Source organism: Providencia sp. PROV174 (assembly GCF_028480685.1).
GTDB lineage: Bacteria > Pseudomonadota > Gammaproteobacteria > Enterobacterales > Enterobacteriaceae > Providencia > Providencia rettgeri.
Genome location: NZ_JAMPOT010000004.1, coordinates 57,672 through 153,695, shown reverse-complemented (window position 1 = coordinate 153,695; position 96,024 = coordinate 57,672). Strand labels below are relative to the sequence as shown.

Genomic DNA, 96,024 nt, shown 5'->3' with positions numbered 1-96,024 from the left:
ACCTTGCTACAGTTCGAATGATTTAGAAAATTATAGTGAATTAGAATATTTTTCTTGGAAAGAAAATAGAAAAAACAAAACATTTACGGTGAAATTTCAATATCTTCATCGGTTGTCAGTAAATCTAGTGACTGCAATACTTCTAAACGCTTTATCCCATCGGCATTCACTACTAAACGAGCCAGCTCATTATAGGTTTTTTTGTTAATTGTGACGCGACGACAAAGGTAAATGTGATACACCTTTTCACCAATAATTGCAGGCTCATCATCATTCACAGTGAGTTCTTCATAGCTAATATCAATATATTTTAGGAAATCCGAAATATTAAAACGCGTAATATCTGCGATTGATGATTGGTTTTTTTCAAACACGGATTGGCGGTTATGTAGCAATACATCTTTACGGTAATACAGGATATCTTCCATTCGCTGGACGTTAACTAAATTGACCCAATGAGATTTTTGCCGCATTTCACGGATATCCGGCGAAAGCATATTTTCATTAATAAAACGAAAAGACTCTTTACAAATACCGACTGGTGCTTTCACTCCTTCGCGGTAAATGCGTAATTGTCGGTCGGGGATCCATTTTTGAAATAGGCGATACAACTGCTCTCGGCCCACTTCTTTCAGCCTATCTTTGAAGATATAGCCGATGACCATAGCCAAAAATAAGTTGGCACTCAAAGCTCCATACTTTCCTTGCCAGAAAAAGGCGATAACCGTAGCGAAAAGCATTGAAATTGCAGCGGCAATACCATAAATAGAGTGTAATAGCAGGGGAAGTCCCCGCTTGTGGCGAATTTCTAAATAGAGATAGCGATTAATATATTTTTTCAATAAATTACGGCGATATGTGACTAATTCAGCATCCGTTTCATCACTAGGAAAACAATCAGGGTATTGTTTCTTCAGATAACGCATTTCTTGATACCAAAAATGACGTATTTCTTCACGTAACGGCATTTGCTTATCCGCTAATAAATCACGTAAGTAATTCATGGTGTAATACGTCATAAATTCGTCACAATAAGAAAAGGCATTGGAATGGATGGCTTCTTCAATTTTGGTTGACTGTGTTGCTAATTCACGATAAGTACAGAGACATTTTGCGATGTTTGCCATGAACTCAGCTAAGTATTCAGGCGTTTGCCGTTGGGGATTTTGGCTTACCATTTTAACATTCAAACGAACGGTTCTTTTGAAGGTTAAAGCATAGCGCTTTAGCCTATTTTCATACTCGTCTAATGAAGGTAAGTTTTGTGGCGTACATTGCTGTAGCCACTGTTTTAGTTCATCTAATGCCCCGTTTTCATCAGCCAGTGATGATAATTTTACGGTCGGTGGGCGCAGCCGAATATAGTTTTTTAGGCTGCGCTGGAGGTTTGATGCTGTGTAGAGGTCTGGGTTAATCTGTAATGATGAAGGCAAAAAGAAAAAGGTCTCTACTTGGTAACGGATCTCTTTAGACTTACGTGGAAACAACACTTTTTGTTTGATTTCAAACTGTTTTTTTCCATGGATCTTGAGAGATTCTTTAATCATATTTTCCTTCACACTGTTCTTTTGGCCAATATTCTATCTTTACCAAAGATAACTATTAAATCCCATGAGTGGCATAACGTAATGTGTCCATAGTATTAGTAGTATCCAGATAAGGATGAGTTGAATCATACCATATTTAAATGAGTCACCGGTTGAATATTGGTCAGTCAAATAGCTTATATTGGCGGGTTTAGAGTTAAAATAGAGAACATAAACTTGGTTAATCATAAATGCCATGGGTAAACAGAAGCCAACTAAATCCCAGTTATATCGTTGAGCAATAGCAATAATAATAGGGAATAAAATAATTGTACGTGCTGTTTTACTTTCACTAATCAATGTGGTGAGTGCAAATACTGCGCTTAATACAGCGAAAACAAGCAGTTTTCCAGCACCTTGAGGGTCTATGTTCCAATGGTCAAAGGCTTTGTGGACATAAAGGCCGACAATATCAGTCTGGTCCATCATACCGCCTAATACATAAGCACCAAAACTAAACATTAACATGTGCCATGGAATATCAGCATCATTCCATTTCATGACACCCATTGCTGGCAGCCGTGAAAAAGAGGGCATCAGTACAATACAAGCACCTGCTAATGCGACAACTTCAGCACGTAAACCTGTCCATTTACCTGTGGACCATAATAGTAAAACAAGAATAAATACGACCCCTGCTTTAATTTCACTGATTTTGACTTTACCTAATGCATTATATTCCGAGCGTAAGCGGTCCATGCCACCTTCGAGTTTCGGTGTTTTTTCTTCATCTGTAATCCTAAAAATAAACCGAGTTCCAGTCCACCATGCGACTAAACATTGAATGACAGCCAATGGGAATAGTGCAATAAACCAATCTTGATAAGTGACTAATGCACCTGCTTTTTCTAGCATTGCTGCTGCTAATAAATTGGCCGCAGAACCTGTTAAGAATGCGCTAGCGGAGACATTATTAGCCAGCAAGTTAAGGAGCACCATATTACGGCCAACATTGTTACGCTGAGCACCACCAGTGGCACCGTAGATAGCCGAAATTACCATAAATAATGGCAGTAGTAGTGCCGTTTTTGCCGAGGTTGCACTAATAAATGCACCAAAAATCAAGTTTAATGCCACAAAGCATAGGAATAACATGGTTAAATGATTTTTAGTTTTGAGTACTAGCATGAGTGAAATACGTTTTGCCAAACCTGTCGTAACTAATGCGCTCGCTAGGATAAAGCTGGCAATATTTAGAATCATGACGGGTTCACCCAGCATCGCGAAGGCTGGGCGCATTTTCATCACACCAGTAATGATAACGACAACAACGACAATTAATGACGTGAGATAATTTGGAATAGCTTCAGTGAGCCATAAAATCAGTGAAGCAACAAAAATTCCCATTGCACTATAGCAATGAGCTGCGGGAACTTTTGTTTGTGCTTCAAATACATCGATTGTCCCACACCATTGTAATTCGAAAAATAGAAATGAGAGAATAGCTAAAGGTACACCAATGAGTTTGAGATTTTGCATTAGTGCGCCAGCTTTGATATCACGGAATTTTTCTAATGAATAATTACGCATATCAAGTGGGTCAAAGCTTGGCTTACTATTTGCTGACATACATATCTCCTTTTATTATTATCATTCAAGGGTCGGTGTTATTTGACTCGACCCATATAGATGAACAACGATATGCATTACATAAAAGAGTTACATGCCAACAACACGCTTGGCGGCTTTCAAATAATTTGTGTTAGGCAATTTATTGATACCTAAGGCATTAACGACGGCTTGCATTTTTTCGTAATCTTCACTTTCACAACAAGCGGTTTCCATTAGTGCCCCATTGAACCAAACGCGTGCAAACTCACAAATAATGCCATCGACCATAAAGCCATAGCGCATTTTTTCAACGGTGACTGCATTGAGACAAGGGTGTTGGCGTACAATAGCTTTGAATTCCTCTATTTCATAGCTGTCTTTATCGAGAGGAATATCAACTTCAAGGTGAGATAAAATAATATTTAATTCTTCTTTTTTTACTGGAAATTGGAATTTGCCTCTCGGTTGGAATATTTCATAGCCCTCTTTTGTTTCACCAACTTTAACTTTAATATCTAATAATCCATCACGTACTTTTACATTGGCATCATTGGTTTTTTCAGATAAAAAATAGGTTTCTATTGGCATTTTTCGCGCAGCGTATAAGGTTGCTTTGACATCCCAAATTTTGGCTTCTATTTCGTTAATAAGGTCATGTCCAAATATTCTAAATTCTGCTCGAGGTACTATTTTACTCGCATCTTCTTCTGATATCGCAATATTTTTAGTTAATGTATTCATAAAATTCCCCTTATTTTTTCCATGTGGTATAAGGATTAGCAACAAGATTAGAATTAAAATATTTGGGGTCTGAAGATATTTCGTCGCCTACCCAGTCAGGTTTGTTAAAGAATTGATTTTCATCGCTAAGCTCGACTTCAGCAACGATTAGTCCCTCGTTAACACCAAAAAATTCATCTACCTCCCAAATTAAGCCATTGAAAGGGATTTTATAACGTTTCTTGTCGATAATGGGTTGTTCTGCTAATTGCGTCAGCATAGCAACACAATCAGCATGGGGAATTTCATATTCATATTCAGATCGAGTAATACCGACGGTAATTCCTTTAATTGTTAAGAAGGCTTTATCATCGATAGTTCTTATTCTAACGGTTCGTTCTTTCTGACTATTTAAATAACCTTGGGTGTAACGAACACCATTGGCTAATTCTCTCCATGAATCACCCGATACTAAAAATTTACGTTCAATTTCTTTAGCCATTATGATTACTCCTGAGAAGAACAAAGTGGTTAAGTTTTATTATTAACCATGAGTTTTATTTAAAACCATCTTTGCACATTCATAGAAGAACCAAAAATCAGCAAGTTGTATGCGTAATATAAGTAAATATTATAGTTGCTTATCTGTTGTATAATTGATGCAATTTAGATATTTTCGGTATGAATAAGTTGCTCTATATCACTATTTAATGATATTTCGTCAGATATTTCGCGCAATAACATAATAAATTGAAAAGCAGCTGCGGAAAGCGAACGATTAGTTTGGTAAGTTAAATAATAATCTGCATCAACATCAAAGGCATTAATTTGTAGCTGGATCAATTTTCCTACACTAATATCATCGCTAACACTTAAATAAGGTAACGCGGTAATCCCAAAACCACTTGCGACTAATCTTTTTGTCGCCTCTAAATTAGTGACAGTAATAATAGGGGGAGGGGAATCATGGAGTGCAATATGTGCTTTTAGCCAATCTTCAATTTTAGCTCGGGTGCGTGTTCCCCTTTCCCTCATCACGAGAGAAGCGTTTGTGAACTCTTCGATTGTTAATGGGCGCTGAAGTTGTAGAAGTGGAGAATTGGGGCCAACAACGGCGATATAGGGCTCCCGGTGTAAGAATACTTGGTTTACATTCGGCACAATAGGAACTCGGCCTGCTAAACCAATTTCTGCTTCTTGTTCTGCTACCCAATCCATCACTTGCTGTGAATTGCCAATTTTTATTTTTATATGAATCAGCGGATAGCGAGTATTAAATTGTTTTAGGATATCTGGCAAATAATAACTGCCCATAACAGCGGTTGCGGCAATTGTTAGCGTACCAGTTTGTAATAAATTTAAATCTTGAAAGACATGCTCTATCTCATCAAATAATGAAAATAATCTTTTGGTATAGCTATAGAGTACTTTTCCTTCACTGGTTAAGGTGATTTTTTTTCGGGAACGGTCAAATAAAGCAACCCGTAGAGAATTTTCTAAACCTTGGATTTGTTGGCTAACAGCTGGTTGGCTCAAAAATAAAATATGTGCTGCTTGAGTAAAGCTACCACTTTTAGCCACGTAATGAAAAGTTTTAAGATGGTCTAAATTCATTCGACTGACAGTATTGTGAGTCATTTTTGTTTACCCGCGATGTCATATTTTTCAGCTCTGATTTGTTCTTTGAAATTATAAGTAGGTGTGAATCGGTTGCACAGAAAATGAGTGATAATTTGTGACCGCACAGAGGATAGGGGGATAAATAATAGCGGTAGCGTGAAGTAATGTATCAAAAAAAGAATAGAATAGGATTATTAGGGGGAAATATAACGAGGCATAATGATTATGCCCCATTATTGATTATTCTTCGTTAGAAGAACTTATTTTTTTGCAGCAGGGCGTACCGCTGTCACTTCGATTTCTACTCTCCAAGCTGGGTTAGCCAGTTTAGCGACTTGGAAGGTAGAACGAGCTGGCAGATTAGTGACTTTTTCAGACTCATAGAACTTGTTGTAACCAGCCATAAAGCCAGCGAAGTCCATAGTACCTTGAGTTTCTTCACCACCAACTAAGAATACTTGCATTTTAACAACGTCATTCATCGTCAAGCCCATACCTTCGAGGTTAGCTTGGATTTGTTTTAATACGTTGATTGTTTGTGCTTCGGTATTACCATAAGACTCTAAAACGCCTTCTTTCGCGTCTGCAGAGATTTTAGAAGGGACTTTTCCGCTGAGGAAAATGAGGTTGCCCGCATTGATTTCTACTGATTCAGAGATAGGGAATCCTTTCACTGGAACGCGTTTAACATCATCGGCTGCATTCGCACTTGCTACACCTAAAATCAAAGGCAGAGAAAGCAATAAAGTTTTATAGCGCATGTAAACTCCTTAACATTATCAAAGTAAATAGGATCTATTAGTTTTATCAAAAATTAAACTTTCATTTAACTTTAAACTATTCGCTAATAGATCCACAGTAAAAATCGCTATTTTTCCTGTTTTTTAGCTAAAACGGGAAAGTTTATACGGCGTAGGGTCGATAAATGGTGTTTCGCCCATTAATAATTCCGCCGTTAATCGACCAGATGCTGGGCTCTCAGTCATACCCCAACCTGTTGCGGTATTGATGACTAAGCCTGGGTACTGCTCGACTGTTGAAATAATTGGAATTTCATCATCTGTTGGTGCAACGGTACCACCCCAACGTTCAACCACTTTAGACTCTTTAAATACTGGGAATTCTTTTCTCAGTCTTTCCAGAACGCCATCTAAGTGTTCGTTGTTTGGTGTATTAGTTGCAGTACGGAACTCTTCGAAAGGTGTTTTCTCGTCTAAGTTCCAAGACGTTGCCATCATGAATGAGTTAAATAAGTCTTTACCAAGAGAGAACTCTAATGGTAATTCACCACCGCCTAATACGTGTAGGAATCTTGGTCCTAACAGGAAGCTATCTTTAACGATAGAGCTGGTAAAGATACGTGGTGCAACCGCGTAGGTACCATCAGCTTGTTCACGGAAGTGAATACCGTTAGGTAAGTGGACGTTACCTTTTGGTGCGCCTGGTACGCCACTGATGCGTTGTTGTGATAGGTAAACGTTCAATGTTGGAACGTCAATACCTAAGTTACCCATGAACAGACGCGACCAAATACCCCCCGTCAGAACAACACGAGAAGTTTTGATTGCACCTTTTTCAGTGACAACATCAGAAATTTTACCGCCAGCAGTTTCAATACCACGTACTGCACAATTGGTGTAGATACGAATACCAATTGATTTTGCGTAGTTAGCCATTGCTGGTGTGACGGTTTCTGGGTCAAGACTACCAGAGTCTTCTTCAAATCCACCAATTTTCCATGGGGTTTGAGCATCAACCAGACGATTTGCCAGTTCAGTCCCTTCAATCATACGGGTACGTAGTGGGGTATCGAAGCCTGGGTTTTCAGATGCAGATTTAATCCACGCTCTTGAAATTTCTAAATCTTCTTCGCTTGAAGGTACTTCAACGCGGCCTTGAACACGGTAGCTGGTATCTGCACCGATTTTTTCGTTCATGCCAAGCCATTGAATTTTCCCGTAATGGTGTAAAGGGAAAATCGCTGGAGAAGTCTTATAACTGATGATTTGGCTATATGCACGGCCTGATTGCTCACCACCGACAACACCTTTTTCACAGATAACAACATTAAGACCTTTTTCAGCAAGGTTAATTGCAGTCATGATCCCTTGAAGGCCAGCACCGATGATGACTGCATCTGCAGACTCTGGTAATTTGCCTTCTGTGCCAGCAACAGCTGGTACACGTGATTTAGTCGATTCAAAACGACCTTCACGATTGATCATAGGAACAACCGCAGCACCCCCTGCTAAAACACCAGCAGCACCAACCCCTAATAATAGCTTTCTTCTCGAGATTTTCATCTATAACCTCAATAACAATCTTGTTTTTTATATAGTAAATAATTTCAAATTGAGATGATGATCTTATCATATATTTCATATTTATTAAGTATGGGTGACATTTGTTAATAAAGTTGAGTGAATGATTCGTGGAAGTAAATTGGTATTGTCAGTGTTGTAAAGGGTTTGTCGGAGATTATGCTGTTTTTCTAATTTATGATTTATTATTTTTTATAAGTAACTGTCATGAAAAGTGTACGGGTGTAAACATGATAATTTCAGTTAAGGGCAATAATTACTGAGCGGATCAAAGAGAGAGGTTAATATTTCACCATAGATGAAAATGCTAAATATCCCTTAGGTGATAAAATCAGAAAATAAATATATCAATGAAGTTTTAATGACTTTATTGGGCTATTTTTTGTTCATTTTATTATTAACTATTCATTTGGTAAGACCTGCTGCATCTAATATTACCTGGATAGTCTGTATAAATATTATTCGTTATATAATCTGAAAGTAATTATTTTAACCTTTTGATAAAATTGATTATTTTATTTTTTATTTAGCAGTTAAATAGCAAGAAATAACCTGGGTTTTATTAAGGTTAATTAATGTAAGCATTTATGCGATATAGCCAGATAAATTCAAGGAGATAGGTATTTTTCATTACTTTTAATGTTGTTAAAAAATAACCATTTATTTTTTGATGGCTATCAAAGATAAAAATTAATCGAATGTATAACAAGAATAGATAATTAAGATTACGTAATGAATGACAATTTAAATAATAAGCTAAACTAACGTAAAAAATAAAAAATACAGAGTTATTCATGCAGTTAATTGAAATTTAACGAATGGCTTTTTTATTTCCAGGTACATATCATTCAATTATTTTACTTTATTAGTCGATATGCACCATCATGAGTTCAATTACGAGTGATATATTCATTTCCTGTAGGAATTTGTGCAAAAAAATCAGCATAATCTTCGGAACGAACCTGTTGAAGAATGATGAACAGCGCTGATAGTGGTGCTTCTGACCAGTCACTACGAATATCAATGTCTGGATATTGTCGATTATTCCAGACTTTTAATGCAGCGGAACGGATCCCTCGGTAGTCACCACCTTTATCTGCACCTGCTTGCATGGCGATAAGTAATCGATCAGCCAGAGCTTGATGTGAGTTGTTATGGTAGCTCTGATAAATGGCATTCAGGACTTGCTCTCCAACTAACATATTTCCAGCAATGGCTAAGTTAGGCTCCGATAAACTTCCGCACCAAGGTAAGCAATTTTGGCCGGTCCAATCAGCTGTACCTCCATGATTATCAAGAATAATCAGCTGTCGTTGCTTCCGTTCAATATCTTGCGTTACAAGGTAGTCTAAGCTGTTATTTGCATTATGGCCTTGTTGCAAATATTCAATACCTGTTAAGCCTGCAATTGGATTTGTCATTGCTTGAGTGGCGATGGCTCCCGTTTGGCTTTTACCATGTAAGACTAATGCTCCAACCGCAGGACCACCTGTTGCGGTCGCTGCACCTATTTTTCCTGTTAATGGGCAACGCGCCACAATTGAAAATGTCATTTTACACCTCATAAATTAGACCTTGATCAAATTTATCATTATAAATTCTTGCTTGAAATATAATTTATCATCATAAATAAAGAAAAAGATAAAATTATTAACAAAATTGACACAAATCACACTTCACAATCATATAGCAATGTCAGCACTCGGGGAGGAGCGAATGAATATGCGTTTATGTAGATGGATAGCCAGTCTTTGGCTTTTATGCTTTATTTCGCTACCGACATTGGCGGTGAACCACCCAAATGTCTTGTTATTAGGGCAAGTTGCAGAACCGCAATCATTAGACCCGCAAGTCGCAACCGCTGCGAATGATTCCCGAATTTTGGTTAACTTGTACGAAGGATTAGTTCGCAATGCTGATGGCACATTAACGCTTGAACCTGCTTTAGCTCAATCATGGTCTATTAGTGATGATGGCCTCACATACACTTTCCACTTACGTGAAAATATAAAGTTTCATGATGGTAGCCCCTTCAACGCAGATGCAGTCAAATTCACGTTTGAACGAATGTTGGATAACCAGCACCCGTATTACCATACAGGGCCATTCCCATTATCGTTTTTTTTCTCTGCCATAGACAAAATTACAACCCCGAATGACAAGACTGTGGTTTTTACCTTAAAAGAACCATTTGCCCCGTTTTTATCAAACTTAGCCACGCCCGCAGGGCTGATTGTTTCGCCCACAGCAGTAAAGCAATATGACAAAGACTTTAGCCGCCATCCCAGCGGAACAGGCCCCTTTAAATTTGATGAGTGGACGGCAAACCAAAGGGTTGTCGTATCTGCTAATGAAGACTATTGGGATGGTAAACCCGGTTTAAAACATGTTGTTTTTCGGCCGATTACTGACGCCAATACCCGGGTAGCCGAAATGTTATCAGGGGGGATTGATGCCATGGTTGAAGTCCCTGCTGATAATGTTCCGTTATTTGTTAATGACAACCGCTTCCATGTTTATGAAGCGGTAGGACCTCATGTTTGGTATGCCATGCTCAATGCATCTCAGCCACCGTTTGATGATGTGCGTGTAAGGCAAGCAGTTAACTACGCGGTAAATAAAGAAAATATTGTGAAATATATTCTTCAGGATTCCGCAGGAGTGGCACAAGGACCGATTCCATCGGCTTTCGATTGGGCATTTGATAAAGAAACCAAAGCTTACCCTTATGACCCTGAAAAAGCCCGCCAATTGATAGCAGAAGCGGGGGCTCAAGGGCAAAAAATTATTTTTTATGTCACCGAAGGGGGCTCAGGGATGTTAGACCCGATTCCCATGGCCACCGCCATTCAAGCTGACCTGAAAGCGGTTGGCTTAGTTGTCGAAATTCAAACCTTTGAGTGGAATACCTACCTATCCAAGGTCAATGCAGGCCTCAAACAAGCGCATATGGCCGAAATGGCGTGGATGACGAATGACCCAGATACCTTACCTTTTTTAACCTTGCATAGCGCTTCTTGGCCGGATAAAGGTGGATTTAACTCCGGTTATTACAGTAACAAGCAACTGGATGAATTGTTAGATAAAGCGCGGGTCACGAATAACCTCGAGGAGCGCGCTCAATTATATCGACAAGTTCAAAAAATTGTTCATCAAGATGCGCCTTGGTTGTTTGTGGCGAATTGGAAGCAAAATGCGGTTGCTAATGAGCATGTTAAATATTTCAAATTGCAGCCTAATTTTAACTTATTACTTAAAGACGTTCGTAAAGATTGATTAATGTGAATTGGTTATTTAATTAATTATTTGATTTTATGGGGAAAAACTATGTGGTTATACTGTTTGAAACGCATTTTAGCGACCATACCCATACTGATTGGTTTGACGTTAATTGTCTTTTTTATCATGGCAATGATCCCTGGAGACCCAGCTCAAGCATTGCTTGGCCCTTGGGCGACTCCTGAAAATGTGGCTAGAGTAAAAACAGAGCTTGGGTTGGATAAGCCGTTATATCAGCAATATTTTATTTGGATGAATAATTTGATATCGGGTGATTTTGGCCGCTCATTTGTCCTTAACCGACCTGTTGTTGATGAGGTTTTAGAGCGATTTTCTGCCACATTAATTTTGGGTGGAAGTGCATTGTTACTCAGCTCAATTTTAGGGCTATTAGCCGGGGTTCTTTCCGCCATTCGTCAATTTAGTTGGAGTGACCGATTTATTACACTCGCCGTTTTATTGGGTATCTCAATGCCATCTTTTTGGATTGGTTTACTGATGATTATGTTTTTTTCTGTTCAATTACAATGGTTTCCGGCATCTGGAATGTACGATATTTGGCAAGGCGGTGGCCTGAGCGATTTATTGCATCACCTTGTTTTACCTGCTGTGACGCTTTCATTGGTTGCGACAGGGGTGATAGCGCGTTTGACGCGTACAGCAATGTTAGAAGTACTGCGACTTGATTTTATTCGTACAGCAAGGGCAAAAGGCTTAAGTGAGCGCAAAGTGATTTTTCGCCATGCATTTCGTATGGCATTGGTTTCCGTCATTCCCGTCATTGGTATCCAAGCGGGCTTTGTTTTTGGTGGTGCGGTGTACATTGAAACCGTTTTTCAGTGGCCAGGACTCGGCGCCATGCTAGTGAAGGCAGTGGCAACCCGTGACTTATTTTTAGTCCAAGGGGGCGTATTGATTGCAGCCGCGTCCTATGTCTTTATCAATTTACTTGCGGATGTTGCGCAAGCCATATTAGACCCGAGGTTGAAATCATGAGCCAGTCTATGACCCCTGTTATTCAGCATCGTCATCGCCAGTCGATCGGCTCGTTACTGCTAGCGAACCGCCTAGCAACTTTGGGGCTATTTACTTTATCTATCATTATGCTCTTGGCATTTTTAGCGCCTTGGCTCCCTCTTGCTAATCCTGATGAAACTGATTTAGTTAATCGTCTACTTCCCGCTTTTTCGTCTGGTCATTTATTAGGTACTGACCATTTAGGGCGAGATATTTTATCTCGATTGCTGTGGGGAACGAGAGTGTCTCTATTGGTCGGTATTTCAGCAACTCTAATCGCTGCAATATTCGGCACCCTGATAGGCTTGGTGGCTGGGTATGTCGGCCATCGCACTGATACATTATTGATGCGTTGTATTGATATGCTAATGGCATTTCCATACATTCTATTGGCATTAGCCATTGTCGCGGTACTTGGGCCTGGGTTGCTCAATGCGTTATATGCGATCGCATTAGTGAATATTCCCTTTTTTGCTAGGAACATTCGTGGGTTAACGGTCGGTTTGCGCGATAGGGATTTTATTCAAGCAGCTAGGTTGTCAGGTAAAAACCATTTACAAGTCCTATTAACGGAAGTGTTACCGAATGTCTTGCCAATCATTGTAGTTACCATGTCAACGACCATCGGTTGGATGATTTTAGAGACGGCAGGCTTGTCATTTTTAGGGCTAGGTACTCAGCCACCTAATGCAGACTTAGGTTCAATGTTAGGGCAAGGGCGCGCACAGATGTTTGTCGCTCCTCATGTGGCATTGGTACCCGGTATTATGATCTTTCTTATTGTGATTAGTTTTAACCTGCTAGGGGATGGCGTGCGTGACATTCTTGATCCTCGGTTAAAATCAGGAGCCTTACAGCGATCACAACCAATGACGCAGACCGATAGAGTTAATATTCCTGCGAAAACGGGAGATGAACAAGTAGTATTAGAAATCAAAGACTTGTCGGTCGCTTTTCGCCAAGGAAATCAATTACGTCCAACTGTAAAAGGGATCAGTTTTACTGTTGGGGCGGGGGAGTGTCTAGGGTTAATTGGGGAGAGCGGCTCGGGTAAGAGTGTTACCGCTTTATCTGTGATGGGGCTGCTTGCATCACCTCCTGCATTGATTACGGCGGGGGGGATTTATGTGGAACACGAAGAAATGTTGTCATTGCCGTTATCTGTTATGCAGCGCCGTCGCGGTGCGAAGGTGTCATATATTTTCCAAGACCCACTGACGACACTCCATCCCCAGTTTACTATCGGTGTGCAATTGCGTGAGGCCATCACCGCTCACCAATCTTTGTCACTCTATGAGGCGAAAAATAAAGCCATTGAATTGTTGGATAGCGTTGGGATCCCAGATGCGCAAGAACGTTTCGATGCCTATCCTCATGAGCTTTCGGGCGGACAGCGCCAGCGGGTAGGGATCGCAATGGCGCTGGCTAATGACCCCGTGTTGATTATTGCTGATGAGCCAACTACCGCATTAGATGTCACAGTACAAGCGCGAATTTTAGAATTACTTGACCAGCTACGCCGTGAGCGCGGGGTTGCGCTCTTATTTATTACCCATGATTTCGCGGTTATTAACCAAATTTGCGACCGTGTTGCAGTGATGCAACAAGGTGAGATAGTCGAAACCGGTGATACGCAAACGGTATTACGGCAGCCTCAGCATCCTTATACACAACGTCTGATTGCCAGTGTACCTAAGTTAGGGGAAGGACGTGGGTTTTTAAAACAAGTGCAACAACTCTATGGTCATCAGCCCGATGGCAATGATTTGACATCGACACAGGAGGTTTAGTGAAAAAAGTGATTGAGGTTAATCAGCTGGTGAAAACCTTCGGGCAGCCAAGAAGCTTATTTCACCCTCGAGGGCGCCAAGTTCATGCATTGAAAAATATTTCATTATCACTTTACGAAGGTGAAACTCTGGCGGTGGTTGGGGAGAGTGGCTCAGGGAAAAGCACTTTAGCGCGTATTTTAGTTGGCTTGGAGCGAGAGACCTCGGGAGATATTACTGTCTTAGGGCAAACTCGTGCCGAGTGGCAGCAGCAAGGTGCGCGTGCGTTTGGGCAAGCCATTCAGTATGTTTTTCAAGACCCTGTTGCATCTTTGAACCCGCGAAAAACCATTGGAGAGACTTTGTCTGTTCCGTTGAAATATTTAAAACACATGAACTCATCACAAAGAGCGGCTCGGCTGGCGGAATTACTTGAGGCCGTCAATATGCCAATCGATGCTTTAGCCTGTTATCCCCATGAATTCTCAGGCGGGCAGGCTCAGAGGCTAGCCATTGCGAGAGCTTTAGCCGCAGATGCAAGAATATTAGTACTGGATGAGCCGGTTAGTGCGTTGGATGTTTCGGTACAAGCGCAAGTTTTGTTGCTATTAGAACAACTCAAACAACAGTTTTCGTTATCCTATTTATTTATTAGCCACGATTTAGCGGTAGTGGAATCAATCGCAGATAGAGTCGCCGTACTCTATTTAGGAGATTTGTTAGAATGTCGAGATACCCGCAGCTTATTTGCCGCACCGGAGCATGAATATACGCGAAATTTATTGGCTAGTGCCCCTCGTATTCGTGTTGATTCAGTCGCTTAGAAACTTATTTAAACCAGTTGAGAACCTAACATGAGCAACAATAAGCCGACGACGATAGAACCAGTACGTATTAAGCGGACTGATGAAATCGTCAATGCAATAAAAGAAACTATCATGGCCGATAACCTCATACCCGGTGACCGTTTGCCACAAGAAAAAGAACTTATTGAACATTATAACGCCAGCAAAAGTACTGTGCGAGAAGCACTGAAATCACTGGAAGTTCAAGGGTTAATTAAAACAAAAACCGGGCCGGGTGGTGGTGCGTTTATTGATTCTATGACTGAATCGCGAGCAATGAGTTTGTTATCGAATTATTTGTTTACGCGGGATATATCAATCAAAGATATTTATACGTTACGTAAATTACTAGAACCGGTGGTTGCAGTTAGTGCAATTGACAACATTGATAATGACGGTATCCAGAAGCTGTACGATACCATCGCTATTTATGACCATGAGCCCGCAGATGAAAATGAGCGCTGGCAGCAACGGATGGCAGAGCTGGATTTTCATGCGGTGGTTGCCAGCTATTCCGATAACGTTTTATTAGTGTTTATTTGCCACTTTTTACAGCGTTTACTCAAAGATTTAGCGGTTTGTAAGGACATTTATTTAAAACCTGAGCCCGTTGACAGACGCCAAGGTATTGAATACCAATATCAATTAATCGAGGCTTTACGCCGTAAAGACGCCGAGAAGGTTCAATCGGTGATGGAAACACATATGGCCTACGCGGAACAAGCCATGTTAGCGCTACAAGCCACATTGCAAGAACGTTTTTTAAGTGAAGATAGGTAACGTAATGATAGATAAAGCATATCTGACCTCTGTATTAAAAACATTGTTATGTACGCCTAGCCCGGTTGGGATGACTGAACAAGCTGTTGCGCAGACACATCAATGGTTGACTGAGTTGGGGTTCGCGCCGAAATATACACGCCGCGGAGTGCTATATATCACGCTTGGCTCTGAAGAACCTAAACGTGCATTAGCCGCACACCTTGATACGCTTGGGGCGATGGTGACACAACTCAAACCAAATGGGCGCTTGGCACTGCGTAATACAGGCACATGGGCAGCACGCTTTGCGGAAGGTGCAAGGGTGACAGTATTTAGCGACAATCACCAATATCGTGGCACTATTTTGCCATTAAAAGCGTCTGGGCATCGCTTTAATACTGAAGTTGATACTCAAATTGCGGATTGGGATAATTTAGAAATTCGCCTTGATGCTCCCTGTTATAACTTCGCTGATTTACAATCCCATGGCTTAAATGTCGGTGATATTGTTGCGGTTGATGCGCAACCCGAATTCATTGATAACGGCTTTATTGTATCGCGTCATTTGGATGATAAAGCTGGATGTGCGGTGATGTTAGCCGCATTAAAATCACTGGTGGATGATGGCGTTGTGCCTGCGGTGCCTTGCCAGATGATGTTCACGATTTCAGAAGAAGTTGGAATTGGCGGCACACACGGTTTTGGTTCGCAAGTTCAAGAATTGTTAGCGATTGATAACTCAGTTTCTGCTCCAGATCAAACCACACGAGATGACGCACTGACCTTAGCCTTTCGTGACAGAACCGGCCCGTTTGATTTGGCAATTACACGGCATTTACTGCAATTATGCCAGCAGTATGATATTCCTCACGTCCGCGATACTTTTAAACATTATCGTTCGGATAGTGCTGCGGCAATTGATGCAGGATGGGATATTCGTGCGGCTTTAGCGTGTTTCGCACTAGACAGCTCCCACGGTTGGGAAAGGACTCATTTGGACTCATTAGTGGCGCTCGCAACCTTAGTGAGACGCTATATTGAAAGTGATTTAGTGCCATTACCGGGGCAATTATTACAAAGCTAATAATGTGTAGTTGATACTAAAAAGCCCTCTTCTCATTGAACGTGAAGAGGGCGTTGAATACGTTAATTGTTAACTTAGGTTAGCTTGTGATAAATATTTTTGCATCTCATCCACAGGCACCATACCACCACCCGTTGCCCATACAAGATGTGTTGCGTTGGCCAGTTTCATCGGCGTGAGGGATTTGGATTGCAAATAACCTGTGTTTTGCATGACATGTACGCAACCAGTCATACCCGCCAAGGCTGACGGCTCTAATTTAATAGACTCGGTCTGGTTGAGTAAACCTAACAGGTTATACATTTCGCTATCGTCAATGGTGTAATAACCATCAATAAGCCGCTCCATTGCACGCCCCACAAAACCGGATGCACGGCCAACTGCCAGCCCGTCTGCGGCGGTGATATTATCAATACCAATTTCTTGGACTGACACACCATCATGTAGGCCAGTATGAACTCCTAACAGCATACAAGGCGAGTGAGTGGGCTCGGCAAATAGGCAATGGACGGCATCACCAAAGGCCAGTTTCAACCCGAAAGCGACACCACCGGGGCCACCACCGACACCACAAGGTAAATAGACAAATAGCGGGTGGTCGTTATCCACAGTAATCCCTTGCTCTAAAAATTGTTTTTTTAGACGAAGGCCTGCGACAGCATAGCCGAGAAACAGGGTGGTTGAGTTTTCATCATCAATAAAAAAGCAGTTAGGATCTTTTTCGGCTTCTTTACGGCCTTGTTCAACTGCGATGCTGTAATCTTGCTCATATTCCACTACATTCACACCATGTGAACGTAATTTGTCTTTTTTCCACAGTCTGGCATCAGCAGACATATGCACGCTGACGCTAAAGCCGAGTTTAGCACTCATAATGCCGATGGACATACCAAGGTTACCGGTTGAACCAACTGCAATACGGTATTGGCTAAAGAATTGGCGAAATTGTTCAGAGAATAAAATTTCGTAATTATCATCTGTCGATAAAATACCGGCGGCTAAGGCAAGTTTTTCCGCATGAGTGAGTACTTCATATATCCCCCCTCGGGCTTTAATTGACCCCGAAATTGGCAGGTGACTATCTTTTTTCAGTAACATTTTTCCCGCGATTGGCGTTTGATAACGTTTTTCCAGTGCGGCTTGCATGTTTGGAATATCGATAACGTCAGATTCGATAATTCCTTGTGTTGCTTGAGTTTCTGGAAACGCTTTCATCAAATAAGGCGCAAAACGGTGTAGGCGCGCTTCTGCATCTTGCACATCTTCAATGGTTAGCCCGACATAAGGCAAACCCGCTTGTGTCGTCGTGACATTTGGGTTGAACCACGCAATTTGCTTTAAATCGATTAAGTCCTGAACTAAAGGGTAGTCAGCAATTAACTTATCAACATTTATCTGAGTCATAATTACTCTCTTTTAAATCACAAATGAAAGTGCAAAAGTCCCTGCCAGCGCGACGAAAGACGCAATCAACGTGGCGACACTGTAAAAACGGAACGTTTCGGCTAAAGTGGCATTACAGTACTGTTTGACCAACCAGAACAGCGAGTCAGTCACGATGGTGCAACCAATTGCGCCGGAACCAATGGCTAATGTCATGATTTCTGGGCTAATATGCGGGTACATTGGCATTAGCGGAGCCACAATTGCGGTTGCGCCCATCATCGCAACAGTGGCAGAACCGACCGCGGCATGCAGGATGATTGCCACTAGCCAGGCCAGTAAGATTGGGTGCATATCAATACCCGATAGCACCATCGCTAAGGAATCACTCAGTCCACTGCCTTTTAAGATACCGTTAAATGCCCCACCCGCACCGATAATCAATAAAATATTAGCGATTGAGCTAAAACTCTCTTCGGTTTTGCTGAGCAATACGCTCATTCCCATATTACGTCGGATCCCTAACATGTAATAAGCGACAAAAGCGGCAATAAACATAGCGGTTATTGGGTTACCAATAAACTGTAAAAAGGTAAATAACTGGCTATCTTTGCTCATGTTCAAATCAGCAGCTGTTTTGATCAACATGAGAATAATTGGCAGTAAAACGGTAAATAATGTGGCACCGAGAGAAGGCAAATCTTTCTCTTCTCGTACTTCGAGGTCAGAGAAGGCTTCTGGTACCGTTTTAAACGGTAAGCGGTCACCTAAGAACTTGAGGAACAGTGGTCCACCCACTAATGACGCGACTAAGCCTACTGCGAGCCCTGCCACAATCACCGTACCAATGTCAGCACCTAATTCATTTGTGACAAAGAGAGCCGCAGGGTGTGGTGGTACGATACAGTGTACAGCCATCAGTGCGGTACATAATGGGATAGCCAGTTTTAATAACGAGGTATTGGTTTTTTTCGCAATGGAAAAAGCTAATGGGATTAGCAGGACAACGCCCACTTCAACAAACAGCGTAATACCGCAGATTAGGCCAATTAGTACCATGGTAACGTCAGGCGTTAACCAACGGCTCTTTTGTAATGTCACCCCAATGCGCTCTGCCGCACCGGAGATTTCCATCATTTTACCGAGTATAGTCCCCAAACCGATAATAGCGGCTAAAAACCCAAGTGTACCCCCAATGCCATTTTCGATGGCGCTGACCATCTCTAATGGGTTCATTTGCATGGAGATACCGACAAAGAAGCTGGCGAGTAAAAGTGCTAAAAAGGGATGAAACTTAAATTTAATAATTGAAACGATGATTAGTAAAATACTGATAACTAAAGTACCAATCATCCACATTGTAGAGTCCATATCCTACCCCTGATCATCTTGTTGTTGTTCTTCTATTGGATAATAAATATTCAGAGGTGACAAACGATGAAACATGCAGTTTAGATGAACTAAATTAACTCAAGGCTGTGATATTAGTCATATAAATAGGAGATTAGTGTCTTTGGGTCATCTAAATTCATCTTAAAATGGGTATTGTAGAGATTATTAGGCATCATAGTTTTTATTGGGGGCATTGTGTCGGTAAATTTCAATCAATTTGAGCAATCTGGATTTATTCAATGGAATAAACGGCTATCAAGTTATCAACTATCGCGCTTGCATACCTTTGAAGCGGCTGCACGGCATTGTTCTTTTGCCTTAGCGGCACAGGAACTTTCGTTAACCCCCAGTGCAGTTAGTCACCGAATTAACACGTTAGAAGGGGAATTAGGGTTTAAATTATTTGAGCGTTTTCATCGGCGCATTGAGCTAACCTCAGACGGGGAGCGAATTTACTGGGCACTACGTAAAAATTTGGATGATATTAATCAAGAAATCATTGATATCAAAAACCAAGAAATTTCGGGTGAACTGACGGTGTATTCACGGCCCTCCATTGCCCAGTGCTGGTTAATCCCCAAAATTGCAGATTTTGCTAATCAATACCCCTCAATTCAGTTGAATCTGTTAACGGGAAACGATGATGTTAATTTTCGTGGCTATGGTATTGATATTGCTATTTATTATGATGATATAACAAGATCTAATCTGTATTGTGAGGACTTGATGACTGAATCCATTGTGCCTGTTTGTAGCCCGCAATACGCGCAGCAATATGATTTACTCAATAATATTCATCAACTAAAAAATGGCACTTTATTGCATGACCGTCAGGCATGGAGTAGCAACTCCGACTATGATGAGTGGAAAGCGTGGAGTGAGCATTACCTGTTGGCACTGTTTCCACATCGTCGCAACCTGTGTTTTGATCGTTCCGATTTAGCGATTGTTGCCGCAATGAACCATGCTGGTGTGGCAATGGGGCGTAAACAATTGGTTGAAAAACGGCTGAAGCGGCAAGAACTAGTGATGCCATTTGGCGATATTTCGCTGAAGTGCCAACAACGCTATTATTTTGCCATGTTGAATGAAAAACGAAACCCAAAGGCAGATATATTTATTCAATGGCTAAAACAGCAAGTTAACGCAATACCGCAAGTAAAATGACACTTATTCGAGTAAGATAACCACTTGGTGATGTTTTTAGAGAATGGAAAAACCGAAAGCTATGGCCCCGAAAACGCAAAAAGTTGCCACGATCAAAGATGTCGCTGCCAAAGCTCAGGCAGGGAAAACCAGTATCTCACGTTATTTGAATGGTGAATTTCATTTGCTTTCAGATAATTTGCGTCAACGTATTGAAAGCGCTATTCGTGAATTAAATTATCGGCCAAACCAAATGGCGCGTAGCTTGAAACATGGGCGGACAGGCCTGATTGGCTTGATTATTGCCGATATCAGTAATCCATTCTCTGTTGAAGTGCTAAAAGGGGTGGAAGCCGAGTCAATCAAACAAGGTTTTATGACCGTCGTGTGCAATGCGGATAATAGCATTGAGCGTGAATGCCAATTTATTCAACTGCTCAAAGGTTACCGCGTGGATGGGCTAATCATAAATTCAGCGGGTGTTAACGAACAATTCATTGACGTGCTGAAAGAAACTACTCTGCCATTTGTCTTATTAGATAGAAAAATCGACAATTTTCCCAGCGACATGGTTGGGTTAGATAACCCCGCTTCCGCACAAATGGCCTTTAATCATCTTGTTGAACAAGGGTTCGAAGCGATTTGCTTCGTCACTGAGCCTGTTGTGTATAACAGTGCACGCCAAGAGCGCTTACAGACATTTCAAGCGTTATCACAGAATCATCAACATATTCAAAGCGAATTTCATGAAGTCACCTTGCCAGATCCGGCAAAATTAGAGGCTATCGTTGCTGACTTTTGTATCGCACATCGTGGTATGCGCAAAGTGATTGTCGCCGCCAATGGTGTCCTGACCTTGCAGCTGGCGTATGTTATGAATAAACAAGGGCTACGTTGGGGGACAGATATTGGCTTTTTAAGCTTCGATAACCTCGAATGGGCTGCATTAGCTGGGCAAGGGGTGACTTCGGTGTCTCAACCAACAGCGGAAATGGGGCACAAGGCGGTAGAGTGTTTGCTCGAAAAACTGGAAAACCCCGATAAACCCCCGCTGCAATACTTATTTAATGGGGAATTGCTGATCCGTAAATCGACGACATTGTAGCCTTTGGACACTAAATCGTTCGGCTCTTAAAATTTGGTTACCATTTCCCAATTTAGCTTAAGGCTTATTACATGTATACTGGTAGGTAGATTAAGTTATAACCATTTTGAGAGCATAGGGAACATATGAGAAAGATAGGGATATTATTGCTAGCTAGCCTTGTTTTAGCGGGTTGTAGTACTAGAAGTCAGGTCAAAGAATATACCTGCCAAGTTGACCAAAGCTATAATCACATCACGATAGAGCGTAATGGTAAGTTTTTCTTCCCCACTGGTGCCAGTAAAGTTCAAATCTTTTTCAATAATAATCAAATTAATGTTGTTGATTTTGTTGGCTATGAGTATATGAGTTATCCGCTAGTGAAAAGCACAGAGCAGCGACGTGTTGAGAAAATAAAAGATTTTAATGTCGTGATCAATAAAGGTGATTTTTATTCTGATGTCAATGGCATGTTGGAGATTTACTCACCCAGTCAAAAAACCGTCGGATTATATTATTTAGCACCATCAACCAGTAAACTGAATTCTATCCAATTTCTGACCGAGTGTGAACGAAGCAGTGTTGCTCGTCCGGGACACGCCCATGAGCATTGATGTTTAAAGAGCCAAAGAGCCCTAATAAATTAGGGCGTTCTAGGTATTTATCTATTTCGCTATTTCAGGGTTAACACAATTTTGGCTTAGGTCACCCTTTAAGGCAGCGATTAGGTTATCAACGGCACACTCGACCATGGCGTAACGGGTTTCATGGGTAGCAGAACCGATATGCGGCAGAGCAACCACATTAGGTAGCGTGAGTAGCTTAGAGTTACAGGGAAGAGGTTCAACTTCAAACACATCTAAACCCGCCCCCCGAATTGTGCCTCTTTCTAATGCGTCGATCAGCGCGGCTTCATCGACGATCCGGCCTCTTGAACCGTTGATCAAAAATGCACTGGGTTTCATTTTTGCTAACTCATTTTTACCGATCAGCTTTTCGGTTGACGCTGATAATGGCAGCACGACACAGACAAAATCAGACTCCGCAAGTAGCGTATCGAGGTCACAACGGCGTGCGTTGAGCTGGTTTTCTGCATCGGGATGGGTATGGTTATTGTAATAGAGAACTGGCATCCCGAAGCCTAAATGAGCGCGTTTGGCAACGGCATAGCCAATACGCCCCATACCTAAAATGCCGATAGTTTTACCATTCACATTACTGCCATATGCGTTTTCACCAATACTTTGAGTCCATTGACCGTTTTTCACCATCTCAGCCATTTCGATAATGCGGCGCGCGCTACAAAGCACTAAAGTGAAAATGGTATCTGCGGTGGTTTCCGTTAATACATTTGGGGTATGCATCAATGCAACCTTTCTGGCATTCATCGCATCAATATCAAATTGGTCGACACCAACGGAAATGGTCGATGCCACTTTCAAATTGGGTGCATTGGCAATGTCATCTGCGGTGATAGGATAGCTGGCCCCGATAATGCCGTCAGCGCTGGATAACGCTTGTTTAAAGTTAGCAAGATTCTCAGGTGTAATGCTGTCAAATGCAGTGACATTAAAGTGCTGCTGTAGCCGCTCAAGTTGATCCGCGGGAATGGATTTATATAAAATAATGTTCTGTTTCATAGTATCCCTTTTAAGCATGTTTCGTGATGACTGCATCACTATTTTGTTCTTGGCTTGGTTTGACAATTAAGGTAAAGAAAACCGAGGCTAATAGTGCGAGTCCCATAAACATATACGAAGCACTTGGGCTACCGGTCGCCCCATTTAAATAGCCAACAAACCATGAACCAAAGAATGAACCTAATGCGCCCATACTATTGATTAATGCCATTGCACCACCTGCAACGTTCTTTGGCAACATTTCAGGAATGATAGCGAAGAAGGGCCCGTACGGAGCGTACATTGCTGCGCCTGCAATCACCAATAAGGTATAAGAGAACCAGAAATTCGTGCTACCGAGCAGGTATGAGCCGAGGAAACAGACCGCCCCAAGCAAAAGCATTGGCCAAACGAATAGTTTACGGTTATGCATACGGTCAGATGCCCATGACACGAGGATCATGGCTAAGGTTGCAGCAAGGTAAGGAACGGCAGAAAGCCAGCCTGTTTCTACCATTCCAAGGTTGGATGCTCCACGAATAATCGATGGCAACCATAGTACAAAGCCATACACCCCAATGCTCCAACAAAAATATTGAGCGCATAGTAAAATCACATTACGAGACTTAAAGGCTTCGCGGTAATTGCGAACAGGCTTGATATTTTTTTGTTCGTCACTAAGAATTTTATCTAATGTCTCTTTTTCAGTCTGGCTGAGCCAATTCACTTGACTGGGTTTATCACGTGCAGTTCTCCACCAGAAAAAAGCCCACAAAATCGCAGGAACCCCTTCCATGATAAACATTTCCCGCCAACCGAATGCCTGAATGAGGTAACCGGATAGCACAGACATCCACAGCACCGTAACTGGGTTACCTAAAATTAAAAAGGTGTTAGCGCGTGACCGTTCTGACTGAGTAAACCAGTTACTGATGTAGATAAGCATCGCAGGCATGACTGCGGCCTCGACGACTCCTAAGCTAAAGCGAATAATCACCAACATCGGAATATTGCTGACCATCCCGGTTAAGCTAGCAAAAATTCCCCAGAGAAAAATACAGGCAAAAATCAGTTTGCGGACACTGCGCTTTTCCGCGTAAATAGCGCCTGGTATTTGGAAAAAGAAATATCCAAGGAAAAATAATGAGCCGAGTAGCGACGACATTCCTTTGGTAATGCCTAAGTCAGCATTGATACCTGCGGCGGCGGCAAAGCTGTAGTTTGCTCTATCCAAATAGGCAAGGCTATAGGTGATAAACACGATTGGCATGATGCGCCACCAACGTGACATTGCTGGAGTATTCATTGTCATAATCGATTTCCTTTTAACATACCGCTTTAGTGGTGTCCGCGGAGAGTAATGCCATTTCATGCTGCAGTTGTGCTTGGGTTGGTAAGCCTTCACTATCTCCTATAACTTGAATGGCTCTTGCTCCAACAAAATTACCTCTTGCAACAGCTTGCGGTAATGTTAAGCCTTCAAGTAAGGCACTAATGACGCCAACGGCAAAGCCATCGCCAGCTCCAACGGTATCAATGACGTGTTTAACATGAACGGCCGGAGATATGCCCTGCTGGTTATCCGCTGTTTTATAATATGCGCCGTGTTCTCCGGTTTTAATCACAACGGCTTCAACACCGTGAGCGAGATAAAAATCAGCAATAGACTCGGGTTGGTCGAAGCCTGTGAGAATTTTGCCTTCTTTTAAGCCAGGTAAAACCCAATTAGCTTGAAACGCGAGTTGGTTGAGCTGTTTCACCATGTCTGTTTCACTCTTCCATAGAGAAGGGCGCAAGTTAGGGTCAAATGATAGTGTTTTACCTGCATTTCGCATCCATTTCGCGGCATGCAGTGACAGTTGGTAGCTGGTGGGTGAAAGCGCGGCTGCCACACCACTTAAATGCAAATGGCGTGCGGATAAGAAATAATTTTCATTAAAATCGGTTAAATCTAAATGGCTTGCCGCAGAGCCTTGACGAAAATACTCTACGATGGGATCGGTTCCATTTTCGGCTTTAGATTTAAGCTGAAAGCCTGTTGGGTAATGAAAATCTACCGTAACACATTGAGTATCCACATGTTCATTATCTAGTGTGGCTTGGATAAAACGCCCGAAAGAGTCATTACCTAAGCGGCTAATCCATCCTGTTCTTAACCCAAGACGTGAGAGGCCAACAGCAACGTTGAGCTCTGCCCCTGCAGCACGACGAACAAAGTTTTCGACCTCATGCAATTTCCCTGTTTGCGTGGCGACGAACATCATCATGGCTTCGCCAAGAGTAACTACATCTAATTGATTTTTCATTAAATTAATTTCCCCTTTCACTGAGAGAGCCTGTAACAGAGAAGTCCTTTAATAGAGATACATAGTATTCAGTGACTGCGCGTAAATCATGCCCTTCAAGTGGAAACTCGATACCACAAGGAGCGTCATTTGGTAGAAGGTTGAGTACTTCTTTCCATGTGCCGTCACTGTCATCAAGTGCTACAGCAACGCGTTTACTGTCACGCAATTGGCAGGCTTTAACGTGAATGTAAGCGACTTGGGAAGCAAAAATATGTGCAGCTTTTAACGGATCTTCCCGATGCCAGTACCAGTTCGCCATATCAAACGCCATTTTTATAGGCATATTTTGGTGTTTTACATCAGCAAAAAAACGTTCAAGAGGCGCAATATGGCCACCGACTTCGGTTTGATCATTCTCGATCACTAACTGTGTGTTGTATTGATTGAGAAGATTAATTACTTCGGTTAAATCATAATTTTCTGGTAATTCACCGAGTGATAGTTTTAAAAAGCGAGCATTAAGTTGTTTGGCATCTTCAAAATAGCCTTGCAGTTTAGTGATGGCGATAGGGCTACGTTGCTGAAATAGCGTGTCTGGCACGGAATAAACGGCGGTGAGCTGCCTTGATTGTAACCCTTTGGCGATATCCGAAAGATTATCGCTTGGTAGTAAGAGTTCTTGGCGGATCTCTGCGCCATCCGCATGGCTGTTTTGAATGATATCGAATAAAGCTTGTTGGCCACCTAATTGTTTTACGGTTTGTGCCCCATAGGCGGCGGTGACAACAATAATGTGTTTGCTCATGACTTTCCTCTCTCTGAATAAAGGGCATTAGCCCATTTGTCATTGCGAATAACTCATTATGGAACCGGTTCCATAATGCTTTCTAGTGACAAAAGAGCAAAATCAGAGCTATATCACTAATCAAATGGCGACAAATGTTTAATTGCCGATCTTTATCACAACTCTAGATGTAATGGGTGTAACGCCTATTATTCTTCCTGATAAATACATTTATATTCCATAACTAATTGATTATTGATTTTTTTATATACAGCTAATATGAAAATGTACCTAATAAATGCGTGATTCTTCATAATTAATTATTGTTAGCGGTATCTCAATTTCGTCTTCTTCGCCTTTTAATGAAATTATATTTCAATATATTAATGATGATGTGAAATTTTAGTGCAGTAGCGGCATTAATTTCACAAGCTCTACCCTGACTACACCACAGCAACTCATAAAAATAATAAGTTACGAAGATGAGGTTCCGAATATGAAAGTAATGAAATTAACCGCACTTTGTAGTGCGCTTCTGTTAGCTAGCGTTACATGGGCTCAAGCAAATACTAATGAAAGTGCGGGAGTCTATAAAAAAGCCTGTACACCAGAGTTAATCCAAGCAGCAAAAAGCAATGCAGATCTTTGCTATGGGGTGAATACGGTTAGTGATATTCAAATTACTAAAAAAAATGATGATAAATATAAGATAAAAGTCGTCATTATTGGTGAAAGTACCAATAAGAATTATATGAATACTTATGGCTATCCGTTAGAAAATACGCCATTCCTTTCATCGGTAAACGGGCGTTTTTTCAATAATTTTATCAGTGCGGCATCCAATACGGTACCGACCTTAACGCGTGCATTAGCAAAAAATGATTTAAATACAATCACACAGCACCATGAAAAGCCGTATTACAACAATAATTCGGTTGTTGATTTAGCCAATAAAGCGGGTTATGAGACCTATTACATTGGTAATAATGGCAGCTTTGGTGATGATGAAATTGGCTTTACAAATTATTTTCTAAAGGCGAATTATTTTTTACCGGTTAGAGACAGCAAGCCTGGTTTTGACAACCTTTTCGTGCAAGAAAAGGTTGTCGTTGATGACAATGTGAATAAACTCACCAATGATTTTAAAATGTTACCTGCCTTTAAAGCCGCGTTAAATAACCCGTCAGAGAAAGAAAAAGTCATTTTTGTTCATATGTGGGGGCCTCACCATGATGGTTGGCCGAAAGGAGCTTGTGAACTCGTTAAAAATAATTACAACATTAACCCTGAGCAATTTGATACGGGTTGGGGAAGTATAGCGAACTGTTATGTTTCAGCGATTAAACTGAGTGATGATTTTATTGGCGATATTTATAGTATCTTGCAAGAAAATAATAAAAATGGGGATAACCCGTTCTCCATTTTATATTTTTCTGACCATGGGCAAGGGTTAGTCAAAGCCAATAAACAGCACGTAAAAGCACTGGAAGCAGAGTATAAAGGGTATATCAAAGAAGGAAATCTATATTTACGTCATGGTCAACTCGTGAAAGGGGCATATCAAGTTCCATTAGTGGTCATCAATTCGGATGATACTAAACGTGAATTTCGCGATGAAACGTTAAGTGAGTGGAATTTATTTGATTATTTCGCATCGTGGTTAGGCGTAGAAACTAACCTAACATCCCCAGCGAAAAGTATCGTAGCGGAGACTATCACACCTGAAAAAGACATTGATGTCTTTGTTTTCCCACGGGATGAGTTTGTGAAGTACGATAGCTTGCCGCAGGATACCGTATTATCACCAGCCACAGTTAATACCCAAGTTGTCGCTGACAATTAATCTGTCAAAAAATAAGGCAGAACCGAATTATCTGTTCTGCCTTTATTATCTTTATTCAATAGGCTATTGACTCAATGCATCGGCAACCGCTTTAAAGCGGGAAAATTTGTCACGTAACTGTTGATACCCAACAGCGTTTGGTTGGTAAGTGGTGATTTTTGGGGTACTTGCCGCAATGGCGACATCAAAACCTGAGTAGTAACCTGTTCCGACAGCGGCACAAAGTGCAGCCGCTTGGCAACCTGATTGCTGCACGTTGACGACATCTAACGGCAAGTTACTGGCATCACAGAACATTTGCATCCACAATGGTGACTGTGTTGGGCCACCTGTGAAACGAATAGATTCAGTTGTATTATCAAGGCCAACAATACGGTCTTGGTGCAATAAATGTGAAAATACAATCCCTTGATAGATAGCATAAGCAATATCGGCATCGGTATGGTGTGAACTCAAACCGAGTAGACCACCATGCAAATTACTGTGGTAGTTAGAACCGTACAGCCAAGGGAAAAACAGAATATCATTTGGCCGTGTTGCCCCTTCAGCCACACAGTGATTTAGTACGTTATAATCTTGCAAACGTTGATTGAAGAAGTGACGAGTGAACCACGCGAGGTTACTGGCGGAAGTCGGGCTGCCTTCGTGGACAAAATAGGTACCTGGAATACAGTATTTACTCCATACGTATGGGTAATCTGAAGGCACAATTTCATCGAAGACACGTGTTGAAATGGTCCAAGTTCCGGCTACGGCGCTGAGTTTATCTTTTTGACTGACCCCTGACGCCAACGCTGCACCCACGACATCAAAGAAGCCACCAAATACAGGGGTTCCTTCCACAAGCCCAGATTCTACAGCAGCTTTGTGGGTGACCGTTCCTGCTAATTGAGCTGAGTTAATAACGGGTGCCAGCTTGTCATTTGCCTCATCAATACCAAATAGTTGGCATAATTTAGGATCATAGCTCGACAGGGTTTGGTTAAATAATTGGCTACCAGAAATATTGGTTTCTTCGCAGGCAATTTGGTCGGTTAGACGGTAGCGAATGTAATCGTGGACCATCAAAACATGCTGAGTATCACGATAGTTATCAGGCTCGTGTTGTTTTAACCAACGCAGTAGTGCCACAGGATGAGAAGCCCATAATTGCTGCAAACTCAATGGATAAGCTTTATCCGCAGTGCCGTCTTGGTGCCATTCATCAACAATAGATTGAGCGCGTGAATCAGATGACACAATCCCATTTCTAACCGGTTTTCCTTGGCTATTGAGTAAATACAGCCCTTTGCCGTGAGAAGAAAAGCTGACACCGGAAATTTGGGCGGGGCTGAGTTGGCTATTTTGAATCGCTTGGCGAATCACGCTACAAGTCGCTTCCCAAAGCATTTCCATATTGCGTTCACTAAAACCTGCTTGTGGACTCTCAGTGGGAAAAGAATGTTCAGCAACGGTAATTTCTTGGCCTTCTGCGGTGTAAATACCCGCTTTAATTACGGTACCACCAAGGTCAACACCCATAAAAAATGCATTCATTATCGGCTCCTTTAGGCGTTGTACCAGCTTGCTTGTTGCATTTTGTCTTCCATCCAATGACGGGCTTTGATAATTTCAATTAGTGGCTCATCGGCTTTTTCTGTCCACATTTCAATCAGGAAGGAACCACGGTAATTTAAACGTTTTAATAATTTGAATAAATTAACAAAATCTACGCAGCCTTCGCCGAAAGGTACATCACGGAATTGACCTTTGCAGGTTTCGGTCACCGCATACGTATCTTTTAAGTGAATCGCTGCGACGTGTTCAATTCCTTGGGTGAATTCTTTTTCGACATCATTACCCCACGCGGTTAAGTTACCGACATCAGGATACACACTGAACCAAGGTGAGCGAATTTTATCGGAAAGCGTTTGCCATTTGCTAATGGAATTCATAAAAGGCGTATCCATGATTTCCACTGCACACATCACTTGAGAAGCGGCTGCAATTTCACTGACCCATTGCATGCCTTTTTCGAAATTGGCAATTGTTTCGGCATCTTGCTCTTCATAGTAAACGTCATAACCCGCGAGCTGGATAGTACGAATACCTAAGTCTTGAGCGAGCTTAATGGCTTTTTCCATTAAGGTATAGGCCATCATACGGGTAGCTTCATCATGGCTACCGAAAGGAAAGCGGCGATGGCCGGATAAACACATACTTGGAATGCGAATGCCTGTTTCTTGAATGGCTCTAACAACTTCTAGGCGTTCTGCGGTGCTCCAGTCTAACCGAGCTAGACGTTCGTCAGTTTCATCTACTGACATTTCCACAAAATCGTAACCCGCAGATTTTGCGATAACTAATTTTTCTAACCAACTGCTGTTTTTCGGTAATGCTTTTTCATAAATACCAATTGGATGCTTGCGCATGGTTTTCCCCTTGAAAAATTAACTTTGTGTCGATGCTTTATTAAGGCGTTGGTTGCGGTTCATCGCACGTTTAGCACTCCATTTTTCTTTGAAGAACTTGAATGCTAATGCCAAGATGAGCGTGATCCCCCAAACAGCGAGGTTAAAGTGCAGGCTCACTCCTAGCAGGCTTAAACCTGTCGCAATGACCTGTAAAACCAATAAGGCACAGAACACTCGGCTAACCTTACCAACTCCCCCAAATGGGTTAGTTCCACCTAATACGATGGCAAGAATGGTGAGCAGTAAATAGGAATCCCCGTAGCCCATACGTGCAGAGTTAAAGCGAGCCATCATGATTAACCCAGCTAACACACATAACAGACTAGAAATGGTGTATATCGCAATCATGACACGGTCGGTACGAATACCGCTGAACCACGTTGCATTGATATTACTGCCACTCATATAAATATTTTTACCTAGCCGCGTACAGCCTAGAAAAAGCGCTAACAGAATTGCGGTAACGATGAAAATAATCATAGCGATTGGTACCCCAAGCACGGTATCGGAGCCAATGGCACGAACAATGGGCGGCATGCCACTCAGTGCCGCTCCTTTAGTGAGGTAAACGCCAATACCGCTGATAATTGTCATGGTGCCGAGAGTGACTAGAATTGGATGTGCCCCGATGTGGGAAATCATCAGTCCCGTTAAGCTACCAATAATGACCGCAATTACGGTTGCGCCAATTAATGCGAAGACCAACCACATCAGCTGTGTACCCGTTCCAGCATCCATCGGAAGGTAATTGATAAACACCCAAGCCATGAATAGGCCGGTTAAGTTAGCGGTACTAATAATGGCAAGGTTCAAGCCGCCGCTTAACATAGGTACAAACATGGCAAAGGTAAGTAAGCCCAACTCAGGTAATTGAAAAGTGATACTTAAAAACGTATTTTGGGTAAAAAAGTGACCTGGCATGGCAATACTAAATGCGGCGATAGCCAGAACAAAGATTGAAAGCAGTCCGATAACAGAGCCATCAATTTTAAAAAAAGTATTTTTTTTCATGGTGATATTCCTGTTAAACAAAACCTACGTCCGTCTCTTTACGTTTTTTGTAGTGAGTAATACAAATCGCAATGAGAATAACCAGCCCAATGACGATATTGACGAAGTAGTTTGAAACACCAATCAGATTTAGGCCGTTTTTCAAGATACCAATCAGGAAAACCCCCATTAGTGTCCCTATCACAGAACCCCGTCCGCCGGATAAACTGGCGCCACCTAATACAGCCGCAGCAAGCACATCCAGCTCTCCACCCACAAGGGCACTCGGTACGACTTCGCTCATTCGGTAGGTTTGCAACATGCCACCAATCGCCGCCATTGCACCAAGGTAGCCATAGGCAAACAAGTAAATCACTGAAACACGGATACCAATACGAGATGCAGATTCTTGACTTCCGCCTACTGCGTATAACTGACGGCCGATGTGGGTTTTATTCATCAAAATCCACGTTAAGAAGGCAATGCCAAGCATCACAATTAGCGGCAAGCCAACTTGGTAATATTCGCCATCCACTTCAAAAGGCAAAATAGTCACAGGGTCAACCCACCAATCGGGCAAGTCATAAATACTGTGCCCATTGGTTAACCACATCAGCATTCCGAACAACAGTGATTGCATACTAATGGTGATAATGATCGACACAACATTCAGCGAATAAATCAAAATGGCATTGATTAATCCAAAGGCGATACCGATGATAATTGCTAATGTGATACTGACCGCAGGGCTGGCAATAAAACCTTGTAATAACCAAGTCGCGATCACGTATTGCACTACGGAAGCCACAGCAGCAAACGAAATATCAATGCCCCCAGTGACAAGAACCACAAATAAGCCCAAGGCGAAAATACCCGTCACCGCATAGCTTTCACTGAGATCGAGTAAATTTTGAATAGTCAGAAATTGTGGGCTCATCAATGTGAAGAACACCACCATGATAAGAATGACCCAAGTCAGCCAGCCTTCGACAGATTGTGGTCGTAATTTTTGCCAATTAGCCATTGATGATTTCCTCCAATTGTTGCTCATTGATGGAATCTGTCACAATTTCTTTGACGATAGAGCCTTGTTTCATATGTAAAATTCTGTCGCAATTATAATAAGCTTCGGAGGCTTCATCGGTAATTAATAAAATGGAGATACCGACACCTGACAAACGGTGAATGAGTTTGTAAATACTGTCTTTTGCGCCGATATCGACGCCAACGGTTGGCGAATCTAAAATCAGTACCTTAGGGCGTGTTAAAATCCATTTGGCAAGTACCACTTTTTGCTGGTTACCGCCTGAAAGTGTTGAAAGGGCGTTATTTGGGTCGGTGACTTTAATATCTAAGTCGGCTATCCACTCTTGTACGATGTCTTGGCACTGTTTTTCATCGATTAAATGCCAAGGTGTTTTGAGTCGATCAAGAATCGAAATCACCATATTGTCTGCGATGGATTGCTGTAAGATAGCGCCTAAAGTCAGGCGGTCTTCAGATACATAACCAATGCCACGCTTAATAGCGTCGGTATTATTTTTTAACTTAACAGGCTTGCCTTCAATGAATAATTCGCCGCTGTCTGGACGGGTAATGCCAAACAACGATAGCGCTAATTCGGTGCGGCCTGAGCCAAGCAAACCACATAAACCTAATACTTCGCCGCGTTTTAAATTTAAGTTGATATCACTATATTGCCCAGTCCGACTGAGATTTTTTAGCTCGAGTACTGTGCGTCGGTCTTCTGCGTTATTTGGTGGCTTACGTTCATGGACAATGTCTAAGCCAGTCATTAACTCAGTAATTTTGCGTGTAGTTAAGCCTTCAGCAGGCCATGTTCCAATTTTTTGACCATCACGGATCACGGTGATACGGTCAGAGATCTCTTTGACTTCTTCTAGCCGATGACTAACAAAAACAACCGTGATCCCTTTATCTTTTAGGTAATTAACCGTTGAGAGTAATTGGTTGACTTCAGTACGGGTCAGTGAAGCCGTTGGTTCATCCATAATGACCAGACGTGCATCGGCGACTAAGGCTCGGCAGATCGCAACTTGTTGGCGTTGAGCAATGGGTAAGAATTGTACCGGTGTATCAGGGTCAATGGTAAAAGCCAGCTCATTGAGGATTTCTAACGCTTTCTCGCGCAGTTGTTTTTTGCGAAACCAGCCAAAATAGCCTTTGAGATTCAGTTCAAAGGCGATATTTTCGGCAACAGTTAAATTAGGAAATAACGACAAATCTTGGTAGATAACTTGTACACCTAATTCACGGGCTTTATCTGGCGTCAACCGATGATAACTTTTTCCATCAATTTCAATTTTGCTACCGTCATCAGGGGCATAGACACCACTGATGGTTTTAATTAATGTGCTTTTCCCACACCCATTGGTGCCTGCTAAACAGTGCACTTCACCTTTGTTGAGCGTCAAATCGATATTGCGTAATGCACGGTGACCACCGAAGCTTTTGGAAAGGTCTCGCAAGGTAATGAGTGGATCGGATTTGTCAGCTTTAGAGGTGCTTGTCATAAGTACAATTCCTACTGCAAATAAATTGGTGTTGGCTTGTTTGTGATGAGTTCGAGCTGCTGCGTTAGTACAGGCAACTCGAACTCAAAGAACATAAAATTTAATATATTGATAAATATTGTATTTTTGTTGTAAATGTTATTTTAACAGGGTGAAATTACAGACCGACTTCGACTAATTTTTTAGTATTTTCAATATTCAAATTAACGGGGTTATCACTCAAAATGGTGTTACCACTGACTTTGATTTCACCCATATCACCAATAGACACGCCATCTTTAATTTCTTCACCATTCATCATGGCAGTCGCAACCTGTACAAATACTTGTCCTGCGACTTTTGGATTGGAAATATAGCCGCCATCAATTGCACCTTTTTCCAGTAATTTGATGCCTTGGCCTGGCGTAAATGTCCCGAATACACAGGTTTCATCATTTTTGCGGCGTTTATCAATGGCACGGCCTGCACCGATAGGGCCTTGTGAACCAAATGACATGATGCCTTTTAAGTCTTTGTGTTTAGATAATAAATCATTGGCGGTGCGCATTGAGTCATCAACGGATTCGGCAACACCAAAGCGGTCATCGACCATTTGCATTTTCGGGTAGTTTGCTTTTTGGTAAGCAATTGCCGCGTCTGCCCATTCGTTCACTAATGGTACTGTCAGGCTTCCCACAAACATGGCATATTTGCCTTCTTCGCCCATACATGCCGCCATATCTCTCATATGGTTAGCACCCATACTTTGGGTATCCAGTAATTCAAAGTCCCAATCTGCATTTTTTTGGTTTGGTGATTCGTGGGTAATGACTTTAATTCCAGCGTCTTGAGCTCGCTTTAATACAGGCTCAAGAACTTTAGCGTCGTTAGGGACAACGCCAATGACATCTACTTTTTTGGCGATTAAATCTTCGATAGCACGAACTTGTTCCGCAGGATCAGCGGTTGTTGGGCCAACTTGGAAGGCGTTTACACCCAGTTTTTTGCCTTCTTCAGTAATACCTTGTTCCATAACATTAAACCAAGGAATACCACCGACTTTAACGACGACACCCATGGTAAAGGGCTTTTGTGCTTTTTGTGATTCAGCCATCGCGACATTTGAAAATAGTGCAACGCTCATTAAACAAGGTAAAACTAGCTTCTTCATGTTCATAGTTGTATTCCTTAGTGTAGATGGATACTAAATCAAGAACTTTCATTTTTAGAAATAATGAATTTCTCATATTTAGATATGCCTATAATTAAGTGCTAAGGAATTATGGGTAAATAATATCCCTGCACTTATTTAATACAGAAAATAAAATGGAACTTATTATTTTTACTTACATTACAGCTATATAATTTTTATTTTTATAAATTATTTGTCGCACTCGATAATTTTAAGATTAGAGAATTGTTTTTGAAAATTATTATCATTTAGTTTATTTGTGATTAATACGTCAATATCATCAAATGTACAAACCTGACTAAATGCATACTTTCCTAATTTACTGTTATCCGCGAGCAAAACTTTATTTTCAGAAACCTGTAACATAATATTTTTTAATTTTGAGTTTATTTCACTGCCATCGCGAATACCATTTTCGATATTGAACCCTTGGCATGAAAGAAATAAGGTTTTTATCTGAAAGCTACGAATAATACTTTCTGCAATTGGGCCATGAAAATCATCATGACGTTCTGAATATTCCCCACCAATACCAATAACACGAACTCGGTCACGGCAGGCCAACGCTTGGATAATTTTGACCGAGTTTGTCACCACAGTGATGTCGATATCGGGTATTTGCCGTGCTAGAAACCAGCAAGTACTGCTGTTATCTAGCATAATACAGTCACCAGGCTGAATTAATTTTAGTGCAGCCTTCGAAATTTTCATTTTGGCATCAGGATGTTCTTCAGTTCTTTTACGAAAAGATTCTGCGCCATCAACCATTTGACTGAGTTTGACCGAAGATGGCATAACATTCACCATCGGCATTTCTTCTTGGTCGATGGCCACCGCGCCCCCAAAGCTACGGATGATCCTGTTTTCTCGCTCAAGAGTTGTTAAATCGCGACGAATAGTTTCTTGAGACACGAGACATAATTGCGCTAAATCACGTACCAACGCCGAACCATTTTGCGAAACATGAGAACATATTAATTTATGGCGTTCGGCTTGTAACATATTTAGCTCCTATTATTTCCACGATATTTATTCTGCCCGTGTTGCTTTTTTTTTGTCGTGATTGGATTCAAGTAATCTCTTTTTGAAAAGAACAAAGCCGATTAAAGTGATTTTGATCTTCATTTTATGAATTTAAAATTATTCTATTACATAATTATTAGACTTAAGTCACTATATTGGCGGTGTCTTTTTGTTTTTCTCACAATAAACAAAAAAGGTTGGGCTAACTCAGTCAATTAACCACATCTTGATGGTGACTTTATTTGACTGATTATGCCCGAATAAGCCCGAGTTGAGCTGTTTTGTTGCGAGTTTGTAAAGTGAGGTGCTTTTTAAATGGCCTAAATCTGTTTACCTTAATAGGTAGATATAGGTTATCAACACACAAAAAATATCACGATAATAAATTTTTGTTGTTGATATTAAAGCATATTTTAGCAAGCTAGGGAGTTGTTATGTTAGAACAATTGAAACAACAGGTTTTTGAAGCGAATCTCGCCTTACCCAAACATAACCTAGTGACCTTTACTTGGGGTAATGTGAGTGGTATTGACCGTGAAGCTGGGTTAATGGTGATAAAACCTTCAGGCGTTGACTATGAAACCATGAAAGCAGAGGACATGGTGGTGGTCTCGTTGGAAAGTGGAGAAGTGGTAGAAGGGAAATATCGACCTTCTTCAGATACTGACACGCATTTGGCGCTGTACCAAGCATTCCCTGGAATTGGCGGTATTGTTCATACTCACTCTCGTCATGCCACTATTTGGGCTCAAGCTGGGCAGCCATTGAGTGCCTTAGGGACAACCCATGCTGATTATTTCTATGGTGAAATCCCTTGTACCCGCAAAATGACAGAAAGTGAAATTGAAGGGGATTATGAAAGAGAAACAGGCCATGTGATCATCGAAACCTTCAAGGAAAAAGGACTGTCAGTAAAAGATATTCCAGCCGTATTAGTGAATAGTCATGGTCCATTTGCTTGGGGAACAAGCCCCGATAATGCAGTGCATAATGCCGTGGTATTAGAAGAAATTGCCTATATGAATTTATTTACCCGTCAATTAAGTTCGCAAATAGGTTCAATGCAACAAGTCTTATTAGATAAACACTATTTACGTAAACACGGCAAAAATGCGTATTACGGGCAAAAATAAAGCAGTTAAAAATTCATTGAATAAAACTGGCGAACAAAAGTTATTATTGATTTTATAACCAATAACGGATTTTTTCGTCAATAAAATAGCCACAATAAATAAGCTATGTGGCTATTTTACTGTTTTTTAAATACAGCCATTACTCAGGTTTATTTTATTAAGCCTGTGGTTGTTTATAAAATAATTAAATTTATTTAAATTAAGTATATTTCTCTGAGTTGCTTAATATCATGATTTGTGAATTTAAGTTCATTTTTAATATAGTTTTCTACAGAGCCGGATATTTCTTCCATCGCATTAAAGACTTCTATAATAAATGATTCTTGAGTATCAATCAGTGAAAGTAAATAATCCAGTACATTTTTGTCTTGAGTTATTTTCCGATATCCCGCCATTTTAATTTCGTTACGTTCAAGTCGGTTAAAATGGGTGAGCATATAGTCCTGCACAATGGTTTTTTTCGGAACACCTAGCATGGAAAGCACCAGTAATGCACCATAACCGGTTCGATCTTTTCCGCCTCGGCAATGCTGAATATTTGGGGCATTATGACTATCTAATAAAACTTCTATCATTTGCTTAAAGGCGGCTTTTGACTTATCACTCACTACAAATTGGCGATATTGCTCTAATATTTGTAACCCATCGCCGTTAATCATCTCTTTCGGAATATGCTGGATAACACTTTCGATTAACGCTTTATCTTCATTATCTGGTGATGCGGCAAATTGTGCTGCTAATTCAGCAGTTTGAGCTGTTGCATCAAGATGATAGGTTTTCTTTTCACCAACATGGCAATTAGGCGATTTATTAATTTCATTTTGAGTACGATAATCGATAATGCTGTTAATCCCTAGATGGGAAATATAATTGACCGCTTGTTCATTCAAATTAAACAGATGGTTGGAACGGTATAACATTCCCCATTTCACCTGTTTTCCGTCTGTTGTGGTATAACCCCCAAAATCACGGAAGTTATTTAATCCCTCAATAGGTAATGTTCTTTCAGCGAATAATCTACGTCCATTGGCATTTTGTAAAATAAAATAGATGCGTTGTTTAGCATTTAATGGGTCTTGAACTGTAATGCTATTCTCTAATTTATCTGTAATGAAATTCTCAGGATAAACCTGAGTATCAGGTTTATCCGTCCAATATAATGCCAGAGGAGAGGATGGAATTTCACTAAACTTTATTTCGAGTGTTGATTCATTCACTCTGTTGACTTCGATTTCCATATATTTCCCTTTATCATCCTAAAATTCCGAACACGGAACAAACAACACCTAAAACCATAATGGCAACAATGAGTGCAACGGTATGTTTCCCTTGAAATTTACGAACAAGGAAGAAAATACCGAGCGCAAAGAGAAGGGTGAGTAAGTTAGGTATTACCTTGTCAAACATCTCTTGTACTTTGATAGATTGCTCACCGACGGCGATGGTTAGCGGAGTGGAAAGCTTGACGGTCGTCGCTATCAAGGAACCTAGGACCATGACCCCGACAACGTTCGCTATATTAGTAATTCGCTGAATAATATTTGATTTCTTCGATTGCTCGATTAAATCAACGCCTTTGTTATAGCCATAATGAATAAAGAAATATTTGGTGCCGATATTGACGATATTAAACAGAATAAACATTAATATAGGGCCGATAATATTACCTTGCAGCGCAAATGCGGCTCCGATGCTGCCGCAAATGGGTAGCCATGTAAATTTTAATAAGCTATCGCCAAGACCTGCAAATGGCCCCATCAAACCGGCTTTTACAGAAACGACCGCCTCTTTTTCTTCTTCTGTTGTTTTTTCTTCTAATGCTGCGGTGACACCGAGAATTAATGCACCTGCGTTAATTTGTGTATTAAAAAACTCGAAGTGGCGTTGCATGGCTTTAATACGCGTTTCTTGATCTGCTTTTTCATAAAGCTTATCGAGAACGGGTACCATACAATGAGCAAAACCAATAGTTTGCAGTTTTTCGTAGTTGTATGAGAATGACATGGTTTGAATTCGCCAAAACATACCATTAAGCTCTTTTTTCGTGAGTTTTTTATTTTCAGAGGTGGTTATTTCACTCATAGGTCATACTCCTCTTCTTCATTTTTATGGGAAGTTGGTGCTGTTTTTTCTTCTGGTGTTTGGCGCAAGCTGTTAGCAAATGCCATGTCATAAAGCACAGCAAATGCCAGAGCGATAAAAGTAATTGGGATAATTGGCAATTTTAAATAGGTTGTGAGCATAAAACCGAGCAGAAAGAAAAACCACATTCTGCCTTTAAGCAACATGAGTAACAGAATACAGATACCAACAGCAGGGATTAGTTTAGATGCGACACCCATACCGGTAAGAATACTTTCAGGTACGGCATTTAATATGCTATTGACTAAGTCACTACCAAAATAAACCGCAATAAAGCAGGGAATGGCACGAATAAAAAACCACAGTGGCGTCGAGAAATAATGCACTTTTGTTAGGCCACTGTAGTTGCCATCAAGAATGGATTTACTGGCCCAGACATTTAAGAAACTGGCAAAAGAACGCCAGATAATCAGTAATTGCTGACATAGAATAGAGACAGGTACGGCAAGGGCGATCCCCGCTGCAATTCCGCCATTTGAAGCAATACCGAGCGCAACTCCAATAATTGAACCGGCGATAATATCGGGTGCAGAATAAGCACCAACATTACCAATTCCCATCCACATTAATTCTAATGTGGCGCTAATGGCTAACCCTTGCACCATATCGCCCATGATAATACCGGCCACAGTACCGGTGAGTAATGGGCGTCTTAGCATTTGCGGACCGACATCATCCAATGAGCAAATACCTGCCCAAATCGCAATTAAAATGGCCTCTACCAACATAATAGGCTCCTCACTTATTGAGTAAAAATAAGTATGATTAGATGAATTAATTGAGTAATGTTTTTAATTCAACAATGGGATCTTTAGGAACCATTTGAATTTCAACAGTAACGTTATTGTTGATGAGCGACCTAAAGGCTTGTTCTTCATCCGGTGTCACAGCAACCGCACGAGATAAATTACGACGGCCTTCTTGCATGCGCATTCCGCCGACATTCAGTTTTTCCAATTTTAAGCCACTTTCGACGAGCCTATTCACATCAATACTGTTAGTAAACAGCAACATAGTACGGCGTTTAATTTCTGCTTTTTTTAAGACTTCAATGAATTTATCGACACCAAAAACGACGACTTTTAGATCTGGTGGCGCCGCCATAGTAAGAACGGATTGCTGAACAGTGTCATTGGCAACTTTGTCGTTGACAATAATCACCTGCTCAATATCAAAATTTTTAACCCAAGTAGTAATAACTTGGCCGTGGATAAGTCTGTCATCAATTCGAGCAACGTTAATTGGCATGGGATTCTCCTAAAGTTCGCTATCGTTTTGTGCTAATGGTTTAAGTTGTTCACCGACATTAATGCAACTGTCAGGGAATACATCATTAATGACTTGATGAAGTTCATGTAAAGGAAGATCTCGGTTGCTGAGTATTTCGAGAAAAGTCGGAACGTTGATTCCGCAGTACAGCACGACATCATTTTGAGTAATAACGAGCTCACTGGCTAAATTGCAAGGAGAACCGCCTAATAAATCGACCAAAATTAAAACACCATTGCCTTTATTAACATGCTGATATGTTTCAAATAAATGTTTTTTCACCTCATTAATATTGCTTTCTCTTTGAATCGAAATCACGCTGATATCTTCTTGCGAGCCAATTAGCATTTCAGCACATTCCAATAACCCTTGTGCAAAAGGCCCATGGCTAGCCAGTATGATAGGTATTTGAGAGCTCATTTTTTCCCCTTGTATTTATCTTTTTTATTTTAGTAATAAAATTACTTTTATATATTTATTTTTAAGTAACAATATCACAAAAAATAGGAATGAAAAGAGGGAGCTCCCTAGAAAGGGTCATTTTTGTGAGCAAGATCGAAGTGGCTACTCAGAGCCACATAGGCGATGTTAAGAAGGAGAAAGTCGATCAGTTATTGCTGTTTAGACGAGTAAAGCGTTCCGCACGAGTGTTAATTTGTTTTTGAATTCTTTCATCATATTGTTTGATAAATAAGTTAGTAATCAACATATTAATTACAGTGAGTTGGGATATTTTTGAGCGAATGGGGATGATCCTTGAAATATTTTCAGTCGATATTGTATGCAAGATAGTCTCAGCTAAGGTTGATACTGAACTTTGTCCCATTTTTGTGATAGCAATGGTCGGAACTTTCAATTCTCTGGCAAGAGTGAGTAGCTTGATACATTCGTGGTTTTCACCGGAATGAGATATGACAATGACAAGATCGTTCTGATCTAACGTATTCACGATACTAAATTGAATGCTGTAATCAAGGTGACAATTAACATCTTTTTTTATTTTAATTAGTTGATATTCAAATTCTTTTGCAACTAATCCACTACTACCAGCACCATAAATTACAATTTTTTTACTCTTGCTAATTAACTCATTTGCTTGCTTAAAGGCATTTAAATTAACCAAAGCACAAGTTTCTTCTATGGATGATTTTTCAATCAGTCCTACTTTGTGATTAACGGTTTCCATCGAGTCATTAATATCAATATCTTCTTGCAGTAGGGTGCCGTATGACTTGTGATTAATCGATGAAATTAAATCAATTTTTAGGTCACTAAAACCTTGGTAGCCCAACTTATGACACAGGCGCAAAATAGTGGTGGTACTGACCTTATTTTCTTGGGCAAGGGATTGAATGCTAATACTTTGCATGTTTTTCTTATTAGCAATAATGTACTCAGCGACTTGTTTTTCTTTGGTGGAAAGGCTGTCTCTGGCCTCTCTAAGTTTTAGGTCTATCATTATTTACCCTGCTAATAAATTAAAATTTGCCATCAATAAACGGATCCTACCATATCCTAAAAATAGGGAAATGGTGACTTTTCTTTATTGGGTTCATGTCACGATAAATGGGTTTATGGTTCAGGCTAGAAAGTCAGGTTGGTAGGGAAAAATTAATAAATATAAATAGTTAGTGATATCCCTATTGCTTAACGATGGCCTAAGCAATAGGGAATAGTTTGTTTTTAAAGTGTGACGCCCATTTTGAAAATTGCTAATTCACGAAAGTCATTGATTTCATTTTTGGTGTGCTCACCATTAACGGTTTTCACAACAAGCTGAATGAAGTCATCTAATAACTGATCCATGGATTTTCCTGTTAATAGGGCGCCCGCATTGAAGTCAATCCAATGGGGTTTTTTGGCGGCTAATTCATTATTAGTCGCAATTTTCATGGTGGGAACAAAGCCACCGTATGGTGTGCCGCGACCGGTGGTAAATAACACCATATGACAGCCTGCCGCACCTAAGGCACTGGTCGCAATGGCATCATTACCCGGTGCACTTAATAAGTTGAACCCCGGAGTTGTCAGGCGCTCCCCGTATTTTAAAACATCCATTACTTGGCTAGTACCTGCTTTTTGTGTGCAGCCGAGGGATTTTTCTTCGAGTGTCGAAATACCACCGGCTTTATTCCCTGGAGATGGGTTTTCATAAATTGGCTGGTCATGGGCAATAAAATATTGTTTGAAGTCATTGATCATATTGACCGTTTTCTCGAACGTCAGCTCATCATGGCAGTGGTTCATTAGAATTTGTTCTGCACCAAACATTTCAGGGACTTCCGTTAACACCGTAGTTCCGTTATGGCTGACTAAAAAATCAGAAAAACAGCCCAACAGTGGGTTAGCGGTGATCCCTGAAAGCCCATCAGATCCACCACATTCAAGGCCAAATTTCACTTCACTCAGTTTGCCAGCTTCACGTTTATCCTGCTGTACGAATTGATAAAGCGCATTAAGGTGCTCGACACCGGCTTCAATTTCATCATCTAATTGTTGGCATACCATGAATTTCACGCGTTCATCATCATAGTCACCTAATGTTTCTTTAAAGGCGGCTACTTGATTATTTTCACAGCCTAAACCAATGACTAGAACACCACCAGCGTTAGGGTGCTTAACCATATCTTGTAAAATAGTACGCGTTGTTAAATGGTCATCACCGAGCTGGGAACATCCTAAAGTATGGTTATACAGATAAACGCCATCAATATCAGAAGCACCATGATGTTGTTTATTAAAGCGCTCGATCATTTTCCTAGCGAGTGCATTCACGCAGCCAACGGTTGGGATCACCCAAATTTCATTGCGGATCGCGACATCACCATTGGCACGGCGATAAATTTGTACATCGGGGTTTGGCAGCGTCGCGACGAGTGATGGGTGTTCAGGGTGATACTCATAGTCATTTAAGGCGCTTAAATTGGTGGTGATATTGTGTGTATGAATATGCTCGCCAACGGTTATTTTCGTTGTTGCGTGGCCGATAGGCGCGCCATACTTCATGATATTTTCACCCGTTTCAATCGTATCTAGGGCTATTTTATGGCCGCGACCGATGTCCTGCTTTAATGCCACGGATTGGCCATCAACGGTGATAGTATCACCCGCGAGTCTATCAATTAAGGTAATGGCGACATTGTCATTCGGATGTATTTTTATTATATCTTTTATCATATTGCATTCTCTGGGTTGAAAATCGGATTCAGTGTGATCGGCCACCTAGTGTCGATTTTTTTTGTTGTCTAAATTTCAAACATTATACGATCCGGTTTATAACTTTTAAAGATGTTATACCAATTTATTGGGATTTATTTATCAGTGAACTTCTATTTAACCCATCACCATAAAATTTCGTTATACTGTGAGGCATTAGTGGCCAATGAGTCGGGTTGTTATATGAAAGGAGAAAATAATGAGCTCACAAGAGAGTGAACCGCGCCTATACCAACAAGTTGCGGCTCTGGTCAAAGAACGCATCGAAAATGATGAATACCCAGTTGGCACTAAATTGCCTGCAGAACGGTTACTTGCTGATGAAATGAAGGTGAGCCGTACGGTGATCCGTGAAGCTATCATTATGTTAGAAGTGGAAGGGTATGTGGATGTACGCAAAGGATCTGGCATACATGTCATCAGTAATCGGTCTAATAACTCAGTCAATACAGAAACCGGATTAGAATTTAGTCGTTGTGGGCCATTTGAACTATTACAAGCAAGGCAACTGATTGAAAGCCACATCGCCGAATTTGCCGCAAGCCAAGCCACGAAAGAAGATATTTTAAAATTGGTTGATATTCAAAAGCATGCGCGTAAAGAGGATCGTTTTCGCGACTCAACATGGGATCTTGCCTTCCACATGCAAATTGCCGCGTCGACCCATAACAGTGCGATGGTGGTGATTGTTGAGCAAATGTGGAGCCAACGCTTACGTAATCCTTACTGGCTCAAGCTTCATGAGCACATTGATAACCGTTCGATTGAGAGCTGGTGTGATGAGCACGACCAAATTTTACAGGCGTTAGCGCGTCGAGACCCGAAAGGGGCGCGGCAAGCCATGTGGCAACATTTGGAAAATACCAAAAAAATGTTGTTCAATGCGACCAGTGATGACTTTGAATTCACTATGGATCGCTACTTCTTCGCAGATAGCCCAACGATGGATGATAACAGCTAGTTATTCTTCATCATCTTCAGATATCTGCTTCAGCGCGGGGAGGTTAACTAAAATAATTTTCCCGTATTTTGCATCAATCCAACCGAGTTTTTCCCATGCAACTAAACGCTTATTGATGGTTTGCCGTGTGGTATTAATGATGGTCGCCAAATCATCTTGTGTCAGATATAGGCTCAATTGAATCCCCTTTTCATGAGGTTCACCATAGCCTTCCGCTAAACTCAATAAGCGCTTGGCCAGCCGGGCGGAAACAGACAATAAAGCGCTGTCATTGATAATGGTAAAGGCGTTACGAATCACTTTGCAGAGCAAAATATTCAGAAACTGGTAAAAAACGGGGTGCTTTTCCAAGATCATGGCTAAATCTTTCGGTGATATCGTCAGTAAAATGGTTGGGCTAATTGCTTTAGCATCATGGGTGCGCGCCGACTTATCTAGCATGGCAATTTCGCCAAACCAATTGCCAGGTGAAAGATAGCGAAATACACATTCACGGCCATCTGAAGATATCGAACTCACTTTTACTGAGCCTTGAATCACCGCATATAGACCACGTGCAGGGTCACCTTGATAGTGGACCATTTCACCATCAGGATAGAAGCGTAATGTGGCGCATGTCATTAAGATGGAAATTAAATAATCGGGTAAGTTACTAAACCAACTATTTGTTTTTAATATTTCAAGAATATTTTCATGCGTTAGAACTAATTGACTGTTTTGTACCGCAATGTTCATCTGAATGCTCCCTGCATGATTGGCTGACTTATCATGACATTTGGTAGGGTTATGTTCAATCATGAACCACCGCAATATTCGAGTAAACCTCACAAATAAAAAATAGAGTAATAGAAAACCCGAGCCATTTATTTTGGCTCGGGAGGGATTCAAAAGATCATTAATTAATCTTCAAATCGTTTTTCAATACCTAATCTTCTTAATGTCAGAATTAACAAACCACCGATAAAGGCGACTAAAGCGATAAAATAGAGCCCTGCACGGGCAGACTCAAAGGTGGTTTCTGCCCACACTCTTAAGTTTGGTGCCACAAAGCCACCTAAGTTACCCACTGAGTTAATCAGGGCGATTCCTGATGCCGCAGCGGTACCGCCTAAGTATGCAGATGGGAAGCTCCAGTACAGAGGTTGCATGGCTAAGTGGCCTGCTGCTGCGACACATAACGCAATAATGGCAATAACTGGAATGCTATCAAATAAACCAGAAACAGCGATCCCGGCAGCCCCTAACATAAAGGTAATGGCAGCAACTTTACGGCGTTCTTTTAGGCGTTCTGAAATACGAGGGACGTAGTAAACTGCAATGGCCGCACACAGTGGTGGTATGGCGGTGATAAAGCCTACAAGTATGCCGACTTTACTGCCCAATAACGTACCAATTTGGGTTGGTAAGAAGAAATAAATACCATAACCGCATACTTGAACGGTAAACCAAATCAGACACAGGTAGAGAACGCGCATATCTAATAATGCACTCAAGGCACCTTTCGGGCTATGACCTGCTTTGGCATCTTCTTCCAAGGCTAATTTAGCGGAAAGTGCACTTTTTTCTTCAGCTGTCAGCCACTTGGCTTTTTCAGGGCGGTCATCAAGGTAAAAGAATACCCAAATCCCGACAATAGATGCCAATAAGCCTTCTACGACAAACATTAACTGCCAGCCGTATAAACCGAAGGCAAATGAAGTTCCTTCTAACGACAGGAGTGAGCCTGATAATGGACCACCAATGATAAATGCCAGTGGTGCACCAAATAAGAAGTAGCCTGTCACCCGTGCACGGATATTTTGTGGGAACCAGAAGGTTAAATACAAAATAACCCCCGGGAAGAAGCCCGCTTCACTGACACCAAGTAAGAAGCGCAGCACAATAAAGGTGGTTTCATCATGGGCAAACATCATGGCGGCAGAGACGAGTCCCCATGTGACCATAATGCGCGATAGCCATACTCGAGCACCAATGCGGTACAGTAGAATATTACTTGGTACCTCAAACAATGCGTAGCCGATAAAAAAGATACCTGCGCCAAATGCGTATGCCGCGTCACTTAACCCAGTTGTTAGCTGAAACTCTTGTTTTGCAAAACCAATATTAGAACGGTCTAAATAAGCCAATATGAACATTAATACCACCATTGGTATTATTTTTCGTATTGCTTTGCTGGTAGCCGATGATAAATGATCCGTATTGGTGGACATGGTTCACCCCAGTTTTTTGTAAGATAGTAATGTTATCTATTCATTTTTATTATGTGTTTAGCCCGCCGCTGAATAACCAGCAGAGTAGAGTATAGAGCTAATATGCTCGTCATACTTCAAGTTGCAGTGTTGTTGGCTGCATCATGAATTATTTAGAGTATAAATAAGTAATTTAAAATGAATAATTCTTGTTATTAATTTCCCTTTTTCATGTTGTTAGAAATGAAATATTGAAAAAGGGAATGATCATTATTTCACGTTAAATTTAGCTAATGCTTCAGGTTTTAACGTCGTACCTGCCCCAGGCGCTGTTGGTGTGGTATAAACACCATCAATAACTTCGACCGGGTCAACAAAGCAGTCCAGTGTCCAAGGAATGAATTCCAGTAAAGAGCAGGCTGGATGTGCCATTACCAGATGCAATTGTGCCTGCATCATATCGCCATGGTGTGGTGTCACTGGTAAATTAAAGGCCATACCTAAGTCAGCGATTTCCCATACTGCCGTTAAACCACCGCAGCGTGTGGCGTCAGGTTGTAAGTAATCAACGGCACCCGCTAAGACAAATTCCTTAAATGAATCATTGTGATAAAGTAATTCACCTAATGCGATAGGTGTATCCATATAAGCGGCAAGCTGTTTATGGCTGGCGACATCATCATGCCACAACGGCTCTTCAAACCACTTAATATTAAAATCATTTAAACGGTGGCCATATTGTTTGGCAATGCTGATATCCCACTTACCATTCGCATCTACCATTAAGTCGATATCATCGCCAATTGCGTGGCGAACTGCTTCAATACGTTGTAGATCTTCGCGTGGGTCTGGTTTGCCAATCTTCATTTTTATTGCTTTGAAGCCTTCTTCGAAGATCATTTTTTTACAATCATCGACTAAGTCTTCTTGGCTACGCACTAACCAACCGCAGTCGGTGTTATAGGCGTTAACTTTATTGTGTTTTGAACCGCCAAACAGTTGCCAGAGCGGCTGATCTGCGGCTTTAGCTTTAAGATCCCAAAGGGCGATGTCGATGGCAGAAATTGCCATTTGCATCAGACCACCACGGCCAACCCAAATATTGGTTGAGCTGCGAGTGAGTTTTCGGTGCAAATAACGTACTTCTGTTGGATCTTCGCCGAGTAACATAGGACCGAAAACATCTTCAATAATGGTGGTGATTAAGCGGTCGGTAGTGATATCGGCGTGTGTTCCGGTGTGGCCATAGCCGACTAACCCACATTCTGTTTTGATCATGACACCCGGCATTCCCCAATGGGTAATACTGTGAGTTGAGTCACCAATTAGGTCATTAGTGACAGGTACGTGCATGATAAAAGTACTAATTTCTTTTATTTTCATTATTGTTCCCAGGTGTTGTAAGGTGGTTGAATGCCAATCTAGCAGTGGGAAATGGATTAAACTGTCAAATGATTTACAGATTGTGCCTTGATGGCGCCTTTTACTGATAAATATGAGCTAGATCTCTTTATTTTGTATGATAGATCACGATGAAATATCTAAATTGGTATAACAACTTAATAGGTTAAGATAACAACCATTCGTTTTAAGTATTATTTTTCGTGATAATAATGAGAATGGGACAATAAAAATTTTTATTGGGGTATGGGGTTCAATCTAGAGTAGGTTTAGAATAATTGCGGAAACTCAGCGTTATAGCGGATGAAAAATGTCTAAACGATTACTTTTATTACTGTGTATTTTATTTACGAGCTTTCTCCCTCAATCTATGGCTTCTGAAATCGTCAATAATACCGATGATTGGCAGTTGGCAGACATCCCACCCAAGCTAGTTCAAACAAAGCAGCCAGAAATTATTTTTGCGATGATTGCTGGAGAAATGCGCGCTGTCGCAGAACTGAACGCAGAACACGGGTTTTACGCTTATTCTCCCTCAGGGGATTATTGCGCGATGCAGTTTGGCAATGACTACGCATTTGTGAAAACGATATCATTTTCTAACAAAAAGCCGCGCTATGTACCTGAAGTAGATAGGCTAAATGACTTACAAAATCCCATTTATGATTATTTAGTCACACACCAAAAAACAGCGGTATACAACTCAACTCAAAGTAATCGTAAGCAAATAGCCTCTTTATGGGAAAACCTGCGTTATCCTGTGTTAGCGCGGATGATAAAAACGGATAAAACAGGTGAAAAAACGGCATGGTTAACCATTCGTCTTGGGGATAGGCTAGGCTATGTGCGTTTAGATGATGTTTCATTGGATAAAGGCATTCCGATTTTAACTTATCACCATATTCTCAAAGACAGTGAAAATAAGCATTTTCGTGAAACGTCCACCACAACATCGGTGGAAGCATTTCGCGAACAAATGAATTATTTAGAACAAGCGGGCTACCAAACGCTTTCGCTTGCCGATGTGGAAGATTATTTAAATAAATCTGCAAATCTACCGGGTAAGGCTGTTGTGTTGACATTTGACGACGGTTTAAAGTCGGTTTATCGCTATGCATTACCGATTTTAAGGCATAACCGTCAGCAAGCGACGCTGTTTATTATTTCTTCACGGATTAAAACACAGCCACAAAAATGGTCAGCGGATGGCTTACAATTTATGAGTAAGCAAGAAATCAAAGATAGCCGAGATGTTTTTAACATCCAATCTCATACTCACTTTTTGCATCGTTTAGATAACCATAACTCACCAATTTTATTTAGCCGGAAAGAACATACCATTATGTTGGACTTTAAACGGTCGATGAAAATTTTGAGTCGCTTCGAACCGGAACAACGCTATTTAGCCTATCCTTTTGGTGGGTATAACTCTGCAGCGATGGACGCAGGGAAAAAAGCGGGCTTACATTTAGCACTGACAACCATTCAAGGAAAAGTCAAATTGGGGGATAACCCATTTGCCCTCAAACGTTTGTATGCTTTTCGGACTGACCCATTAGAGAAATTTGCTCAGATGGTTGGAAATAGTGAAAAAAGCGTCATAAATCAAAATATTATTATCGATAGATAATCAATGTAGCGAAGTAAGCACTGGGGTGTTTGGCTCAGTGCTCATCCGCTTGCTTGCCCGTTCCCATTTCTTTTAAAAACTTCTGTTGGTAAATAAACAATTCTTTCGCGCTAATACAATGGTAATCCATCGAAAACTGCTTGGCAGTTTGCTCAATGATTTTAGCAAGGGCAGGGTAATGGCGGTGGTTCCAATTGGGAAATAAATGGTGTGTAAGATGTAAGTTTAATCCACCTAACCAATAAGTTAACCAACGAGGTGTAGTTTGCCAATCATAAGTGGTTGAAAAAGTGTGAGTATAAAAACCATGCGACATATTGCCTTCTTTGGGGGGCGTATAAAAAGTCGCTTTCGCCCAATGGGTACCAAGTATCAATACAACAAATATAAGAGAGGATAACATTTGGCTAAATAAGTAAGTGAGTAGCAAGGTCGCTAAACTGATATCAGTGATAACAAAAGCGGGTATGACTATCGCCACAATCAAATGCAGTAACTTAGCCAATAAAAATGCTCCAATACCACGACGGCCTTGATGGCGCATATGAGGGGCGACACGCGTCAAATGAAATCTATCCATCCAATCAAAGAACCAAATCAGTGCAGGGAAAGTCATTGCGGCAATTAATGGCCAATACAGATGCTGAGCTCGCATAAACGGGTACCAGCGCTGATAAGGCGTTTGCCGTAAGACAAAATTTTCTTCGATATCTAAATCATAATGGCGAATATTGGTGTGAGCATGGTGAAAAATAATATGCCTGACGCGCCAGCATTCAGGATCTAGCCCCAACGGAATAGTAACCCAAAAATTGAGCCAATAGTTGGCTTTGGCCTGCTTGAAAATTGCATTATGGGAAGCATCGTGAACGAGATTAATGGCTAATAATAATGCGAAACAGATAAACAGAGGGTAAAAAATAAAAAATGCCCAAGACGTATTAGCGCATAATGCTATGCCGTAACTGCCTAGGCAGCACAAGATTAAAACTAGACTTTTTAAATAAAAACGTAAGTCAGCGAACCGATGATCAGTACGCTGTTGTAAATAGTGTTTAGCGGCCATGTTCAACGCTTTTTGGAACGCTTGATCATGGCGGTGTTGGTAGCCTAGTGGCCTTAGCGGTTCAGGAAACATCGCGCACCTGTATGGGTTTTCGGCCGATACCAAGTAACATTAATAAACTATGCAGCCATAGTGCACTGGTAAAAATAACCCAAAATGGAGTTGTCCATTGCCAAATAAATAAAATACAAATTAATAGCAAACAAGCGATGAAAAACCAGCTCATCAAGCCAATTTTACGGCCATCTGAAATACCCGATAGAGCTACGGTACCCAAGGCTAATAAGATAAATAATGTCACTTGTTGCTGGGTCGTACCTTGATAACCATAGCCATAAATATAGACGTAACCAATAACAAGGCTAAATAGGAGAAGTGTTCCCATTACTAATGCAATTTGGTTCACGCGAAATAATGGTGCGGGTTTTGCTTTGGGTTGTCCGCGGCGTTTAATGATACGCCAAAAAGGTAAGTTGCTATCAATAAACGGGTTTTCAGAAGCGGGAGCGCCTTTGATACCAAAATGGTGTTCAGTTTCAGGTAACTTGGAAAATGTGCCAAACAGTTTGTCCCAAAAAATAAAACTGCCCCCGAAATTACGATTGGAATAATGCCCCTCTTTCACATGGTGAACTCGGTGGTGCTGTGGCGTTACCATGAATTTCTCCAACCAACCCAAACGCGGGATCAGCGCACTGTGGTTAAAGAATTGAATGGTATAGTGCAATATTGAAACGGTGATAAACACCTCTAAGGGAATTCCCATTAGTGCCAGTAGCATAAAGAATGGGATTGATGTCAGTGATGAATACCACGAATTACGCACACCTAATGATAGGTTATAGTGCTCCCCTTGGTGATGAACCACATGAACGGCCCATAGAACACGGTAGGTATGGTGCAAGCGGTGTAGCCAGTAAAAACCAAAGTCCCAAGTAAAAATCGCAAACACCCACACCAGTGCGGTTGGCCAGTTTTCAACGAGGTTGAATGAGTAGTGGGTCACGACAAAGCCGTAACAAAAAATTTCTAACCCTCTAAATAACCACAACATAATATGGCCAGAGTTCAGGTTGAACACCAATTCTTGCCAGCTAACGGTTCCTTTTTGCGTTTTGGCGATCACTAAACCTTCTGCGACTACGACCGCTAACATGAAAACAATCGGAAAGGTTAATTCATTCATCAGTGTTTCTCTTTAAGGCGAATTTCGCTGTATGAACAATCACTAATGCACCACAAGCAGTGAGTGCACCAGTAACCACATCAATAAATAAATGGCGCTTTAGCACCAATACCGAGGCACAAATAGCAATCGCCCAAATAACGGCTAAAACCGTGCGAAATTTTTGTTGTGTTGACCATAATGCATTGAGCACGATGAGAGTCAATGAGACATGTAGAGAAGGTAATAAATTTTGTGGGCTATCAATATTAATCAAAGCAGACAAAGCCTGCCCAGATAAGGCTAATAAATCGTAGTCGTAGTACAGCATAGTCGTGGGGTAGCATAAATAGACCGCCCCAGAAACCAGCGCACAGAGCTGCATGGCATACATGAGTGAGCGAGCTTTTCTTAGAGGGCTGAGAAAATACCCAAGTGGGATAAACAGAAAAAAGGAGAGATAAAGCCAGATGGCATCGGGTGAAAATGGGACGGCATTATCCAGCTCACTGGGTGATAAAACATGAGCTTGCCCAGTCTCTTGCCCGGTATATTGATAAACAATGCCAACGGTTCCCCAACCGAGTAGGCAATAGATAAAGCGAGTGAATAATTCTCTGCTATTCATTTCGCTTCCTTACGGGTTATACGTCGCTTTTTAACGGAGAGTGTTTGTGTAATAGTGGTAGTGGATAATTGCCAATCTAATTGCGAAATATCAACATGTTGGTTTGCAAAATAGCGTGTTAGCTGTTGCTGGCAGAGGGATAGCTCTGTAAGAGAACATTCAGCCTGTAAATATAATGAGTTGCCCTGCTGGGTTAAGCGGAAGTCAGCAGTAACAGGCAAGTGATTCACAATAACCCGCGCACAGGGATCTGCAAAAATAGTCACCATTTCGCCGTTATAGCCCGGAAGTTGAAGCAAATCATCACAGCGACCCTCAATACGTTCAATCGCCATTTCAGGAGAGCCACAAGGGCAAGCATCTTTTTTCACCACTAAAATATCATCGAGTTGATAGCGTACGATAGGCTGTGTTTTACGCGTAAAGTCCGTGATAATGGGTGAAAAACGGTCATTATCAAGCCAATTAGGCTCAATATGTACAAAAGCTTCATTTAAATGCATAGTGCCATGAGAACAAGTACAGCCTAAAAAACCTTCCGTTGCTTGGTAAACTTCCCCTACATGGGGAAAACAACCCTGTAGTTTTTGTTTGTCATGAGGTTCTAGTACTTCAGCGACGGAAATCACTTTTTGTACATTTAATTGAATTTTCTGCTGGTTGATGGCGTCAGCAATCGCACATAACACTTGGGCTGGCGCAACGATAATCGAAGGCTGATATTGTTCAAGAGCGCTGAGTTGCAGGTCAAAATCCGCGAAAAGGTCATAAAAACGCAGTGAAATCCAACGGTTATTGACACTTTCATACAGGTTATTATTGGCGCGTAAAAATAGGGCAACACGCTCACCATTAAACAGGCCTTGGGGTAACATTTTAGCTAACATACTGCCAGACCAGACATTTTGCTCTTCTGGGCTGACAACGAAAAGGCCTCGACGACCTGAAGTTCCAGAGGATAACCCGACACTGTAGCGCCCCACTTTAGGGGCAAAATCCCGAGATTGCTCACTTTTTTGCGCACATTCTAGAAGTGTTTGGCTTAACAGCCCGGCGGTATTCATCTCATCAAAATTATCCATCATGATTTGTTTATTTATTATGGGGAAATTAGATAATGGCTGATTGATATATCGCTGAAAATAGGGGCTTTTCGCTAATACTTTGCGTTTAAAATGCGCTAAACGTTTTTGTTGATAAGCTTCCAGTTCGCTACGGTTACGAAACGTCAAATGGCGAGCTCGCCAGTAATGCCAAAGCATCGAAAGGATCACAATAAATCCCCTTCGTGGCACAGTTGGATAACCACATTGCGCTTATCAATTTCATGTAATTTATTTAGTGTTTCATAATAAGCCTGATTATCATCCATAATGATATTAGCAATTGCCATGGGGCCACGCAATTCGCGGTAATTAGTGGGAGACCATGCTGCGTCACCTGCGAGCAATATCCAGCCTGAGTTAGTTAGTACACACAAACCAATATGCCCAGCGGCATGCCCAGGGAGCGGCACAATCAATAATGTCTTCTGCTGATTAACTGCATAGCCTTCGCCTAAAATTTGCAATTCATTTGGTAACGCCACTTTAGGGAAACCTTCATAAAATACAGTGCGTTGTTCGAAGTCATCTGGTAATAGTCCACTGACAAAGGCATTTTTCAATGCAGCAAATCCAGTTAAAGGGCGTGTTTTAGCCCAGCCATCTCCTGAACAAATAATGGGAATGCTAGGGAAGTCACGTAGCCCCGCGATATGGTCACCATGGAAATGAGATAAAATCACACCATTGATATCATTAGGTTTTAAGCCATCACTAGCCAATTGATTGACAAGGGCATCTTTGCTTTCGAAATACACTGGAGTGACTGCTCGATATAGCCGCATAATGCCATGGCGCGTATGATCATAAAAATGAGTGGCATACCCGGTATCAAACAGCCAACGCTGGTGTTCATCCTCTATCAGCCATGCCCTTGCTGGAAATTTACAAGATTTAAAACTGGCGCCTTTTAACGCGACACAGCCCGGATGTGTGCAATAACCCACTTCATATTGATGAATAGTTAGCATGGGTTCTCCTGTTTTTTCAGCCATTTTGCGGTCAAATGAACACCTTGTTGCATACTATATAAAGGATAGTAGCCCAGCTCTTGCTGTGCCTTTTGGTTATCTAATGTCATGGTGAAATAGGCTGCACCGAGGCTATAGCGTGTGAGTAATGGCTCTTTTCCCGTTAAACGGCCAATGACTTCTAATAGACTGGCAATAGCATACAGCAAAGGGTAAGGGGCTGAACGAATTTCGCACTCTAAATTAAGTTCATTAAACAATTGATTTAATGTCTTTTTTAGCGCTTGTGGCTGTTGGTTGGTAATATTGTAAATGGCTCCGTTAGCGAGTGTTTCTTTGAACGTCGCCAGCTGCATGCTGTGAACCACATTTCCCACATAGGTGAGGTCAAAATGGTTATTTCCCCCATTAGGTAACACCAGTTTTCCCTTGCGTGATTTTATTTGGGTGAGCAAACGCGGTAGCAAAACACGATCATGAGGACCAAATAAGCCACGAGGGCGCAAAATAGTATAACGAGTTGCCGGAAATTGACTAACGCATTGCTCGATCATGGTTTCGGCTAAATACTTTGTTCTGGCATATTGGTTAGCGAAATGTTTATTAACCGTGGACTCATGAATATTTTGCTGGTGGGTAAAATTAAAATAAATGGCAGGGGTGGAAATATGGACAAAGCGTGAGATTTTTGCTTCCCCTGCTGCGATAGCCAATATTTGAGTGGCGTGAACATTTATTTTTTCAAAATCTTGGCGTTTTCCCCAAGGCGAAGAAAGGGCGGCGCAATGCCAAATAGCGTCACAACCTGCCATGAGTATTTTCGCTTCTTCAACGGTGAGTTCGGCTAATTCAACTGCAATAAATGTTGCACCTAATTGGCTTAGCTGTTCTCCTGCTTGTTGGTTTCGCCCACAAGCGACCACATCAATGCCTCTTTCAAGTAAGTACTCACTAGCATTGCGTCCCAGACCACTTGTTGCGCCTGTTACCAATATTTTCATGGCACTAATACCATGGCACACAGCGCTAGCCCAGCCGCAGTGCCGATTAACATGGCACTGGGTTTTTCATAGAAACGCCCTGTAATAATGGCTTCATGTAATGCAGAAGGGATGGAGGCCGCAACCTGATTCCCTCGATGTTTATAGATATCGACTAATTGTTCCGTTGTTACCCCGACACGTTGGCGCATATGCTCTAAAGAAAGGTGACTCGCTTGGTGTGGGATCACGGTACCAATTTGCTTGAGCTGTAAACCCGATTCATTGAAAACCTGTTGCATAAAATCTTCAATCAAAGAAGACGCGAGGCGAAACAATTTTTTCCCTTGCATGTGGAACAGAAAGTCATCATCGGTCATACCCGAGCGTGGGTTGCATCTTGTGCCACCTGCGCGAATTTCACAAAAATCAATGCCTGCAGTATGTGTGGTGTGGGTGTAAGAAATAATTCCGCTATTTCCATCTCCCTTTTCCACGACAACACAAGCAGCACCGTCCCCAAAAATCAGTGATGACTCTTTATCCCGCCAGTCAATACCGCGCGAGGCGATATCCGCAGAAACAATCACAATGCGTTGATAAGCGCTGGTGGCTAATAGCCCTGCTGCAATCTGTAACGCAGTGATAAAGCTGATACAACTTGAATTGACATCAAAGCAGGCAATTCCTTGGTTTAAATTCGATTGCTCAAGGATATGCGCTGCTGAACACGGAAGCGCTTGCACTGGGATGGCGGAGGCATTAATCAACATATCAATACTGCTTGGCGGGATATGGTTCGCCTGCAATGCATTTTGAATCGCCTGGGCGGCTAAAAGGGCTTGTGAATCGGTATGACTTGCATGGAAGCGATATTCGATGCCTGAATGCTTTTCGACAAACCCTTTTGGTTTATTTAACTTTTCATCCAACATGGACGAGAGAATTTTATGCTCAGGAAGTGCTACACCAGAAGCGATAATTTTCAGGGGAGTTATTGACTGGTTACCATACATATCAATATGTGCCTATCTGACGATGATAATGATAATAAATATCAGAGTTCAAATGTTTAATATATAGGAATTACGGAGTTATTCTGATTCACTCTCTCTTGAGAATGCTCCATAAACTTCATCAATTAAATCATGGATGGTGTTTTGCCATAATTTAGGTAATGAAGCCTGCCATACCACATCAATCCGCCATTGGGCATGTTCACAATGTTGAATCGGAATAAAGCGAGTGTCTTTTGAGCTAATATTCTTTGCACTATAGGGCAAGAGGCTTACACCAACCTCAGCGGCGACGAGGGCAATTAATGTTTGAATATCATTTGCTTCCTGAGAAGGCGTAATTAATAAGCTTTCATATTTTAGGTAGCGCTGAATTTGTTGGCGAAGCTTTGAGCCACGTTCTGCGCGTAACAATAATAAAGGAAAATGAGTTAGATATTCCTTAACTGATAATCGAGACGCCGATTTTTGTGCGACGGCTAAAGCAAGTACTTCAAATTTTAATGCTTTGCTCACTAAGCTATCTGTGTTTTTAAATGCAAATTGGCGAGTAAAAGCAATATGCAATTCATGAGTTTGTAGCTGTTTCTCCATTTCGTGAGAAGGCATGTCATCCAGCTGAATCGGAATCTCAGGGAGTTTTTCACGCAGCCGTGCAACAAAAAAGGATGCTTCGTGAAATGTTGATATGCCAAATCCGACAGTTAGTTTTACAGGGGGTTGTTCTCGAAGTATTGCGGATTGACGTAAAAGCTCAGTTGTGTGAGTAAGCACTTGCTGTGTATAAGGAAATAGTATTTTACCGTGTGGAGTCAATACAGCGCCATGACGTCCACGCTCAAACAGAGTCATCTCTAATTGTTTTTCAAGTAATTGAATTTGTTTCGTTAAGGCTGGCTGGCTAATATATAAACGTGACGAAGCTTCGCGATAATTTTTTGTTTCTGCAAGAATGATAAATGCGCGGAGTAGTCGAGTATCCATGATGGTTAGCCAGTTCCTAATAGTAGAAGACGCCATAGTATTTGTATTATGAATGCTATGGCGTGTCATTGACTTTAGCTATTATGGCTTTTCTTTATGATAAGGGGAATTCTGCTCCGCAAAGCGAACACTACGAATATCGGTTTCATAGCCCAGAGTTTCAGTCATAATGCGGTATAATTCAGGTCTTCTACCTGTAAGCCAACGCCGCCCATTCGAGGTAGGAAGCAAACTAAGGTCAAGATCTGCAATGACCACATCATCCTCAACCAATAAACTCTCTTTGACAATTCGGCCATAGGGGTCTATCACCATTGCATTACCTGTGCGAATTTCATCATCATCTAGGCCAACGCCATTACTAAACAGATAAAAAACGCCATTATCGTGAGCTCTTGAAGGTAACCAGCGCATTAGCCATCCTCGCCCATTTTCACCTTGGCATGCCTCCAATAGTGCTTGGGGGTTCTGTTTTTTATTTTCCCAGAGACTAAGGTTGAGTGGTTTCATTCCATAAGGGCTACTCGAATGAGTTCCACCGGTTTGGTGGGGAGCAAGAATAATATCTGCGCCAAGTAGTGCGTTTATGCGTGGGTTTTCAATTAAGTTATTATCCCAACAAATTAAAATACCAACTTTTACCCCCCATGGCGTATCGAATACCGTGTAACTATCTCCACTATGAATGGTTGGGTGCTCAAACGCATGCAATTTACGGTGAGCATGGTATTGTCCATTTGGCATGCAAGCGACCCAAGTATTGTAGCATTTGCCATCTAATCCTTTTTCAATCAATCCAACACCAATAATCATGTCTAATTCAATCGCACGCTGGCGGATCAATGCTAATGACGGACTATCGTGCAAGGTTTCACTCAGTGCATAAACGGCGTCATCTGGTAGCTTCGGCACGTGCCAATAACCGGTGATACACATTTCGGGTAACACCAGTATTTTCACTTTTTGTTGTGCAGCTTGAGTAATAAAGTTATGAATACGTTCTAAATTATAGGGTTTGTCGCTAGGGCGGTGTTGGAACTGTACAGTTGCAACACGAAGCTGTGATTGTGTTGGCATCATTTTGATCTCCTTGGTTTAAGGAGATCAAACCATGTTGTTCAGACAAAAAATAATGAGTTATTTTCTTATTCAATAACGGTTAGTTATTGAATAAAGCTTTTAGGATACTTAAAAATAGTTTTTTTATACGTAAATTAACGTAAAAAGATGGATTTGCATTATATTATACAAAATAAAACCTCACATTAAGCGTGATACTCTTATATTATCTATCTTTATTTAAAGAGCATCTGGTCAATTATTCCTCAACAAATACTCTTATTTGGCGAATTAGGCATGCAAGTGGTCTTTATTCTCCTAATTAAAAGCATAAATTTAACCTAAGCTATATGAGCAAAATACAATATTCACATGCCTCCTTCTTGTCGTTTTGACTATTTTCTTGGGGAAAGGCGAGGTAAAACACTTGTTTTACTCGTTTTATTATGCCTGAAGCTATAATTATTATGTTTTATTTTTGTTATATTTCATTTTTATCCTATAAGTTTGCAATATACTTTTGTGATTTGTTACAATTGGAAATAAATATAACACATTGTTATTTAAGAGTTATTTTTGTTGTGGACTGTTGGTTTTTACTCAATATGTGGGTTATTGAAGGCTATCAATATTGATATTACTCTTATTACGGATAATTTGTTTTACTTATGAGTAGAGCGTGGCCATTAAAAAAAAATCACCATTTTTTATATTCTAAACTCTTATTGCGAGTAAGCAAAAACCTCTGTTAATTTAATTAAAATAAATAATAAAAATAAAAAAACCATTGGTAGTTGTTTTTTTGAAGCAAACATTAAAAATGTAAAAAATAAATTAATATATAAAAAATAAGTATATAAAAATACTTAGTAATCAATGAATACCATAATAAATTTATGATAAATGTCTTAGTTATATTATAAATTAAATCCTCGCCATATTTTTGTTTATTACCACTGTTAATGGTAATAAATTATTTTTCTTTAAAATCAATTTGTTATGTTATATTTAATCATTTTCATTAAAATAGTAACTAATAAGAATAATGTGTTTTTTGTCCTATAAGATAATTAAAACTAAAATAATGAAATATTGATAGGTTTCAATGGCTTTAATTTATTCGATTGATCGTTATAAACAGTTTTACTTTTATATATTGAAAACTATAATTAACTCAAATTTCGTGTTTTAATTGGTTTGTTCTATTTTGATTTGGTTATATAAGCAGTGCTGTTCATTATGTTAAAGGTTTTGATCTGTAATATAATTTAGCCATTTAATATTTTAGGTTATTTTGGGCTATTGTTGATGATAAATGTAAATCGGATAGTAGGTAGAGAGATTAGAAAAAGAAGAAAGCACTTAGGGCTTTCTGGTATTGAATTAGCGAATCTTGTTGGTGTAAGTCAGCAACAAATTTCACGCTATGAAAGAGGTGAGTGCAATATCAATATTGAAAATTTGCACGTGCTTGCTAATGCGTTAGAAACTGAAATGATTTGTTTTTTTATCGATGATGTTTTTATCAATAAAGAAAATAATTAATTTAAAATATTAAGAATAATCTAATTATAAATCGAAATTAATAAGATAATTATAAATAATATGTTTTAAATTAATAAAACATCTAATCTAATAAAGATATAGCGTTTTTATTATTCTTAATAAAACCTAATCTTTATGTTTTTTATCATTAAATTCTCAGCAAATAGATATCAACTTAATAATTTATTGATTATTAGGTGATTGGTACGTATGTCGTCTTTTTATAGGAAAATATAAATGAAATTAACTAAAATTGCATTAGCTACAATTATCGCTTCTTCATTCGGTATTGCAAACGCAGCACCTGTAGATCAAGGAAGTGGTATCATCAATTTTACTGGTAAAGTTATTAATGCACCTTGCTCAATCCCAGGTGACGGTACAATTAACGTTGACCTTGGCCAAGTTGCAAATAAAGTATTAGAAACTGGTAACAAATATAGCCAAAGCGTTCAATACAATATCCAGTTAGAAAACTGTGATTTAGGTGAAGTTAAAGATTCTAGCGATGTAGTTGTCTTCCCTGCAGTTAGCAAAGTTAAAGTAACTTTCACGGGTACTCCAGATACTACAGCTAAAGAATTACTGGCGAACACTGGTACTTCTAAAGGTGTTGGTGTTCGTTTAATCAACGCTGATGGTGCAACAATGAAAGTTGGTGACACCAGTGTTGAGCTGCCATTAGCGGATGGTCCAAATAAATTAGCATTCAGTGCACGTGTTGAAGCAAATGGTAGTAAAGTTGAAACTGGTAGCATCATTTCTCAAGCAACTTATGCTTTAAACTACCTGTAATTTTTTATTTAAAATAACAGGCATATATTTGCCTGTTATTTTCCTTTCTTAGCTTTTATTTTTTGACAGGGAATATCATGTCTCTATTGCCTCAGTTTAAAATAAATAAAATATTATTTTCGATTGCGTTGGCATTTTCCGTTTCGGGAATATCAAATGCAGTGGAATTTAATATGAATATTATTGATGCTAAGGACAGAGATAATATTGATTTGAGTCAATTTTCAAACCCTGACTTTATTCCTGCAGGCGAATATCTAACGGATATTACATTAAATGGTAGAAAACTATCAGGGCAGTATTTAATTAAGTTCATTGAAGAGAGTAAAGATACTTCAACACTCTGTGTTACACCAGAGATGGTAAATATTTTTGCATTAAAAAAGAAGATAAAGGAAGAGCTTCTGCAAAATAATAATGGCCAGTGTGTTGAACTATCTAAAAATTTAGATATTAGTTATCGCTTTGATAAAGCGAATCAAAATATCTTATTTTCTATTCCTCAAGCTTGGCTTGAATATGATGATCCATACTGGGTTCCACCTTCCCAATGGGAAAATGGGATTGCGGGGGCATTTCTCGACTATAACCTATTTGCCAATTACTCTGCGCCTAAAAATAACAGCGAAACATTCAGTGGTAGTAGTAACGGTACCGCTGGCGTTAACTTAGGCGCTTGGCGTTTCCGTGCAGACTATCAATATCAATATAATCGTTCTCAAGGTAAAACGAATGAGCGGTTTGATTGGACTCAGTTGTATGCTTTTCGTGCTTTACCTCAAATGGGTGCAAAGGTTTTACTTGGTGAGTCTTATTTGAAGACTGATTTATTTGATAGTTTTCGCTTTATAGGGGCGTCTATTTTTAGTGATAATCGGATGCTTCCGCCTTCACTACGTGGTTATGCGCCTCAGGTTACGGGTATCGCTAAAACAAATGCGATGGTGATTATTTCACAGAATGGGCGTGTGATTAAGCAAGTTAAAGTCGCTCCCGGGCCATTTAATGTTCAAGATATTACTGAAGCAGTACAAGGTACTTTAGATGTAACTATTGAGGAAGAAGACGGTTCAAAAACCACTTACCAAGTAACAGCAGCATCGTTGCCGTTTTTAACTCGTCAGGGGCAGCTGCTTTATAAATTTACCATGGGGCAATCTGACCCATTTGGCCGCTCACAGAAAATTGACCCTAAATTTATTGTCGGGGAAGTCTCCTATGGTTTATTTGGTAACACATCAATTTTCGGCGGATTAATTGCCACGGTCGATAATAACAATTATCAAGCGATGAACTTGGGAATAGGGCAAAACATGAATATGTTTGGTGCTATTTCCCTTGATATTACTCGTACCCATGCAAATTTAGATAATTTTGGCTCTTATTCAGGTAACAGCTACCGTTTAAATTATTCTAAACGTTTTGAATCTACCAATTCGCAGGTGACATTTGCAGGCTATAAGTTTTCTGAAAAAGAATTCTTAACAATGCCTCAATACATTGATGCAGCTAATGGTGTGCTTGATTTTAGGCGTGACAAAAACGTCTATACCGCGTCTTTTAATCAATACATTAGCCCATTGGATTTAACGGTTTATTTTAATGCCTCTCATCGTCAATTTTGGAATAGCGAATCGACAACAAACTTTGGGATGAGCTTTAGTAAGTTATTCAGTATTGGGCAAATTAAAAATATTTCCGGCACATTATCTCTTAATAAAATTAAATATGAAGAGACGGATGATAACCAAATTTATCTGTCTTTCTCCGTGCCACTCGAAAACGGGGCTTCAGTGAGTTATGACGCCCAATATGCAGATAGTGACCATAGCTTTGGCCAGTCAGTGGGTTATTACAGTGCAAATGAGAATAACAACTACTGGAGTATGCGTGTGGGCGGTGACCAGCACAAACTTGGGCGTGCAGAGCCAAATATCAGTGGTAGTTATCAATATTCATCGCCTTATGGCGTGTTAAATGTTAATGCGACAGAAAATGTGAATTCATATCGCGCTGTCGGCGGTAGTTGGTATGGCTCCATGACAGCAACGAAATACGGTGCAGCTATGCACCGTAACGGGACTAACAACGAACCTCGGGTAATGATTGATAGTGATAATGTCGCAGGAATTTCTATTGATAATGGAGAATCTGTCACGAACCGATTTGGTATTGGTGTTGCGACAAGTTTAAATAGTTTTTCTAATTCAGATGTTTACATTGATATGAATACATTACCTGATGATGTGGATGTCAATGACAACATTATTGGTAAAACATTGACTGAGGGCTCAATTGGTTATCAGAGAATAAAAGCGAACCAAGGAAAACGTATTCTAGCAATTATCCGTTTGAATAATGGAAATTATCCACCGCTTGGTACCAGTGTGATTGAAGTAGGCACAGGAAGAGAAGTCGGAATTATTGCAGATAGTGGCGTTGCTTATTTAACGGGTGTGGTTCCAGAAGAAAGCTACATAGTGAAATGGGCCGCTGGCGCAAACCAATGTAGTTTGAATTTACCTAATATTGCCGAAAAAAATCAGGGTAAAGTCCTGATCCCTTGCCAATAAAGGAATGATGTATGAGTAAAAAGTCTGTAGTAGCTTTAGGATTTTCATTAGTTTTTGTCGGCATGCAAGTTGCGTCTGCTGCGATTAATATCGACCGTACACGGATTATTTTTCCAGGCAAAGATAAATCAATGAGTTTGGTTATTAACAACCAAAGTAAAACAATGCCCTACTTAGCTCAATCTTGGATGGAAGACGAAAAAGGGAATAAGATTTCTGAACCTTTTACCGTTTTACCTCCAATGCAACGTGTCGAACCGAATGCTAAAAACCAGATAAAAATTATTAAAACGGAGGGAATTGACGCTCTTCCACAAGATAGAGAATCGCTGTTCTATTTAAATGTGCGCGAAATTCCCCCTGTTGCAGATAAGGAAAATGTTGTCCAGATTGCGATTCAAAGTCGTCTAAAAATGTTTTATCGTCCACCTCAAATCGAAAATAATAGCGACAAAGTATGGGCTAAAGAGCTGAAATATACACATACAGGTGGGCAATTATTAATTGAAAATCCAACTAAATATTACGTGACTCTTGGTTACCTGAGTAATACCAACCAGAAAAACTTTCCTGGTTTTGAAAGTGTCATGATAGCCCCGTTTTCTAAAGAAAGTGTCCCCGTGCCATCAAGCAGTTTTAATCAGTTATATACCGGGTATATGGATGATTACGGTGGTATGAAAATGTTGACTTACCAATGCGCTGCATCAACCTGCCAGTTGTCAAAAGAGAGCCAATAGGATTTTAGATATGAGAAATTGCTACTTTTCAATATGTCTTTTTATGCTATCGCTATGCACCAGCCAAGCTTATGCAGATAGTAGCATGATGAGAGGTGATCTTAATTTTACGGGAAATGTGGTGGCATTGCCTTGTAAGATTTCATTTTACTCGATAGATCAAAATATTGAATTAGGGCCAATATCTCTGAATTACTTTAATGAAATTGGGGACAGAAGCCCTAAGCATGAAATCAAATTGAAATTTGATGATTGCATTTTCCCAAAACGTGATCGCGATGATAGAGATCTGGTTGTCCGGATCATGTTTATTTCAGAGCCAACTGAAAGTACAGACCGCAATTTATTCGGTGGTAAAACCATTCTAAATGGCTATGGCATTCGTTTGATGGATAAAGATGGCAATATTGTTCCTAATGGAGAATACCGCAGTTATCCCATCTATTTTGATGATAACCAGCAAATTACGATTTATTCCATGCTAGAGAGCTATCTGCCAAGAAATGAATTAACTGTGGGTAATATTAAAACGCAAATTACCTTAAATATTACTTACATATAAGGTGTATAAATCATGATACACACGTTTATTCAAAAATATGGTTTTTATATTTTATTTCTGTTCGTTTTTATTAGCCCAAAAACATTTGCTTTAGATTGTGTTGAAGCTGGGACTGGAGTCGTCATTAAACCTGCGGTACCGGTTGGGCAATTAGCGATTCCTTCAGATACACCTGCGGGAACGGTTATTTGGCAATCTGACCCATTAACAGTCACTGTTTATTGCGATAACGTACTCGGTAATATGGTTGACGTTGTTCATATGTATTTTAACCCGACATCACAAAAATTAGGGACAGGGTTGCTACTTGGTGCTAACTATCAAGGTGAACAACTTGAGCGTGATAAACAAAAAGTCAGCTTAGGAACACCGCCAATTAGTGGCAAGCAAAGCGTTACTGTGACTGTCACATTTACTTTATATATTAAGGTAACAGGTACGGTCCCGCCGTCTGGGAATTATGAAGGTGATAACCAATTTACGGTTTTCCAATTTGATGGGAGCGGGGGGATCAATACGACACCGGGAGCGAAAAACTTACGCTATTCGATATCTGGGTTACGGGGGATCCGTTTCTTAAAATGTGGTGCGGATATTAAAGTTTTCCCAGAATCACAGCAAATTGATTTTGGCCAGTTAATGATCACAGAATTGAATCAAGGAAAAGAATTTAAAAAGGATTTTCAAGTTCAAGCAGTGAAAAGAGGTTGTCTTGATAACTTCTCGATGAATATCAATTTTGAAACAACCGATCCATTAAATGGCGAATATGCGATTGATTTGAAAAATGGAACCAATTTGACAATTATGGATGATAAAAGTAATCAGATAAAATTTAATTACTTCCAATTTTTCGGCAGCTTACCGCAAGGAAGTACATCAGTAACGCGTGATTATAGTGCAACTATTAAAAAGGCGGGAACGGTGAAAACAGGAGGATTTAACGCCTCAACCATTGTTCGAATTAACTACTATTGATGTTAGTGATGAATTGATGTGAATGATAATAAAAGAGCGGGTTTTTGGCCTGCTCTTTTACTGTGTAACTGTATGGCTATGTAACATAGTCATACAGGCTAACGAAAGTTAGCGCATTCCATTGCGCTAGAGTGGCAAATATTATTTAACACATTTACTGCAAGTCTCATTTTGGACTTGCTCAAAGAAGTTATTGCCCTTGTCATCAACGAGAATGAATGCCGGCAGCCCTTCAACTTCCATTTTCCAAATCGCTTCCATGCCTAATTCTGGGTACTCAAGGCAATTTAAGCTTTTCACATATTCTTGCGCCAGTATTGCTGCTGAGCCACCGATACTACCTAAGTAGAAACCGCCATGTTTTTTACATGCATCGGTTACCGCTTGAGTTCGGTTGCCTTTCGCCAACATTATCATGCTACCACCGTGGGATTGGAACAGGTCAACATAGGGGTCCATTCGGTTACCCGTTGTTGGGCCTAAAGAACCTGAAACCATATCTTCCGGTTTTTTGGCTGGCCCTGCGTAATAGACCATGTGGTCTTTAAAGTATTGTGGTAATTCTTCGCCGTTATCTAAACGTTCTTTAAGCTTGGTATGCGCAATATCTCGAGCGATGATCAGTGGGCCACTGAGGGAAACACGGGTCGATACAGGGTGTTTACTTAGCTCAGCCAAAATATCTTTCATCGGGCGGTTCAGGTCGATATGCACCACTTTTCCTTCAGCTTGGTGACGCATAGATTCAGGAATATATTGGGCTGGGTTATGCTCCATTTTCTCAAGCCATAAGCCGTTTTTGGTAATTTTGGCTTTAATGTTTCGGTCAGCCGAGCAAGAAATGGCTAAACCGATTGGGCAAGAGGCGCCATGACGAGGTAAACGAATAACACGCACATCGTGAGCAAAATATTTACCACCAAATTGGGCGCCAAAGCCAAGATGGCGAGAGGCTTCTAATAACTCATTTTCTAGCTCAATATCACGGAAAGCGCGGCCATATTCATTACCCGTGGTTGGCAGGTTATCGTAGTATTTTGCAGAGGCAAGTTTGGCTGTTTTCAGTGTTGTTTCCGCAGAGGTACCACCGATAACAAAGGCAATATGATAAGGTGGGCAAGCTGTTGTTCCTAAATTTCTCATTTTTTCAATTAAGAAATTTTTTAACTTAGCAGGTGTTAAGGTTGCTTTTGTTTCTTGGTAAAGCGCTGATTTATTTGCAGAACCGCCGCCTTTATTGACAAACAGGAAGTGATATTCATCACCTGTAGTCGCAAAAATGTCAAACTGTGCTGGCAGGTTTGTACCTGTATTGACTTCATTAAACATATCTAGTGGTGCATTTTGCGAAAAACGCAGGTTTTCGTGTTGGAAGACGTTGTAAATCCCTCGTGACAGGTACTCTTCGTCATCACAGTCTGTCCAAACTTGTTGGCCTTTTTTCCCAACAACCGCAACAGTGCCGGTATCTTGGCAGTTTGGCAAAATACCTTTTGCAGAAATTTCAGCGTTGCGAAGTAATTGCAGTGCCACATATTTGTCGTTTTCGCTGGCTTCTGGGTCTTGTAAGATAGCCGCGACTTGTTTCTGGTGCGCAGCCCTTAAAAAAAACTGGGATTCATAAATTGCGTGTTCTGCAAGGAGGGTTAATGCTTCAGGTTCAATCTTTAAAATTTGCTTGCCTGCAAATTGTTCTACAGAAACATATTTATCAGAGACTTGGAAATACTCGGTTTTATCCTCAGATAATGGATAAGGTTCTTGGTAAAAAAACGCTTTATTGGCCATTTTGCTCACTCACATATTAATTTCAGTGGAATTTCCAAAAATAATCACCCGTAGGCTTATGTTTATTCTTTAATTGATTTAACTCGAAAGATACAAAGTAAAATTTATAAGTGTAATAATGAAACAAAAAATACAAAATAAGTTACTAAAAGTTACAGTTTAGTTTGAAATTATATCAATTTGATTATTATATTCAAAGAGATGCAGAGAATAATATGATGTTGGTTAAATTTATTGAGATAAAAAGTAAGGATTAATGAAAGTTAGATTTAAATCACATAATAATATTATTAACTACGACTTTAATTATTTGTTATAGATGTTACCAGTTATTGGTTTTTTTTATGTGTAATCGCGATATATATCTATTGGATATAATTTGCATCAAAAATTGACTATTTCATTATGGTAAATAGTTATTACATTTTTCTTGTGCGTAGAATATTAAAGTTTATATATTCAATATATGAATTTAAAAATTATTAAAATAATAAAAATTATTAATTCCATGATTATTATTATTTTTATTATGAATCATTTTAACTCTATGAATTCTATTGGATTTGACTTTAGTTTCACTCTTTAATGTATCATACAAATCTATAGATATAGGCAAACTGATTCTAAATATCGCTATGTGGCTTATTTTTCTCAAGAATCTGTTTTATTTATTGAGAATTCATAATGAAAGGCAAACGAAGTTGCGAAAATGGCTTTCAATTTGCAAAAACAGTGTTTATCATGCATGCCTTATGAAGTTTAAATGGCGCTGCTGGTTTTGGGCTTTGCTGGGGAAAATTATTTACTCATGTTACTTAAGTTGACAGAGTAAACCTCCGACAAGCTTATACAGTCTTTAACGGTGGCGGTTCTATCTGCATTATTCCTAGGGATAGAGTGTATAATAAATGACTGAGACAACCTCTCTGACACCACTCATTGAATTAAAATCTTTAAGTAAAGGTTTTGATGGCAAACAAATTATTTCTGAGCTTGACTTAACCATTCGGAACGGTGAGTTTTTGACCATTCTGGGGCCTTCCGGTTGCGGTAAAACGACGGTTTTGCGTCTTATTGCTGGGCTGGAAGATGTCGATGATGGTCAAATTATTCTTGATGGTCAAGATATTACGGATATTCCAGCGGAAAACCGCTTTGTAAATACCGTATTCCAAAGCTACGCTTTATTTCCTCATATGACAGTCTTCGACAACGTGGCATTTGGCCTACGCATGCAAAAAACGCCTGCGGCTGAAATCCAAAAACGTGTCGATCAAGCCTTACGTATGGTGCAGCTAGAAGATTTTGCTGAGCGTAGACCCAACCAACTGTCTGGTGGTCAACAACAGCGTGTGGCAATAGCCCGTGCAGTAGTCAATCGCCCGAAAGTCCTACTACTGGATGAATCATTATCTGCGCTTGATTACAAACTGCGCAAACAAATGCAAAATGAGCTAAAAGCGCTTCAACGAAAACTGGGGATTACGTTTATTTTTGTGACCCATGATCAAGAAGAAGCCTTAGCCATGTCTGACCGAATCATTGTGATGCGTGAAGGGAAAATTGAGCAAGATGGCACACCTCGTGAAATCTATGAGGAGCCGAAAAACCTATTTGTTGCTCAATTTATTGGTGAAATTAATATTTTTGATGCGAAAGTATTGTATCGCATTGATGATAAACGTATTCGTGCCAATGTTGAAGGTCACGAATGCGATATTTTCACCGAGCTTTCTGTCAAAGAAGGGCAGCACGTTAGTGTGTTATTACGTCCTGAAGACTTACGTGTTGAAGAGGTGAATGATGCAGATAACTATCCGGGGCTGATTGGCTACGTTCGTGAGCGTAACTATAAAGGCATGACGTTAGACTCAGTGGTTGAAATGGAAGATGGCAAAATTGTCATGGTAAGCGAATTCTTCAATGAAGATGACCCCGATGTCGACCACTCCCTTAACCAAAAAGTTGCTGTAACTTGGGTTGAAAGTTGGGAGGTAGTTCTGGATGATCATTCGTAAGCATAAAGTTTTGCAGAACGTTATTATCACCGGGGTGGTCGCCTGGCTGCTGCTGTTCGTCTTTTTGCCTAATATTATGATTATTGGCACTAGTTTTTTGACGCGCAGTGATACCAACTTAGTTGACTTAGTTTTCACATGGGATAACTACGTTCGCTTGTCTGACCCGATGTATGCAGAGGTCATGTTGCACTCGCTCAATATGGCGGTGATAGCAACCTTTTTCTGTTTGGTTATCGGCTACCCATTTGCCTTTATATTGGCAAGGTTACCTAAACGAATACAACCTTTGATGCTGTTTTTATTAATTGTGCCATTTTGGACCAATTCATTGATTCGTATTTATGGGTTAAAAGTTTTTCTTAGTACCAAAGGGTACTTAAATGACTTTTTACTGTGGGTTGGTATTATTGATAAGCCATTGAAAATTATGTATACACCTGAGGCCGTCATATTAGGCCTAATCTATATATTGTTGCCGTTTATGGTGATGCCACTGTATTCAAGTATTGAAAAGTTGGATAAGTCATATATAGAAGCCGCAAAGGATCTCGGTGCAAATAAATTTCAACGGTTTGTGAAAATCATCATTCCTTTAACGATGCCAGGAATTATTGCAGGCTGCTTGCTGGTCTTATTACCTGCAATGGGGCTGTTCTATGTGGCGGACTTAATGGGGGGGGCGAAAAATCTACTGATTGGTAACGTGATTAAGAGCCAGTTCTTAAATATTCGTGATTGGCCATTCGGGGCAGCAACTAGCATTTTCCTCACGGCGATGATGGGTTTATTGCTGTATGTGTATTACCGAGCAGCTAAACTTCTGAATAAAAAGGCATATGAAGAATGATCGGACGTACTCTGCGTGGTGGCTTTATGGCTATCATCTACGCTTATCTTTATATTCCAATCATCATTTTGATTGTTAATTCCTTTAATGAGTCGCGTTTTGGTATTCAGTGGCAAGGGTTTTCAACGAAATGGTATACGCTACTAAGTAATAACGATAGCTTATTAGAAGCTGCTGGGCATTCATTAACTATGGCGGTTTTGTCGGCGACCTTCGCAACAGCCATTGGTACACTAACGGCCGTTGCATTATTTCGCTATCGTTTTAGAGGAAAACCATTCGTCGGTGGCATGTTATTTGTGGTAATGATGTCCCCTGATATCGTTATGGCGATTTCGTTATTGGTTCTATTTATGATCCTTGGGGTCTCGTTAGGCTTTTGGTCATTGCTTTTTTCCCATATCACATTCTGTTTACCCTTTGTGGTGGTGACGGTGTATGCAAGGTTAAAGGATTTTGATGTAAAAATGCTAGAAGCGGCACGTGACCTTGGTGCGGGTGAGTTTACTATTTTAAGAAAAATCATTTTGCCATTAGCGCTACCCGCGGTTGTGGCAGGATGGTTACTGAGCTTTACATTGTCGATGGACGATGTGGTGGTTTCGTCATTTGTCACGGGGCCAAGCTATGAAATTTTGCCACTGAAAATATATTCAATGGTAAAAGTTGGGGTTTCCCCAGAAGTAAATGCTTTGGCGACAGTGTTGTTGATTATGTCCTTGCTACTTGTTTGTTTAAGTCAATGGGTGATGCGGGATAAATACTCGAAAAAAGCGAGACCATAAATGATTGGTGGCGCTGGTTTTTCTATAACAGCGCCTTTTTGATGCCATGCGGCGAGAGGGTGGGCTTCATTTAGCCTATAAGATATATACCCTAAATAATTCAAGTGGTTACTTGATGCATATAGGGATGAAAAACACTTTGTTGAGGGAAACTCAGTAATGAAAAAATGGTCCTATCTACTGGCAGCAGGGTTAATGGCTGCAAGTATTGGCACGGCAACTGCCGCTGACGATAACAAAGACGTACTGTATTTCTATAACTGGACAGAATATGTTCCCCCTGGTTTATTAGAGCAATTCACCAAAGAAACGGGCATCAAGGTGATTTACTCCACCTATGAATCAAACGAAAGTATGTATACCAAGTTAAAGACCTATAAAGAAGGGGCTTATGATTTGGTGGTACCTTCGACTTATTTTATTGCCAAAATGAGTAAAGAAGGGATGCTACAAAAAATTGATCAAAGCAAACTGACCAATTTTAAAAACCTTGATCCAAACTTAATTCATAAAGAATTCGACCCGAATAATGACTATTCTGTACCTTATATTTGGGGAGCTACAGGGATTGGAATTAACGGTGAAGCGGTTGACCCACAATCTGTTACCTCATGGGCGGATTTTTGGAAACCTGAGTATAAAAATAGCTTGCTGATGATGGATGATGCACGGGAAGTTTTCCAAGTCGCACTCACCAAGTTAGGTTATTCAGGTAATACCACTGACCCGAAACAAATTGAAGAGGCGTATAAAGAGCTACAAAAATTACGTCCAAATATTCTAGCCTTTAACTCTGACAACCCAGCGACGCCATTTATTGAAGGTGAAGTGGATGTCGGTATGTTATGGAATGGCTCTGCATTCGTTGCACGGCAAGCAGGTTTACCAATTGAAGTTGTGTGGCCAAAAGAAGGCGGAATTTTTTGGATGGACAGTTTAGCGATTCCGGCCAATGCAAAAAATGTGGAAGGGGCTCATAAGCTAATTAATTTCTTATTACGTCCAGAAATTGCGGCTCAAGTGGCTGAATCTATTGGTTACCCAACACCAAACTTAGCCGCTAAAAAATTATTACCTGCTGAAATTGCCAATGACCCATCACTTTACCCAAGTGAAGAGGTTCTGCAAAAAGGCGAATGGCAAAGCGATGTAGGGAATACCAATATTTTGTATGAAGAGTACTTCCAGAAATTAAAAGCAGGGCGTTAATTGCTGTTTTAGTAGTAAGCCAAATAGGGTTTGAAGTTAAATAAAGGCATCACAATTGTGATGCCTTTAGGTTGTTGACAAAGCGGGATAAAAGCGTGGTTTTTCCCGCTTTGTGCTATCAGCTGAAAATCAATAAATTGATTTTCCTAATTTATTTTTAAAACCTATTAGACTTGCCGCCAAACATAATATGTTTGTCAGCAGTCTGAAAGCATCACAATCGTGATGCTTTTTTAATGGCTAACGTTTGGCATTATGGCCAACAAATTTCACAAAGGTATCTACCCAAGGTTGTAGGAAATCTTTACTTTTCGGTGAGATGTTACCTTGTTCATCCACCATACCGTCATACCATTTTAGGAAACACTCAGGCTGGTTCATGGTTGGCATATTTAAAAATGTTAGGCTGTTGCGTAAGTGTTGCTGGGCAATAGCTGTGCTGATATTACCAATAGAAACACCTAAAACCCCCGCAGGAATACCATCCCATGAGTTATCGCCCCATGGACGAGAACCTTGGTCTATCGCATTTTTCAATACACCAGGCATCGAACGGTTATATTCAGGGGTGGCGAAAATAATGCCATCACAGGCTTTAATTTGAGATTTAAAATTAGCCACAACAGAGGGCACATTTTGGTCTGCATCCTGGTTGTAGAGAGGTAGTTCATCAATATTGATAAAGTTAAACGTGAAATTCGCGGGGAATAATTTAGTTATGGCTTTAGCGACAACTAAATTGTAAGAATCAGCACGTAAGCTACCAACAATAACGCCAATATTGTATTGATTTGACATGATAAAACCTCTTTCACGGATAGTTAATTAGGAATATTGCAAACCGATATTACTTCTTCAGAATTCTGTTTCGTTATTATCATTAAACATCATAATCTAAATGTGTGCAAAACTAAGTTAAATTAATTAAGTCAATGAGTATCAAAAAAATTTGATATTTTTAAATTAACTATGGGTTTACAACTACTCATAATTCGATATTGTGAGTCCTCTTCCACTATTTAGATTTACCCATGAACAAATCAGGGTTACTTGATTTTAGTCAAAATGAAACATACCGACTGGTCGGTATTATTCATCGCATGAATAAATCCGCACAGCATAGAAAAAAAGACCCAATCAAGCTTCAAGTGGAGCTACTGAAAGCTGCTCGCATTATTGCAGGCAGAGAAGGCATTTCTTCACTATCTCTCAATGCGGTAGCAAGGGAAGCGGGTGTGAGTAAAGGTGGGTTGATGCACCATTTCCCCTCCAAACAAGAGCTTATTCATGCCCTTTTCCTTCAATTGCTAGAAATTATGGATGAGCGGATAAGTATCATTATGGAGAATGACAAAAATGCTTATGGACGGTTTTCTCGTGCGTATTTGCACTATATTGGTGAGTTAAAAGCGTCTGATGAAAGTTTTCAACTTGCCTTACTGTCCTTAGCGATGCCAACTGAGCCCGTATTACGTCAGTGCTGGCGAGATTGGGTAACCAATCATTTGGCGAAGGGCGATGAGTTTGATAACAGTTATTTAGGGGCGTTAGTACGTTATGCAGCGGATGGGTTATGGCTTTCGTCATTGACTGAGGGAGAAACATTATCACAGCAAGAACGCGATGCGATTGTTAGTCGGCTAACGGCAATATCATTTGAACAAATTCCATAAGTAAAAATAGCGCATAAGTAAAAATAGCAATAATAACAGTAGTGCAATTTTATTCATAAAATAAGCACATGAGGCGACAGTGAAATATAAAATCAATGCTTTCATTCTATATGATGCAGTTGATGGCACTTTATCTTTAAAAGAAGATGAGGTGGATACGCAGCTGTCGATAACTGCCAATGCATTATTGTTTTACTTTATTCAACACAGAGGTGTCGTTTCTCGAGATGAGGTATTAAAAGCAGTATGGGATGATAATGGATTAGTTTCATCGAACAGTAATTTAAACCAATACCTAAGTATATTAAGAAAAGCATTTCGGCCATATGGTATTGAAAATATTATTGTAACAGTTGCTCGTGGGCGATTAGAATTTAATTCCGATATTTCCCTTGAATTAATTGATGATATTAAAATTCCTCAAACTGAATTAATAACTAGCTTAAGTGAAATAGAAGCGGCAGCGGTTGTTTTATCTCCAATTCCTAAACCTATAGCTGAATCTACAGACCCCAAGAAAATAGAATCAACATTGACGCCAGAAAAAAAAGAAATTTGTTGGTATCTCGCTAGCGGTGCTTTTTTATTGTGTTCTGTTTTACTCGCGACGATGGCTTATTTATCAAACCAACCGTCAGTGCCGATAAACATGACGGTACTTGAGCACACTAAATGTGATGTACTATCGAATGAAAAAATGATCAATAACACCGTAGCACTAAACTATGTACAAAATTTTGATAAGGTTAGAAATAACTTAAACCTAGAATGTGTTGAGAAAGAGCGGTTTGTTTTTTTCTATGGGGACAAATTGCAAACTAACGGATTGGGACGAGTATTTCTTGCACATTGTGCAGTCAATGAAGATAACCCATTTAGCTATTGCGATAATTACTTTTACTATTCTTGGAAACCATCATGAAGATATCAGGAAAAGTATTATGCTTACTGAGCTTTTTACTATTTATTATTGTGGTGATTTACACTCAATCGGTTTTATTTTCCAGTAAACAAGATGGCTTATTAGTGTGCTCGACAAAAGGTATTATGCGTTTTGAAAATATGCAGGATGAAAACGTTAATGGCAATATTCATTTCAATTTTGGTGCAAATGGTAAAGGAGCCATTGTTGTTGAGGGCTATACCGATTCTAAAGCGGGTTGGTTGTATTTACAGCGCTATGTGAAATTTAGTTACACAACAAAACGAGTTTCCCCAACAGAGCGTCACTATAATATTAGCCAGTGGGAAGCGAGTGCTTCTTCTATTGATGAATCACCAAATGTGATATTTGATTACTTTATGAGAGAAATGTCAGATAGCCATGATGGCCTATTTCTTAATGCCCAAAAGCTCAATGATAAAGCCTTATTACTTAGTTCAATTAATTCCCCTCTTTACATCTGTACATTAAAGCCCGGCAGTAAATTTGACTAATTCACCCTCATTAAAATAAGCTTTGTGGTGAAGCCGTTCACTTCATCGTTAACTGGCAATATCCCTTCCTCTTATTTTCTTTTTATCGTATTCACAAATATTCGTATTCATAAACTCACTGTGAGTTGCCATCATGATTGCTGATTTACCTCTTGTATAGAATTTAATTCGTGGACACCAAATAGTAGGCAAAGCTTATAACCGAGTGAGCAAACCCACAGTTATCATTTCATAAATTACCCCCCTTTATCAGCCCAATAATATTTTGTTAACAATCTATTTGGCTAACGCTAAATCGGTGTTTAGCCCTTTTTTATCAGCAATACAGATACGTGAATTTTTGATTTTTTTAGCATGGATATGTAAATGGTCTAATAATTCACTCTAATTTTTAGATTAAAATACTAAATATCTATGTTTTGTGGATTTATATTTTGTTTTTATTTTTCGGTTCTATAGTGGGTTTGAAGCCAAAGGTTGCGTTCAATAGATCACCGCGCAGACACCATTGGCGTAAATGATTACCCAGATACTTCAAGGGATATGTACTCGGACACATTAGCTTGGAATATCGAAGGTAAAGAAAAACAAAGAAGGCTTCTCGGAGGAAACAACAATGGGTGATGCATTAGGTCTTATTGAAACCAAAGGTCTGGTGGCTTGTATCGAAGCGGCTGATGCCATGTGCAAAGCGGCAAATGTTGAGCTAATTGGTTACGAAAATGTCGGTTCAGGCCTCGTTACCGCAATGGTTAAAGGCGATGTGGGTGCAGTCAAAGCGGCTGTTGATTCAGGTGTTGAATCAGCACAGCGCGTTGGTGAAGTGGTGACTTCACTCGTCATTGCGCGTCCACACAACGATATAAACAAAATCGTTATTAAGCATAAGGCATAACTTTTTCCGGAGGAAAAAACATGGGTGACGCATTAGGTCTTATTGAAACTCAAGGGTTAGTGGCGTGTATCGAAGCTGCAGACTCGATGTGTAAAGCCGCAAATGTTGTGCTGATTGGTTATGAAAATGTTGGGTCAGGTTTAGTTACCGCCATGGTCAAAGGCGATGTAGGTGCGGTGAAAGCTGCTGTGGATTCAGGTGTTGAGTCTGCCTCTCGCGTTGGTACCGTCGTGACATCACTGGTTATCGCTCGTCCTCATAGTGATATTCAGAAAATCGTTGCCCAGTATAAAGTCACGGAATAAAACAGGAAATTACTTATGAAAGAAGCGCTTGGTCTAATTGAAACTAAAGGATTAGTGGCTTGTATTGAAGCTGCTGATGCCATGTGTAAAGCCGCAAATGTCGAGTTAATCGGTTATGAAAATGTCGGCTCAGGGCTGGTAACAGCAATGGTTAAAGGCGATGTCGGTGCCGTTAATGCCGCGGTTGAATCAGGAGTTGAGGCTGCAAAACGTATCGGGACAGTGGTGACTTCACGTGTGATTGCGAGACCACACAACGATATTGGCAAAATTGCACAACAACACAAAGCCTAACTGATTGGCTGATAAGCCAATAACACGACAAGTTAATGAATTAATTTTGGCTCCGATACGGGGGAAGACATGGTTGCATTAGACAAAGATCTGCAATCCAGACAACTGGCAAGAGAGCTAGTTAGAAACGCGAAACAAGCGCAGAAAGAGTTTGCGACATTTTCGCAGGAAAAAATCGATAATATTGTTAAGCACATCGCGATTGAGTCCGCACTTCATGCAGAAGAGCTGGCAAAAATGGCCAATGAAGAAACAGGGTTCGGTAAGTGGCAAGATAAAGTCCTGAAGAACACTTTCGCTTCAATGCGTGTTTATGAACACATTAAAGATCTCAAAACCGTTGGCATCATTAATGATGACAAAATCAACAAAGTTATGGATGTGGGTGTCCCTCTTGGTGTGATCACGGCGTTAGTACCTTCTACCAACCCAACATCTACCATCATCTATAAAACGTTGATTGCCTTAAAGGCGGGTAATGCCATTGTCTTTTCCCCTCATCCAAATGCTAAAGCCTGCAGTTTTCGTACATTAGAGATTATCAAAAAAGCGGCATTAGAAGCAGGGGCACCAGCAGGTATTGTGGATGGCGTCACGATGCTGACTCTTGAAGCAACGAAAGAGCTGATGCACAGCAAAGACGTTTCTTTAATTTTGGCAACGGGAGGTGAAGGCATGGTACGTGCAGCTTACGCATCCGGTACACCAACCATCAGTGGCGGCCCAGGTAATGGCCCTGCATTTATTGAACGTAGCGCCAATATCAAACAAGCGGTGAGTGACATCATCACCAGTAAAACCTTTGATAACGGTGTCATTTGCGCTTCAGAACAATCCATCATTGTAGAACGCTGCATTTACAACGAAGTTCATCGTGAACTGCTCGCTCAAGGCGCTTATTTCATGAATGAAGATGAAGCGAAACGCATGGCTTCAATGTTACTTAGAGCGAACGGCACCATCAACCCAGAAGTGGTGGGTAAAGATGCGATCACTTTAAGCCAACGAGCCGGTTTCACTGTTCCGGCTAATACACGTGTGTTGATTGCTTTGCAAGACACCGTATCACCGAAAAACCCATACTCCCGCGAAAAATTATGCCCAATTTTAGGGATGTATATCGAAGAAGACTGGCAGTCAGCTTGCCACCGTGTGGTTGACTTACTGACCAATGAAGGTCTCGGCCATACTTTGGTTATCCACACACAAAATGAAGATGTTATTCGTCAATTCTCTCTGGAAAAACCGGTTAATCGTATTTTGATCAATACCCCAGCGGCACTTGGTGGGATCGGGGCAACAACCAATATCACACCAGCCTTAACACTGGGTTGTGGCGCAGTAGGTGGTGGTTCTAGCTCAGATAACGTGGGCCCAATGAACTTACTGAACATCCGTAAAGTCGGTTATGGCGTACGTTCTATTGATGATTTAAGGCAGCCTGCCCAGTCTTGTACTTCTGCCCAGCCAGTCGTATCAGCAGCCGGCAATCAACCGCAAGTCAGCATTTTTGATGATAACCGCTTCCGTAACCCTGTTGCAGCGACAACGTCAGCGGTGACCGCTAACCCAACAGGCGACGACCGATTTGGCAGTACGGCAACGACGGCTGCGATTGCTGAGGCAGTAGTTTCTCAAGGTGATATCACTGAAGAAAATGTCGAGCAAATCATCAAGGCCGTTCTCGGGCGCCTAAATAAGTAACTCATTGGAATAAGGCGGTATAAACCATGATCCTCGCAAAGGTAGTTGGACATGTTGTTGCAACGCAGAAATGTCAAGAACTTAGCGGCAGTAACTTATTGATGGTAACCAAGCTAGGGGATGACCTTGAACCGTTGAAAAACAAAACGTATGTGGCAGTCGACAGTGTTGGCGCAGGCATTAACGACATTGTTTTAGCTGAAGCTTACTTCGCTTTGAATAAAGACAATTACAAAGCCATGTCAGTGGTTGCCATTGTTGAGAAGGTTTATACCAAGGAGTAAAAACAGCATGAACCAGTTTTTGATTAAACCTAAAGTTCAATTCGGTGCGAATGCATTGGACTTTATCTCACACATGAGTGCTCACCATGCCTTTATCGTCACTGACAAAGCGATGGTGAAGTTTGGCTTAGCCGATGAAGTCACTCGCAGGCTAACTCAAAGTGGCATCGCATTTTCGATCTACGATGATGTTAAGCCAGACCCTGATATTTCAGCCATTGTTAACGGTATGAAAATCATGGATATGCAATATCCAGATGTGGTGATTGCACTCGGTGGTGGGTCGGTTATTGATGCTGCGAAAGCTGTTATTTACTCCCTCTGGCACACAAAAAAGGATGTTAATCGAGTCAAACCGCAGTTTATCGCCATCCCAACTACCAGTGGGACGGGCTCAGAAGTGACGTCGTTTTCAGTGATCAAATCCCAGTCTGAAAAACTGGTTTTGGTTGATGAATTCATGTTGCCAGATGTGGCTATCTTAGACCCTGCACTGGTGAAGTCAGTACCCGCTTCTATTACGGCGGACACAGGTATGGATGTGCTATGCCACGCGCTAGAAGCCTATGTTTCTCGCACGGCGTCTGACTTTTCTGATGCCTTAGCTGAAAAAGCGGTGCAATTAGTTTTCGGTCATTTAATTGACTGCTATCGCGATGGTAGCAACTTAGTGGCTCGCGAAAAAATGCATAACGCGTCATGCATTGCCGGAATGGCTTTTACCAATGCCTCACTGGGAATAACGCACAGCTTAGCCCATGCATTAGGCGGCGTATTCCATATTCCTCATGGCCGTGCTAATGCGTTGTTGATGGCGCAAGTCGTGGCTTTCAATGCGGATTTAGAAGGGCGATGCGATAACGAAGCTGCAAAACGTTATGCCCATCTCGCGAAAAATTTAAGTTTACCTGCCTCAACAATACGTGAAGGCGTTGAAAGCCTAATTGTGGCAATCAACGTATTGAAAGATGAAATGAATATGCCAAAAGGCATTCAAGCAACCGGAACTAATGAATTCGATTTTAACGCCCGTTTAGGGGAAATGGTTGGGCAAGCATTGCGCGATAGCTGCACTCCGACCAATCCACGGGATGTGAGCAAGGTGCAACTGGAAGTGCTGTATAGACAGTCTTTTTAACAGTTAACGCTTTTATGTGATGAACAACAAACTAGAAAGAACATCAGGATAGGCTAACATGAATAAATATGCTTTGACCCCACGCGTAAAAATGCTGGCTGAACGCTTAAGTGCCCGCAACAACTCAATTATTACTGAACGTGCCAATATTTTAGAAGCGCTTGGCAACCAACTGTCTGGCGCACCGCAGGCGATAAAACCTGCACAACGTTTTTATGAATTTATCCGTCACTTTCCTGCATTTATTGCTCAAGATGAGCTGATTATTGGCAGCCAATCATCGACCCCTCGCGGAGCTATTTTCCATACTGAAAATGAAATCGACAGCCACAGTATTTATACCTTTTTAGCTGGCGATAGCACAGTTGATGCGCCAGATTACTTAGCGGTTTTAAATATTGGTTTCTTGGCTATCAAAGCACAGCTAGAAAACCGAGTGAGAAATATCGGTAGCGCAGTTAGCCGCAATAGCATTGATGAAGCTAATAATTGCCGTTCTGCGATTTATGCATGTGATGCGGCCATTCACTTTGCACAAGCTTTAGCTTCTAAAGCAGAGAGCATGGCAGCGGCAGAATCTAATCAATATCGCCGCGCAGAATTACAAGAAAGTGCAGCGATTTTACGCAATGTACCAGCAAAACCGGCGCAAACTTTTAAAGAAGCGTGCCAAGCTTTCTATTTACTGCAACTGATCCTGCATTTAGAAAATGGTAGCTATGCCGTTAACCCAATGGGTTTCGATAAAGCGGTCTATCCATTCTACCAACGTGATATTGAACAAGGCCGTTTGACCCAACCACAAGCTTATGAAATTGTAGAAAGTTTATGGTTGAAACTGGCTGAACTCTCTGAAGTTCGCTCAACCAAGCAAGTTGATGGCTACCCAATGTTCGATGCATTGAAAGACGGCATTTACCTAAATGACCCGCGCGTATGCCTTAACGAATTATCAGCCATGATGTTATCCGCACATGAAAACATCAGTACTATCAATAATGGTTTGAAAGTCCGTTTATATTGCGGAAAAAATAGCATTCAGCCGCAATATGCTGCGCCAAATGCCAGCTATGTTGCGCCGGCGGCTCAAGTTGAGACTGAATTCAAAGTGATGGAAGGTTTGACGCCTCGTTTACAGCGCCTGCGTAATCGCTACTTAGAAGCACGCCCAAGTGTGTCTATCTATCGTGCACTCGCTTTCACTGATGTTGTCAAAAATAATCCTGGTTTACCGCCAATTTTATTGCGTGCGAAAGCATTCCGCCGTGCTTGTGAAACTGCGCCAATCTTAATTCAACCAGAAGAACTGATTGTGGGTCATCCTTGTGGTGCACCTCGTGCAGGCGCCTTCTCACCAGATATCGCATGGCGCTGGGTGGTCGAAGAACTCGACACTATGGGAACTCGCCCACAAGATCCGTTCGTTATCTCGGAAGAAGACAAAAAAGTGATCCGCGAGGAAATAGCCCCGTTCTGGGAAGGCCGTTCACTGGATGAAATTTGTGAAGCTCAATACCGCGAAGCGGGTGTATGGGAATTCAGCGGTGAAACCTTTGTCAGTGACTTGTCTTATCACCAAATCAATGGTGGTGGCGATACCTGCCCTGGTTATGACGTACTGTTATTCACCAAAGGAATGAATGGTATCAAAGCAGATGCTCAGGCAAAAATGGCTGAGTTAAGCATGGAAAACCCTGATGATATTGACCGCATTTATTTTTATAAAGCGTCAATCGAAACCTGTGAAGGGGTTATTGCCTATTCACATCGTATTGCTGCTCATGCTCGCGAATTAGCGGTGCTGGAATCAGACCAAAAACGCCGTGAAGAATTACTGACTATCGCACAAGTTAACGAAAACGTGCCAGCCAATCCTCCGGCCACGTTACAAGAAGCATTACAAAGTATTTGGACAGTTGAGTCACTGTTTGAAATTGAAGAAAACCAAACCGGTCTTTCTTTGGGACGTCTCGACCAATATTGCTTGCCGATGTACGAAAATGACATCAAAACAGGCCGCTTAACCCAAGACCAAGCATTAGAAATGATGCAAGCATTTATCATCAAATGTGCGGAATTAATGTGGATGTCGAGCGAATTAGGCGCGAAATACTTCGCGGGTTACCAGCCATTTATCAACTTAACGGTCGGTGGACAAAAACGCTCAGGCGGCGATGCATGTAACGACTTAACTTACTTAATTATGGATGCGGTTCGCTTTGTTAAAGTGTATCAGCCATCGCTGGCCTGTCGTATTCACAACCAATCACCACAGAAATACATGGAAAAAATCGTTGATGTGGTGAAAGCCGGTATGGGCTTCCCTGCCTGTCACTTCGATGATTCCCACATCAAAATGATGCTGCGTAAAGGCTTCGATTTTGAGGATGCGCGTGATTACTGCTTGATGGGCTGTGTAGAACCGCAGAAGTCAGGCCGTATTTATCAATGGACATCAACCGGTTATACCCAATGGCCAATTGCGATTGAGTTTGTATTAAACCGTGGTCGCATGGTGCTATTCGATAGCTATCAAGGCTTAGATACGGGTGATTTACGTGACTTAAAAACATTTGAAGACTTTGATAATGCAGTGAAAGCGCAGATTGCTCATATTGTGCGCTTATCCGCTATCGGCACCGTCATCAGCCAACGTGTTCACCGTGATGTGGCACCAAAACCATTAATGTCCTTGCTGGTGGAAGGCTGTATGGAAAAAGGCAAAGACGTGGCTGCGGGTGGGGCGATGATCAACCACGGCCCAGGGCTGATTTTCTCTGGTCTAGCAACCTATGTTGACTCGATTGTCGCGATTCGCAAATTGGTTTACGAAGATGGTCGCTACACCCTTGAACAAATTCGTGATGGCTTATTAGCTAACTTTGAAGGCTATGACGAACTGCGCCGTGACTGCTTAAATGCGCCTAAATTTGGTAACGATGATGACTATGTTGACCAATATGCGCTGGATATTACGGAGTGGACAGAGCGCGAGTGCCGTAAGTACGACATGCTGTATTCAACACTGAGCCACGGAACCTTATCCATCTCTAACAACACGCCGATTGGTGAATTAACCGCGGCGAGTGCCAATGGTCGCTTGGCTTGGATGCCGCTATCCGATGGTATCAGCCCGACACAAGGTGCGGATAAACAAGGCCCAACTGCCATCATTAAATCAATCAGTAAAATGAATGTTGAAACAATGAACATTGGCATGGTGCATAACTTTAAGTTCTTAAAAGGCTTATTGGACACCCCAGAAGGCCGCCATGGCTTAATCACCTTGCTAAGAACCGCATCTATTTTAGGCAACGGCCAAATGCAGTTTAGTTATGTTGATAATGAAATGCTGAAAAAAGCTCAGCAAGAGCCTGAAAAATATCGTGATTTAATTGTTCGTGTCGCAGGATACAGTGCCTACTTCGTTGAACTCTGTAAAGAAGTTCAAGATGAAATTATTAGCCGTACTGTAATTGAGAAGTTCTAAACCCATGTAGGCAGGTATGAATCTATACCTGCCATTTTATAACAACAATAATAATTTTTGATTTATAAACATAGTTTTAGAGGTGCAATGATGAGCGCGGCAGAGATTAAAGGTCGGATATTTAATATCCAAAAATACTCGATTTATGATGGCGACGGTATCCGAACACTGATTTTCTTAAAAGGATGCAATATTCGTTGCCCGTGGTGTGCTAACCCAGAAGGGCTAAGCAGCCAGTTTCAGGTGATGTTTTCCCATGATAAATGCGTCAATTGTGGGAAATGTATTGATGTCTGCCCGACAGGGATCCACTACAAAACTATTAATGAGCACGGTGAACAAATTCACCGTGTGAATCGTAGCATTGACTGTATTGGCTGTCGTAAATGCGAAGAGGTGTGTATTGGTGATGCGTTAGACATTATGGGGAAAGATGTCACGGTAGCTGAAATGATGGACATCATCATGCAAGATTATGATTTTTATATTTCTTCCGGTGGTGGCGTGACAATCGGTGGCGGCGAAATGAGCCTACAAACTGATTTTGCCGTCGCGCTACTGCGTGAGTGTAAAAAAATGATGATCAATACGGCAATAGAAACGCAAGGTACGACATCGTTAGAAAACTATGAAAAGTTAGCGGAAGTTGTCGATCTGTTCCTCTATGACATCAAACATATTGATACTGCACAGCATAAAAATCTATTCGGTATTGGCAATGAAAATGTTCGCCGTAACCTCGAAAGACTGGTTCAGCTTGGTGCCAATATCGTGGTCAGAATGCCGCTTGTTCGCGGTTATAACGACTCCTTTGATGCCATCACGGGTGCTATCCACTATGCAATGGAATTATCCAAACGCGGCAATGTAAAACGCATCGATATTCTGCCTTATCACCAGTTAGGTCGCGGTAAATACGACAAACTGGACATGATTTATCCGGTTAAGCAAGACCCAACCTATAGTGCAGAAGAGTTAGACCAACTTGAAGCATTCTTCAAACAATTTGATTTCGATATTCGACTGGTTCGTCACTAAGTAGGAGAGACAGATGAAAAGTTTAGGCGTAATTGAAACTCGGGGACTGACATCCGCCATACAGGCTGCAGATGCGGCGTGCAAAGCAGCCAGTGTAGAAATTATAGGCTATCGAAAAATAGGCTCTGGATTAGTATCTGTTTGTTTTCAAGGCGAAATCAGTGCCGTTCGTACTGCGGTTGACCACGGCATTGAAGTAATTTCGAATAGCCAATTATTAGTCGGCTCATTAGTGATTGCGCGGCCTGAAGAAAGTGTGATCAGCAAATTGCTAACAGTGAAAAGTAAAAAAGGCGAGTTAGAGAAAAGCCTTCAGTCGGAAGTAAAAGCAGAAAAGTTAGTGGAAAAAGCAGTTGTTGAAACCAAAACGGAAGCACCAGTGGTTGAAGTCAAAACCGACATCAATCTGAAAGACGTCAAAAATGACCCGCGTAAAGGGAAAAAATCATGATGAATGAGCAATTGATGGGAAAAATATTGGCTCGGCTTTCTGCGTACACTCCAGCACAAGCGGGTATTTCTAACATTGCTATCCCTGTCGGAATATCTAACCGCCATGTGCATCTTTCACAGCAGGATGTTGAAGCGTTGTTTGGTCAGGGATATCAACTCACGCCATTCAAAGATTTAAAACAGCCGGGGCAATTTGCAGCGAAAGAATGCGTCATGGTGGTGGGGCCAAAAGGGTCGATTAGTAAAGTCAGAGTACTGGGGCCTGTTCGCCCAAAAACACAATTAGAAGTTTCAAAAGCAGATTGCTTCGCACTGGGAATTAAGGCTCCTGTTAGGGAATCAGGTGACTTGGTTAATTCGGGCTGTGCGTTACTGATTGGCCCGGCAGGGCATGTCAATCTTGAGTCGCAGGTTATTTGTGCCCAGCGTCATATTCATATGAGCGTGATGGACTCAAGAGCACTAAATGTGGTGAATGGGCAGAAGGTGAATATCCGTACTGAAGGTGAGCGCAGCTTGGTATTCGATGAGGTTGTTGTGAGAGTTGATGAACGATTTTCCCTTGAGTTTCATATCGATACTGATGAGGCGAATGCGGCAGGTTTACGCAATAACGATAGCGTATTCATCGCGGGTTAAGGAATGGTGGCAAAATGAACGAAGAACTGATCGAGCGAATTGTGCAGCGAGTTTTACGTCAGTTAAAGCGACACGTTCTGGTCGTATTATCGCCAGTTGACGGTTACCAGCAAGCCATTTACCAAAGGTTGGCACAGCTAGAGTCTGTTGCTTTTTCCTTTTATGCCACCGCATCCATGCTTCAGTCTTCCCAAGTTGAAAAATGGGCTGAACTGGGAAGTGTTGTAAATAAAAACACCTTATCAATAAATGGGTTAAGCCATTATGACAGCCTGTTTTTACCTTTCATTGATGCAAAAGTAGTTGGTGAGATAGCCAATGGTTTGTTTGCCAGTGAAGAAAGTGAATTAGCCTTACAGGCTTTATCACAAAATATGTCGACCTTAGCATTGAAATACCATTGCTGCCCTGAAAGTGAATTAAGTCAGGTTTTAGGTTTAAATAAAAATGAAAATTATAATCAGTTAATTAGAGAAAATATCTCTAAAGTAATTAAGTTAGGTGTTTATTTTGATTCATTTAATGAAATAGAGAATAAGCTTTTAACTAAAGGTATTGATGAAAATTTAAAACCTGAAATAAATAATGAAAATCAAAATCGCTATATTACTTTAAAAGAAGTAATGAATAACCCTAGGGGGTGCCGTGCGAATGAAAATAAATTAACAGATTTAGCATTCGATTATTTAAAGTCTCTTAAAAAATAAAATTATTTAATCAAATTAAAAATTAATTTTAATCTTTCTATTTATCGTAGGAGTATTATCTATGTCCCCTAAAGCAAAGTCATGGCTTTGGATGCTGGCGGTTATTATTTCTGAAACTTCAGCAACCTCGACCTTAAAAATGTTTGATAATAGTGAAGGTATGACCAAATCATTATTACTGGCATTAATCGTTGTGTTGTATGTTATTTGCTATTATTCACTCTCTCGTGCAGTTAAATATATCCCTGTTGGTTTAGCTTATGCTACATGGTCAGGTACAGGAATTTTGATGGTTTCTACGCTGGGCATGTTGTTTTATGGTCAACATCCAGATACTGCGGCCATAATTGGAATGGCTGTGATTGCAAGTGGTATTGTGATCATGAATCTATTCTCCAAGATGGGCTCAGATGATCCGGAAGAAACAGAATCATCAAAAGATGAAACTGAGTCTTCATTATTATCAGCAAAAAATAAAATAGCTCATTAATTCAAAGTTAAGGGGAATATTATGTTTACTGGATTTTTATGGTTAGCGCTTTCTATTGGTTCTGAAATAACGGGCACTTCAATGATTAAAAAGACCAACAGTTTTAGCAAACTGGGGCCATCAGTGTTAGTTATTATTGCTTATTGCTTATGTTATTTCGCTTTAACTCGTGCAATGGGCTATATTCCAGTCGGTGTTGCGTATTCATTATGGTGTGGATTTGGTATTGTCGGTGTAACTTTAGTTTCTATGATTTTATATAAACAAAAACCCGATTTCCCTGCGGTATTTGCGATGGGGTTAATTATCTCTGGCGGGATCATTATGAATACATTTTCAACAATGTAATTAACAAGAAATTTTTATTTTAACCTATTTCCTGTCTTGTATTTTTTGCCCTCAATTTCTAATGAGGGCTATTTTTTGCTTATCTTCCTAGCCCGTGGTGGTCTGGCTACATAAAATGACGTTCTGGCGATAAAACGCAAAATCTGTTGTGTGTTAATTTATTACACATAAGCAATTTAATTCAGGAATAGATTTATGCAAATTATTGAATGGGATGATTTTACCCGTGTTGAAATGCGTGTAGGTACGATTATTAGTGCACAAATTAACAGTAAAGCGAAAAAGCCAGCTTATGTGATGGAAGTCGACCTAGGGGAATTGGGTATCAAGCGCTCTAGCGCACAGATCACCGTCAATTATACGCCAGAAGATTTGATTGGTAAGCAGGTATTATGCGTGTGCAATTTTGAGGTTAAACGAATCGCGGGGATTAAATCTGAAGTATTAATTACCGGAGCGCCTGATGAAACGGGGGCGATTGTTCTTGCGGAGTTTAACTTACCTTTGCCGAATGGTGCCCTTTTAGCCTAATGCTAGTTATACTTCGCGTTGTTGGTTTCACTCACTCGCCCTAGTCACATACTTTTGTATGCTTCTAGGGTCTCGTTTGCTTGCCGCCTACTGTAGTCGGTGCCATCACTGCCATTTATCAGTAAAAAGGTTATACTGCTATCATCTGTATCAGTAGGAGTGTGCCCTTTGCGATTGCCTGAGCTTCATTTTCGCCAATATTCGGACGAAGTCATTTCTCATCAACATGATGGGCAGTGGCAAGTCGTTTTGTCGTTATCTGGGCAAATGGAAATAAACATGTATCGGCAGCACTTTTTACTTAATGCAGGCAAGGGGATGGTGATCCCGCCAAGTGTTAATCACGCTTTTAGTGGGCAGGTCGGCAATCAAAATTATGTATTAGAAATGCCTGCAACAGCACAGTGGGCATTAAGTGAAAAAATGACGGAATTTACTCTGACACCTGCCGCAGTCGGTCTTTTGAATTGGTTGCAAAGTTTTCCACAAGCTCCCGAACATAATTTTACCGTTGCCCGTTTGTTATTGGCTCAGTTAAAACCTGAAAAAAAATGGATTGATGAAGTTTCTCAATGGGTGGAACTGCGTTTACATCATCCTATTAGTTGTGAAGATATGGCGACCGCTTTTTGTATGTCAGTGAGTACGCTTCAACGCAAAATAAAGGTAGAAGCACAATTAACAGCGATGCAATTTTTATTACAAAAACGTATGGAAGCGGCTGGGAGTTTATTATTAACCAACACATCAATAGAACAAATTGCATTAGCAGTGGGTTATGACTCACATTCCGCATTTAGTCACGCATTTCGCCAATTTTATGGTAAAACGCCGAATGAATATCGTTTGCAGAGTGTTAATTTAGAGTAGCTATCTATTCTAAACTTTATTATGCGATAAAAATTGGCAGCCTTGCCAGCAGCCAACTTTTATTTGATTGTCACTTAAAGCATTCGGATCCCTTCAAACGGATTCCAGTTATCCAACCCTTTGGTTTCTTTAATATAGTAGGCATAGTTAGCAATCATTGCCCACATTGCGGACATACCGACAGATACCCCTGTATAAACTGCATTTGGGATAGTTCCACCAATCATAAAATCAATAATATTCAAAGCCAGACCAACCCCAATAGTGATACCAAGCATCACTAACCCTTTTTTCCAAAGCCCTAAAATTAGGAAGTAAATAATACCGAAGAAGAAAGCAAAAATGTTCATGTTAATGAGGATACGCTCACCGAAAGAGGCGGCTTTTAACGCCGCTTTGAATTCAGGTGTATTAGGTGCGCCATGTTTGTCAAAGAAATCAAAACGTTTTTGCCATTTACTAGAATATTGTTTCTGTTCCATCTTTATCCCTTGTCTATTAATAATAAAGTCGAGGTTGATAATACTAAGATGCTCGCATAAATATAGGGGGAAATAGTCTTAATATGATTATTGCGGAGCTTTCTTAAAAAAGTGTTAAGAAACTATAGAAAATGGCAAATTACTCGTATATTTACTCACTTACTATTTGACATAAGTTTATTTGCTATTTGGTTTATTATTTATTTGCTTAGAAATTGGATCTGCATAGTTGCCATGTAAAAAATCGGTATTGATATTGGCTTGCTTGAGCTTTAATTCAAGCAAAGCCAGCTGCTTACTCATTGATGTATAATTTGGGTCATTCACTGATAGGCTTTGTATCATGTGGCTAAGTGTCAGTACATCTTTTCTTTGCTGTAATTCTGCAGGTAAATAACCTGAGTTTTTCAATATCCGATACCCAGCCCTGAGCTCAGGCGGAACCAGACTATCATCTTCAAGCTGCAAAGCTTTTCCTTCCCCAGCTAAATTTGAAAGTTCACCTCTGCTTAGTGATTCTTGAATGTGGCGTTCAGCCCAAAGGTCGATAACTGACATAATAGAGGCTCCATGAGTTGTTTTTTTACTATTATAACCTTCCATATCAATATAAATAAATTGGCAGATTATTCTTTATTAGGTTTGTTATTCCGAATTATAAGCAAGGTTTTATCGAGTGTTAATAAATAAGGGTTTTACAATTTATATAAAATAAAACTGCTAAAAAATGATATTTAATTAGTGATAAATGACGAAAAAAAGCCATAGATAATATAAAAATTGTTATGTTGACCACACTTATCAAAATTAATTTACCAGAATTATTTTGGTTGTAATTACCCACTTTAACTAAATTAATAATATTAATAGCTAATAAAAATGAGTTGGTCCTAATTATGTTGAATTTTATATCTGATTTGCATGAATTTTGTTGATTTAGAGTTATCTATTTGTAAATAGCAAAAAGTAAAAACATTGTGTAATGTCCGTTTTTCTTGTTTATAAGGAGAAAATATGGAACAAAAAAAGCAAGAGGGAAGCCGTTTTTTAAGAACGGTTGAGTGGTTAGGTAATGCTCTACCACATCCTGTTATTTTATTTATTATTTTAATTGCGATTTTATTAGTTTCCTCAGCAATTGGTCAGTACTTCGGTGTCAGCGTGCCAGACCCTCGTCCCGAAGGTGCAAAAGGGCGCGCAGAAGATGGTATTATTCATATTGTGAGTTTATTGGATGCCGAAGGGATCCGAAAAATTATTGCGAATGTCGTCACCAATTTTACAGGCTTCGCACCGTTAGGAACGGTACTCGTCGCATTATTAGGGGTGGGGATTGCTGAACGAGCAGGTTTACTTTCCGCAGCCATGCGTTTGGTGGTCACCAAAGCCCCTCGAAAATTAACCACAATGGCGATCGTGTTTGCTGGGATCATGTCAAATACCGCGGCAGAGTTAGGTTATGTGGTACTTATTCCGCTCGCAGCTATCATTTTTCATTCATTAGGTCGTCACCCTTTAGCCGGCCTTGCTGCGGCATTTGCTGGTGTTTCTGGAGGTTATTCAGCAAACTTATTATTAGGCACGGTTGACCCGTTATTGTCAGGTATCACTCAACAAGCCGCACAAATCATTGATCCAACTTATATCGTGGGCGCAGAAGCAAACTGGTACTTTATGTTTGCCAGTACGTTTTTAATCACTATTTTAGGTTATTTGATCACTGAAAAAATTGTTGAGCCACAGCTTGGCCCATACACCGGCGGTGCAGTAGATGATGATGAAAATAGCCTCTATGCCTCGGCAAATGTCACTCCGTTAGAGAAAAAAGCCTTATTTTGGGCATCTGTGACTTTTTGGGGATTGGCAGCACTTTTGGCATTAATGGTAGTACCAGAAAATGGAATATTACGTAACCAAGACACTGGGTTAGTGAGTAACTCGCCGTTCTTAAAAGGGATAGTGGTCTTTATTTTTGTCTTCTTTGCTGTCCCCGGTATTGTGTATGGCTATATTGCTAAAACCATGCGCTCTGATAAGGATATCGTGGATGCAATGGCTGGTGCGATGAGCACGCTTGGCTTATATTTGGTTATTATTTTCTTTGCTGCGCAATTTGTTGCTTTCTTTAGTTGGACAAACATCGGGCAAGTTATTGCGGTTAAAGGTGCCAACTTCTTAAATAGTATTGACCTTCATGGTGGTGTACTGTTTATTGGCTTTATTCTTATCTGCGCATTCATTAACTTAATGATTGGCTCTGCATCCGCACAATGGGCTGTCACTGCACCTATCTTCGTACCTATGTTGATGTTGGCGGGCTACGCGCCAGAAACTATCCAAGCCGCGTATCGTATCGGCGACTCGGTCACGAATATTATTACGCCGATGATGAGTTACTTTGGTTTAATTATGGCGATTGTTGTGAAATATAAGAAGGATGCAGGAATAGGAACATTAGTTTCAATGATGTTGCCATATTCAATCATTTTCCTGATCGGCTGGTCATTGTTCTTTATTGTCTGGGTATTTGTGTTGGGCATCCCTGTCGGTCCTGGCTCACCAATTTATTTCACGCCGGGAAGTTAAGTACAGTTTATTTTCTTTATATAAAACTAAAAAAGCTGCTTATTAAGGCAGCTTTTTTATGATTAAAATAAAATGTCAATATCTCATTGTATTAATTGGTTTTTTATTTTTATTTTTACATAAAAAAGAGAATGAACGAGATTCTTTTTGAGTAAATAGCTTAAATTAAATTATAAAAGAGGATGTATTGAAATATTTACTCATAGTTTAGTTTATTGATTTATAAAAGGTTTACTTATATTAGGATGGATTGATACTTTATTTTTTATTGAATTGGTAACAGAATCTTGAATGGATGTAAATAAATGTCTCTATAAGTGCATTTTTAGAGTATTTATGATGTTTTAATTTGCATTTTTCCTTTTTTCAATTTAAATCCTTTATTTTTTGTTTATTTCTAAATTTAATGCTTATTATTTATTATATGGCAGATTTTTATTCTGATTTGTTCGTGTTTTTTTATATGACCATCAGGATTTTAACTTTAAATGACAAGAGGGGTGATGTGTTATTTATTAAATTTCAATTAGTTATGATTTTTATGTTTAGTTACACTCTACAGCTTAAATACACAGTTCAGTTGTATTATTTAACTCGAATGCTGAGTATTATTCATCTCGTTCAGAAATTAAATAAACCCCTAGAAATTAAATAAATTCCTAGAAATTAATTATTAACTAATAAGGTATGCAAGATGAATAAAACATTAATCGCAGTTTTCTTGGCACTAACAACAACTTCTATTTCTGCAATGGCTGCGGATGCTGGTTCAGGTAAAATTACATTTAAAGGTACAGTTAATAGTGGTGCATGTACTATCGCACCTTCAGATATAAATAAAGAAGTTCAATTAGGTAGTATTTCAGCTGCAAACTTAGGAGCTGCAGGTAAAACAGGTCCACTAAATGCTTTTGAATTAAAATTACAAGATTGCCAGTTAGATTCAGGTACACCAGGAACACCTTATTCTAAAGTTAAAATTGCATTTAATGGACAACCAGATGCAACTAAATCAACTTTATGGGCAAATACAGGTAGTGCAGATAATATTGCCGTAGCATTCTTTAATAATGATGGAAAAGCAATCAAACCTGGTGATGTTTTAGAGCAAAAATTAAAAGAAGCAGAAACAACAATTATTTTATCTGCCCAAGTAGAATCAACAGGTGCAGCGACAGCAGGTAGTATTAATTCTGTTGCGAACTATGTATTAAGCTACGAGTAATATCATCTTTATTTACTTGCCAATTGCTTTACGCCTTTTTGGCGTAAAGCCTTTTCTCTGCATTTTTTAATTAAAAGAGTGAAATCATGTATTTTAAGAAAAAAAATATTTGTTATATCATTTCACTTCTTGTATGTGGTGGATATTCTAATGCAGAAACATTTAATATAAATGCACTAAATTTATCTGTCGATGATAATATTGACTTAAGCTATTTTGAAAAAAATAACTTTAGTGAAGGTTTGTATGAGACAGATATTGTTTTAAATGGAAAAAGAATTTTACGTGGCGAGAAAATTAAATTTATTAGCCATGATGGAATAATTGAACCTTGTATTACAGAGAGTGTTATTAAACGCTTTCCATTAACTGAAGATGCAAAAGAAATATTACTATCTTCGGAAGAAGACCATTGTATCAATATTAGTGCGTTGGATAAAAATGTCACTGTCGATTTTAATGACAGCGATCAAATTTTGACAATCTCTATTCCACAAAAATACCTTGCAGCGATGTATTCATCTTGGGTTAGTCCTGAGTTACGTGACTACGGTATTGCTGGTTTAATTTTAGATTATACGGTTAGTGATAATAATTTTTACCGAAAAGGTTCTGGTAATCGTAATAACCTCAGCGCATTTGGTAATGTGGGTGCTAACCTTGCTGAGTGGCGTTTACGTGCGAATTATCAATATGAAAATAAGCTCGTTAACAGCAGTAATGATAAAAAAAGCCGCTTTGAATGGGACCAAATTTATGCATTCAGAGATATGGCGAGTTTATCGGCAAAATTATTTGTCGGCGAGATTTATATTAAATCTGATTTGTTTGATAGTGTACGCTTTAAAGGGATCAGTGTCTTTACTGACGAAAGTATGATGCCTCCTAACCTTAGAGGGTATGCACCGCAAATCACTGGTGTTGCTGCATCGAATGCGACCGTGACTTTATCTCAAAATGGGCGAATTATTAGCCAAATCAAAGTACCCGCAGGGCCTTTTGTTATTAAAGATTTGAGCCAGTCTGTGATGGGTACAATTGATGTTACTGTGACCGAAGATAATGGTAAAGAAACTACGTTCCAATACACTACCACGAATATTCCATTTTTGACCCGTAAAGGCCAAGTGCGCTATACCATGAATTTAGGGCAACTTTCGCCAGAAAATAATGAAAATATCGATAAGAATTTTATAACAGTTGAAAATTCTATCGGGATTCTTAATAACACTTCAGTGTTTGGGGGCCTGGTTGCTACATCAAATAATCAATATCGTGCAATCAACCTTGGTGTTGGCCAAAACTTAGGTTTCTTAGGTGCTCTTTCTGTTGATGTAACCCAATCATATGCCGATGTGGGTACAAGAGAAACAGGAAAGAGCTATCGTATTAATTACGCTAAAAATTTACCGAGTATTGATGGGCAATTAACTTTAACTGGTTACCGCTTTGCTGACCGTACGTTTAATTCATTATCTAATTTTGTTGAAAAGAATTTTAGTGATAAATCGCAAGGTGAATTGGATAAAGATAAACATGTATTTTCACTGTCATATGCACAGCAATTACATTTTATGAATGCAAGTGCGAATATCACTGCATCACGTAAAACTTATTGGAATGGCAAACAAAACAACTATTTTAGTATTGGATTAAATAAATTTTTTGATGAAGGATTTATGAAAGGGGGGAACGTTTCTTTATCTTTAAATCAATCGCGTAACTCCCTTGATAAAACGGATAATCAAATTTATTTATCGGTAAGTCGGCCATTACAGACTGAAAGCCAAAATGCCTCAATTTCTTACTTTGCTTCTTATAGTGATCAAGATAAGCGCTATACTAATAATGTCAACTACAGTAATTATGTGAATAAAGATACAAACTATAACCTGACAGCATCAACTCAAGACGGTTTATCTCAAGGAAGTGTGAATGCGTTTATTTCACACAGTGGTGATACAGGGCAGTTGCAAATGAGCGGGGCATTATCGGACTCAATGAATTCAGCGAGTATTATGGTGAGTGGTTCAATTACAGCGACACAACATGGTATTTCAGCGCATCGATTAACGTATCGTGACCAATCTCGCTTAGTGGTTGATGTCCCTAAAGCGAAAGGTGTCATCATTGAAAATAGCCATGCTATCACCAACGGCCTTGGGTTAGCGACCATCAGTAATGTACCGACTTATTACAATATGGAATACAAAGTGGATGTCAACAACTTACCAGATACTGTTAACGTTGAGGATAACGTTTTAGAAACGGCATTAACGGATGGCGCTATTGGTTATATCAAAATGGATGCTGACATCGGCAAATCATTAATTTCACGCATTAAATTGGTGAATGGCCAATACCCACCACTGGGTGCAGTGGTGACAAATACCTCGAATAATAAAGTTTCTGGGA

The 96,024-nt window shown here is 40.3% G+C and carries 88 protein-coding genes (1 of these 88 cut by a window edge); 44 read left to right on the top strand and 44 right to left on the bottom strand.

Translation table 11 applies throughout. The features are described 5' to 3' along the window. Positions 1-83: 83 nt before the first annotated feature. The 8 genes from PSE60_RS02165 to PSE60_RS02130 all read right to left on the bottom strand — a co-directional run bounded on the left by PSE60_RS02165 (position 84) and on the right by PSE60_RS02130 (position 9,351). Entirely contained in the window at positions 84-1,547 is a 1,464-nt protein-coding gene (locus tag PSE60_RS02165; protein WP_210838766.1) for a hypothetical protein, read from the bottom strand. Positions 1,548-1,586: 39 nt separating this feature from the next. After that, complete coding sequence (locus PSE60_RS02160) at positions 1,587-3,155, bottom strand: SLC13 family permease (RefSeq protein WP_210838768.1); 1,569 nt, start codon at positions 3,153-3,155, stop codon at positions 1,587-1,589. Positions 3,156-3,245: 90 nt separating this feature from the next. Further along, on the bottom strand, positions 3,246-3,878 hold the full coding sequence (locus PSE60_RS02155) for a hypothetical protein (RefSeq protein ID WP_210838770.1): 633 nt from the start codon (positions 3,876-3,878) through the stop codon (positions 3,246-3,248). Positions 3,879-3,888: 10 nt separating this feature from the next. Continuing rightward, positions 3,889-4,359 (bottom strand): CYTH domain-containing protein, encoded by a 471-nt coding sequence (locus tag PSE60_RS02150; protein ID WP_272664443.1) that lies wholly within the window; start codon positions 4,357-4,359, stop codon positions 3,889-3,891. A 164-nt stretch (positions 4,360-4,523) separates the two neighbouring features. Further along, complete coding sequence (locus PSE60_RS02145) at positions 4,524-5,495, bottom strand: LysR family transcriptional regulator (protein ID WP_210838774.1); 972 nt, start codon at positions 5,493-5,495, stop codon at positions 4,524-4,526. A 242-nt stretch (positions 5,496-5,737) separates the two neighbouring features. Continuing rightward, complete coding sequence (locus PSE60_RS02140) at positions 5,738-6,238, bottom strand: RidA family protein (RefSeq protein ID WP_272664442.1); 501 nt, start codon at positions 6,236-6,238, stop codon at positions 5,738-5,740. Between the two features lie 123 nt (positions 6,239-6,361). Continuing rightward, entirely contained in the window at positions 6,362-7,780 is a 1,419-nt protein-coding gene (locus tag PSE60_RS02135; RefSeq protein ID WP_272664441.1) for an NAD(P)/FAD-dependent oxidoreductase, read from the bottom strand. A 908-nt stretch (positions 7,781-8,688) separates the two neighbouring features. Beyond that, complete coding sequence (locus PSE60_RS02130) at positions 8,689-9,351, bottom strand: DUF1028 domain-containing protein (protein WP_272664440.1); 663 nt, start codon at positions 9,349-9,351, stop codon at positions 8,689-8,691. A 163-nt stretch (positions 9,352-9,514) separates the two neighbouring features. On the opposite strand from PSE60_RS02130, the gene PSE60_RS02125 reads away from it, so the two are divergent. Genes PSE60_RS02125 through PSE60_RS02100 form a run of 6 tightly spaced genes read left to right on the top strand, consistent with a single transcriptional unit; the run spans position 9,515 to position 16,554 of the window. After that, entirely contained in the window at positions 9,515-11,074 is a 1,560-nt protein-coding gene (locus PSE60_RS02125; RefSeq protein ID WP_272664439.1) for an ABC transporter substrate-binding protein, read from the top strand. A gap of 51 nt (positions 11,075-11,125) precedes the next feature. Further along, positions 11,126-12,073, top strand: coding sequence for an ABC transporter permease (locus tag PSE60_RS02120; protein WP_272664438.1), 948 nt, complete (start codon positions 11,126-11,128; stop codon positions 12,071-12,073). Then, on the top strand, positions 12,070-13,884 hold the full coding sequence (locus PSE60_RS02115) for a dipeptide/oligopeptide/nickel ABC transporter permease/ATP-binding protein (RefSeq protein WP_272664437.1): 1,815 nt from the start codon (positions 12,070-12,072) through the stop codon (positions 13,882-13,884). Before PSE60_RS02120 ends, PSE60_RS02115 begins: the two co-directional genes overlap by 4 nt. Further along, positions 13,884-14,687, top strand: coding sequence for an ABC transporter ATP-binding protein (locus tag PSE60_RS02110; RefSeq protein WP_210838139.1), 804 nt, complete (start codon positions 13,884-13,886; stop codon positions 14,685-14,687). Before PSE60_RS02115 ends, PSE60_RS02110 begins: the two co-directional genes overlap by 1 nt. 30 nt (positions 14,688-14,717) lie before the next feature. Then, positions 14,718-15,488: a FadR/GntR family transcriptional regulator gene (locus PSE60_RS02105; RefSeq protein ID WP_272664436.1), complete on the top strand. Its 771-nt coding sequence runs from the start codon at positions 14,718-14,720 to the stop codon at positions 15,486-15,488. A 4-nt stretch (positions 15,489-15,492) separates the two neighbouring features. Then, positions 15,493-16,554, top strand: a complete 1,062-nt coding sequence (locus tag PSE60_RS02100) for an osmoprotectant NAGGN system M42 family peptidase (RefSeq protein WP_272664435.1) — start codon at positions 15,493-15,495, stop codon at positions 16,552-16,554. A 69-nt stretch (positions 16,555-16,623) separates the two neighbouring features. Here PSE60_RS02100 and dsdA read toward each other — a convergent pair whose 3' ends face one another. After that, positions 16,624-17,958: a D-serine ammonia-lyase gene (dsdA, locus tag PSE60_RS02095; RefSeq protein ID WP_272664434.1), complete on the bottom strand. Its 1,335-nt coding sequence runs from the start codon at positions 17,956-17,958 to the stop codon at positions 16,624-16,626. 12 nt (positions 17,959-17,970) lie between these two features. Continuing rightward, complete coding sequence (dsdX, locus tag PSE60_RS02090; protein WP_210838130.1) at positions 17,971-19,308, bottom strand: D-serine transporter DsdX; 1,338 nt, start codon at positions 19,306-19,308, stop codon at positions 17,971-17,973. Between the two features lie 216 nt (positions 19,309-19,524). On the opposite strand from dsdX, the gene dsdC reads away from it, so the two are divergent. The 3 genes from dsdC to PSE60_RS02075 all read left to right on the top strand — a co-directional run bounded on the left by dsdC (position 19,525) and on the right by PSE60_RS02075 (position 22,173). Further along, the gene (gene dsdC / locus PSE60_RS02085; protein ID WP_272664433.1) at positions 19,525-20,496 is read left to right on the top strand and encodes a DNA-binding transcriptional regulator DsdC; all 972 of its coding nucleotides are present in this window, start codon (positions 19,525-19,527) and stop codon (positions 20,494-20,496) included. Between the two features lie 43 nt (positions 20,497-20,539). After that, positions 20,540-21,580: a LacI family DNA-binding transcriptional regulator gene (locus tag PSE60_RS02080; RefSeq protein WP_210838126.1), complete on the top strand. Its 1,041-nt coding sequence runs from the start codon at positions 20,540-20,542 to the stop codon at positions 21,578-21,580. A 125-nt stretch (positions 21,581-21,705) separates the two neighbouring features. Beyond that, positions 21,706-22,173, top strand: coding sequence for a hypothetical protein (locus PSE60_RS02075; RefSeq protein WP_272664432.1), 468 nt, complete (start codon positions 21,706-21,708; stop codon positions 22,171-22,173). 51 nt (positions 22,174-22,224) lie between these two features. Here the strand turns inward: PSE60_RS02075 and ghrB are convergent, their stop codons facing one another. The 4 genes from ghrB to PSE60_RS02055 are packed head-to-tail and all read right to left on the bottom strand — an operon-like array spanning position 22,225 to position 26,271. After that, positions 22,225-23,199 (bottom strand): glyoxylate/hydroxypyruvate reductase GhrB, encoded by a 975-nt coding sequence (ghrB, locus tag PSE60_RS02070; RefSeq protein ID WP_210838122.1) that lies wholly within the window; start codon positions 23,197-23,199, stop codon positions 22,225-22,227. 10 nt (positions 23,200-23,209) lie between these two features. Next, on the bottom strand, positions 23,210-24,490 hold the full coding sequence (locus tag PSE60_RS02065; RefSeq protein ID WP_272664431.1) for an MFS transporter: 1,281 nt from the start codon (positions 24,488-24,490) through the stop codon (positions 23,210-23,212). A gap of 13 nt (positions 24,491-24,503) precedes the next feature. Continuing rightward, positions 24,504-25,484 carry a sugar kinase gene (locus PSE60_RS02060; protein WP_272664430.1) on the bottom strand — a complete coding sequence of 327 codons (981 nt, stop codon included), beginning with the start codon at positions 25,482-25,484 and terminating at the stop codon, positions 24,504-24,506. 4 nt (positions 25,485-25,488) lie between these two features. Continuing rightward, the gene (locus tag PSE60_RS02055) at positions 25,489-26,271 is read right to left on the bottom strand and encodes a sugar phosphate isomerase/epimerase family protein (RefSeq protein WP_272664429.1); all 783 of its coding nucleotides are present in this window, start codon (positions 26,269-26,271) and stop codon (positions 25,489-25,491) included. Between the two features lie 475 nt (positions 26,272-26,746). Between PSE60_RS02055 and PSE60_RS02050 the strand changes: the two genes are divergently transcribed. Then, entirely contained in the window at positions 26,747-28,093 is a 1,347-nt protein-coding gene (locus tag PSE60_RS02050; RefSeq protein ID WP_272664428.1) for a phosphoethanolamine transferase, read from the top strand. 63 nt (positions 28,094-28,156) lie between these two features. Here the strand turns inward: PSE60_RS02050 and PSE60_RS02045 are convergent, their stop codons facing one another. The 7 genes from PSE60_RS02045 to PSE60_RS02015 all read right to left on the bottom strand — a co-directional run bounded on the left by PSE60_RS02045 (position 28,157) and on the right by PSE60_RS02015 (position 36,243). Then, complete coding sequence (locus PSE60_RS02045; RefSeq protein WP_272664427.1) at positions 28,157-29,629, bottom strand: FGGY-family carbohydrate kinase; 1,473 nt, start codon at positions 29,627-29,629, stop codon at positions 28,157-28,159. 11 nt (positions 29,630-29,640) lie between these two features. After that, complete coding sequence (locus tag PSE60_RS02040) at positions 29,641-30,504, bottom strand: L-ribulose-5-phosphate 3-epimerase (RefSeq protein WP_272664426.1); 864 nt, start codon at positions 30,502-30,504, stop codon at positions 29,641-29,643. Positions 30,505-30,522: 18 nt separating this feature from the next. Then, positions 30,523-31,557: an ABC transporter permease gene (locus tag PSE60_RS02035; protein ID WP_210838109.1), complete on the bottom strand. Its 1,035-nt coding sequence runs from the start codon at positions 31,555-31,557 to the stop codon at positions 30,523-30,525. 13 nt (positions 31,558-31,570) lie between these two features. Next, on the bottom strand, positions 31,571-32,560 hold the full coding sequence (locus tag PSE60_RS02030; protein ID WP_004259203.1) for an ABC transporter permease: 990 nt from the start codon (positions 32,558-32,560) through the stop codon (positions 31,571-31,573). After that, on the bottom strand, positions 32,553-34,070 hold the full coding sequence (locus tag PSE60_RS02025) for a sugar ABC transporter ATP-binding protein (protein ID WP_210838107.1): 1,518 nt from the start codon (positions 34,068-34,070) through the stop codon (positions 32,553-32,555). The genes PSE60_RS02030 and PSE60_RS02025 overlap by 8 nt, the downstream gene beginning before the upstream one ends. A gap of 157 nt (positions 34,071-34,227) precedes the next feature. After that, positions 34,228-35,220 carry a substrate-binding domain-containing protein gene (locus PSE60_RS02020; protein WP_036958239.1) on the bottom strand — a complete coding sequence of 331 codons (993 nt, stop codon included), beginning with the start codon at positions 35,218-35,220 and terminating at the stop codon, positions 34,228-34,230. Between the two features lie 210 nt (positions 35,221-35,430). Then, positions 35,431-36,243: a DeoR/GlpR family DNA-binding transcription regulator gene (locus PSE60_RS02015; protein ID WP_004907878.1), complete on the bottom strand. Its 813-nt coding sequence runs from the start codon at positions 36,241-36,243 to the stop codon at positions 35,431-35,433. A 455-nt stretch (positions 36,244-36,698) separates the two neighbouring features. On the opposite strand from PSE60_RS02015, the gene araD reads away from it, so the two are divergent. After that, complete coding sequence (araD, locus tag PSE60_RS02010) at positions 36,699-37,397, top strand: L-ribulose-5-phosphate 4-epimerase (RefSeq protein WP_272664425.1); 699 nt, start codon at positions 36,699-36,701, stop codon at positions 37,395-37,397. Positions 37,398-37,591: 194 nt separating this feature from the next. Here araD and PSE60_RS02005 read toward each other — a convergent pair whose 3' ends face one another. From PSE60_RS02005 to PSE60_RS01975, 7 genes are all read right to left on the bottom strand, one after another. Further along, positions 37,592-38,635 carry a tyrosine-protein phosphatase gene (locus PSE60_RS02005; protein WP_210838375.1) on the bottom strand — a complete coding sequence of 348 codons (1,044 nt, stop codon included), beginning with the start codon at positions 38,633-38,635 and terminating at the stop codon, positions 37,592-37,594. Positions 38,636-38,648: 13 nt separating this feature from the next. Continuing rightward, the gene (locus tag PSE60_RS02000; RefSeq protein ID WP_115168010.1) at positions 38,649-39,479 is read right to left on the bottom strand and encodes a PTS system mannose/fructose/sorbose family transporter subunit IID; all 831 of its coding nucleotides are present in this window, start codon (positions 39,477-39,479) and stop codon (positions 38,649-38,651) included. Continuing rightward, positions 39,476-40,267: a PTS mannose/fructose/sorbose/N-acetylgalactosamine transporter subunit IIC gene (locus tag PSE60_RS01995; protein ID WP_004907885.1), complete on the bottom strand. Its 792-nt coding sequence runs from the start codon at positions 40,265-40,267 to the stop codon at positions 39,476-39,478. Before PSE60_RS01995 ends, PSE60_RS02000 begins: the two co-directional genes overlap by 4 nt. Positions 40,268-40,313: 46 nt before the next feature. Further along, positions 40,314-40,787 carry a PTS system mannose/fructose/N-acetylgalactosamine-transporter subunit IIB gene (locus PSE60_RS01990; protein WP_109912664.1) on the bottom strand — a complete coding sequence of 158 codons (474 nt, stop codon included), beginning with the start codon at positions 40,785-40,787 and terminating at the stop codon, positions 40,314-40,316. A gap of 9 nt (positions 40,788-40,796) precedes the next feature. Continuing rightward, the gene (locus tag PSE60_RS01985) at positions 40,797-41,228 is read right to left on the bottom strand and encodes a PTS sugar transporter subunit IIA (protein ID WP_109912663.1); all 432 of its coding nucleotides are present in this window, start codon (positions 41,226-41,228) and stop codon (positions 40,797-40,799) included. A 187-nt stretch (positions 41,229-41,415) separates the two neighbouring features. After that, the gene (locus PSE60_RS01980; protein WP_109912662.1) at positions 41,416-42,267 is read right to left on the bottom strand and encodes a MurR/RpiR family transcriptional regulator; all 852 of its coding nucleotides are present in this window, start codon (positions 42,265-42,267) and stop codon (positions 41,416-41,418) included. Positions 42,268-42,491: 224 nt separating this feature from the next. After that, a complete protein-coding gene (locus PSE60_RS01975) occupies positions 42,492-43,985 on the bottom strand; it encodes a UxaA family hydrolase (protein ID WP_272664424.1) in 1,494 nt (497 codons plus the stop codon). A gap of 238 nt (positions 43,986-44,223) precedes the next feature. On the opposite strand from PSE60_RS01975, the gene exuR reads away from it, so the two are divergent. Then, positions 44,224-44,985 (top strand): transcriptional regulator ExuR, encoded by a 762-nt coding sequence (exuR, locus tag PSE60_RS01970; protein ID WP_115168008.1) that lies wholly within the window; start codon positions 44,224-44,226, stop codon positions 44,983-44,985. Here exuR and PSE60_RS01965 read toward each other — a convergent pair whose 3' ends face one another. The 3 genes from PSE60_RS01965 to PSE60_RS01955 form a co-directional block, all read right to left on the bottom strand. Further along, a complete protein-coding gene (locus tag PSE60_RS01965; RefSeq protein ID WP_272664423.1) occupies positions 44,986-45,783 on the bottom strand; it encodes a Crp/Fnr family transcriptional regulator in 798 nt (265 codons plus the stop codon). A gap of 101 nt (positions 45,784-45,884) precedes the next feature. Further along, complete coding sequence (locus PSE60_RS01960) at positions 45,885-47,195, bottom strand: MFS transporter (RefSeq protein WP_272664422.1); 1,311 nt, start codon at positions 47,193-47,195, stop codon at positions 45,885-45,887. 249 nt (positions 47,196-47,444) lie between these two features. Further along, positions 47,445-48,557, bottom strand: coding sequence for a mandelate racemase/muconate lactonizing enzyme family protein (locus tag PSE60_RS01955; protein ID WP_004907900.1), 1,113 nt, complete (start codon positions 48,555-48,557; stop codon positions 47,445-47,447). Positions 48,558-48,885: 328 nt separating this feature from the next. On the opposite strand from PSE60_RS01955, the gene PSE60_RS01950 reads away from it, so the two are divergent. Continuing rightward, positions 48,886-50,205 (top strand): polysaccharide deacetylase family protein, encoded by a 1,320-nt coding sequence (locus PSE60_RS01950; RefSeq protein ID WP_272664421.1) that lies wholly within the window; start codon positions 48,886-48,888, stop codon positions 50,203-50,205. A gap of 34 nt (positions 50,206-50,239) precedes the next feature. Here the strand turns inward: PSE60_RS01950 and PSE60_RS01945 are convergent, their stop codons facing one another. From PSE60_RS01945 to PSE60_RS01905, 9 genes are all read right to left on the bottom strand, one after another. Then, positions 50,240-51,343: a fatty acid desaturase family protein gene (locus PSE60_RS01945; protein WP_267689818.1), complete on the bottom strand. Its 1,104-nt coding sequence runs from the start codon at positions 51,341-51,343 to the stop codon at positions 50,240-50,242. Further along, a complete protein-coding gene (locus PSE60_RS01940; RefSeq protein ID WP_267689817.1) occupies positions 51,333-52,457 on the bottom strand; it encodes a sterol desaturase family protein in 1,125 nt (374 codons plus the stop codon). Before PSE60_RS01940 ends, PSE60_RS01945 begins: the two co-directional genes overlap by 11 nt. Next, positions 52,450-53,064 (bottom strand): phosphatase PAP2 family protein, encoded by a 615-nt coding sequence (locus PSE60_RS01935; protein ID WP_267689816.1) that lies wholly within the window; start codon positions 53,062-53,064, stop codon positions 52,450-52,452. The genes PSE60_RS01940 and PSE60_RS01935 overlap by 8 nt, the downstream gene beginning before the upstream one ends. Next, positions 53,061-54,341, bottom strand: coding sequence for a F390 synthetase-related protein (locus PSE60_RS01930; protein ID WP_267689830.1), 1,281 nt, complete (start codon positions 54,339-54,341; stop codon positions 53,061-53,063). Before PSE60_RS01930 ends, PSE60_RS01935 begins: the two co-directional genes overlap by 4 nt. Then, a complete protein-coding gene (locus tag PSE60_RS01925; RefSeq protein WP_267689815.1) occupies positions 54,335-55,138 on the bottom strand; it encodes an MBL fold metallo-hydrolase in 804 nt (267 codons plus the stop codon). Before PSE60_RS01925 ends, PSE60_RS01930 begins: the two co-directional genes overlap by 7 nt. Continuing rightward, the gene (locus tag PSE60_RS01920) at positions 55,132-56,139 is read right to left on the bottom strand and encodes an NAD-dependent epimerase/dehydratase family protein (protein ID WP_272664420.1); all 1,008 of its coding nucleotides are present in this window, start codon (positions 56,137-56,139) and stop codon (positions 55,132-55,134) included. Before PSE60_RS01920 ends, PSE60_RS01925 begins: the two co-directional genes overlap by 7 nt. Next, a complete protein-coding gene (locus tag PSE60_RS01915; protein ID WP_272664419.1) occupies positions 56,136-57,134 on the bottom strand; it encodes a 3-oxoacyl-[acyl-carrier-protein] synthase III C-terminal domain-containing protein in 999 nt (332 codons plus the stop codon). Before PSE60_RS01915 ends, PSE60_RS01920 begins: the two co-directional genes overlap by 4 nt. A gap of 78 nt (positions 57,135-57,212) precedes the next feature. Next, positions 57,213-58,118, bottom strand: a complete 906-nt coding sequence (locus tag PSE60_RS01910) for a LysR family transcriptional regulator (protein WP_272664418.1) — start codon at positions 58,116-58,118, stop codon at positions 57,213-57,215. A gap of 81 nt (positions 58,119-58,199) precedes the next feature. After that, positions 58,200-59,195 carry a nitrilase family protein gene (locus PSE60_RS01905; protein WP_272664444.1) on the bottom strand — a complete coding sequence of 332 codons (996 nt, stop codon included), beginning with the start codon at positions 59,193-59,195 and terminating at the stop codon, positions 58,200-58,202. 1,290 nt (positions 59,196-60,485) lie between these two features. Between PSE60_RS01905 and PSE60_RS01900 the strand changes: the two genes are divergently transcribed. The 6 genes from PSE60_RS01900 to PSE60_RS01875 all read left to right on the top strand — a co-directional run bounded on the left by PSE60_RS01900 (position 60,486) and on the right by PSE60_RS01875 (position 66,370). After that, positions 60,486-60,722 carry a helix-turn-helix domain-containing protein gene (locus tag PSE60_RS01900; RefSeq protein WP_004907928.1) on the top strand — a complete coding sequence of 79 codons (237 nt, stop codon included), beginning with the start codon at positions 60,486-60,488 and terminating at the stop codon, positions 60,720-60,722. A 237-nt stretch (positions 60,723-60,959) separates the two neighbouring features. Beyond that, complete coding sequence (locus PSE60_RS01895) at positions 60,960-61,517, top strand: fimbrial protein (RefSeq protein ID WP_004907930.1); 558 nt, start codon at positions 60,960-60,962, stop codon at positions 61,515-61,517. 77 nt (positions 61,518-61,594) lie between these two features. Further along, positions 61,595-64,090, top strand: coding sequence for a fimbria/pilus outer membrane usher protein (locus PSE60_RS01890; protein ID WP_272664417.1), 2,496 nt, complete (start codon positions 61,595-61,597; stop codon positions 64,088-64,090). A gap of 11 nt (positions 64,091-64,101) precedes the next feature. Next, positions 64,102-64,830: a fimbrial biogenesis chaperone gene (locus PSE60_RS01885; protein ID WP_272664416.1), complete on the top strand. Its 729-nt coding sequence runs from the start codon at positions 64,102-64,104 to the stop codon at positions 64,828-64,830. 85 nt (positions 64,831-64,915) lie between these two features. Then, positions 64,916-65,392 (top strand): fimbrial protein, encoded by a 477-nt coding sequence (locus tag PSE60_RS01880; protein WP_272664415.1) that lies wholly within the window; start codon positions 64,916-64,918, stop codon positions 65,390-65,392. Positions 65,393-65,404: 12 nt separating this feature from the next. Further along, positions 65,405-66,370: a fimbrial protein gene (locus tag PSE60_RS01875; RefSeq protein WP_004907939.1), complete on the top strand. Its 966-nt coding sequence runs from the start codon at positions 65,405-65,407 to the stop codon at positions 66,368-66,370. A gap of 141 nt (positions 66,371-66,511) precedes the next feature. On the opposite strand, the gene PSE60_RS01870 is transcribed toward PSE60_RS01875, so the two are convergent. After that, on the bottom strand, positions 66,512-68,158 hold the full coding sequence (locus PSE60_RS01870) for a fumarate hydratase (protein ID WP_272664414.1): 1,647 nt from the start codon (positions 68,156-68,158) through the stop codon (positions 66,512-66,514). 908 nt (positions 68,159-69,066) lie between these two features. Here PSE60_RS01870 and potA point away from each other — a divergent pair. From potA to potD, 4 genes are all read left to right on the top strand, one after another. Further along, a complete protein-coding gene (gene potA, locus PSE60_RS01865) occupies positions 69,067-70,176 on the top strand; it encodes a spermidine/putrescine ABC transporter ATP-binding protein PotA (RefSeq protein ID WP_272664413.1) in 1,110 nt (369 codons plus the stop codon). Beyond that, the gene (gene potB, locus PSE60_RS01860; RefSeq protein WP_272664412.1) at positions 70,163-71,026 is read left to right on the top strand and encodes a spermidine/putrescine ABC transporter permease PotB; all 864 of its coding nucleotides are present in this window, start codon (positions 70,163-70,165) and stop codon (positions 71,024-71,026) included. Before potA ends, potB begins: the two co-directional genes overlap by 14 nt. After that, positions 71,023-71,811 (top strand): spermidine/putrescine ABC transporter permease PotC, encoded by a 789-nt coding sequence (gene potC, locus PSE60_RS01855; RefSeq protein WP_272664411.1) that lies wholly within the window; start codon positions 71,023-71,025, stop codon positions 71,809-71,811. The genes potB and potC overlap by 4 nt, the downstream gene beginning before the upstream one ends. Before the next feature lie 159 nt (positions 71,812-71,970). After that, positions 71,971-73,020, top strand: coding sequence for a spermidine/putrescine ABC transporter substrate-binding protein PotD (gene potD, locus PSE60_RS01850; protein ID WP_109912650.1), 1,050 nt, complete (start codon positions 71,971-71,973; stop codon positions 73,018-73,020). A gap of 240 nt (positions 73,021-73,260) precedes the next feature. Here potD and PSE60_RS01845 read toward each other — a convergent pair whose 3' ends face one another. Then, positions 73,261-73,818, bottom strand: coding sequence for an NADPH-dependent FMN reductase (locus PSE60_RS01845; RefSeq protein ID WP_272664410.1), 558 nt, complete (start codon positions 73,816-73,818; stop codon positions 73,261-73,263). 302 nt (positions 73,819-74,120) lie between these two features. Between PSE60_RS01845 and PSE60_RS01840 the strand changes: the two genes are divergently transcribed. The 18 genes from PSE60_RS01840 (at position 74,121) to PSE60_RS01755 (ending at position 89,316) form a co-directional block, all read left to right on the top strand. Continuing rightward, complete coding sequence (locus PSE60_RS01840) at positions 74,121-74,693, top strand: TetR/AcrR family transcriptional regulator (protein ID WP_210839021.1); 573 nt, start codon at positions 74,121-74,123, stop codon at positions 74,691-74,693. A gap of 79 nt (positions 74,694-74,772) precedes the next feature. Further along, positions 74,773-75,615, top strand: a complete 843-nt coding sequence (locus tag PSE60_RS01835; RefSeq protein ID WP_272664409.1) for a transcriptional regulator — start codon at positions 74,773-74,775, stop codon at positions 75,613-75,615. Then, positions 75,612-76,130, top strand: a complete 519-nt coding sequence (locus tag PSE60_RS01830) for a FidL-like protein (protein ID WP_272664408.1) — start codon at positions 75,612-75,614, stop codon at positions 76,128-76,130. Before PSE60_RS01835 ends, PSE60_RS01830 begins: the two co-directional genes overlap by 4 nt. Positions 76,131-76,746: 616 nt before the next feature. Beyond that, on the top strand, positions 76,747-77,025 hold the full coding sequence (locus PSE60_RS01825) for a BMC domain-containing protein (RefSeq protein WP_004249182.1): 279 nt from the start codon (positions 76,747-76,749) through the stop codon (positions 77,023-77,025). 20 nt (positions 77,026-77,045) lie between these two features. Then, positions 77,046-77,330 carry a BMC domain-containing protein gene (locus tag PSE60_RS01820; protein WP_042845468.1) on the top strand — a complete coding sequence of 95 codons (285 nt, stop codon included), beginning with the start codon at positions 77,046-77,048 and terminating at the stop codon, positions 77,328-77,330. Positions 77,331-77,345: 15 nt separating this feature from the next. Beyond that, on the top strand, positions 77,346-77,624 hold the full coding sequence (locus PSE60_RS01815; protein WP_004259063.1) for a BMC domain-containing protein: 279 nt from the start codon (positions 77,346-77,348) through the stop codon (positions 77,622-77,624). 69 nt (positions 77,625-77,693) lie between these two features. Next, positions 77,694-79,328 carry an acetaldehyde dehydrogenase (acetylating) gene (locus tag PSE60_RS01810; RefSeq protein ID WP_272664407.1) on the top strand — a complete coding sequence of 545 codons (1,635 nt, stop codon included), beginning with the start codon at positions 77,694-77,696 and terminating at the stop codon, positions 79,326-79,328. Between the two features lie 26 nt (positions 79,329-79,354). After that, positions 79,355-79,612, top strand: a complete 258-nt coding sequence (locus tag PSE60_RS01805) for a EutN/CcmL family microcompartment protein (RefSeq protein ID WP_004259057.1) — start codon at positions 79,355-79,357, stop codon at positions 79,610-79,612. A 7-nt stretch (positions 79,613-79,619) separates the two neighbouring features. Continuing rightward, a complete protein-coding gene (locus PSE60_RS01800; RefSeq protein ID WP_272664406.1) occupies positions 79,620-80,750 on the top strand; it encodes a 1-propanol dehydrogenase PduQ in 1,131 nt (376 codons plus the stop codon). Between the two features lie 58 nt (positions 80,751-80,808). Further along, positions 80,809-84,240 carry a choline trimethylamine-lyase gene (cutC, locus tag PSE60_RS01795; protein ID WP_272664405.1) on the top strand — a complete coding sequence of 1,144 codons (3,432 nt, stop codon included), beginning with the start codon at positions 80,809-80,811 and terminating at the stop codon, positions 84,238-84,240. An 87-nt stretch (positions 84,241-84,327) separates the two neighbouring features. Next, the gene (cutD, locus tag PSE60_RS01790; protein ID WP_272664404.1) at positions 84,328-85,278 is read left to right on the top strand and encodes a choline TMA-lyase-activating enzyme; all 951 of its coding nucleotides are present in this window, start codon (positions 84,328-84,330) and stop codon (positions 85,276-85,278) included. 13 nt (positions 85,279-85,291) lie between these two features. Then, positions 85,292-85,729: a BMC domain-containing protein gene (locus PSE60_RS01785; RefSeq protein WP_272664403.1), complete on the top strand. Its 438-nt coding sequence runs from the start codon at positions 85,292-85,294 to the stop codon at positions 85,727-85,729. Next, complete coding sequence (gene pduL, locus PSE60_RS01780) at positions 85,726-86,370, top strand: phosphate propanoyltransferase (RefSeq protein ID WP_210839017.1); 645 nt, start codon at positions 85,726-85,728, stop codon at positions 86,368-86,370. Before PSE60_RS01785 ends, pduL begins: the two co-directional genes overlap by 4 nt. A 41-nt stretch (positions 86,371-86,411) precedes the next feature. Continuing rightward, on the top strand, positions 86,412-87,077 hold the full coding sequence (locus PSE60_RS01775; protein WP_272664402.1) for a hypothetical protein: 666 nt from the start codon (positions 86,412-86,414) through the stop codon (positions 87,075-87,077). 61 nt (positions 87,078-87,138) lie between these two features. After that, the gene (locus tag PSE60_RS01770; protein ID WP_272664401.1) at positions 87,139-87,567 is read left to right on the top strand and encodes a DMT family transporter; all 429 of its coding nucleotides are present in this window, start codon (positions 87,139-87,141) and stop codon (positions 87,565-87,567) included. A 21-nt stretch (positions 87,568-87,588) separates the two neighbouring features. Further along, complete coding sequence (locus PSE60_RS01765) at positions 87,589-87,915, top strand: DMT family transporter (RefSeq protein ID WP_004907976.1); 327 nt, start codon at positions 87,589-87,591, stop codon at positions 87,913-87,915. A gap of 195 nt (positions 87,916-88,110) precedes the next feature. Next, positions 88,111-88,446, top strand: coding sequence for a tRNA-binding protein (locus tag PSE60_RS01760; RefSeq protein WP_210840417.1), 336 nt, complete (start codon positions 88,111-88,113; stop codon positions 88,444-88,446). 168 nt (positions 88,447-88,614) lie between these two features. Continuing rightward, positions 88,615-89,316 (top strand): AraC family transcriptional regulator, encoded by a 702-nt coding sequence (locus PSE60_RS01755; RefSeq protein ID WP_210840416.1) that lies wholly within the window; start codon positions 88,615-88,617, stop codon positions 89,314-89,316. 74 nt (positions 89,317-89,390) lie between these two features. Here the strand turns inward: PSE60_RS01755 and PSE60_RS01750 are convergent, their stop codons facing one another. Further along, positions 89,391-89,798, bottom strand: a complete 408-nt coding sequence (locus tag PSE60_RS01750; RefSeq protein ID WP_272664400.1) for a DUF2628 domain-containing protein — start codon at positions 89,796-89,798, stop codon at positions 89,391-89,393. Positions 89,799-89,975: 177 nt separating this feature from the next. After that, a complete protein-coding gene (locus PSE60_RS01745) occupies positions 89,976-90,356 on the bottom strand; it encodes a DUF1992 domain-containing protein (protein ID WP_272664399.1) in 381 nt (126 codons plus the stop codon). 456 nt (positions 90,357-90,812) lie between these two features. On the opposite strand from PSE60_RS01745, the gene PSE60_RS01740 reads away from it, so the two are divergent. From PSE60_RS01740 to PSE60_RS01730, 3 genes are all read left to right on the top strand, one after another. Continuing rightward, entirely contained in the window at positions 90,813-92,384 is a 1,572-nt protein-coding gene (locus PSE60_RS01740) for an AbgT family transporter (protein ID WP_210840512.1), read from the top strand. A 694-nt stretch (positions 92,385-93,078) separates the two neighbouring features. Continuing rightward, positions 93,079-93,609, top strand: a complete 531-nt coding sequence (locus tag PSE60_RS01735) for a fimbrial protein (RefSeq protein WP_115167985.1) — start codon at positions 93,079-93,081, stop codon at positions 93,607-93,609. Positions 93,610-93,695: 86 nt separating this feature from the next. Then, on the top strand, positions 93,696-96,024 hold the 5' portion of the coding sequence (locus tag PSE60_RS01730; RefSeq protein WP_272664398.1) for a fimbria/pilus outer membrane usher protein. 146 nt of this gene lie beyond the right edge of the window; the window shows 2,329 of its 2,475 coding nt (coding positions 1-2,329); it begins with the start codon at positions 93,696-93,698; its stop codon lies off the right edge, out of view.

Bases quoted from the DNA above. Each gene is read 5' to 3' on its own strand.
- PSE60_RS02165 (WP_210838766.1), bottom strand. From the start codon at position 1,547: ATGATTAAAGAATCTCTCAAGATCCATGGAAAAAAACAGTTTGAAATC.
- PSE60_RS02160 (WP_210838768.1), bottom strand. From the start codon at position 3,155: ATGTCAGCAAATAGTAAGCCAAGCTTTGACCCACTTGATATGCGTAAT.
- PSE60_RS02155 (WP_210838770.1), bottom strand. From the start codon at position 3,878: ATGAATACATTAACTAAAAATATTGCGATATCAGAAGAAGATGCGAGT.
- PSE60_RS02150 (WP_272664443.1), bottom strand. From the start codon at position 4,359: ATGGCTAAAGAAATTGAACGTAAATTTTTAGTATCGGGTGATTCATGG.
- PSE60_RS02145 (WP_210838774.1), bottom strand. From the start codon at position 5,495: ATGACTCACAATACTGTCAGTCGAATGAATTTAGACCATCTTAAAACT.
- PSE60_RS02140 (WP_272664442.1), bottom strand. From the start codon at position 6,238: ATGCGCTATAAAACTTTATTGCTTTCTCTGCCTTTGATTTTAGGTGTA.
- PSE60_RS02135 (WP_272664441.1), bottom strand. From the start codon at position 7,780: ATGAAAATCTCGAGAAGAAAGCTATTATTAGGGGTTGGTGCTGCTGGT.
- PSE60_RS02130 (WP_272664440.1), bottom strand. From the start codon at position 9,351: ATGACATTTTCAATTGTGGCGCGTTGCCCATTAACAGGAAAAATAGGT.
- PSE60_RS02125 (WP_272664439.1), top strand. From the start codon at position 9,515: ATGAATATGCGTTTATGTAGATGGATAGCCAGTCTTTGGCTTTTATGC.
- PSE60_RS02120 (WP_272664438.1), top strand. From the start codon at position 11,126: ATGTGGTTATACTGTTTGAAACGCATTTTAGCGACCATACCCATACTG.
- PSE60_RS02115 (WP_272664437.1), top strand. From the start codon at position 12,070: ATGAGCCAGTCTATGACCCCTGTTATTCAGCATCGTCATCGCCAGTCG.
- PSE60_RS02105 (WP_272664436.1), top strand. From the start codon at position 14,718: ATGAGCAACAATAAGCCGACGACGATAGAACCAGTACGTATTAAGCGG.
- PSE60_RS02100 (WP_272664435.1), top strand. From the start codon at position 15,493: ATGATAGATAAAGCATATCTGACCTCTGTATTAAAAACATTGTTATGT.
- dsdA (WP_272664434.1), bottom strand. From the start codon at position 17,958: ATGACTCAGATAAATGTTGATAAGTTAATTGCTGACTACCCTTTAGTT.
- dsdX (WP_210838130.1), bottom strand. From the start codon at position 19,308: ATGGACTCTACAATGTGGATGATTGGTACTTTAGTTATCAGTATTTTA.
- PSE60_RS02080 (WP_210838126.1), top strand. From the start codon at position 20,540: ATGGAAAAACCGAAAGCTATGGCCCCGAAAACGCAAAAAGTTGCCACG.
- PSE60_RS02075 (WP_272664432.1), top strand. From the start codon at position 21,706: ATGAGAAAGATAGGGATATTATTGCTAGCTAGCCTTGTTTTAGCGGGT.
- ghrB (WP_210838122.1), bottom strand. From the start codon at position 23,199: ATGAAACAGAACATTATTTTATATAAATCCATTCCCGCGGATCAACTT.
- PSE60_RS02065 (WP_272664431.1), bottom strand. From the start codon at position 24,490: ATGACAATGAATACTCCAGCAATGTCACGTTGGTGGCGCATCATGCCA.
- PSE60_RS02060 (WP_272664430.1), bottom strand. From the start codon at position 25,484: ATGAAAAATCAATTAGATGTAGTTACTCTTGGCGAAGCCATGATGATG.
- PSE60_RS02055 (WP_272664429.1), bottom strand. From the start codon at position 26,271: ATGAGCAAACACATTATTGTTGTCACCGCCGCCTATGGGGCACAAACC.
- PSE60_RS02050 (WP_272664428.1), top strand. From the start codon at position 26,747: ATGAAAGTAATGAAATTAACCGCACTTTGTAGTGCGCTTCTGTTAGCT.
- PSE60_RS02045 (WP_272664427.1), bottom strand. From the start codon at position 29,629: ATGAATGCATTTTTTATGGGTGTTGACCTTGGTGGTACCGTAATTAAA.
- PSE60_RS02040 (WP_272664426.1), bottom strand. From the start codon at position 30,504: ATGCGCAAGCATCCAATTGGTATTTATGAAAAAGCATTACCGAAAAAC.
- PSE60_RS02035 (WP_210838109.1), bottom strand. From the start codon at position 31,557: ATGAAAAAAAATACTTTTTTTAAAATTGATGGCTCTGTTATCGGACTG.
- PSE60_RS02030 (WP_004259203.1), bottom strand. From the start codon at position 32,560: ATGGCTAATTGGCAAAAATTACGACCACAATCTGTCGAAGGCTGGCTG.
- PSE60_RS02025 (WP_210838107.1), bottom strand. From the start codon at position 34,070: ATGACAAGCACCTCTAAAGCTGACAAATCCGATCCACTCATTACCTTG.
- PSE60_RS02020 (WP_036958239.1), bottom strand. From the start codon at position 35,220: ATGAAGAAGCTAGTTTTACCTTGTTTAATGAGCGTTGCACTATTTTCA.
- PSE60_RS02015 (WP_004907878.1), bottom strand. From the start codon at position 36,243: ATGTTACAAGCCGAACGCCATAAATTAATATGTTCTCATGTTTCGCAA.
- araD (WP_272664425.1), top strand. From the start codon at position 36,699: ATGTTAGAACAATTGAAACAACAGGTTTTTGAAGCGAATCTCGCCTTA.
- PSE60_RS02005 (WP_210838375.1), bottom strand. From the start codon at position 38,635: ATGGAAATCGAAGTCAACAGAGTGAATGAATCAACACTCGAAATAAAG.
- PSE60_RS02000 (WP_115168010.1), bottom strand. From the start codon at position 39,479: ATGAGTGAAATAACCACCTCTGAAAATAAAAAACTCACGAAAAAAGAG.
- PSE60_RS01995 (WP_004907885.1), bottom strand. From the start codon at position 40,267: ATGTTGGTAGAGGCCATTTTAATTGCGATTTGGGCAGGTATTTGCTCA.
- PSE60_RS01990 (WP_109912664.1), bottom strand. From the start codon at position 40,787: ATGCCAATTAACGTTGCTCGAATTGATGACAGACTTATCCACGGCCAA.
- PSE60_RS01985 (WP_109912663.1), bottom strand. From the start codon at position 41,228: ATGAGCTCTCAAATACCTATCATACTGGCTAGCCATGGGCCTTTTGCA.
- PSE60_RS01980 (WP_109912662.1), bottom strand. From the start codon at position 42,267: ATGATAGACCTAAAACTTAGAGAGGCCAGAGACAGCCTTTCCACCAAA.
- PSE60_RS01975 (WP_272664424.1), bottom strand. From the start codon at position 43,985: ATGATAAAAGATATAATAAAAATACATCCGAATGACAATGTCGCCATT.
- exuR (WP_115168008.1), top strand. From the start codon at position 44,224: ATGAGCTCACAAGAGAGTGAACCGCGCCTATACCAACAAGTTGCGGCT.
- PSE60_RS01965 (WP_272664423.1), bottom strand. From the start codon at position 45,783: ATGATTGAACATAACCCTACCAAATGTCATGATAAGTCAGCCAATCAT.
- PSE60_RS01960 (WP_272664422.1), bottom strand. From the start codon at position 47,195: ATGTCCACCAATACGGATCATTTATCATCGGCTACCAGCAAAGCAATA.
- PSE60_RS01955 (WP_004907900.1), bottom strand. From the start codon at position 48,557: ATGAAAATAAAAGAAATTAGTACTTTTATCATGCACGTACCTGTCACT.
- PSE60_RS01950 (WP_272664421.1), top strand. From the start codon at position 48,886: ATGTCTAAACGATTACTTTTATTACTGTGTATTTTATTTACGAGCTTT.
- PSE60_RS01945 (WP_267689818.1), bottom strand. From the start codon at position 51,343: ATGTTTCCTGAACCGCTAAGGCCACTAGGCTACCAACACCGCCATGAT.
- PSE60_RS01940 (WP_267689817.1), bottom strand. From the start codon at position 52,457: ATGAATGAATTAACCTTTCCGATTGTTTTCATGTTAGCGGTCGTAGTC.
- PSE60_RS01935 (WP_267689816.1), bottom strand. From the start codon at position 53,064: ATGAATAGCAGAGAATTATTCACTCGCTTTATCTATTGCCTACTCGGT.
- PSE60_RS01925 (WP_267689815.1), bottom strand. From the start codon at position 55,138: ATGCTAACTATTCATCAATATGAAGTGGGTTATTGCACACATCCGGGC.
- PSE60_RS01920 (WP_272664420.1), bottom strand. From the start codon at position 56,139: ATGAAAATATTGGTAACAGGCGCAACAAGTGGTCTGGGACGCAATGCT.
- PSE60_RS01915 (WP_272664419.1), bottom strand. From the start codon at position 57,134: ATGTATGGTAACCAGTCAATAACTCCCCTGAAAATTATCGCTTCTGGT.
- PSE60_RS01910 (WP_272664418.1), bottom strand. From the start codon at position 58,118: ATGGATACTCGACTACTCCGCGCATTTATCATTCTTGCAGAAACAAAA.
- PSE60_RS01905 (WP_272664444.1), bottom strand. From the start codon at position 59,195: ATGCCAACACAATCACAGCTTCGTGTTGCAACTGTACAGTTCCAACAC.
- PSE60_RS01900 (WP_004907928.1), top strand. From the start codon at position 60,486: ATGATAAATGTAAATCGGATAGTAGGTAGAGAGATTAGAAAAAGAAGA.
- PSE60_RS01895 (WP_004907930.1), top strand. From the start codon at position 60,960: ATGAAATTAACTAAAATTGCATTAGCTACAATTATCGCTTCTTCATTC.
- PSE60_RS01890 (WP_272664417.1), top strand. From the start codon at position 61,595: ATGTCTCTATTGCCTCAGTTTAAAATAAATAAAATATTATTTTCGATT.
- PSE60_RS01885 (WP_272664416.1), top strand. From the start codon at position 64,102: ATGAGTAAAAAGTCTGTAGTAGCTTTAGGATTTTCATTAGTTTTTGTC.
- PSE60_RS01880 (WP_272664415.1), top strand. From the start codon at position 64,916: ATGATGAGAGGTGATCTTAATTTTACGGGAAATGTGGTGGCATTGCCT.
- PSE60_RS01875 (WP_004907939.1), top strand. From the start codon at position 65,405: ATGATACACACGTTTATTCAAAAATATGGTTTTTATATTTTATTTCTG.
- PSE60_RS01870 (WP_272664414.1), bottom strand. From the start codon at position 68,158: ATGGCCAATAAAGCGTTTTTTTACCAAGAACCTTATCCATTATCTGAG.
- potA (WP_272664413.1), top strand. From the start codon at position 69,067: ATGACTGAGACAACCTCTCTGACACCACTCATTGAATTAAAATCTTTA.
- potB (WP_272664412.1), top strand. From the start codon at position 70,163: ATGATCATTCGTAAGCATAAAGTTTTGCAGAACGTTATTATCACCGGG.
- potC (WP_272664411.1), top strand. From the start codon at position 71,023: ATGATCGGACGTACTCTGCGTGGTGGCTTTATGGCTATCATCTACGCT.
- potD (WP_109912650.1), top strand. From the start codon at position 71,971: ATGAAAAAATGGTCCTATCTACTGGCAGCAGGGTTAATGGCTGCAAGT.
- PSE60_RS01845 (WP_272664410.1), bottom strand. From the start codon at position 73,818: ATGTCAAATCAATACAATATTGGCGTTATTGTTGGTAGCTTACGTGCT.
- PSE60_RS01840 (WP_210839021.1), top strand. From the start codon at position 74,121: ATGAATAAATCCGCACAGCATAGAAAAAAAGACCCAATCAAGCTTCAA.
- PSE60_RS01830 (WP_272664408.1), top strand. From the start codon at position 75,612: ATGAAGATATCAGGAAAAGTATTATGCTTACTGAGCTTTTTACTATTT.
- PSE60_RS01825 (WP_004249182.1), top strand. From the start codon at position 76,747: ATGGGTGATGCATTAGGTCTTATTGAAACCAAAGGTCTGGTGGCTTGT.
- PSE60_RS01820 (WP_042845468.1), top strand. From the start codon at position 77,046: ATGGGTGACGCATTAGGTCTTATTGAAACTCAAGGGTTAGTGGCGTGT.
- PSE60_RS01815 (WP_004259063.1), top strand. From the start codon at position 77,346: ATGAAAGAAGCGCTTGGTCTAATTGAAACTAAAGGATTAGTGGCTTGT.
- PSE60_RS01810 (WP_272664407.1), top strand. From the start codon at position 77,694: ATGGTTGCATTAGACAAAGATCTGCAATCCAGACAACTGGCAAGAGAG.
- PSE60_RS01805 (WP_004259057.1), top strand. From the start codon at position 79,355: ATGATCCTCGCAAAGGTAGTTGGACATGTTGTTGCAACGCAGAAATGT.
- PSE60_RS01800 (WP_272664406.1), top strand. From the start codon at position 79,620: ATGAACCAGTTTTTGATTAAACCTAAAGTTCAATTCGGTGCGAATGCA.
- cutC (WP_272664405.1), top strand. From the start codon at position 80,809: ATGAATAAATATGCTTTGACCCCACGCGTAAAAATGCTGGCTGAACGC.
- cutD (WP_272664404.1), top strand. From the start codon at position 84,328: ATGATGAGCGCGGCAGAGATTAAAGGTCGGATATTTAATATCCAAAAA.
- PSE60_RS01785 (WP_272664403.1), top strand. From the start codon at position 85,292: ATGAAAAGTTTAGGCGTAATTGAAACTCGGGGACTGACATCCGCCATA.
- pduL (WP_210839017.1), top strand. From the start codon at position 85,726: ATGATGAATGAGCAATTGATGGGAAAAATATTGGCTCGGCTTTCTGCG.
- PSE60_RS01770 (WP_272664401.1), top strand. From the start codon at position 87,139: ATGTCCCCTAAAGCAAAGTCATGGCTTTGGATGCTGGCGGTTATTATT.
- PSE60_RS01765 (WP_004907976.1), top strand. From the start codon at position 87,589: ATGTTTACTGGATTTTTATGGTTAGCGCTTTCTATTGGTTCTGAAATA.
- PSE60_RS01760 (WP_210840417.1), top strand. From the start codon at position 88,111: ATGCAAATTATTGAATGGGATGATTTTACCCGTGTTGAAATGCGTGTA.
- PSE60_RS01750 (WP_272664400.1), bottom strand. From the start codon at position 89,798: ATGGAACAGAAACAATATTCTAGTAAATGGCAAAAACGTTTTGATTTC.
- PSE60_RS01745 (WP_272664399.1), bottom strand. From the start codon at position 90,356: ATGTCAGTTATCGACCTTTGGGCTGAACGCCACATTCAAGAATCACTA.
- PSE60_RS01740 (WP_210840512.1), top strand. From the start codon at position 90,813: ATGGAACAAAAAAAGCAAGAGGGAAGCCGTTTTTTAAGAACGGTTGAG.
- PSE60_RS01735 (WP_115167985.1), top strand. From the start codon at position 93,079: ATGAATAAAACATTAATCGCAGTTTTCTTGGCACTAACAACAACTTCT.